This is a genomic window from Rossellomorea vietnamensis, assembly GCF_008180615.1.
Taxonomy (GTDB): Bacteria; Bacillota; Bacilli; order Bacillales; family Bacillaceae_B; genus Rossellomorea; species Rossellomorea vietnamensis_D.
In genome coordinates this window covers 1-115,343 of the sequence record NZ_VTEH01000009.1, presented here as the reverse complement: position 1 = coordinate 115,343, position 115,343 = coordinate 1, and the positions used below count along the sequence as shown (strand labels likewise).

Genomic DNA, 115,343 nt, shown 5'->3' with positions numbered 1-115,343 from the left:
CCACAACCATTAGAGAAAAGAAGGTAACGGTCGTCAACTTGGTATAAAGAGAAAAGTGGAACCTTACCCGCTTGTCATTATTATTCATAAGAAAATCCTTTAATTCAATGAGAACAGGGAATCCTATGGCTCCCAGGGTGATTAAGATGATATTGACACACTGAACAAAATAATCATCTGCATATGGAATGAGCGACTGTCCGGTGATGTCGAAACCGCCATTGGTTGTAGCACTGACACTGGCGAAGAGGCCATGCAGATACGCATCCTGCCAGACAGGATAATACTTTAGAAAATATGTACCTAGTATAAGAGCACCGACAGATTCGATTAATAGGATGATTAACAGGATTTGCTTCATTAAGTTGACTAAGCCGGAAAGGTTAGATTGATTTTGATCGGTCATTATTAACCGGCGTTCTTTCAAACCAATTTTTTTCCCTATGATCAGCCATAGGAAGGTTCCAAGGGTCATAATTCCGATGCCGCCGATTTGCAGTATGAATATCAGGATGAAGATGCCTGCCGTACTGAAGGTATCTACTATCTGAATAACAGTAAGCCCTGTGACACTTATGGCGCTTACTGCGGTAAACATAATATCAATGAAACTTAAGTCTACACCCGGCTGGGCAGTGATAGGCAGACTAAGTAATAGGATTGAAATTCCGACTGCCGCACAATAGAAAACTACAATTAACTGGGCAGGAGATAGTTTATCAATTCTATCTTTTAAACTGGACATAAGAAAATTCTCCTTTAGGGATAATAGCTATTTAACACTATACCACATGGTACAGGGAGGTAAAATACAAAAAAAATATATTGGAATTTAATTCCTACTCAAAATTGATGATCTTATGGTACAATCTTAAGAATGAACAATGGTATTTGTTGAAAGGAGCATTAAAATGGCAAACGTCTTTAACAATTCTACAGTGATTGCTATTATTATTGCTTTTTCCGTGTATTTTATCATCAGGGGAATTGCAATCTTCTTAGGAAAAGCAGGCAAAGGTTATATGGAGAAAAGAAACTTGACTACCGAAAAACTGTTCTTCCATCTGATTGGAAGTTATTATATTTTTACAGGTTTATTAGGACTGTTCATTCCTAAGCTAGAATGGAAAACTGAAGATATCTACTACTCAATTGGAATTTACGCTTTGGTCTCTGTTTTCTTCTGGCTCGCCATCGACTTCTTAATGAAGAGGAACAGCAATATAGAGCAAAAACTTGCGGATTGATGAAAAGGCCCTGACTCAGAGGGCCTTTTTTTATTATAGAAAAGTTCAGCTCATCTAGAGGGAGAGTAGTACTATAGTCTCTTTTTGAAGGACTTCTATTCAGCACGCTGAAAATGAACCGATATACAGAATAGAAAAGAATAGAAATTTACCTTCGCTAAAAATGAATATTTTACTCGATTTATACCCGAGTAAGCGCTAATTAGCCTTGTTAATATCAGCTATTGGGAAAATTCACCTTAAATAAGCAAAATAAACTATTCCCCGGATGGGACTTTTGCTATAGAATGAAAATTGTCGAATGACGACAATTGAGCGCTTTTTAAACATAATTCTATTTACAGCAAGTGAGGCCTGCCATGTTAAAAAATATAAAAGATTCGACTTTGATTTTTGAAGAAAAAAGGACACTAAAATGGTTTTTAGTTTTGTTTTTTACTATTTCGATTTTGTATGACGGATTCTTCTATTTTTTTAATCCATTTGTTACAGATGGTGAAATTGGATTTAAATCGAGTTTTGGATATATTCTCTACATAATTTTACTTCTATTGATTCCTGTACTGCTGGTGGTTTATAAACATAACCAACATAGAATCAAGTATGCTTTTGTAATCAGCTATATGGTTCTTAATTTAGTCAATGATTTAACAATCTATGGCGGAAGCGGGATTGAATATACAAGCGGAAATGTGGTTGAACTATTTTTGATTGTATTTTCGCCTATCTTTGTCAGTGAACTATTTTTCCTGGTCATCACTGGGTCTGTTATTTTGAAATACGTAACAGTAGCTTTTTTTATTCATGATATGAAGGTGATTTTTCCGGCTATTCTTACTTTGGTGATTTCCTCCATGGCTTACCTGTTATTGAAAAGAATTCTTGGGTATGTGAGTGCGATAAAAACATCATATAATAAGCAGTTGGAAGCTATAGTGAAAGGTATAATAGCTACGCTGGAACTAAAAGACCCTTATACTAAAGGACATAGTGAGAGAGTAGCGAACTATGCTCTTATATTGGCGAAAAAGATGGGGAATTTCACGCAAGAAGAATTGAATTCATTTTACTATGCTTGTTTGCTTCATGATATTGGGAAAATTAATATACCCGATCATATCCTTAGGAAGCCTGGCAGATTAACTAAAGAAGAGTTTGATATTGTAAAAACTCATCCAGTAGTCGGGACTAAGGCAGTTGAAAAAGTTGAAAATTTAAATGATAGTTCAGGCGTCATTCTCTCTCATCATGAAAGGTGGGATGGAAAGGGATATCCTGAAGGATTACAAGGGATGGATATTCCAATCTTGGCAAGAGTCACAGCAATCGCCGATGCTTTTGATGCAATGACATCGACGAGGTCATACAGGGAAGCATTGCCAGTTGGAACTGCATTTAATAGAATTCTTGAAGGGAAGGGCACACAGTTTGACCCTGATCTTATTGATATATTTAAAGAAGTCTTTACTGAATGGGTTTTACTTCATGAGCACTATCAGACATCAAGCGACCTAATCCTGAATTCAAGAATCAATACACAAGAGAGTGAGGTGAGATTATGAAAATCAGAAAGCTGAATAAGTTGAAGCTGACTTGCTGGTGGTGCTATTTATGGAAAGCTTGATGTGGAAAGAGAGACTTGGATCTATTCAGTCTCTCTTTTTTTAGGGAGGATTGGCTAAAGCGATGAATAAACAAAGCATAATAACTTTAGTTCCATATGATGCAAAGAAAGATAGGAAAAACTTTATTGTTCAGAATAAAATGACACACGAATATTTTGAGATGCCTGCTCTTGCAGTAAGTGTTATAAGGCTGTTATCAGAAGGAAATTCAATTAAAATTGTTCAAGAAAAACTGGAAGATGAATTAAGAAAAGAAAATACAAGCGTTATGGAATTTATGGAAGTTTTAATAGAAATGAACTTTATTGTTAAAATCGATGATGAAGATATCAAGATATCTCCGGCTGTGGAAAAGGTCCCAGCCCAATTTTTGTGGATTCCTCCTATGGCAGGAAAGGTGTTTTTTAACAGAGTTTCAGTCATAATTTACTTTTTCTTATTCCTTCTTACCATTATTTTATTTATGAAGTTCCCCGCTTTAATTCCTGTTTACCAGGACCTGTTTTTATATGACTTAAATATGGTCAATATTCTCTCGGTTGCTTTAATATCTCTTCCGTTTGTACTTATCCATGAAGCCGGGCATATACTTGCCATCAGGTCTAGAAACCTCCCTGCTCGATTGGAAATAGGGACCAGGCTGTTTTTTATTGTTTTGCAAACTGATTTAAGCGAAGCTTGGCAGCTTTCCCCTAAAAATAGAACCACATTATACCTTGCAGGCATATGCTTTGATATAGCAGTATTATTTACTTGCTTAATTCTTCAACTGTTTTTTTATGAAATGGAACTCATAACAGGGGTACTTCGTCTAATAAGTCTAACAACCATTTTAAGACTTTTATATCAGGTCTGTTTTTTTATGAAGACTGATTTGTATTATGTATTGGAAAATCTGACCGGTGTGTATAATCTCATGGAAAATTCGAAAGCTTATCTAATAAATAAGATGCCATGGGTACAGAAACATGAGGAAGAAGAGGTTTACGAAGGTGAAGAATGGTTAGTAAAATCGTATAGTTTGTTATATGTTTTTGGAACTGTAATTATGTTCGGACTATTAGCTGTTTATTCTATTCCGCAACTAATTTTCATAGTAAACATAATGTTTATGAATATAAAACAGCCTGTAACAGCAGTTGAATTCTGGGATGGTTTTTTTGTTTTGCTGCCGTTTTTAGCGTTCTCTTCATTCCTCGCTGTTTCATGGTACAAAAAATTTACCAGCACTAAGGAGCCAAATGAAAATAACGCTTCCTAGAAAAACTTTAAAATGAGACACTCTTTTGTTAAAAACGATAATATTCTACATAATTCTACAACAATTTACATTGAGTCTTTTTTACTATATCATTATTTGTGATAGTCCATTAAAGTCATTCTAGCATGAATGAAATTAGAGGAGTAAACAATGAACAAACAAAAGCAATCCAATAAATCCTTCTTCTTAGAAGGCGAAGAAATCAAAGCCTTAAGACTTTTTTTGGCGTTGTTCTATATTTGCCTGATTATATATGATGTATTTTATTATTATTTACTCCCATATTTAAGTGAAAGAAATAGTTTTGGTTTACCTGACGGGGGGCTTGGTTTTTGGTACCATCTGATTTTTATTTTATTTCTCCCTATCTCCATGTATCTTAATAAGATCGGAAAAATCTTTGCAGTAAAGTACTTTTATCTATTTGGTTTTCTTACTGTGGATATTGTGAATAATATCTTGATTCAATTAGAAAATTCTAATAGTGTTTTGGGGATTGGAAATGCAGTTGAGTTAGTATTTATACTTTTTTCCCCGTTATTCATCAACAAGCGTTTCTTTTGGTATACTTCTGCAGGCTTTATTTTCAAGTATGCTCTGTTGGCGGTTATTTTCCAACACGGAAGTATGGTATTAGCTATTTTTCTTTACGGTATTTTTTCTCTTATATCATTTATCATTCTCAATCGTTATATATCCAATATGAAGACACGAATTAAAATGAACGACGAACTCCGCCATGCCGAAAAACTCGCAGCTGTCGGAAGGTTCGCTACATCAATCAGCCACGAGGTCAGAAATCCCTTGGCATCGTTGAAAGGCTTCACTCAGCTGCAGCATGAGAAGCATCCTGAAGACGGCGAGTACTATACGATTATGACGAATGAGATAGAGCGGATTTCCTCTTTGCTTGATGATTTGTTGGTTATCGGGAAGCCAAAAGGGATGAATTTCGAGATGCAGGATATCAATGAGGTCATTGATTATGTCTTGAAAGTAATGGACAGTGATGCCAAAAATCAGGATGTCAGCTTCTTCAGAGAGACGGATTCAGATCTACCTATGCTGGAGTGCGATGCTAAACATGTCAAACAGGTTTTGATTAACCTGATTAAAAATGGTATGGAGGCTATGCCTTTTGGCGGAGAGGTTGCCATTAAAGCAGAAATGCCGAATTCAGAGATGATCAAGCTGACAATAAAAGATGGAGGACAGGGAATTTCTAAAGAAAACCTGGCCCACCTCGGTACACCTTTTCATACGACTAAATCGGATGGAACCGGCCTGGGTTTAATGGTAAGTTTTAAGATTATTGAAGAACATCATGGGTCTATCCAGTATGAAAGTGAAGAAGGGAAGGGGACCATTGTATCGGTAAGCCTGCCAGTCAAACAGCCAAACTATTAAAAATTTCTTCCTGAGGTTAGAAAATATGAAAAGCGGGTATACTCTCTTCGGAGGGATTAACCGTGCAGCAAAGAAAATTAAGTTCTACAGAAGATTTTTATATTAAACAACTACTTCGAATTGGAATTTATAAAGTATCCGATAAACAGCTCTATGAGTTGAGTAAAAATGAACTGCAAAAAGAGTATCTTTCACACTATGTGGAGAAGTCGATCACCAAGGTTCTCGGTGACAATGAATTAAGCGGCGAAAGGTATGTATAAAAAAGAATCCTGCTTCTATGCGCAGGATTCTTTTTTTAGTAGAAATTAAGGTACGTCATGCCCCATGGAGCTTTGAAGAATCTCAAACCATTGATCATGATTAAGGTGAATGTCTTGAGCAGCAGCAGCAGTACGGATTCTGTCCAGTTTCCCGGACCCGATGATCGGCATGATTCGGGACGGATGATTCAATAACCAGGCGTAAATGATCTGATCAATGCCATCCGCATCTTTTTCCGCACGGATTTTTTCCAAGGTGCTGCGCAGGCGTGCAGCTTTCTCGTCATCACTCGAAAAGATTTCCCCACCTGCCAATGGCGACCAGGCCATCGGAGGAATTCGGTTCTGAAGGGCGTGATCAATTGTGCCGTCTTGAAAGTTTTCCAGTACATAGGGCGATAACTCTATCTGATTGGTTATCAGAGGAAAGTCAAGATAGGACTGAAGCATGCTGAATTGATGGCTCTTGAAGTTGGAAACACCAAAGTGGCGTACTTTTCCTTCTTTATGAAGCTGATTGAATGCTTCAGCAGTTTGTTCAGGGTCCATAAATGGATCCGGACGGTGAATGAGAAGCACATCTATGTAATCCGTTTTCAGGCTGGTCAACGAATTTTCTGCTGACTCCATGATATGTTTCTTGCTTGTATTATAATGGTGTGTTTTGTGTTCGGGACGATTAGTAGACGGCAGAACGATTCCGCATTTAGTGACGATTTCCATCTTCTCTCGTAAAGATGGTTTTAAAGCCAATGCCTCGCCGAATAAATCCTCACATGTATAGCTGCCGTAAATGTCGGCGTGATCAAAAGTGGTGATGCCTGTTTCCAATACCTCTTCAATAAGCTTCAAGGTTTCTTCCTTTGATTGATTCCAGTCGGATAGGCGCCACAGACCATGAATGAACCTTGAGAAAGTAAGGTCGTTTGTTAGTTGTACTCTTTCCATCTGTCTCCTCCTCGTCATTCTTATTCCCATTCATTATAGCTTGGATGAACCAAACCTCAAAATCAGAGGGCTTATGTGCTTCAAAGGAATAGATTCTATGATGTTATTTCTTGAATTATAGGAAATAGTGTGTCAAAGTAGAGGGTGGAAATGAATTTAATATGCGAGAATAGTGGGGGGACCAGTGAAGCTGGTTGAGATTGTATCCTGATAGATACTGACCCTTGGAACCTGATCTGGCTGAGACCAGCGTAGGGAACATATTCTAAACGGTCATTCTGTTTTCAATATGCGTCCCGGGTCCATTCCGGGACGCTTTTTTATTCCATGAAACAGACTGCAATTTTAATATGACAGGTTCTATATATGACTCGTAATTTTTGACCAACAGGGAGGAACCTTAATGAAGAAGGCATTTGCAATTCTATTCTCGGCTGTTTTGATCACCGGCTGCGGACAGAATAACAATGAAGGACAAAACGAAAGCGGCAGCGGAAGTGAATCAGAAGCGCTGAAAGAAGTTTCGGTTGTATTGGATTGGACTCCGAACACAAATCACACCGGTTTATATGCAGCAAAGGAAAATGGATATTTTGAAGAAGAAGGCCTTGATGTGGAAATCATCATGCCTGGTGAAGCGGGTGCAGATTCCATCGTGGCTTCCGGCCAAGCTGATTTTGGTGTCGGTTACCAGGAAGGGGTTACCCAGGCACGAGTGCAGGATGTACCGCTTGTATCGATCGCAGCGGTTATTCAGCATAATACCTCCGGCTTTGCTTCCCCGGCAGATAAGAATATTGAATCGCCGAAGGATTTTGAAGGCAAGACCTATGGCGGCTGGGGATCACCGGTTGAAGAGGCGGTAATGGCTTCTATCATGGGGCAGGAGAATGCCGACGTTTCGGAAGTGGATATCGTCAATATGGGAGACAGTGATTTCTTTACTGCTGTTCAAAGGGACATCGATTTTGCCTGGATTTATTATGGCTGGACAGGGATCGAGGCCGAGCTTAGAAATGAAGATATCAATATGATCTATTTAACAGACTACTCGGAAAAGCTGGATTACTATACCCCGGTCCTTACGACGAATGAAGACCTGATTGAGGAAGATCCAGAAACAGTGAAAGCATTTTTAGCTGCAGCTTCAAAAGGGTATAATTTTAGTATAGATAACCCGGAAGAGGCAGCACAGATCCTTATTGATGCCGCACCGGACCTTGATGAGGAACTTGTTAAGAAAAGCCAGGAGTGGCTTGCTTCCAGATATACAGACGATGCTCCAAGATGGGGAGAGCAAAAGCTGGAAGTATGGAAAAACTATGCTGATTGGATGTTCGAGAATGAACTTCTGGAATTAGAGCTTGACGCAGAACAAGCGTTTACCAATGAATTCTTGCCGGAATAAGAGGTGTTCAGATTATGAAAAATAGTTTAGTCAGTATACAAATAATACCTAAAACCAAAAATGGTGAAGATGTGATCCCTTATGTGGATGCGGCCATTTCAGTCATTGAAGAATCAGGAGTGAAATATGAAGTACATCCTTTGGAAACAACAATGGAGGGTGACCTGACTGAATTAATGAAAGTGATTGAAAAGATGAATGAAAAAATGATCGAATTGGGAAGCAGAAATGTGATTTCCCAGGTGAAGATCCTTTATCAGCCGAATGGGATTTCCATGGATCAATTAACGGAGAAATATAAATGATGTACAGATTCCTTCAAAGGGGATGGCGGCCTGCCGTGGCCATCATCCTTTTGTTCGTTATTTGGGAAATCGCTGTGCGGACTGCTGATATTCCTGCGTGGCTGCTTCCTTCTCCGTCCCGTGTATGGGGTGAAGCTATTGCTGTTTGGCCTACATTTCAAGAGCATCTGACATCTACGGTTTTCTTGACACTTCTCGGCTTTGCAATTGGCTGCAGCATCGGTTTGGTTGTGGCAGTTGGGCTTCACCTCATTCCGGTCTTGAGGGAGTCGGTGTATCCGCTGCTGATTCTTTCGCAAAATATACCGATCATCGTCCTTGCACCTCTATTGGTGGTGTGGTTTGGCTTCGGACTGCTGCCGAAGATGATTGTCATCACGCTTGTCTGTTTTTTTCCTGTAGCAGTGGCAGCGTTGGATGGCTTCAGGCAGACGGGCAATGAGCTTAAGCATTATATGCAGATGGCTGGCGCAAGCAAGATGCAGATATTTCTAAAGCTTGAATGGCCGCATTCTCTTCCTTCAATTTTTTCAGGGTTGAAGATTTCGGCTACTTATAGTGTGATGGGGGCCGTCATTTCAGAGTGGCTGGGTGCCAAACAAGGAATTGGGGTATTCATGACGCTGGCTTCATCTTCCTTCAGGACGGACAGGGTATTTGTTGCCATTTTTGCTATTATGCTGCTGAGCCTGGTGTTCTTTGCTTTAATCATCGGCATGGAAAAATGGCTGATCAAATGGCAGCCGAAAGGAGATGAGAGAAGTGGAAAAGTTGAGAATCGATAATCTGGATAAATCTTTTGATAACCAGCTCATCCTGGATAATCTCTCCCTTTCAGTCGGCGATGGAGAATTTCTATCCGTCCTCGGTCCTTCCGGGAGTGGAAAAAGCACTTTGTTTCATCTGATAGGCGGGCTGTATTCCCCGGAAAAGGGGAGTATCAAAATCGATGGGGAGAATATCAATGGCCGTAGAGGGTTTATAAGTTATATGCCGCAGGCCCCTGCGCTTTTACCGTGGCGAAACGTAGTGGACAACGTTTTGCTCGGCCAGGAGTTGTCCGGGGAAAAGGACAGGGAAGGTGCCCTCAGAATGATAGCGAGAGCAGGTTTGGATGGATATGAAAAAGCATACCCGCATGAGTTATCCGGCGGCATGAAACAGAGGGTGGCATTCATACGGGCTTTGCTCAGCCCCCAGCCAATCATATGCCTTGATGAACCATTTTCAGCACTGGATGAATTTACCCGTCTCGATATGCAGAAGTGGCTTTTATCCATCTGGGAGGAGAATAGAAAAAGCATCATTTTTGTAACTCATAACATTGAAGAGGCTCTGTTTCTTTCAGACAGGCTGATTGTGCTTTCCCAAAGGCCTGCTTCTATCAAGAAGGAATTCCGGGTTCCTTTTACAAGGCCGCGTGATGAGAGCCTCGTGCTCAGTGAGGAATTCCTTCAATGCAAAAAGACGATATATAAAGAGCTGGCCGTTCATGAGTAAGGAAATGAGGAGTCGCATTATTGATTCTCATATCCATTTGGACTTGTATCAACCCCTCCAGCAGGATTTGATTTTAGCGGACCTTCATCTTGAGAACATCGCTGCTCTTATATCAGTGTCCTTTCATCTGAAGTCCTGTCATGAAAATCTGCGGCTTTCCAGAATGGATGGAAGAATCCGGCCGGCTTTTGGCTATCATCCCGAACAGCCGCTTCCTTCAGATGGAGAACTGCAAGGTATTCTGCAGTTCATGCAGGAACACAGAGAAACGATGGTTGCTGTCGGGGAAGTCGGCCTGCCTTATTATCTGAGGCAGGAGCATCCGGATTTGGAGCTTGGTCCTTATATAGAATTACTAAAGGTGTTCATCAGCCAGGCGAAGGCATTGGAGAAACCTATCACACTTCATGCTGTTTATGATGACGCAGATATAGTGGTTCCGATGCTTGAGGAAGCGTCCATTCATAAGGCTCATTTTCACTGGTTCAAAGGATCTTCCAAGACGCTTAAGAAGATGAAAGAAAACGGCTACTATCTTTCGGTAACTCCTGATCTTTTATATGAAGAAGAAATTGCGGAGATTGTCGATGCTTATCCTCTTGAATTAATGCTTGTTGAGACGGATGGCCCTTGGGAATTTGAAGGTCCCTTTAAAGGGCAGATGACACATCCCAAAATGATTCACAGGACAATTGAAGCCATTGCCAAAATCAAACATGAAAGAGTGGAAGATGTGTATTCTATTCTGTTGAAGAACACGAAACTACTTTATTCTTTATAGCGGAAGCTTTCTCACAAAGGAGAGGGCTTTCTTTTTTCATACTGAATAGAAAAGAGCTGAAAGAATCATTTTATACCTCTTTTCTAAAAGCTGTTTTCGAAAACATTGTTGTTTTTTAAAAAATATTAAAATTATTGTCTTGAAGCATCAGAGCCTCTCTGATCGCTTCTTTTTGGGCAATAATAAATCTGTTAAGATCTCCCTTAATTCCACCAATACCACAAATTGAAGACTCTCTTTATGAGATTGTCACTATCCGTAGTCTTCTTTCAAATACTGTGGTGCAATTTCTGTTCTTTTATTGGCACTAATTTTGAATAACATTTCATTTTTTGTTAGGGTTGGATTGCTGTTCTTTTGCCTTTATGTAGCTCAATTATATTCAAAAATCTTTCAGTGTTTCAAAGAGGATTGGAGCGGAAGGTGTACGACCTCCTGCGGGACTAGCGGGCGTCTAGTTCCAGCGCCTAGCCCCTCGGGGTCAAATAACCTCAAGAGAATAAAAGGAAAGAGCGCGTTTTTTTCTCTTGAGAACATTTGCCTGTCGGGGCTGACCAAGGCGCTTCCACTTTTGATGACAGGTGAGAGCCCGCAGGCGAATCCAGTTCCAGCGGCCAGCACCTAGCGGATTTCGGTCTCCTTCCTTGCGATAAGTCATCATCGAAACGCTCTCGCTCTTCGTGATTCCTTTATCTCATGCAGGAGCCCTTAAATCCGTACAGTGCTGAACGGCCGCTTCCGCTTTTTATGAAGCCGAGGAGGCTCACCGCCCGCCCCGCGGAGTCGAACACCTGGAGCGGAAATCCATTATTTTAAACATCCGCATTTTTTGAGAAAAGAGCAATGCAAAGAGCTCGTTTACTATAAACCCAGAAAAACCCACCTATAAAAAACAGATCCTTTAGGAAAAATGAATACATACTGTTTATTCGAAAGGATGTTTTTTAGATGGATTTAAATAATGAATTGTCTCCTTATCAAGCGGGGGATGTTGTATATGTGATGTATCGAAATCCTCATACTCAAAGTGTGGCGAATATTCAGGAAGCTGCTGTGGTCCACAATCCTGAAGATCCATCTCAGCTTGCCTTATTTTTATATGAAACCTATTATCCGCTGGATGATGAAATAGCTGTTTACCAGACGGCCGACCAAGCTGAACAGGCCTATCAAAGCTATTTCGGCGATGTATAGGAGGGCATGATATGATTAAACCATTTATGCCTCAGTTAGTATATATTGAACCGGGAGCACTTGAATATCCTCTCGGGAAAGAGTTGAAAGAGAAATTTGAAAAGCTTGATATCGAAATCCGAGAAACGACTTCACATAATCAGGTCCGGAATCTGCCTGGAGATAATCACTTCCAGAAATACCGTGTGGCGAAATCGACTTTGGTTGTAGGTGTAAGAAAAACACTTAAATTCGATACTTCGAAGCCCTCTGCAGAATATGCCATTCCATTTGCAACAGGTTGTATGGGACATTGCCACTATTGTTATCTGCAAACCACGATGGGAAGCAAGCCGTACATACGAACCTATGTTAATGTAGATGAAATTCTAGATGCGGCGGATAACTATATGAAAGAACGAGCCCCCGAATTCACCAGGTTTGAGGCAGCCTGTACATCCGATATTGTCGGGATTGACCACTTGACTCATTCTTTAAAAAGAGCCATTGAACATTTTGGGGAATCGGAGTACGGCAAGTTAAGGTTTGTAACCAAATTTCATCATGTCGATCACTTGCTGGATGCTAAGCATAATGGAAAAACAAGATTTCGCTTCAGTATCAATGCAGACTATGTTATTAAAAACTTTGAACCTGGAACATCGCCGCTTGCCAAAAGGATCGAAGCAGCTGGAAAGGTAGCGAGAGCAGGGTATCCGCTTGGCTTTATCGTTGCGCCAATCTATCTTCATGAAGGCTGGGAAGAGGGCTATCACCATATGTTCGAGCGCCTGGATGCGGAACTCCCGGACTATGCGAAGAAAGATCTTACTTTTGAATTCATCCAGCATCGTTTCACCAAGCCGGCCAAGCGTGTCATTGAGAAAAACTATCCAATGACCAAGTTAGAGCTTGATGAAAATCAAAGAAGGTACAAATGGGGGAAATATGGGATAGGCAAGTACATTTATCAAAAAGATGAAGAGCAGGATATCAAGGACAACTTATACGGTTACATGGAAAAATTTTTTCCAGATGCGAAGCTGGAGTATTTTACGTAAATTAAAATAATTTTAAGAGCGCCTTTGAATTTGATTAGTTAAGCCGCGGATGTCAATTGGGCTGTTTTTATAAGGCTGTTTACAAATATATTGTTGCATTCGGAAAGATCCCAAGAGCCGGACTTTTCCCTTCTTGAGATTGATATTTCACGGAATAAGTATTAAATAGCAACAAAGTTTACGAAAAGAGCCTCTTATAAGAACTTTGCTGAAATCCAACTTAGTTACAAATACAACTACAAAGAAAACCACCTGGTCATCAAAGTGACGAGGTGGTTATTTATGTGATCGTATTTAATACGTCTTTAAGACTCTTTACTTTTAAAGCGAGCGAATCACAAATTTCCTGGTAAAAAACCCATTCTTCTATTGGAGTTTTCGCTCTTTTTTTAGGATTGGGCAAGTTCCAATGGACGACTTTATTTTGGCAGTGCGGAGGAATCTCAAAGTCAAGATCCTCTTCGAAATCATGGATGGCAATGATGACAGAAGCTTCCTTAAGTTTATGGGAATCTGCTCTTTTTCTCTTTTTCTTAGAGATGTCTATACAGAGCTCTTTCATGGCTTCCACACTGAAAGGGCTGGAATCTGTGCTTGACCATCCGCCGCTGTCGAATTTCCAGCCGGAAATATCCAGTATCTGAGCCCACCCTTCTGCCATTAGACTTCTTTGGTGACTGGGAGACAAAAAATATATTTCGTTCTGTGTCATTCTATTGAAGTCCTTTCTTATTAAGTTAGTAGTCAATACCCTTTTCAGGTGAAAATACTCATAAATTAGAATAAATTAATTGGAATTTACTTCCCGCTATTTTACGATTAAGTAAAAGGTTGATGAAGCGGAGGTGAATTTTATGAATTGGAAATTGCTCGAGGGCGAGGGGTACAGCACGTTTGAATGGAATGGAAAAGCGAAAATAATCAGTGATAAAGAATTTGAACATTTAGAATTTCTTCTTAGTCTTACTGAGAAGAAGAGAGTAACAGTGGCGGTACCTGCCGGATTTGGCTGCTCGGAAAAATTAAAATACTTAGGATTTAATAAAGTAAAGGAAAGGGAAGTCTACTTCAGGAATTTGGAGGATATCTCCGGTGGGGCGTCAGATTCAATTCTTTCAATTATCGAAGATCCAGAGGCTGAGACAACATTAAGCTGTTTGACAGACATCCTGGATGACCGGCAGGAAGCGGAAAATATAATAGAATCACTTACTTCTGAGGTTGCGCCAGACAAGTACAAGATAATTCTTGTAAGAGTGGGAGGAAAGGCCGCTGGACTCTATATTCCTCATATAGAACCACACACTGAGGATGAGGGCAGGCTTTTCTTTTTTGGGATCATGCCTTACTTCAGAGGCTGTGGATATGCTGCGGAAATCCACAAAACTGCCTTAGCCTCTTTAAAGAGCCTTAACGCAAAGGTTTATGCAGGCGTCACTGACTCGGACAATCTGCCGATGAAAAAGGTTTTTGAAAGAAATAGATGCACCAAATCATCTTCGCTTGAAATCTATAAACGGTAAAAGATTCGGGCTGTCTTTCGAAGAGGCTTCTTCAAAAAGACCGGCCCTTCTACTTTGCTGACAAAGTAATAATAAATGAAGTGGATTCATCAGTGGAATGACAAGTAAGCTTACCACCATGCTTCTCGACAATTTCATTGCAGATAAATAGTCCAAGGCCGGTTCCATCTTTCTTTGAGGTGACAAACGGCTCAAAGATACTGGAGAGTATTTCGTCAGGAATTTTGTCACCGTTGTTGGTGATGGTGAGGCAGAAGGAGCTGCCCTGTAAGGTCGTATCTATCCAGATCCGAGGGTCTGCTTCCCTGGTGCTCAATACATCAATGGCATTAAAAATGATATTGATAAGGACTTGCCTGAACTCCTCTTTCCAGCCCATCATTTCAAATTCTTCTTCAAAATTTTTAATGATAGTGACGTTGACTTCAAGGATTCTAGGATACAAGAAAGCAAGCGCCTCTGTAATTAATCCATTGAGGGAGAATGAAGTCTTTTCGGTCATGACGGAAGACTTTTTGGAAAGCAGCAAAAATTGGGAGATTCTGAAGTTAAGCTGATCAAGTTCGGACGAGATGATGTCTAAGTAAGAAAGATTTGGATTATCCGCTTTTAAAAGCTGAATGAATCCATTGATGGAAGTTAGCGGGTTTCTGAACTCGTGAACAAAGCTGGACGTCATTTTGCCTAACAGCGATAGTCTGTCTTCATGATGAGAATCGATATATTGCTCTTTTTCTTTGATAATCTGATCCTTCATATGGGAGTAGTGTGATACTGTATAATATGTAAATTTATCGAAGAAAAAATTTATCTTATTAATTATGCGCTGTAAATCCGCCCATTCACTGCTTAAGCCTCCTAAGTGCTTGAGGACTTCAGATCTGCCGAGATTCAAGTTATAAACAAATTCCCCGATATTGGTTTCAGCCTCGAGCCTCTTTTTGGCAATTCTATACGCTTCTTCCTGGACATAGGGATCTAAATCCGTCTGCGGGAGATGAAAACCTTCAATGAATTTTTCAAAGACTTGAAGGCCGTGGTCAATGATTTGTTCTTTTGTGAAATTAGAGTCTGAAGGAGAAAGCTGATCGGTCCACCCTTTTAGAATTTCTGCTTTATGGTCAATAAAGAAATTAATCACTTCTTTTTTTACAGGAGACATGTTCTCACCTCTAATCATCAAAGTAAATTTACATTGTAAGGGTATGACTTCTTATCTTTATATAATACTTTTGGTAAAACCTCTAATCTTAATATATCTTTAATCAAGGATTTTTTATAGAGGGAATTGGAAAAAACACCAAAATTATCTGAAAATAACCGTTAAATCAAAAATTAATGTCTTAAATTACTAGATTATCAGCCCTTTAAATTGGATATTAGTAAATAAATTCATTCCATTTATAGCGGTTATAAAAGAATTGCTTAATAAAAATTCTGTCAGTAGTATCCGATTACTATTTAATAAAAGTAAAATGGTCAAAGCTTTATAGTTGTTGTAAAATTACACTAAAGGATGACTGGAAGGTGGGTCTGTGATGACAAAAGAAGAATTGATTCTGCTGGTTTCTGAAAAATTGAAAGTAATCCGGGCCGAAGCCGGATATACTCAGGATAGGATGGCCTCTGTTATTGGAGTTTCCAAGAAAACCCTGGTACAAATCGAAAAAGGCAGGCTGGTAGCGGGATGGACAACAATCGTTGCGGTTTGTGCGCTTTTTCGCAGCAGTGAAACCCTGATGAATTCTTTTGGAGGTGACCCTCTTGAAGTCATCGAGGTCATTGCAAGGGAAGATATTGATTACCGTAAAGAAAAAACCCTTGGCGGGAAAATTTGGTGGAAAGAAGTCAATAAAGACGGCGGGTATATTCTTCAGCAGAATCTCATCAGCAACCACTATCGTATTTTGGATGAAGATTATTATCGCATTTACAGTACGTTTGATAAAAAAATGGCAAAGGACCGGATGAATGATCTCCTTGCCCAGCAGGATCGGGAAATGTAAAAAGGCTGTCTCAAATAAGGAAAGGCACCATAGCTTTCCTGCCATGAAGGAATGAGTCCTTCTTTCATAGCGGTATCCGTTTTGTGGTGTCATCCTTGATGAGACAGCCTTTTTCTTTATGATTTGATTATTTAACGATTAGAATACTGCTTGAACAGTTGTGTGAAATCTTCTCACTGACGCTTCCAAGGAACCATTTTTTTATGCCTGTTTTGCTGCTGTTCCCTACGACAATGATATCTGCTTCATGGTCATTTGCATAGCTGCAAATGCTGTCTGCCTCTGAACCTGTAAGCAATTCATAATTTGCATGAATCCCTCTCGATTCAAGATCTTCTCTAACAGCTTTAAATTCATCTGCGTTTTTCTGCTTTTTGATTGGGTGGCGATCTTCAATTTTATTGTCATAACTATGCGGCAGGTTCTGTGCATCAAGAGAACTTAGTCCGGTATGGGTGACATCAAGTGAACGTGTGAACTGTTCCGTTCCCTGTTCGTCTTTATAATCGCTTTTATCCGCGACATGGACAACGGTCAGGTTAGCCTCTTTATTATGAGCAAGTAATTCGATTGACTTTTCAAGAGCCTTCCTGCTCCCGTCAGTATGGTCATATGCAAGTATAATATTTTTAAACATCCGCTTTCACCTCTTATTGAAATGTATTAGTTTAGTATGCTGCCGCTTATTTCCTGAATGAAGCCCTTATTCCATTAAAGGAATCCAAAAAGGAATGATGGTTTACTACATTCATAGCTGCTCCATCATTCCTTCAGAAAAAAATTAAATTAATGCAAGAATCGCACCGATTACTACAATCGCTCCGATGATCATTAGAATTGTACGGATCATGAAAAACTCACCTCGTCTTTAGATAAATAAGTTAATTAGTTGACATCTTGTTTTGTATTCTGCACTTAATTAGGTAGTACCCCCGCCGGATTCTCCTTAAACATTGTAAATCCCTGTAAACTAAGGTTTCTTTCATACTTTACCGTATTAAAAGGGACAGTCCCTTTTGGTGCTTTAAAGCGTTAAATTATTAAAAAGAAGGAAATGAACAATTCATGAAAGAATAAAGCTAATAATGTTAGGAGGAGAAAATATGAAACTGATTTTGGTAGAGGGAATTCCCGGATCAGGAAAGACAACCGCTTGCGGATACATTGAAAAGCAGCTTGAGGATCAAGGAAATCGAACGAAGGTATATTTAGAGGGCGACCTTGACCATCCGGCTGATTTTGAAGCAACTGCTTTTGTTTCTGCTGATCAGCTGGGGGGATTATCCATTAAATTTCCTGAATTGAAGGAGAAGAAATCTTTTCAACAGTATAAAGGAACTCAAGCAGGTGTGCTGATTCCGTATTATAAATTGTCGCACGCGGGTGAACTTACAAGTGAATGTACAGCTGAGCTTAGTAAATATGATGTGTACGAAATGCCGCCGGAGCTCTATAAGGAATTAATATTGAATAGATGGAGTACATTTGTTGAAAAAGTTAGGGCTGAAGACTTTATAGTTGTGACGGATTGCTGCTTTATGCAGAATCCTCTAACGATGCTGATGGCAAAATACAACGAATCTTGTCATAGCATTAAAAAGTTCATAAGTGAGATTGAGGAGGTCATTCGAGAATTAAACCCGTTAGTGATATACCTGGAGCCTGTTTCAATAAAGGAAGTGATAGAAAATGTGAAAATGCAACGTTCCCCTGAATGGTTCAAGCATGTTTCCAGCTATTACACTAAACAGGAATATGGAAAAGCCCATTCATTGCCGGAAGGGTTAGAGGGAGTGGTGCAGCTTCTTGAGGATCGGGCAGGGCTGGAAAAACAACTGTTATCCCTCCTTAAAATCAAGCATGCAGTCATCCCTGTTTCTGTCCAGGATCGCAGGACAGAGGAAATGCTGGCTGAAAGTTTAATAGCAGCTTTTGGCTCGCTGGAAGGATAGATGAGTGTCTCAACGAAGCTGAGACCTAAATCCTTTCAGCCTCGAGACGGAGAAAGAAACCATCACAAGGCTCTGAACAAAATCCCGCCATTTTCTTACAATTAAGGTAAGTCAAATTATTGGATGGGAGAAATCAAGAAATGAAAAAATTTAAAGAAATATTTCAAAATCCTACTTTCACTAAATTATTTTTCGCCAATTTCACTTCGCATATGGGAAGTGTGATTGGACTCACGGCGTTTATGTTTTACCTTCTGGACCGCTTTTCAGAACAACCTTTCTATGCAACCCTTACAGAAATGATGTATTCTGTACCGACGCTTGCAGTATTTTTTCTGGTTGGAGTTCTGGCTGACAGGATGGACAGGAAGAAAATCGCGTACTACTGTGATACGATCAGTGCCGTCTTGTCGGTTGTATTTTTAGGAGCGATTTTCATTGGATGGATGCCTTTTATATTCTTTATCCTGTTTTTGAGAAGCGCAGTTCAGAAGTTTTTCTTTCCTGCTGAACAGGGGATTTTGCAGGGCGTCTTATCTAAGGATGATTATTCAACCGCAGCCGGACTGAATCAAATGGTCATGAGTCTCTTCATGCTTCTTGGAAATGGAATCGCCATCTTGATCTACTGGCTTGCAGGAATCTATGGAGCTGTAGTGGTGGATGCTCTTAGTTTTATCATCAGCGCCATATTGATTAAAAGATGTCAGGTCCCTGTAGAGGCAAGGCTGCCTAATGGCCCTCATAAATTGAAGGACCTAAGCTTTTCTTTTATCATGAAGGACTTCAAGCTGGGAATGCTGTATATCTTTAATCATAAGCTCTTAATGAGTCTCATAGGCGGATTTTTTGTTTTCGGTGTTGTTAATGGAGGATTTTCCGTTATGCCGATCTTCATTTTAAAATACAAACTGGCACCGGAAATGTATGAGGAATATTCGATTCTGCTTGGAATTGCCTTCGGTGCAGGAGTCCTAATCGGAAGTGTGATTGCATCCATGCTGACTCAAAAATTTAAGTTTCATCAGTTGATTGTCGCGGGCTTGACGATATCGGGCAGCTTTATCATTTTGTCCTCTTTTGCCACGTCAACTTGGGTCTTCTTGTCCGTCATCTTTCTTGCAGCCCTTGGACTTCCTTTGGTTAACATAGCGATCGGCGGCTGGATGCCCAGTATCATTGAGCCGAAGATGATGGGGCGCGTACAAGGGTGGATCAGCCCGATTATGATGCTGTCACAATCCATAACACTGGGCTTCATCGCTGTCAGTTTCCCGGCCATTCTAAGCATCGAGATGCTCTATTGGATAGTCGGTGGATCCCTCATGCTGGTAGGAGTATTCTATACGATTATCCTGCCTAAGTTCATGAAGGAGGCTGATGACGTTCAGCCTGCAGTTGTTTCTTAATACTATCATGTGAAAAAGGACTGCTCTAAGAAAGTGCACTGAAAATCTACCGAATTATTTACTTTTTATGACTACAGATAAAGTCAACTTTCCTTCCTTAAATAGGAAGAAAAGTTGATTTTTTTCTTTGAAAGCAATGTATATGCTGCTCTCTTTACTACATAAGCATTTAGAATGCTTTGGTGATTTTTGTAACTTTGACTGTCGGGGCTTAAAGGGTCCTTTTTCATCTATTCGATAGAAAGACGATGATTAAATTCAGTGACTGGTAGCACTTATCCACGACGTTCAGTATTTTGGATAATAAATAGAGGAAAATAGTTCCCTTATTTACTACAAATCACTAAGAAGAGCTAAAATAGGGGAATAAATTTCCCTCATTTAACTTAATTCTATTCACTAGAAAAATGTGCCTTTTTATCATATAAGGGAAAAAAGCTCCTCTATTTACTCCAAAATGAGCTTGAATTTGCAATTAAGGGAATAAAGTTCTCTTATATTCACCGCCGGGTATCCAATTAAGGAAATGACAGGCCGCTTTCGCAATAAAGCCCATTCCATCAGGCATACACTCAAGTGGAGTAGGCATCTTGAACGGAAACCAACACTCTTTCATACCATCTGAAGCGGAAAAAACACGACTCTGATTTTGAAAGTCTTGAGTGGACTTTTCAGTGACTTTCTCTAAGAGGAGCCCTTTTGTGCTGAACTATATTAATAACTAGAATTTGGATTATGGACGAAATAGCTCATCGCTGCAACGGTTTTTTGGCAGCATAATAACATACTTTCCAGCAAGTCACGGTAAAATAGGAAGTGAAATAGGAGAGCCGGGGATTAGGGCACACTAGATCATCCGTTTCTCTTAGTTGGAGAGAAGAAAGGAAATCAGGTGTTTCTGAGAAGAGAATTTAAATTAGGGTTCTTTTCTAATGGCTCTTTTCTAAAAGATTGTTGCTTTTGATGCTATTTTATCCTCTCTTCATTTTCACCTGAAAGGATTGGAGCGGAAGGCGTGCGACCTCCTGCGGGACTAGCGGGACAGGTGAGACCCCGCAGGCAAAGCTGAGGAGGCCGGGCGCCCGCCCCGCGGAGTCGCGCGCCTGGAGCGGAAATCCATTACTTTTAAAATAGCCAAAATCTTTACGAAAACAGCCTTTCTAATAAATTGTTATTTTGATTACCAGCTTGCCTTTCTCCTCTTAACGTATGGGGAGTGGAAATCCATTCCTTTTCCAAAGCCACATTCTTTGAGAAGATCATAAAATATTCGAATAACCACCACACTTAAGAAAATCCACAAAAAAAATGAACGAAATCCAATGTTATCCGTCTTATAGATGAATCAGCCTAAAGCTGAACAAAAAGTGAGGAATTTTAAGGATGGAAGAGAAAGAGTTGATCAAAAAAGCAAAAAAAGGAGATCACAAAGCCTTTGCTGTTCTATTCAAAGACAATTATCCTTTCCTTGTAAAATATCTCGTAAAGGTAACGATGAATCGCGACCTTGCTGAAGAGCTTGCTCAGGATACCATGGCTAAATGTGTGGAAAAGATTCATCTTTATAACGGCAAGTCTAAATTCTCCTCCTGGCTGATGACGATTGCCACAAACCGGTACATCGATTTACAGCGAAAGCGGAAAAAAGAAAGAGATTGGCAGCAGGAAGAAATCAATATGCGGAAGATGAAATGGGAGATTGCATCAAGGAATGAAGAATGGACTGATTTAATGGAAGCTTTATCAAAGCTTTCAGAAGATGTCAGGCTGCCGATTGTGCTGAAGCATTACTATGGATTTTCCTATGAAGAGATCTCAGAAATGGTCAAACTGCCTGAAGGAACGGTAAAATCCCGGATCCATCATGGAATAAAGACCTTGCGAAAGGAGTTGCGAGTGGATGAAACAAGAAAAACAGGAACAGCCAAATGACTGGGAAGACCTGCATGGCCTTTTTGAAGAAAGCTTCCAAGAAATAGATAGAGACATAGAAAATCATACTCCTTCCGGGCAGTGGTTCGAGCAGTTTACACTAAGCCAGCAGGAAGCCTTGAAGCGGAAATATCGTAAAGAATTAATTATTTTCCTTGTGCTCGCTGTCCTGATAATAAGTGTAATTCTATTTGCACTATATGAAAGCCTTCTCCTCTTTGCTGTGATTCAGGGTTTCGCTTTCCTTGCGGCAGCAGGATACGGTGGGGCAGCTTACTATAAGCAGGTGAAGAGAATATGACACAAGAAGAGGTTCTGACACTTCTGCTTGTCGCGCCGCTTCTCCTGCTGCAAAGTCTGTTCTTGTTTACAGACGCCAGGAAAAGAGGTCATAAGTATTGGTTTTGGGGATTATGGGGGTTGATACAGTGTCCAGTTCCCTTGCTGTTTTATTTTATCTTTGCACGAAAAATTTTCAGTAAAAAGAAGAAGATCGAGGAGGAGTTAAAGTGATCATTGTGACAACCGAAACGGTACCAGGAAAGGAAATCGTAGAACTGAAGGGATTTGTAAGGGGAAGTACGGTCCAGGCGAAGCATATTGGAAAGGATATTATCGCCGGATTAAAGACCATTGTAGGCGGAGAAATCAGTGAATATAGTGAATTGATGGAACAGGCAAGACAGCAGGCGATTGATCGGATGGTCAAAGAAGCTGCACAAAAAGGAGCCAATGCCATTGTAACCGTTCGTTTCGAAACTTCAGCTGTCATGCAGAATGCTTCTGAAATTATTGCCTATGGAACAGCCGTGGTAGTGGCATAGCAAAGGAATTTCCTGCATAAGTTTTTAATGTGCCCGCACCTGAAGAAAAGTGAAAGAATAACATGAATTATCCGAAAATAGAATTGACACTGTCAATTAAGCGTGGTAATGTTATCAAGTATTAGTAAATTATTGAAAAAGGAGGGTAACGTGATGATGACTATACTGAATTGCACTACAGTCCAATTAAACCAAAATATCCACGTAACCTGTCTGGAGACTCATCCAGCCTTTTCATAACCCTTTTTCATTTTAATTTTATATGAAACAGGGCACTGGTTACGTCTGTAATCGGTGCCTTTTTATGTCCAAAGACATACTGCATGGCGCGGTATGTCTTTTTTTGTTGTTTAGGAAATTTCAAGGCAGCTTTCTGCTTATAAAGATTTGCCTGTCAGAATTGAGACAGGCGAGTAATTTATTTCAACCATCATCTTTGTGAAAGGCTCTTTGTAAGAAAAAGGCATACTTAGGCTCGGCAAAACTATTAGCTTATCCACTTTGAATCGTACTTATACTGTGAGGATGATTATAATAGCCTTTTTTATAAAAGATGGTGGTAGTGTCCTGGGTCAAAGGAGTTTTTCAAAAAGGTTGTTGCTGTTAAATACTATTTTAACCTCCTCCTCCTTTTACTAGAAGGATTGGAGCGGAAGGGGTGCGACCTCCTGCGGGACTAGCGGGACAGGTGAGACCCCGCAGGCGAAGCCGAGGAGGCTCAACGCCCGCCCCGCGGAGTAGCGCGCCTGGAGCGGAAATCCATAACTTTTAAAACAGCCACAATCTTTGTGAAAACAGCTTAAAAGAAATTTAATTAACTCGATGTCAACAGGAATTCCTGTTCACATATAAAAAAAATCAAGGAGGAATGAACAAATGTTGAAAGTGAGAATTGAAATGATGATGCCGATAGTGGAGACAGAAGGCGGATAGTGATGTGAAGGAAAAGGAGGACTGATCACTGATGTTCAGTATTTTAGGAAAATTAAGCTGGTTTTTTAAAGAAAATTGGAAACGGTATACTGTCGCAATCGGGTTGTTGACTTTTGTGGGCATCCTGGATGTGCTGCCTCCCAAACTTGTAGGCATGGCAATAGATGACATCCATATCGGCAAAATGACAACGGAAAATCTGAGCAGTTATCTTATTTGGATGGCCGTTATTCTGACCGTTTCATACGGACTCACCTATATATGGATGTATCAATTGTTCGGAGGGGCATTTCTTGTCGAGAGAAAACTTCGCTCGAAGTTCATGGGGCATTTGCTGCAAATGACACCGGCATTCTTTGAAAAGAACCGTACGGGAGATTTAATGGCAAGAGCGACGAATGACCTGAAGGCCGTTTCAATTACAGCAGGTTTTGGAATCCTGACGTTGATTGATTCAAGTGTATTCATGCTGACCATCCTTTTTACTATGGCCTTCTTTGTCAGCTGGAAGCTGACGCTGGCTGCTGTCTTGCCGCTGCCGTTCATGGCATGGCTCATGAAAGTATATGGAGCAAGGATTCACAAGCGGTTTACAGAAGCGCAGGATGCGTTCGGGGATTTGAATGATAAAGTGCTCGAATCAGTTGCCGGAGTCCGGGTTATCAGGGCATATGTTCAGGAACGGGCGGATGAAGGAAAGTTCGCTGAAATGACTGAGGATGTTTACAACAAAAATATCGAAGTGGCGAAAATTGATTCACTGTTTGAACCGACTATCAAGGTCCTGGTCGGCCTGAGCTATTTGATCGGATTGGGGTATGGCGCATACCTGGTGTTTCATCAGACCATCACACTGGGTGAACTGGTCTCATTCAATGTATATCTGGGAATGTTGATTTGGCCCATGTTTGCCGTTGGAGAGCTGATCAATGTTATGCAAAGGGGGAACGCCTCGCTGGACCGCGTCCAGGAAACCTTGAATTATGAGGAAGATGTAAAAAGTCCTGCTCATCCCAAATTTGCGGGGACCCCTGAAACCATCAGTTTTGAAGAAGTGGATTTCCAGTATCCTTCATCAAAAGTAAATAATTTGAGCGGGATTAACTTAAAGCTTCAAAAAGGCCAGACACTCGGGATCGTCGGCAAAACCGGAAGTGGAAAAACAACCGTCATCAAGCAGCTTCTTAGGGAGTACCCTCATGGAGAAGGAAGACTTGCCATTAACGACATCCCAATAGAAGAGCAGGATCTGCAAAGTGTTAGAGATTGGATTGGTTATGTACCGCAAGATCACGTTTTATTTTCAAGAACCGTAAAAGAGAACATTCTATTTGGCCAGCCAGAGGCGTCCGAGGCTCAATTGGAAAAAGCGATTGAACTGGCTGACTTCAAAAAAGATCTTGAAATGCTTCCTGACCGGCTTGCCACTCTTGTGGGTGAAAAAGGAGTTGCACTGTCCGGCGGCCAGAAGCAGCGTATTTCAATCGCTCGTGCCCTCATTAAAAACCCGGAAATTCTTATTCTCGATGATTCGCTGTCGGCAGTAGATGCCAAAACAGAGGCGAAAATCATTGAGAACATCCGGAAAGAGAGAAGCGGAAAAACCACGATCATCACGACTCACAGACTTTCTGCTGTAGAACATGCGGACTGGATTGTTGTCCTCGATAATGGTGTCGTTACAGAAGAAGGCACCCATGAAAAATTGTTGCGTAACCATGGCTGGTATAAAGAGCAATATGACCGCCAGCAAGTTGAAGAGTCCTCGCTCCAGGAGGTAAAAATATGAGTGTAGGTAAACGTTTATTACAATATGCATTACTTTATAAAAAAACCATTCTGGCTGCTCTGCTGATGCTTACGGTATCAGTTGCTGCCGACCTGGCTGGACCTTTCATCGCGAAGAAGCTTATCGATGAGCATATACTGGGGATTGAAACAACATGGTACCAGACGAAAGAAGGCAAAGATGCGGTGAGCTACCAGGGCAGCTGGTATAAACGGGAAAAATATTTTTCTGAAGATGAGGTGAAGGGAACAGAGGTAAGGGTTCTTTCGGCGGGCAGGGATTTCTATTTCGTTGAAGAGCCTGTTACGGAAGAGGGAGAGCGAAAATTCGAAGATGGCAAACTGGTTATCACCAGGGGAGAATCATCAGCCTCCTATGATGCTGAGAAAATATCGACTGCTCAATTAATACAGTTCTATAACCCGGAAATACCGAGAATCATAACGCTGCTAGCCCTCTATTTCGGCCTTCTCGTCGCGGCTTCGTTTTTTCAATATGGGCAGGGGTTTTATTTGAAAAAAGCCGCTAACCGGGTCATCCAGAAAATGAGGTCAGATGTTTTTGGCCAGATCCAAAAGCTGCCGATCCGTTATTTTGATAATTTACCCGCGGGAAAAGTCGTGGCACGGATCACCAATGATACAGAGGCGATCAGGGAGCTGTATGTTACTGTTTTGTCCACCTTCTTTACAAGTGCCATTTATATTACCGGTATTTATATCGCTTTGTTCATACTGGATGTAAAGCTTGCAGCTCTGTGTCTGGTGCTTCTGCCAATCATAGCGGTGTGGACGATTCTCTACAGAAAATATGCGTCCCATTACAACCATGTTATCCGGTCGAAAGTCAGTGACATCAACGCAATGATCAATGAGTCCATACAGGGGATGAATATCATTCAGGCGTTCAGCCGTGAAAAAAAGTCACAGGCTGAATTCGAAGAGTTGAATGAAACGCACTATGAGTACCAAAATAAAATGCTCAGCCTCAATTCTATGACATCACACAACCTGGTGGGGGTACTGAGGAATATTACATTTGTAGCTTTCATTTGGTATTTCGGCGGAAGTGCCATTGGTGCCTCTTCGGTTGTATCACTGGGAGTGCTCTACGCCTTTGTGGATTATATCAACAGACTCTTTCAGCCGATCACAGGTATTGTGAACCAGCTTGCCAACCTTGAGCAGGCACTAGTCGCCGGGGAGAGGGTTTTCGAACTGCTGGATGAAGAGGGCACTTCTGTGGAGGACAAGAGAATTCAGCGATATACAGGAAATGTCCTTTTTCATAATGTTCACTTCGGCTATAAAGAGAATGAATATGTGTTGAAAGATATCTCTTTTGGAGCTAAACAGGGGGAGACTGTGGCACTCGTCGGCCATACAGGCTCCGGGAAAAGTTCCATCATGAATCTGCTCTTCCGCTTCTATGATTGTGATAAAGGGGAGATTTTGATAGACGGGAAAAATATCAAGGAGATTCCTTATCAAACCATTCGTGAACACATGGGAATCGTACTTCAAGATCCTTATCTGTTCACTGGTACTATCGCTTCAAATGTAAGCCTGGATGATCCACGGATTTCGAGGGAAAAGGTTGAGGAGGCATTGAATGCTGTCGGTGCCGGCAAAGTTTTTCATAACCTGGAAAACGGTTATGACGAACCTGTCATAGAAAAAGGCAGCACGCTTTCTTCTGGACAGAGGCAATTGATTTCTTTTGCAAGGGCATTGGCATTCAATCCGGCCATTTTGATTCTCGATGAAGCGACGTCCAGCATCGATACTGAAACTGAAGCAGTAATTCAGGAGGCGATGGAGGTTTTGAAAGAAGGCCGTACCACTTTCATCATTGCCCACCGTCTGTCAACTATCAAGAATGCAGATCAAATCATTGTATTGGATAAAGGAACCATCGCCGAAAAAGGCTCGCATGATGAATTGATGGAGCTGAAAGGGCGCTACTACCAAATGTATGAACTGCAGCAAGGAAAGCAGATGGGGCACGCTGGTTAGAACTTAAACTGGTAAGCAGTTCAAGTACAGGCAGGATGTATGAGAGTATGAAATTACAGAAAGAGTGTGTCATTATGACATGCTCTTTTCTTTGAATGATTTTTAAATGCTGCTGTTAAGAAACATTTTCAATATAATTATGCTGGATAAGTTGACTTCGATATAAGTATGAGATCTAGTTTTTTCTGAACAGAATTGATAGTATTCACGTTTTAAAAGGAGGAGTTCAGATGGTATATACACTGAAAACGAGTTCACCCGAAACAGTAGAATTTGTTTTGATAATACAAAATAAGATTTCTAAAATAATAGGAACTAATTTAACAGGTATCTATCTCCATGGTTCCTTATCAATGGGAGGTTTTAATCCAAACAGCAGTGATGTGGATATTTTAGTTGTAACGAAAAAGACCCTCCCTGTTGAAATCAAAAGGAAGTTGGCAAAGTTATTTTTACATTATTCTGCTTCTCCTTTTCCTATAGAGGTCAGTTTTGTGAACGAAGTACAAATGAAAGACTGGCAGCACCCCTGTCCATTTGATTTCCATTATAGTGAGTTCTGGAGAAAACGGTTTGAAAATGATTTGGCTCAGGGCTCATCTCAATTTTTAAATGAGGAGGTAAACAGGGATGAGGATTTGGCAGCGCACATCACTATCCTTAATAATAGAGGGATTTGTTTGTGCGGCAAACCTGTTAAAGAAGTTTTCCCCATAATACCATCTGCCGATTATCTGTCATCCATTATGGGCGATTTTGAAGATTGTTTGGAAAACATTGAAGAAAACCCGGTATACTGTATTCTGAATATAATGAGGGTTTATTGGTACCTGAAAGAAGGAGTCATCTCCTCAAAATATGAAGCAGGTTCTTGGGGAACATCGTCTCTTCCTGCAGAGTTTGCTTTCACTGTTGAAAAAGCAGCGGAATGTTATGGAGGGGATAAATCTGCCCATACCTTTGAAAAGCAGGAACTTTTCTTATTGAAGAGTTTTATCTCGAATAAGGTAAGATCTTTACTGAACCACCGGGAGAACTCCTGAAAATAGCGGTCCCGGAATTTATCTAAAAAAGACGAGAAAACTCCCTCTTCAAGCGTGTGAAGGGCATAGCCCAACGGTAAGGGGGAGATGAATCGCCTGCCTTTGGTCTCTACTAAAAAAACTTCGAAAGAAACATACGTTCCCAAGGTACCATCTTTCTTGGTATAATTACTACAAGGAGGTGAAACCATTTGATTGTTAAAAAAACCTTTAAATTCAGGATCTATCCAAATCACCAACAAATTGAATTAATCAATAAAACGTTCGGTTGTTCCCGGTTCATCTACAACTATTTTGTTGGGAAACAAAAGAACAAAGACGCTTATTGGTCTATCGTAAATGAAATGGTACAGAATGGACAGCTTTCGCAGAACAATTGGAAAGGTAAATTTTTCAACAAGAACCAATCCATCAAAGCTGTTCGAGAGCTCAAGAAGACCTATTCATTCTTGAAAGAAGTCGATAGTATTGCCCTTCAGAAATCAGTTGAAATCGTTCATGATTCCTACACACGGTATTACAAGAAACAAAATCATTTACCTCGATTCAAATCGAAGAAGAACCCCGTTCAATCCTATACCACAAAGTTTGTGAACGGGAATATACAAGTGAAAGATAAACACATCAAATTGCCAAAACTCGGCCTTGTTCGGTTTGCCAAGAGTCGTGAGGTCAAAGGCCGAATAATGAACGCCACCATTAGACGAAACCCTTCAGGTAAGTTCTTCATTTCGATATTGGCTGAAATAGAAATTCAACCCTATAAGAAAACCGGCACCTCTGTCGGAATCGACGTAGGTTTGAAGGATTTCGCTACTCTTTCAGATGGCACAATCCATAAAAACCCACGCTTTTTCCGTATACTAGAAAAGAAAATAATCAATGCCCAACGCATTCTTTCAAGGAGGCAATTGGGTTCTTCGAATTGGAAAAAACAAAAAAAGAAAGTTGCCCGGCTGCACGAAAAAATCGCTAATGCAAGAAAAGATATGTTGGACAAAATCTCTACCGAAATAGTCAAAAACCACGACATTATCGGCATTGAAGATTTGTCCGTCAAAAAAATGTTAAAAAACAAAGACCTTTCAAAAGGAATCAGCGAAGTAAGCTGGGCCCAATTCAGGTCTATGTTAGAATACAAATCATTATGGTACGGTAAACAGGTGATAGCAGCAGCAAAAAATTTCCCTTCCAGCCAGCTATGTTCTGTATGTAATCATAAGTATAAAGCCGTTAAAGATCTTGCGTTGCGTGAATGGACGTGTCCAACTTGTAAAAGCAGCCATCAAAGGGATCTAAACGCAAGTATAAATCTTCGCAACGAAGCATTGCGATTAACCGCAGGGACTGCGGAGTTAGCCTAACCAAAAACGAACCAATAGGTTTGTGTTCTTAGGAATCCCCCACTTCAAGCGACCTGTAAGGGCGATAAGTGGTGGGTAGTTCAAACGATTATCACTATTTCCCGACTATACTAGCCCCTAGGTAATGTTGATATTGCGGTATACTGTTATAAAGACAGGACCAAAGGGGGATTTTGTCGATTTATGTCCCCATTTCCTTCCCGAACACGGTATAATCTAGTTTGTGTTATAGATTGAAAAGTAAGGGAGGAACCTATGATGGGATGGGCTTTAGCCATTTTGTTCGGTTCAGCAGTCATACTGCTCATTTTGTCGTTTATTAAAACGGCGCAATCCAAATCATCTGTTGAACAGCAGATTGAACACTCTTCTATTTCATTGATGAATGAGGTTCATGAGCTTCAAAAACAGATACGTAACATAGAATTAGATGCAGAAATTACTGCAAAGCAAGCAGGTGCAATGGAAGCTTCAGCTAAAGAACGTCTACTGCTGCGTGAAATCCTTGATATGCACAAACGAGGATACTCCATAGAAAGCATCTCTTCAAAAAACGGACTTAACCCTCACGAGGTCGAAATGATGCTTGCTCCATACACAGCAAGGAAGATGGAAAGGGGCATGGCCGCACAATGATGACCAATACTTTGCGCAGTTTTGCAGCAGGGCTCTTAATTGCCACCACAACAATAGGGGCGGTTTATCTGTTTGGTCCTTCCACGGCTGAAAGCACAGAGAAACCAGCCGAATCAGTGGAAAAACAGGTCCTGAGCGAGGATGAAATGATTGAACAGCTGGCTTCAACCGGCTTTGTCATACATACAGAGGAAGAGTGGAATAAGCAGCTGGCGGCGTCCGCTAATAAGGAAATTGAGGAAAAGCAAGGTGAGAAAGAGAAGCAGTCACCGGAAGAAAAGGTAGTATACAGGGCCATCCTGTCTGTATCAATGGGCATGACCAGCATAGATGTGGGAAATGCCTTGGAAAAAGCAAAAATCATAGTCGATGGCATGGAATTTTACAGTGAGGTAGAAAAAAGAGGGCTTGAAAACGAACTCAGACCAGGCACTTTTGAGTTCGAAAGCGGAATGTCAATGGAAGAAATCATCTCGACAATCTTTAAATAGATAAGCTTGCAGCTCCCTTATAGACAAGGGAGCTCTTTTCTGTTTGGATGATAGCAAATAAACTAGAGTGCCTTAACGAGCTATGCGGGAACGTCCTTTTAATGCGTAAGCGTATGAGCTCGTCAGAACCGCACCGGAGCGGTTAATAACTGATGCCTATTCTGTTTCGGTAACTATCTTCATTAGTGATCAAACTATAGGCAAAGTCGGCTGTATCAAATATGGAAATGCTTTTGCCATTCTCAGGAAGCATTTCTTTTTCAGTGCGGTAAACGCCTATTCTTTCCCCATCAGGAAGGTAAGTAGGACACACGATTGTCCAATTCAATTCAGAGCTCTTCAACATTAGGTATGTTCTTAAATGATCCTCTGCTGCACTCGTGCTCCTTCTTTTTGATTCATTTGTCTGGAACCTATAAAGGGAAGGAGTCTCTCTTGCCTGAAGAATCCCCGCTGTACCGATCGTAACAATCCTCGTTATCTTATTTCTTCTCATTGAATTCAGAATACCCGGCATACTTCTTGAAAGGACATCATTCTTATCCGTGCCCAGCCCGCTGATTACTGCATCACATTGTGAAAAACAGTAGTCTATATCTTTTTCGTTCAGGACATTGCCTTCGATAAGAGACAGATTCGGATGCTTACTTTTGATTTTCTCTGTGTTCCTCACCAGCGCTTGTACATGATGGCCATCTTTCAATACACATTCCATGATGATGGAGCCTACCCTGCCTGAAGCTCCCAATAAAGCAATCTTCATGTTAGAACCTCCAATATATTTAGCTCAAGGTTTCCTAAGAAGTTTTCCTTTTAAGCAATTTCTGTTTTTTTTAAGGCTCTTTTCAAAGATATTCTTGCTATTGATTACTATCTTACCTTCCTCCCTTTAAGGTAAGGGGAGTGGAACGGAAGACGTGCGACCTCCTGAGGGACTAGCGGGACAGGTGAGACCCCGGAGGCAAAGCGGAGGAGGCTCACCGCCCGCCCCGCGGAGTCATGGGGTTGGAGTGGAAATCCATTACTTTTCCATAGCCACAATCTTAGCTAAAAGCCTTTAAAAAAGTTAAGCTGCAGGACAATCCACATTATAAGGTAAAAGTTTATTAAATACATCCCTGAATAATAGTCATTAAAAGAAGTCTAATTTTTTGGCTGGTTGATTCCCATAAGAATACTTAAAAATACCATCGATTTTTAAGAAGATACCGAACATTAATTATACCGGGCATTAATGTTTTTAGCACTTTTAGTGAAAACTAAAGGGTAGAAACATTATTATTGACAGAAGGGGTATAAAAATTTATGATAGCAATCGTGACTAATAAATCCGATAAGAATAGTGAGGTTTTATAATGAAGAAGTTATCTAAGAGTATTTTGTTCTTTTTAGGTGCAGTATTCCTGCTTGCAGCCTGCGGTAATAATACAGACAATGAAGAATCTGCAGGTACTGGAGAAGATCAGCAGGAACAGTCATTATATGAAAAAATCCAGGAAGATGGAGAGTTCCTGATCGGGACGGAAGGTACATACCCGCCATTCACTTTCCACGATGAATCAGGAGAGCTGACTGGGTTTGATGTAGAAATTGCTAAGGAAGTAGCCAGCCGTCTTGGAGTAAAACCGGTGTTTCAAGAAACGCAATGGGATGCCATGTTCGAAGGGTTAAATTCCAATCGTTTCGATATGATTGCAAACCAGGTTGGAATCAGGGAAGACCGCCAAGAGAAATATGATTTTTCTATCCCTTACATTGAATCTTCTGCGGTCCTGGTTGCCAGCAAAGATAATGAAGATGTTTCTTCATTCGAAGATATTGATGGCCTGACTTCCGCACAATCTCTAACGAGTAATTATAGAGACATTGCTGAAAGCTATGGTGCCGAAATTCAAGGAGTAGACGGTCTTGCCCAAGCGATTCAATTGCTTGAACAAGGCAGAGTGGATGTTACCGTTAATGACAAATTGTCCATTCTTGATTACCTGCAAAAACAAAAAAATGCTGGCGTTGAAATTGTGGCAACACAAGATGAAGCTGCTCAAAGCGGATTGATGTTCCGTCAAGGAAACGAAGAATTGGTAGAAGAAGTAAATAACGCGTTAGAGGAAATGATGGAAGACGGTACGTACGCCGAAATCTCTGAGAATTGGTTTGGCGAAGATGTTTCTCCTAGGTAGTATCTTTCAAGACCCTGAACGCATGATGGATATTCTGCAAAGCTCCCTGCTTCCTATGGTAAAGGGAGCTTTGTATTATTCAATTCCTCTAACACTAATATCCTTTGCATGCGGGATGGTTTTGGCCATACTGACCGCTTTATCAAGGTTGTCGGGCAGCAAGCTCCTGAGGGGAATTGCCCGTGTATACGTATCGGCAATAAGAGGTACACCATTGCTTGTGCAATTATTCATCATCTTTTACGGCTTGGGGAATCTCGGTATTGAAGCTTTGAAATTCGATCCTTTTCCATCTGCAGTCATTGCCTTTTCTTTAAACGTGGGGGCTTATGCTTCTGAGATTGTCAGGGCAGCCATTCAGTCGATTCCAAAAGGACAGTGGGAGGCAGGGTATTCCATTGGAATGACTTACAGCCAGAATTTGAAACGGGTGGTCCTTCCGCAGGCGGCAAGGGTCTCCATCCCGCCGCTGTCGAATTCTTTCATCAGCCTGGTGAAGGATACTTCATTGGCCTCCCTGATTTTAGTGACTGAGCTATTCAGGAAGGCGCAGGAGATTGCAGCGACTACTTATGAATTTCTTCTATTATATATGGAGGCCGCGCTTCTATACTGGATCATGTGCTTCATGCTTACACTGATTCAGGACCGGGTGGAAACAAGGCTTGACCGGTATATTGCCAAATAGAGAGGGGGGAAAGTAGATGATCAGCATAAAAGGATTGAAGAAGCGTTTTGGGGATCTTGAAGTTTTAAAAGGATTTGATGTTGAAGTCGAAAAAGGACAGGTAATCGTATTGATCGGTCCTTCAGGATCTGGGAAAACAACCTTCCTTCGCTGTTTGAACCTTCTCGAGATACCTGATGAAGGAAAGCTGAACATCAGCGGAACAAGAATGGATTTCTCTCAAAAGCTTTCCAAGAAAGAATTGCTGAAGATGCGCAGGAAAACAGGTATGGTTTTTCAAAACTATAACCTATTTCCTCACCGGACGGCTTTGGAGAATGTAATGGAAGGCCCTGTAATCGTTCAGGGTAAATCCAAAGATGAAGTTAAGAAAAAAGCGGTTTCCCTTCTGGAGAAGGTTGGATTGGGTGATAAAATTGATTATTATCCCTATCAGCTTTCAGGGGGACAGCAGCAGCGTGTCGGAATCGCACGGGCATTAGCAATAGAACCTGAGGTCATGCTGTTTGATGAGCCAACCTCAGCCTTGGATCCTGAATTAATCGGAGAAGTACTCAAGGTTATGAAGGACCTTGCGGAAGAAGGGATGACGATGATCGTTGTCACTCATGAAATGAAATTTGCCAAGGAAGTGGCGGACGAAGCCATCTTTATGGACGGCGGTTATATAGTCGAACGCGGCAACCCGATAGATATTTTCGAAAATCCAAAAGAAGAGCGGACACGCCAGTTCTTGAACTTAATACAGTAAAAAAGGAAAGCTTAGCCGTTTGGTTAAGTTTTTCTTTTTGTTAGAAGTGGCTTGATGGCTGGTGAGCCAGTTTGAACTAGGTTCTTGGGCAGAAGATTGGGGTAGGAACGTGCAAAAATGCCGCCGAGCTGGCAACTTGGATTCATGATTGAGGGCGGAACGTGCAGAAGATGTCGCCGAGCTGGCAACTAGGGTACATGATCGGGGGCGAAAGTGGAAGAAGATGTGCCTGAGCTAGCAACTTGGGTACATGATCGAGGTAGAAAGGAGGAGAAGATGTCTCCGAGCTAGCAACTTGGATACATAATCGAGGTCGGAATGTGCAGAAGATGTATCCAAGCTAGCAACTTGGGTACATGATTGAGGTCGGAACGTGGAGAAGATGCCCCCGAGCTAGCAACTTGGGTMCATGATTGAGGTCGGAACGTGCAGAAGATGTATCCGAGCCAGCAACTTGGATACATGATGTAGTAGAAAGGAGAAGAAGAGTCTCCGAGCCAGCAACTTGGGTACATGTAGAAAGGAGAAGAAGATGTCTCCGAGCTAGCAACATGGGTACATGATCGAAGTCGAAAGGAGAAGAAGATGTCTCCGAGCTGGCAACTTGGGTACATGATGCAGGTAGAAAGGAGAAGAAGATGTCTCCGAGCTAGCAACTTGGGTACATAATCCGGGTTACAAAGAGAAGAAGATGTCTCCGAGCTAGCAACTTGGGTACATGATCCAGGTCGAAAGTGGAAGAAGATGTCTCCGAGCTAGCAACTTGGGTACATGATCGAGGTCGGAACGTGGAGAAGATGCCCCTGAGCTAGCAACTTGGGTACATGATGCAGGTAGAAAGGAGAAGAAGATGTCCCCGAGCTAGCAACTTGGGTACATGATCGAGGTCGAAAGGAGAAGAAGATGTCTCCGAGCTGGCAACTTGAATACATGATCGGGGGCGAAAGTGGAAGAAGATATGCCCGAGCTAGCAACTTGGGTACATGAACGGGGGCGAAAGTGGAAGAAGATGTCTCCGAGCTGGCAACTTGGGTACATGATCCGGGTTACAAAGAGAAGAAGATGTCTCCGAGCTAGCAACTTGGGTACATGATCGAGGTAGAAAGGAGAAGAAGATGTATTCGAGCTAGCAACATGGGTACATGACCGGGGACAAAAGTGGAAGAAGATGTCTCCGAGCTAGCAACTTGGATACATGATGCAGGTAGAAAGGAGAAGAAGATGTATCCGAGCCAGCCCCTTGGGTACATAATCGAGATCGAAAGACGAAGAAGATGTCCCCGAGCTACCCCCTTCGATACATATGCAGTTCAGCAGGAGAAGAAGACCAACAGGATTGAGACCGGGTTAATTGAACATAGTACGTATAGAAAGAACTCTATCCTACATAGCCTTAATATTGAAGATTTTTCTACATTATTTTGCCAATGATGTTATTTCTTAATTCTTAGTGGAAAAATAAAAGAGAGAACGTATTTAAGGAGGAGTCGGAATGGATTATAGAACAGAGCGTGATACAATTGGAGAAATTCAAGTTCCTGCTGACAAATTTTGGGGAGCACAAACTCAGAGAAGCAGGCAGAATTTTAAGATCAGCCATGAAAGAATGCCTCTTGAGGTTACATATGGGTTTGCGCAGTTGAAAAAGGCGGCTGCCATTGTCAACCACGAATTGGGAAAACTTTCTGATACCAAGAAGGATGCAATCGTTAAGGCATGCGATGAAATCATTTCAGGCATGCTGGATGAACATTTTCCCTTGGTCGTTTGGCAGACTGGCAGCGGAACTCAATCCAACATGAATGTGAACGAAGTAACTGCATACAGAGCCAATCAGATGATAAAAGACAGCGATGAGACGGTTCATCCTAATGATGATGTGAATATGTCACAAAGTTCTAATGATACGTTTCCTACTGCCATGCACATTGCGGCATACAAAGAAATTCAAGAAAAGCTGAAACCAGTGCTGCAGCAATTTCAGGAAACTTTGAATGAAAAAGAGAAGAAGTTCATGGACATCATCAAAATCGGGCGGACTCACTTGCAGGATGCTACACCATTGACCCTTGGGCAGGAAATCAGCGGGTGGAGGACAATGATTGAAAGGTCACAAAAAATGCTGAATGAAAGCAGCAAGCACCTGTTGAATTTAGCCATTGGCGGAACAGCCGTCGGGACAGGAATCAATGCTGATCCAAGATTCGGTGATATGGTAGCCGGACAATTGGAAAAGCAGACAGGTTTCTCATTTGTTTCTTCCGACAATAAGTTTCATGCACTGACTTCGCATGATGAAATTGTTCATGTACATGGTGCTTTAAAGGCGCTGGCAGCCGACGTTATGAAGATTGCCAATGATGTGCGCTGGCTGGCAAGCGGGCCAAGGAGCGGAATCGGGGAAATTACCATTCCAGCGAATGAACCTGGAAGTTCCATCATGCCAGGCAAAGTGAACCCTACACAGAGTGAAGCATTGACAATGGTATCTGCACAGGTATTTGGCAATGATGCGGTGATTGGATTTGCAGCCAGCCAGGGGAATTTTGAACTTAACGTATTCAAACCGGTCATCATTCATAATCTTCTCCAGTCAACAAGGCTTTTAGCTGATGGAATCAAGTCATTTGATGAAAATTGTGCACAAGGAATCGAGCCGAATAATGAAGTGATTGAGGAATTCGTCAGCAGGTCGCTCATGCTCGTAACAGCCCTCAATCCTCATATTGGTTATGAAAAAGCAGCTCAAATTGCCAAAACGGCTCATAAGGAAGGTCTTACCCTGAAAGAGGCAGCTGTCCAGTCTGGATACCTGAGTGAAGAACAATATGATGAATGGATCGACCCTGCTAAAATGGTGAATTTGAAAAAGTAATATGGATTTTGGTTCAGTGAACCAGATAAATGTAAAGAGGAGATGACTTAAACAGAAAAGGTTTCGTCGCGTTTTTCATTTTTGGCTCTGAAGCAAGTTGATTCAGAAGCCGCACCTTAAGTGAAATAATCACATTTTTCGCGAAAACGAGGATATAAAAATAGGAGCCCCTGACTAAAAGTCAGGGGCTGTAGCCATATTAATATTAAGTTAGATTAACGTTGTTGTGAACCGCTGATTTGCTGTTCTGCCATTTGTACAAGGCGTTTAGTGATTTCTCCACCTACAGAACCGTTGGCACGTGCAGTTGTGTCTGCACCAAGTTGTACACCAAATTCAGAAGCGATCTCGTACTTCATTTGGTCGATAGCTTGTTGAGCTCCTGGAGCCACTAGTTGGTTAGAGTTGTTGCTGCGTGATTGTTGTTGGTTTTGCATGTTTTGTCATCTCCTTGTTGTTTTTATGGTTGGGTCAACTGGACTTGCACCAGTCCCGCAAAGTTTCTGCGGCCATCTCATTTGGATGACCCATTAATGTGGTTGATTGAATGTTTTGTTGTTGCTGTTACTCTGTATTATGGGACTTTTAAAAGAATATATACCAGATTGTCAGAGGGAATTTATTCCTGAAGGGACAGAGAAGATTAACACATAAATCATGTGGATAAACAAAGGATAAGTAATGAATGAATCCTACGGAAAACGGTGATGAAAATGAAGGTATGTGCTTTATGCAATGGAGTGGTCCGTAAGGAAATCGATTGTTCCAAGTGCGGTTCAAAACTTACGGACAAGGGAAGGGTATATGATTTCTTCGATGATTACAGCGCTTATATGGATATCGATGAAATTAAGCTGGCGGATGGAATCCCGGACAGTTCCGGTTCTGATGATTGTCTCCACTTGTTTTCGGGAGATTGCGGACATGATGAAACCCGGGTCATTAAATTCATGGAGATTTAGTAATTCAGGCAAAGAGAATTCAAAAAACAAAAAAAACTGCGGCTCAATGGATGAGCGCAGTTTTTTTGTTAATCAATTAGCGGATGCGGTCTTCTGTTTCTGCATCAAAGAAGTGAGTTTTATTCATATCGAATGCCAAGTCGATTGTTTGGCCTGCTTCAACATCTGTACGAGAATCAACGCGGGCAACGAAATCCTGGTCGCCAAGGCGGGAATACAGCATTGTTTCTGCACCAGTCAATTCGGATACTTCGATTTTTGCTCTGATTTTTGAACCTTGAGAAGAATCGATGAATAGAGGCTCATCATGGATATCTTCCGGTCTTACACCAAGGATGATGTCCTTACCAATGTATCCTTGTTCACGCAAAACTTTCATTTTTCCTTCTGGAACTTCAACAGCATCTTCTCCAAATGAGAACTTGCCTTCTTGAAGTGTTCCGCGGAAGAAGTTCATAGCTGGAGATCCAATGAATCCGCCGACAAATACGTTTTCAGGTCGGTCGTAAACTTCTTTAGGAGAACCAACCTGTTGAATCAGTCCGTCTTTCATAACGACGATGCGGGAAGCCATTGTCATCGCTTCTGTCTGGTCATGTGTCACGTAAATCGTTGTTGTCTGCAGGCGCTGGTGAAGCTTGGCAATTTCCGCCCTCATTTGTACACGAAGTTTTGCATCAAGGTTGGAAAGCGGCTCATCCATCAAGAAAACTTTTGCGTCACGAACAATCGCACGGCCCAGGGCCACACGCTGACGCTGACCACCTGATAATGCTTTTGGTTTACGGTCGAGCAATGATTCAAGACCAAGGATCTTGGCTGCGTCTTGTACGCGGCGGTCGATTTCCTGCTTGTCGAATTTACGCAATTTCAAACCGAATGCCATGTTGTCATAAACACTCATATGCGGATATAGTGCGTAGTTCTGGAAAACCATCGCAATATCACGGTCTTTTGGTGCTACGTCATTTACTCGTTTGCCGTCAATATAGAAATCACCTTTTGAGATTTCTTCCAAACCGGCTACCATTCTCAAAGTTGTGGACTTACCGCACCCTGAAGGGCCGACGAATACGATGAATTCCTTATCTTGTATGTCAAGGTTGAAGTCTTTTACCGCTGTAACGTTTTTATCATAAACTTTATAAATATTTTTCATTTGTAATTCTGCCATTTTGTTTGCCTCCTGTTTTCTATCTCTTTGTTAAAACCATTGTAATAGAAAACGCTTACTTATTGTAATGGGTAAAGTGCATAAAAAAAACATGGAGGGTTTGGGCATGTTGCTTAGTCCCCCATGTTGTTGTCATCCACTTCAGTTTCAAGGCAGGCCAGATAAACCGTTAAGGCACCTTGAAAGGTTTTAATATCGATGCCGATTTTTTCTATGAATTTATCGATCCTGTACTGAACACTATTGCGGTGCATGAACAGGGCTTTGGCTGTCTGGCTCGTGTTCGATTGGTTCTCCAAATAGGTTTTGATTGTTTTTTTCAATTCCTCATCTTCTGCAAATACGCCCTTAATATCAGCAAACATGCGGGTTTTCGTTTGTTTCGGCACGTAATGGAGGGCGAACGGAGGGAAGGTGGATGGAAAAGTGAACACCCTGCCCTTAGAGATATTTTTTTCTGCAAAAGTGAAAAGGTTTCTTTCTTCTTCAAAAAAAGAAAGGAAAGAATCATCAATAGAATAAAACCTTCCTATGAAGAACCTTGGTGATACATAGAAATCTCCTTCTATTACCGCTGCTGCAGATAACAGTTCTTCTTCAGGAAGCGTCCATTCCGTCTTTTTCTCCACAATTGCCCCGGATGCAGGAGAGTTGAAAACAATGACAGCCTGCTCGGCAAAGATGCTGCGAAGAGCTTCTGTAAGCAAATCGGTTTCTACTTTTTCTTCTATTGAAAATTGAATGATCCGGTACATGTCCTTTGGAGAAACACTGAATTTTGGTGAATCTCCTGCGTACAAATACTCATGCCAGTTCTTGCTTTCTTCGGTCTTGTTCTGAATATTTCCTGATGGAACTGCTTCGGAGAACAGTGTGAGTAGCAGCTCTATTTCACCGTGAGAAAGATTTTGTTTTGGAATGGACAGGAATTCCTCATTTGTTTCATTGGCCAGCAGCAGATGATCCGGAATTAGTTCTGAAGGAGGCACTTTATATAATTTGGATTCAGGATATTTTTGTTGTAGTTTTGAAAGCATCATATTCCCTCATTTAAGTTTTCTAATATGTATCATTTTACGAGAATGCCGGCCGAGATTCAAAAAGATTGGATTGCAACTGAAAGCAGGACTCTATTTAAGTCTATTAGAGGAGGGGTATTGATCCTTTGGGCTAAGTCCGTTCCAGTAGAGATAGGGCCTGTTCACAGCTAAGAAAAAAATGATTTCATGAGACTGAAAAAAGGACCGGTTTTGAACCGATCCTTTCTATCCCTGTTCTACTGGGGGTTCTTCTTCCTCAAGGTCCATTGACTGCTCGATATTAGAGACCTCATCGCGCATATGCACGGAGCCCCCGCTCAGACCTTCATTAACGATCCGGTCTACATCCAGATAGGCTTCCTTCTTTCCTTCATAATGTGTATCGGGAGAGAATTCTGCTTCTTTTTTATTTTTTGCCACTTTAACTCCTCCTTAGAGTACCTGTCTTTATTGTGCATGGATAGGAGAAGTTTATTCAGCATGCTTTTCACTCATAAACATGAAACAGCATCAATTCGTGAATTTGCTTTTGAATGATTTCTTCCTCTTCAGAAGGTGGTTGTGCTTCTTTCCATTCTATCGTGCCATTCTTGTGGTAGCTGCCTTCGTATCTTGTACCTTTATAGTAAAAGGAAAAAGTCCAACCCGGTAATTTTTTGTTCTCATACATACTTCTAAATTGAAAATGCTGAATCATTCCCTGTTGCCCCCTTAAGTTTGCTCCGGCATCATCACCGGCTGATTCTTCTTACTATTCTAAACCTTTCTCCTGATTTTTTACAGTGGGGAATAAGAACGACACTGGCACGAATCCCTGTAATGTGACATAAACCTTTATCATCTGTCATAAGATTTATTACAGCTTGAAGAAGGGGGACGGTAGTATGCTGCGTTAAAGCACTAAAAGGGACTGTCCCTCTTAGCGCTGTGACGCGCTGCTGTACTATAGTTATTTTATGCGAAGGGGTGCTGGTATGTTGTTTGTCAATCGGCTGCAAACAGGGATTGATCATTCGTGGAGATTGCGCAATTTTTATAAGGAACTGCAGACGAAAACCACAAATTCTGTTTACAGAGAGAGTATCCAGCAGGCAGAAGGGGATAAGAGGGAACATTATGAACTTCTTCAGTATGTGTACCGCATGCTGACGGGGAAGTATTATTCCATAGAAAACAAAAAAACGGACTTCACGTCATTCAGGGAGGGCGTCCTGGTGGCGCTGAAATCCGAACTGAAGGAAGCTGAATTATATCGAGATTTGCTGATGGCCTGCCCGGGGAGGCATATTTATCAGCCCATTTTTTTGATCATGACACAGGTACCCGCTAATGCGGTAAGATTCAACAGCATTTATATGGATCTTAAGTAGAGAACTTCCGGGCATTTGCCGAGTGAAGGAAAAAGGCATCAGCCAGGTTTTTCAGCCGCTTTTCTTCGATCTCGCCTTCGTCGAACCGCATGGGTTTGGCATTGATTTCAAAGACGATAAGGGTCCCGCTGTCTTCCTTGATCCCAAGGTCCATTGAAAATTCACCAATGAGGCCGAATGTGGTTTGAAGCTGTTCTCCGCAATCTGCTGCCAGGACCTCAATCCTTTTTACCAGCTCTTTCGATTCAATACGCTGAAACGGGAGAATCCGGCCGCCTTGGGGGACATGTGTCGTTACCTCTTGGCGTTCTGAGATTCTGATTCCGATTCCGGTGATTTCAAACCCTTTTCCTGAGTTATGGACAAGCACCCTGAGATCATAGCGGTGGTCATTCATTTTTTTGCATTGAATGGCTTCCTGATAGATGAATGTATCCGTCTCAAACCATTCAGGATATTTCAAGATCAAGCGGTCGAACCGGATGAATTTCTCGATTTTCTTTGTACTTTTACAGAGAATCTGGCCGTCTTCACAAAGTTCAATGAGCCTGATTCCTTTTCCTTTGGAAGAAAGGACAGGCTTGATATAAACTTTTTTCTTCTCTGCCAGATATTCCAGCAGATCCCCGGAGTTCTGCAGCAGCCTTGTTTCAGGCAGGTGAGGCTGGACGGACTCACTTTGGAAAAGGGATTGATGAACCTCCCACTTATTGAAAAAATGAGGGTTGAAAAATTGGATGTTCCGATTCCTTGCCCACTGCAAAAAATCCAAAAATTCGTCTGATCTCTCATCTGAGGGAGAAGGGATGCGGTTGTAGATGAAGTTTGGAATGGGAAAGGTGCAAGGCACCCACATATTTTTTTCTTCATGAAAGCAGAGTCCGGCAATTCTTTCTTTCCCGACGTCAGTGTATGAAAAGACAAACGAAAGGCCGCCCTTGGACTGGATGGCCTTCTGCAGATTTTGAAACAAAGGGAAATTTCCTTGATAACTTCCCTTTTTCTTAGCGGTCAGTATGCCGATGACCGGACCGCAAACAGTCCCCTTAGAGGATATGTCAAAGCAGTATTTATAGGGTTCATTTTCTCTGTACAGTATATAGGAGTTTCTTCCAAAAAGCAGGGATGCCAGAGAAGGATCGGAGTGAAAGAATAATTTCTTCTGCGGCTGATAATAGATTTTCATTTTAACGTCTCCTGAGGCTGTTTGATTGATCTCTGAGTAAGATATAAGCCAAAAGACAAGGAAAGTCGTCTTGTCAAAAGATCAAACGATTTTAAATCCGGATGTGAAAAAATAGATCTTCCTGGCTTTGAATTCGCTTCAAACAGCCAGACTCTGCCCAGGGCATCGATGCCAAAATCAAAACCGATTTCCCCAATAAAACCTTCCATATTCCGTTCCAATGCCGAGGATAACGTGATGGCGGCACTTTTTAGTTTTTCCTCTGTACGGAGGCAAAGGTCCCGGTCCGGAAACAGTTCCTGCAGGCTTTTGACACAGCCCCCGTTGTGCAGGTGGGTCGTGACGCTTCCTTCACCAGCGACCTTCGCAGCGATTGCGCTGACCTGCCATTCCCCATTTTCATCTTTATTGGTATGGACACGAAAATCCACTGGACGGTCTTCAGACTTGATGAGATGAATTCCTTGCTGAATGACCATCCTGCTCAATATTCTGGGCGGTATGATTCTCTGGAGCAGTTTTTCAAAGGAAGCCGATTTTACAAGCCGGTTCCTGCCGCTCTTATCTCGAAACCTGCAAGTGTAGTCTTCCGTTAGGCGGTTAAAGGTAAATTGATGGACGCCAAGTCCCAGGCTTCCGTTTTTGGGCTTGATAAAAACGTGTCCGTATTTGGACATCATTCTTTCTATCTGTGAAAACGATTGAAAAGCATGTGTTTCCGGCAGATACCGCAAAGCTTCATCATCATTTTCCAACCTTTCAAACACTTCCAGTTTGTTAAAGAAACCTGGATTATACCAAGGGATCCCATATTGCTGCTGAAGCCGGGTTTTGATCTCTTGGTAACTGGATTTTTTTTCGCTTCTGCGGTTCGGCAGCCGGTCATAAATCACATTGGGCAGAGGGACGATATGAGTCACCCATTGGTTTCTGCTGTAGAAATGTCCCTTTACAAGCCCGTTCTCCCAATCAATATGGTTTTCACCAAAAACGAATGGGATAACGCCGAGTGAAGACTGTAAGGAAAGCAGTTTGGAAAAAAAAGATGACCGCTCACCAATCGGCTTCATCAAGAAAGAAGTGAAGCCGGAGGTGAAAATCCCAATCAGGGGACCAAGAATGACCGAATTTTCATGCTGAAACATATAAATGTCCGTGATAAAAGGGGGGAGGGATAGTTCTTCTGCCAGACTCGAACTGACCGCAGCAACATTTCGTCCGTTCGGATGTTTTCTGCAGAGTGCTTCAGTGTGGGATGAACCCAGAGAGATGGCAGTGATGTTCTCAATTTCTATGCTTACTGGTAGATAGAGTATTTTTTCCTTTGATTTGAATACTTCTAATTTAAAGGGCTTTATCAAGAAGAATCGCCTCCTGTGGCGGGCATTTTTCTTTGAAGTGCTTTGCAGTACCGCAGCGGCAAAGAGTGCAGCCGTTGAATTTCATCCTGATTGAGAAGCTGCAGCATTTTATGGCCCGGTTTAGAATTCATATCCAGAATCCATACCGAACTGTCTCTTCCAATGATGATGTCGAGTCCGATTTCAAAGAGAGGGGCAAACTCTTCCTCGAGGACTTCCGGAAGTGAACGGACAATATCTCTTATTTCAGATTCGATATACAACCAGTTGTAGTGTTTTAATTTTTTCTTCCACTCTTCATACGGAATCGCCGAAGCGCCTGAACTAATATTCGTGAGAAGGGAGCCGGGGATACCGACTCGGAAACCTTTACAGGAAACACTCCATTTGTCATTTTCGTTTTTCTGAAGCAGCAGCCGTAAATCGAACGGCCGATTCTGTTCATCTCTGTTATCAAGCTGCACCTGAAGAATGAAGCTCCTTTTCTGAACCAAGCCTTCAAGCCATCGTGAAAGAGTCTCCTCATCCATCTCCTTCTCTGCTATTTCCTGTTTTTTCGTGGTCCGCACTTGGAAGTTTCCATTTTTAGATTGTATTTCAAAAACTCCCATACCATTTGCACCATCAAACGGCTTGATGATGACATTTTTTTCTCTTTTAATCTTGGCTATTGTTTCCGGGATGGAATCAATCAAGATCGTTTCGGGAAGATAAGGAGAAACTTTTTCCTGTGTTTTTAAATGCTTGTAAATCGTCCATTTATTCGGCAGGCCATATCCTAAAAAGCATAATTCATCTCGGTTTTTCAGCCATTGAACTATAGCCTTTGCCTGCTTTGAACTGAAATCATCTCCATAAAAGGTTCTATCGTAAATATATTCGGGTATTGTAAAAATATCTTTTATCCAGCTTCCTGTATCTGTTGAAAAGCGGTATCCTTGAATCCACTCTGTTTGCGGGTGGATTTGCAGAGGAGAAAATAACAGTACTTCCACTCCAATTGTTTTACTGGTTTGCGCCATACCAGTATAAAAAGGATGAGTGGTATCAGGCTCCAGCATCAAAATTCCCAGTCTGGTCATATGAAGCTCTCCTTTCTTCCCAAATGCTTTTTGATAAGTGATAAAGAGTTTTGACAGACGGACGGATTGCCCCGGTCTCAACATAGGTCTGTTTGGAGGGCTTGGAATTGACTTCGATCACCCATGGCTTCCCGGATTTATCCACCCCAAGATCTACTCCCAGTTCACCAAGTGTCAGGGTACTGTTTTCAGCAAGCCTGATGCAGACAGCGAGGGACAGCTCTTCCATGAGCCTGTAAATCCTTACTGCTTCGCTCCTGCTGAAGATTGTGCTCAGTACTTTCAGAGGTTTAGCCAAGTCCCCGCCTTGAGCTATATTTGATACAAACTGGCCTTGCCCTGATATACGGGCTACCGAGGAAACCAGCTTCCACTTACGGTTATCTACCAGGTGGCAGAGGAACCGGAAGTCCAGTGCTCTATCTTCAGATGTCAGGAGTTCAATCGTTTCCTGAATGATAAAATGCGAAGAAACCTTAAGTTTTGACAGCTCTTCCGCGGTTTCTTTAAAAGAAGAGAATGATTTCTGCAGGGTTTCGCCGCCTATATTCTGAATTAAACGATAGTCATTCTCTAAGTAAGCAAGGCGAAGGAGTTTTTTTCCCTGGCTTCCTGCAATATGTTTGATGAAAAGGTCATTATGTTTTCCCAGCAGCCGGCGGAGGCTGGAAAGGGTGAATGTTTCTGTGTGGGGTAAATACTCGAGAATATAGTCTTCTCCTGAAAGAAGCTCATTTACGGAATCCTTGGTTAAGTAGGATGTATTGAACACAAATATGTCCTGTGCCTCAAGAAGGGTGATTAATTGTCTTACGGATTCACTGCGGTCGGATTTTCGTGAATGGATCCTGTTGTACAGAATATCCGGCAAGGGGATGCTTCCTTCGAGCCACTCTCCTTTTTCTTCATTCCAGTAAAAACCTCTCTGCTGGTCAATGAGTGAAGCGCCGGTCAGAAAGAAAAGGCCTCCGTGCCGAATAGTATATTGATACAATTCTTCATAATACGGCCCCAATTGTCCTATAGATGGCCGGCCGGGAGAATCTGTATCGGTTAAAACAGCGATGACCGGTCCTAAGAAAAGAGTTTTTTCTTTTGGAGAGAAGTGAGCTGTCAAGCGTTGCAACCCCCGCAGCTGCAAGGAATGATTCTCTGGAAAAAGAAGCTCATTTCTCCCATGTTCGGGCACTTCCGGTACAACCTTGGCCTTATAGCGGGAAAGGCCCATCACAACAAATATCTCTTGGTGTGCTGCCCACCTCCAGTCCTGAGCAGTATTCTCAGAAACAAACAAGACAGGCTGCCCTGTTATGGAGTTAGAAGTGCTGCATGTAATGAACATAAAAATCTCCCCGTTTGCGCTGTCCGTGGACAAAATTTATAATATGATAATGGGCGGATGCTGATATAGCATATTATGTAGGATGGATGAAAATGTTCAGGTGCGTTGGAAAATACCTGATAAACCATTGCTTCACAGCCCTTAAGGAAGGATGAAATCATGAATATTTTTATAACATTTGTCTTAATGGTCGTGATTGGAGCGGCAATCGGCGGGATGACGAATTCCCTTGCAATCAAAATGTTGTTCAGGCCATATAAACCTGTTTATATAGGGAAGTGGAAAGTTCCTTTTACACCAGGGTTGATTCCAAAGAGAAGAAGCGAAATGGCCGCTCAGCTGGGGGACATGGTGGTTCACCACTTGATTACTCCCGAGAGCATCCAGAAAAAGCTGAACAACAGCCAGTTCAAATCAGATGCCGTTGCCTGGATCGGGGAAAGTGTAGAGCCCTTAGTAGATTCTAATGAAAGTATTGAAGCTTGGCTGGCAAAGCTGCAGATTCCGATGAATACGGAAACAATCGAAAATGGTATCGAAAAATGGATTGATGAAAAATACTATGGCTTTAAAGAAAAATACCGGTCCCAAACAATCGAATCCACTTTGCCTCTCCATTGGCAGGAAAAGATTGATGCTTACATTCCGGTGGCAGCCGATTTTATAGCCGCTAAAGGTGAAGCCTATTTTTCAAGCCCGGAAGGCAAAAGGAAAGTCAAAATCATGATCGATGATTTCCTTGAAGGAAGAGGGATGCTTGGTAATATGCTTGGCATGTTTCTTGGGAATTCATCCGTTTCGGAAAAAATCCAGCCGGAAATCATAAAATTCATCAAACACGATGGCACAAAAGAAATTCTGCGAAATCTCCTGAGAACAGAATGGGAGAAGCTAAGGGAATCTCAATGGGAAGACGTCCTGAAAAATGTCAGCGATGAAGATGTTCTTCCATCCCTGAAAAAATCAATCCTTGAAGCAGTGTCTGTGGACAAGATGATGACGACGAGCTTGAAGGATGTTCTATCACCTTTCAAGAAACGAATCACGCAGGTCATTGTTCCTCATGTTTTTGAAATGAGTGTGATGGCTGTATCGGAAAAAATCGAAATGATCATGGAAAAACTGCATCTACAGGAAGTAGTGAGAGAGCAGGTCGAGACCTTCTCGGTTCAAAGGCTGGAGGAAATGGTCCTTGGCATCACTTCCAAGGAACTGAAAATGATTACGTATCTGGGTGCATTATTAGGCGGTATCATAGGCTTGATTCAAGGTGTAATTGTCATATTCCTTGCATAGATATAGTACAGAAACCCGGCATCCTCGCATTCCTCTTTTTCTTTTGTTATAGTGGTAGAGGATTGGAAAGAGATTTTTAGGAGGTAATGATTTTGGCAGTAAATTTATATGATTACGCAAACGAACTTGAAAGCGCACTACGAAAAAGTGACGAGTACAATAACCTGAAGAAGATGTATGACGAAGTGAACAACGATGAGCAGGCTCAAAAAATGTTCGAAAACTTCCGTAACATCCAAATGAATCTTCAGCAAAAACAAATGAGCGGTCAAGAACTTTCCCAAGAAGAAGTAGAACATGCACAAAAAACAGCGGCACTTGTTCAGCAGGACGAAAAGATTTCCAAACTAATGGAAGCTGAACAAAGAATGAGCATGCTGATCAATGAACTGAATAAAGTCATCATGAAACCATTGGAAGACCTATACGGTTCCATGGAACAGTAATGCTTGACGAGAACGCTCCGCGGCTATTCAGCCCGGAGCGTTTTTTTATTTGATGGTCCTGAAAACCGCTGGCTATGCCGAGGGGACCAGAGAGCTTATAGCGTGGTATGAAAAATTATCACTTCCTGAAGTGATAAAGCAGGTTTCCCTATTACTTCCTTTCATTTAGCAGGATAAATGCCTTGTAAAGGAACTGAATAATTACATCTAAAATAACCGGAAATTTTCCGGTTAAGCTGTGGAATAGAATTCAATATGGGGTAAATAAGCGGAATTTTTCCGCTTAAGCACAGCAAAATGAATCAGTTTCGATCTTTTTAAGAGAATAAGGGAAATTTCTCCGCTTATTTTAGCTGTTTTTCGAGCTTTTACTTAAATAAGCGGAAATTCTTCCCTTATTTCTCAAGAAAGATTTAAAGAGAATAGATTGCATAAGTAAATCCTTCAGTTTGCCTTTTAGGCCAAGCCCGGTAAGACAGGCTTCCAGCAGCAGAGCAAACCACCAATTCAAACTGGTTGTTTTTATTGAGCCGAACAGGTTCCAGGTGTAGAAGTTTTGAGGAATTTTTCTATTTCGTGAAATTGTGGTTTTGGTACTTGAACAGGGTGTGAATTGGAGTCGTAGAAATAACGCCGCCAGCAGGTATACTGCAGATAGTGAGAACGATATCAGCTCTCCGTACATGTATGGAAGAAGTTGAAGCCAGGGCCTCCCATTAAACTTGTCATATTTTCTATGTCCAACTCATAAAAGTATACAAAGGACTAGAGTGGACATGGTTACCATTCCATTCCCATTTTTTCATAAATCCCTGCGGGTGATAATAGACAACAATTGAGGAGGCGCATCCATGATTTATCGTATGTTGGCAATGAATATTGACGGTACTCTGCTTCACAACGGCCGCATAAGCAAAGAAACGAAAGAAGCAGTAGAATACGTCCAGAGCAAAGGTATCTACGTAACTCTGATTACAGGAAGGACATTTCCTTCCGCTAAAAGGGTTGCCAAAGCATTGAAAATCGATAATCCCCTGGTTACCCATCAAGGGGCTTATATTGGGACTCATCTAGGTAAACCGCTTTATGTTAATAAGATTCATGAGGATATATCTTATGAGATTGTTAAATTCCTTGAGGAGATGGATTGTCAGTTAAGGGTCGTCCAGGACAGGATGGCCGTCATGAACAGGATGAAACTATCTGGATCTCTTCGTGAAAAAGTACTTTTCAACCGGGAATCAAGTTTCATCTACAGCACCCAGTACACTGATTCATTGAGTGAGTATCTTTTCGAAGATCCTTCCTCTGCTTTGAAAATAGAAGCCAAATTCAATTCAGAAGCCGAGCGGAATGATGCCGTTATGGCGATTAAGGGCATGTACCATGAGGTGGATTGCATTGTGACGGACCATGACCGGGTCGACATCGTCAAGAGGGGAGTTTCAAAACTCCGGGGTCTTCTGTACGTGTGCGAAAGGGCAGGCATCAGCCGCGACCAAGTCGTAATGGTGGGGGCAAACCAGGACGACAAGGACCTCCTGGACTGCTGCGGACTTGGAATCGCGATGGGGAATTCGTCCCCGGATGTGAAAAGTGCAGCAGACTGGATAACGCGTACAAATGTACAAAATGGAGTAGCCTACGCTGTAAAAGAACTTTTCCGGAAACAGCAGCCTATCGAATTTCTGAAGAAAATGAATGTCATAAAGTCATAGATATTTAGGGAACTGGCCTTGGCGGGTCAGTTTTTTGTTATGGCTGAGGATTTTTGGTGAGAGTCTTGATATAACGTACTTCAGTGGCAAACGCAATGCACCCAGCAGGGGTAGTATTGGATGATGTCCCTCGCAGGCGGAGCGAGGTACATCAAAAAGAGAAAATCCAGAGATGATGTACCTCGCCGGCGGAGCGAGGTACATCAAAAGGAGAAAATCCAGAGATGATGTCCCTCGCAGGCGAAGCGAGATACATCAAAAGGAGAAAATCCCCAGATGATGTACCTCGCAGGCGGAGCGAGGTACATCAAAAGGAGAAAATCCCGAGATGATGTACCTCGCTGGCGGAGCGAGGTACATCAAAAGGAGAAAATCCCGAGATGATGTACCTCGCAGGCGAAGCGAGATACATCAAAAGGAGAAAATCCAGAGATGATGTACCTCGCAGGCGGAGCGAGATACATCAAAAGGAGAAAATCCAGAGATGATGTACCTCGCAGGCGGAGCGAGGTACATCAAAAGGAGAAAATCCAGAGATGATGTACCTCGCAGGCGGAGCGAGGTACATCAAAAAGAGAAAATCCAGAGATGATGTACCCCGCAGGCGGAGCGAGGTACATCAAAAAGAGAAATTGAAGAGATGATGTACCCCGCAGGCGGAGCGAGGTACATCAAAAAGAGAAAATCCCGAGATGATGTACCTCGCTGGCGGAGCGAGGTACATTAAAAAGAGAAAATTCAAAGATGATGTCCCTCGCAGGCGGAGCGAGGTACATCAAAAGGAGAAAATCCCGAGATGATGTACCTCGCTGGCGGAACGAGGTACATTAAAAAGAGAAAATCCCGAGATGATGTACCTCGCTGGCGGAACGAGGTACATCAAAAAGAGAAAATGCAGAGATGATGTACCCCGCCGGCGGAGCGAGGTACATCAAAAAGAGAAAATGCAGAGATGATGTCCCTCGCAGGCAAAAGCAGCACATCAAAGGGAGAACCTCCGCCACAGGAACACATGACAGCAAAAGCCCCCTCAAGAAAGTCTCGTGAAATCCCATTGATAACCGCGGTAAATCCCTACTCATCTAAAAGACACTCCTCCCTTTGTGTATTGACCATTCCCCCGTCCTTCTGTACACTAGAACAAGTTGAAAATCGATTTCTTGAAAGGTGATTACATTGAAAATTACATTCAGCGGTTTGAATGATGAACGTTTCAATCGTCCATTGCAGCTTATCGCCAATCTGTTTTTTGAAGAACCGGCGGTCAACCCTTTTCATAAGGAAAAAGGCGACCTTCATATAGAATTTAAATTAGAAAAAATCAAAGATATCATAACAGCAGCGGCTGTTTTGGAATCCGAAGATCAACACCATACTTCTCAATACGAAAAAGAAGCTCCTTTAGAACAAACAGATAAAGAGAAATTCCGCAGTTTTAAAAATGGTCTTTCACATGTCTATTTGAACGTTTTGCAAGAATATACGGGAATCATTCAGCCTTGGGGGATCCTCACGGGCATCCGTCCGACCAAGCTGTTTCATAAAAGTATCAGAGAGGGCATGCCGCGGGAAGATATCCGCCGCAAACTGAAAGAGGATTATCTGATCACGGATGAAAAAATCGAATTGATGGAGAGAATCGTCGACAGGCAATTGTCAGTAGTACCTGACCTCTATTCTCTTCAAAAAGAAGTCAGTATCTATATTGGAATTCCTTTTTGCCCGACAAAATGTGCTTATTGTACGTTCCCGGCCTATGCAATTCTGGGGAAACAGGGAAGAGTGGACTCATTCCTTTCCGGGCTGCATTATGAAATTCAGGAAACCGGCCGCTGGCTGAAGGAAAATGATGTAAAGATCACGACGGTCTATTACGGCGGCGGAACACCGACCTCCATTACCGCTGAGCAGATGGATCTGCTGTATGAAGAAATGTACCGCTCGTTCCCGGATGTGGATGATATAAGAGAAGTTACTGTTGAAGCGGGACGCCCGGATACCATCTCTCCTGAAAAATTAGAGGTGCTGAATAAGTGGAACATCGACCGCATATCCATCAATCCTCAGTCTTACACGAATGAAACTTTAAAAGCAATCGGAAGACATCATTCAGTAGAAGAAACGATTGAAAAGTTCCATCTGGCAAGAGAAATGGGAATGAAAAACATCAACATGGACCTGATCATCGGCTTGCCTGGTGAAGGTGTAGAAGAGTTCACCCATTCATTGACTGAGACGAAAAAATTGATGCCCGAGTCATTGACTGTTCACACCCTTTCTTTCAAAAGAGCCTCAGAGATGACAAGGAATAAAGATAAATACAAAGTGGCAGGCAGAGAAGAGATTGAAAGAATGATGTCACTCGCTGATGAGTGGACACAAACACATAATTACGCTCCTTATTATCTGTACCGCCAGAAAAACATTCTAGGCAATCTTGAAAATGTTGGCTATGCTCTTCCCGGGCAGGACAGCATCTACAACATCATGATCATGGAAGAAATGCAGACAATCATCGGCATTGGTTGCGGTGCTGCAAGTAAATTCATTGATCCTGAAACCGGGAAAATCACTCATTTCGCCAATCCTAAAGAACCGAAAGCCTACAATGAAGGATTTAAAAACTATACAGAGAAGAAGCTGCAAATTCTGGATGAGCTTCTAAATTAATATATGTAAAACGGTCCTCACTCAGAGGGCCGTTTTTTCTTTAAGCTGTTTTCACAAAGACTGTGGCTTTTTAAATTGAAATGGTTAGGTGATTTGCACCAAAAAATCAAAATATGGTCATGGCTGATGTCTCTGAGGGTTTATTGATTTCCACTCCAGGTGCGTGACTCCGCGGGGCGTGCGGTGAGCCTCCTCGGCTTCGCCTGTGGGGTCTCACCTGTCACGCTAGTCCCGCAGGAGGTCACGCACCTTCCGTTCCAATTAAATCATTGCTAGCTTATTTCAGTTAACTGCTCTCAACATTAATTTAGGGAATTAAAGTGTATAGGAGTTTTGATGCAAATTTTGAAGAACGATATTTTCTGTCAATTTCTGTTTAGGCTGCATTTTGTCACACCAATTGAACAGATTTATCTAAAAAACGTTAAATCACATCAAAAGGAGTGTCAAAACCGATGAGATGTGGGACTCCTTTTAATGTATTCTAAATTTTATACTCGAAAACGAATCCCGTAAAACTCAGAGGGCCGTTTTTCTTTAAGCAAAGCCAAAGCCAGATTGAAACCGGGAATTCCAACAGTATTTTCTGTGGGTTAATCGGGATTGGATTTATTTTCAGAAAATTAACTTAACTTTAGAGGGATTCGATGATAAATAGCGAATGAGAATAGTATAGCCAAGCATATATTTTAGTGAAGTAATTTGAAAGCGATTTCAAAAATGATGGGAGAGATGTCCAATGATGAATACTCCTTTGCTGCTTACACAAATGATTGAACGTGCTGAAAAGTTTTACCCTAAGAAAGAAATCGTATCGCGGACAGAAGGCGGTATCAGCCGATTCACTTATAAAGAAATGGCTGCACGGACCCGCAGGCTGTCCAGTGCGCTTGAGAAGCTGGGTGTCAAGGAAGGCGAGAAGGTGGGCACACTTGCATGGAACCACCACAGGCATTTAGAAGCCTATTTTGCCGTGCCTTGCAGCGGAGCCGTGCTTCACACAATCAACATCCGGCTTGCTCCACAGCATATCATATACATAATCAATCATGCGGAAGACAAGGTCCTGCTGATTGATTCCGACATTGTACCTTTAATTGAAAAAGTGAAGGACCAATTGAAAACAGTAGAAGCTTTTGTCATCATGACCGATAAAGAAGAACTCCCTGAAACCTCGCTGTCACCTGTGTACCATTATGAAGAACTTCTTGCAGAAGGAGATCCGAATCAAAAATTCAGGGATGACCTTGATGAGAATGCTCCGGCGGGAATGTGCTATACAAGTGCAACGACCGGGAATCCAAAAGGAGTAGTCTACTCTCACAGAGGTATCGTCCTTCACAGCATGGCTCTTGGCCTTGCCGATACGACAGGAGTATCTGAAAAAGATATTGCCCTGCCGGTGGTGCCGATGTTTCATGTAAATGCTTGGGGACTTCCATTTGCGGCAACTTGGTTCGGAACATCCCAAGTGCTTCCGGGACCATATTTTACACCTAAACTGCTGGCTGAATTGATGCAGGAAGAGAAAGTAACGATCACAGCCGGGGTCCCGACCATCTGGCTTGGTTTGTTAAAAGAGCTTGATGAAAATGAGTATGACCTTTCCAGCCTGCGGTCGATTCTTTGCGGAGGATCTGCTGCGCCGCTTGGTATGATCAAAGCGTTTGAAGAAAAGCATGGCATCCCATTCATGCATGCATATGGAATGACGGAGACCAGTCCGCTGGCAGTGGTGACAGGTGAAAAGAGTTATATGGAAGAGTGGGATAAAGAGGAAAAATATAATGTAAAAGCCAAACAGGGTATGCTTGTACCAGGATTAGAAATGAAAATCATCGGTAAGGATGGAGAGGTTTCCTGGGATGGAAAGGAAATGGGCGAACTTACATTAAGAGGACCGTGGATTGCTTCGGAGTACTATAAAGATGAACGGACGGAGGATGCATTCAGGGACGGCTGGCTGTATACAGGAGATGTCGTCACAGTGGATGAAGAAGGATTCATTAAAATCGTCGATAGAACAAAAGATCTGGTTAAGTCGGGTGGAGAGTGGATTTCAAGCGTTGATTTGGAAAATGCTTTGATGGCTCATGAAAGTATATTTGAAGCGGCAGTGGTTGCCGTACCGCATCCTGAATGGCAGGAGCGTCCGGTAGCCTGCGTGGTTCTGAAAGAAGGAGATCACCAGAATACGACGAAAGAGGAAATCTATGCTTTCCTTCAACCGCAATTCGCCAAATGGTGGCTGCCTGACGAGATTTTGTTCTTTGAAGAGATTCCTAAAACCTCGGTTGGAAAGTTTTTAAAGAGAGCCCTGCGTGATCAAGTGAAAGACCGGGTAGGACAATAAATTATTAGAGCACAACAGTGGGAAGCCGGGAGTCTGCCGGCTTTCTTCTTTTTAAAAGGCCGTTCTCGCAAAGATTGTAGCAGTTGATAAATTCGATTTCCGCTCAGGCCGGATGAAACGGACTTGCATTTTTTATTCAAGCATATATTGATATTTTTGAAGATTAATTTGGTATAATTTTAATAGAATATTAAAAAAATTTGGAACTCACGCGAACAAGGGGTGTTTTTTCATGAATGTAAATGCACTGTATGAGACTATTAAACTTGAAAAGAGCGGGAAGATCGCAACGGTGACATTGAACCGGCCCAAGTCATTGAATGCCATGAATCCGCAAATGATGAGGGAGCTCAAGAACTGTCTGAAGGAAGTCGAGAAAGATGATGATATCCTGGTTTTGGTCCTGAGAGGGGAAGGAAAGGGGTTCTCTTCAGGAGGGGACATCAAAGAAATGCTGAATCTTGGCGGAGAGCAGGAATTTTCTGAGATTATGGAAGTCATCAGCGAGCTGGCCATGACGCTTTACACGATGAAAAAATTGACGATCACCGGTATACATGGGGCTGCAGCCGGCTTGGGGCTGAGCATGGCGCTGGCCACCGATTATATCATCTGCGAGGAAGACAGCAAGCTGGCGATGAATTTCATAGGCATAGGCCTTATACCGGATGGTGGAGGACACTTTTTCCTTGAGCAACGCCTGGGCACCGGCAGGGCGAAGAAGCTTATGTGGACAGGAAAGGTGATTGAAGGGCAGGAAGCACTGATGAAGAAGCTTGTGGATGAAGCCATTCCATCGGGCAAACTCGACAGAGCCATTGAAAAATATATCACAGAATGCCTGCAGAAGCCTTTGATGTCGATTATTGAATCAAAATCGATTTATGCGGAGATGAACAAGGACAGGCTTGAAAAAGCATTGGAACTGGAAAAAGCAGGACAGTGGAAAATGCGGCAGACACATGATCACCAAGAAGGCATAAGAGCATTTGTTGAAAAGCGGGTTCCTCAATTTAAAGGCGAATGAATGTTGAAACCTGTTAGTAATAGCTGCAGCTTATAAATGATAAAGAAACGTCCCGTGAACTGATAACACAGGACGTTTCTTGGGTTTTTTTGAGTAATCCATCCATTATGTGCTGGAGGACAAGCGGATGATAATTCTTATCCTTTACACGTCATGAAAAAATAATTTTTAAAAACTAAAAACGCACTGCAGCCTGTGCAGCTCAGTGCGTCCTGCTCTTGCTTTGTATGTCAGTTAGGATATCCCGCGGAATCTATGGGTGAAACAAAACCAGTTTGCCTAGAGGTGAAGCGCATCGGTGAGTGTGATCTTCGTATCCTTTTTCTTCAAGAATACCTTTTCCGATTTTTTTTGCTTCATCATCTGTTGCTGCTTCAAAGGAATCTTCGTAAATATTTTCCCCTGTTTGTTCGAAAACCGTAAGTTTATAAACCTTCATGTCTCTATCCCCTTTTTAAAAATTCTGATAGTTACTATTATTCTTGCATAATTTTAATGAATAATAAAGCTTTTGCAATGATGAAATTTTCTTTTTTTATTGATAAACGAATCTTTTTCACTATACATTCGTATTAAGAAGGTGGAGAATCTTATATGAGAGAATGAATAGAATAGTGGAAGGCTGCTGTTCTACTTGGGAAGCAAAGGGGAGGAAAAAGCATGGTATTATCATTGAACAATGTGACGAAGCGATTCGGGAAGTTCACTGCAGTGGATGATTTATCGATCAGCATACCGGAAAAAGAGATGTTTGGTTTCTTGGGGGGGAATGGTGCTGGCAAAACGACCACTTTCAGGATGATCCTCGGGCTGCTTGATCCGAGTGCGGGAACCATTACCTGGAATGGCAAAAAAATTGATTACTCAACTAGTCCGGAAATTGGCTACCTTCCGGAAGAGCGCGGTTTATATCCGAAGATGAAAGTAAATGACCAAATCATTTACCTCGCCCGCTTGAGAGGAATGGATAAACGAGAAGCTGAAAAAGAGCTGGAGTACTGGTTAGAGCGATTCAATGTTCCTGAATATAAAACCAAAAAAGTGGAGGAGTTATCTAAAGGGAATCAGCAAAAGATCCAGTTGATTGCTTCCATTATACATAAACCGAAGTTATTGATTCTCGATGAGCCTTTCAGCGGCCTTGACCCCGTCAATGTGGAGCTGTTGAAGGATGCGGTTGCCGATATCAAGGAAAGCGGAACGACAATCGTGTTTTCGAGCCATCGGATGGAACATGTAGAAGAGCTTTGTGAGAACCTATGTATTATGCATAAAGGAACTCCGGTAGTGCATGGAGGGTTAAAAGAAATCAAGCGTTCGTTCGGAAAGAAGAACGTGACGATCCATGCGGATTACGATTTGAGTTTTCTGCAAACACTTTCCGGAGTGACTAAGACAAAGAAAACGACGGAGGGAATTCAGCTTCAGGTCCAATCCGAAGATATTGCACAGGATGTTTTCAACGAAGTGGTCAAGAGAGGCTTCGTCCGCAAGTTTGAACTGGAGGAGCCGTCCTTGAATGATATTTTCATTGAGAAAGTAGGTACTTCATATGAATAATTTTTTCTTGATCGTCGGCCAATCGTACCTGAATAAATTGAAGGCCAAGTCATTCATCATCACCACCCTCATTGTGGCGGCAGGTATTTTCTTGCTGGCCAACTTACAGGGGATCATCGAAGGCTTCAGCGGGGATGAACAGGATGTGGTTGCTGTTGTTGATGAAACAGGTGAGTTGTTCAGTCCCTTCTCCGCTCAATTGAGCACGATGAATGAAGAGGTGGAATTAGAACAAACGAGTGAAAGTGAAGAGAGCTTGAAGGAAAGTACAGAAGAAGGGACCTATGATGGATATCTGATTCTTTCCGAAGATGAAAACGGCCTGCCTCAAGGAATCTATAAGTCTGAGTCGATTTCCGCTTCTTCACTGGCAAATGATCTGCAGAATGCCCTGCAGGCAATCAAATCATCAATCGCTGCTGAAAACCTGGAACTGTCACCCGAAGAGCTGGCTTCATTAAGTGCTCCAGTTTCCTTTGAGAGGGAAGCGCTGGTAGAGGGAGCTAAATCAGAAGAAGAATTGAATCAGGCACGAGGGATTGTGTATCTTCTATTATTCTTTATCTACATTTCGGTCATTATCTATGCCAATATGATCGCGATGGAAGTGGCAACGGAAAAATCATCGCGTGTTATGGAAATCTTGATCTCAAGTGTTTCACCGGTAAAGCAGATGTTCGCAAAAATTTTGGGAATCGGCCTGGTCGGCTTGACTCAGTTGTCGATATTACTGGGAGTCGGGTACTTTGCCCTGACAAGCAAAGCAGATTCCGAAATGGGAGGGATAATGGAGTTTTTCGGATTGAATGAAATCCCTGTGGGCATTATCATCTATGCCATCCTGTTCTTCCTTCTTGGTTACTTCCTGTATGCGACTTTGGCGGCACTTCTGGGCTCCCTTGTCAGCAGGATTGAAGATGTCCAGCAAATGGTCATGCCGATGACCTTCCTGATCATGATCGGCTTCTTCATTGCCTTTTATGGACTGGGCAATCCTGAGGCTGGCTTTATTACTGCGGCTTCGTATATCCCATTCTTCACTCCAATGGTCATGTTCCTGCGAGTGGGGATGCTCAATATAGCTGTCTGGGAACCTATCCTCGGTATTGCTGTCCTTGTTCTCTCCATTCTGATTTTGGGCTGGTTCGGAGCACGAATATACAGGGGCGGAGTTTTGATGTATGGCAAGTCAAATTCTTACAAAGATATCAAAAAAGCCTTGGAGTTAACGAAGAAAAATTAATGTATAGGCAGTTTCTCCTTTGAGCAGGGGAACTGCCTTTTTTATATTTGTTGATACATAGGGCGGCAATTTCCTCGATAAGTTCAAGCCAGCTGTTCATTGGTATTGGAGATGGGTCTTCTTTTAAAGAGGGAATTAGACAATGGAGAGCGAACATTTAAATGATGAAGGGTACCTTTTGAGTATGTTGGGTCTGTCTGGAAGGGTCTTAGTATTTGTCGAATTGAAGCAGTCTGACGGCATCGATTTGCATTTTCGAGGAATCCGTTCAGTCAGCGCGGTTATCTGGAAGCATGGATTTTAGTATTTGTGAAATCGCTGCAGTATAGGGCCTGTCTGGCATCATCGATTTGCATTTTTGAGGATTCCATGCAATCAGTTGATCTCCCTGGCAGCATTATCTTCGGAGAAAAAGGTGGTTAACTCGTGGAAGCAATAATAGCAGGAATGATTTATTTATTCATAATCCTTGGCTTTTACTTTGTGATAAAGAAAGCAGTGGCAGAGGGAATTGATTCTTCTCGTGAAATCAGGAAGTTGAGAAGTGAACTCAAGATGTTGAACAAGGAACTGAAAAAAGAAACTGGAAGTAAAATAGATAAAAAGATATGAGTAAGGGGTTCTCCTTGAGAGATACGTTTTAGCAACTGAGAATGAATCAGAAAGGAAGTGAGGTTTTTGAAGGACAGCTTGTATGACGTCACTATCATTGGAGCAGGTGTGAGCGGCATTTTCACAGCTTATCAGTTATTAAAAGAGAATGAGGATATCAACATACATATTATAGATCTTGGTAAGAAACTGGAGGAGCGCGTCTGCGGCCTCGACAATGGAGGTACTTGTACTTGCGTGGAAAACTGCTCAAAATACATAGGGTTTTCCGGGCTTGGAAAATCAGAGGGGAAATTCAACTATACCAATGATTTTGGTGGAGAACTTGGCAGGAAAGTCGGAAAAGAGCACGCAATGGAACTGATGAAAGAAGTGGATGAAATTCTGTGTGCGTTTGGTGGAGGAGTTGTGGAGACGTACAACACCCTTAATGAGGAGCTTTCTGCCAGGGCAGAGCGGTATAAATTCAGAGTTCTCTCCACAACTGTCCGCCATCTCGGAACTAAGTTGGCGCAAGAGGTCTTTCAAGGAATATATGAGTTTTTAAAAGAGAAAGCCGATTTGACCTTTGAAACAAGGATCGACTCGATTACACGTGATTCTGAAGGATTTCAATTAAGTTCAGAGGATAGACATTTTCGTACCAGGAAGCTGGTGATGGCTACAGGAATGAGCGGAAGCAGGTGGCTGAAGCAGCAGACAGAATCACTGGGGCTTTTACCAGGAGAAACAAGGCTTGATTTGGGCCTGCGTGTGGAAATGAAAGGCAGCCAGCTGGATGCGATCCTGAAGGAAACCTTTGAAACGAAACTGACCTATTCAGGTGATTCTTATACAGCGACCACCTATTGCATGAATCCACAAGGACGGATCATCCGGAAACATCAGCATGGGCTGGTGATGCCGGATGGTCAGAATGTAAGGGAGAAGGAGATGCCCAGTCACAATCTGAATTTCACATTGTTTGTGCCGAGGTATTTCAGTACACAGGGCGAAGCACAGGAGTATGCTGAATCTGTCATCCAAAAGATTAATAGAGGAACGGACAGAATCGTGGTACAGAGATTAGAAGATTTAAAATCCGGTCGAATCACAAACGACTTACGTCAGAATAGCATCCTGCCAACTTTGTCTGCAGATTGCGGAAGTGTGATAGAGGAAGTTCCCGGTCTGTATACCAGGGCGCTGCTTGAGATGTTATCCTCGCTTGAAGGTCTGCTGGGTGAAAGAATTCATGGCGACACATTGATTTACGGAATCGATGCCAAATTTTATGAGCCGAAATTATTTACGAACACTTTTTTTGAAAGTGAAGTCTCTGGCTTGTATCTCATTGGAGATTGTTCAGGAGAAACACATTCTTTATCGCAGGCCGCAGCAAGTGGTATTTGGCTGGGAAAACATTTGGGGTTAGGATAAGGACCGGTCCATTTAACTTACATACTCAGCGAATCATTTTTAAGGAAATTTTGTTGGTGCGATTCAATTAATGGTGCATCAAGGCGAGCACCTCTGGAACATAATTACGGCAAGATGGTGAAGAAGATGTATCCAACCCACTCTTTGTGTACATGAGTGTGGCAAGATGGCGGAGAAGATGTCCTCAAGCAAGCCCTTAGGGTACATGATCAGTATGAAACAGTGAAGAAGATGTGTCCCCAATCCGGCCCTTTGGGTACATTATCTGAGTAAAACAGTGAAGAAGATGTCCCCAATCCACCCCTTTGGGTACATGAGTGTGGCAAGATGGCGGAGAAGATGTCCCCAATCCACCCCTTTGGGTACATGAGTGTGGCAAGATGGCGGAGAAGATGTATCCAAGCAAGCCCTTTGGGTACATGATCAGTGTGAAGCAGTGAAGAAGATGTATCCAATCCACCCCTTTGGGTACATGATCAGTGTGAACCAGGGAAGAAGATGTACCCAAGCAAGCCCTTTGGGTACATGAACAGTGTGAACCAGGGAAGAAGATGTATCCAATCCCGCCCTTTGGGTACAAGAACAAAGTGAACCGGTGAAGAAGATGTCCCCAATCCCGCTCTTTGGGTGCATGATCAGTGTGAAACAGCGAAGAAGATGTCCCCAATCCAGCATCTTTATGACATCTTGTATATTCACATGATAGATTGCAAGTGTGATTGAGGAAAAAAGTGAGTTGAACGAACGGAAAGAAGATGAAATCACTCATGATTTCATCTTCTTTATTTGATTTTTTCACTAGAACAGAGGCAATGAACATTATAAATCGGGTGGGCCGGTAACTGTTTAAAAATCGATTATTAAGAATCTCAACACCATCCTTATTTTTTAATGAAAAGTAGTCTATAATGAAAGAATAAGAGAACGTGCATTCGCATCGGATGAAAGAAGGGTTGAAACTAATGAGCAAAGTAACATTTATACATACGGCCGACCTGCATTTAGACAGTCCTTTCAAGGGATTGAGGCATTTGCCGGAGGAGCTGTTTCAGAGGGTGCAGAACAGTACTTTTGCCTCCTTTGAGAGAATTGTTGAGCATGCAGTAAAGCGGAAGGTGGATTTCTTCATCATATCAGGGGACTTGTATGATGAAGAAGATAGGAGCATCCGTGCTCAAGCCAGATTAAAAAAACAGTTCCAAAGGCTGGGAGAAGCCGGCATTGCGGTATTTATCATCCATGGAAATCATGATTATTTAGGAAATTACTGGTCTCATTTAGAGATGCCTGACAATGTTAAAGTGTTTGGGGCAGAGGTGGAGGAAGTCATCCATCCAACCATTGGGGGAAGGCAGGTCCATTTATACGGCTTTAGTTATGATAAACGCCATGTGCTGGAACGGAAAGCTGCTGGTTACCCTCCTGCCCGGAAGGATGGAGATATTCATATTGGTCTCCTTCATGGAAGCGAAGCAGGGGAGACATCTGCTCACGAGCCGTATGCTCCATTTACCCTAAAGGAACTCAGGGAGAAAAATTACCACTACTGGGCACTCGGGCATATCCACGTTCGCCAGGAGCTTTCTGCTTCCCCGCCGATTGTGTATCCCGGGAATATACAAGGCAGGCACCGAAAAGAAACGGGGCCAAAGGGCTGTTATATTGTGACGATTGAGAATGAAGAAGCAGACCTTGAATTCATTGAGACGCAGGCAATCCTGTGGGAAAAAACCTCTATTTCCTTGAAGGAAGAGTCAAAGCTGGGCCAGGTTTTTGAACTGTGCAAGTCCGAAATGGAAAGATTCCGAAGAGAGGGAGGCACCTTTTTGGAGATTGAACTCACAGATATAGAAAAAATAGGTGCTGAGGTTCTACAGAAAATCCAGAGCGGAGAAATTTTGGAAGCGTTCCAGGATGGTGAGGAGTACCAGGAGGATTTTGTCTGGGTGCACTCCTTAAGAATCAAGGAAAACACCGGGGTTGGTTATATTGAAGGACAGGAAACATTCCTGAATGAAATGATTCAAAACATCCAGGGCTGGGATGATCAGAGCTGGGACGAGGCTTCCTCAGTATTATTTCTTCATCCCCAGGCGCACCGCTATATTGATTCACTTCAACCTGAAGAAAAGGAAGAGATCAAAGAGGCTGTACTATCAATGCTGAAATCTTCTTTTACCTATAAAGATTGATAATGAACAGAGGAGGTGAGATTCATGAAAATAACTGACATACATATTTACGGCTTTGGAAAATTGGAGAACTTTGAGCTGAAGAACCTGGGTGGCTTTTCTATTCTCTATGGAGAGAATGAAGCAGGAAAGTCTACGATCATGGCATTTATTCATGGTATTCTATTCGGTTTCCCGACGAAGCTGCACTCTGAGCAGAGGTATGAGCCGAAGACACATGCCAAATATGGAGGTAAATTGACATTAATATTAGATGACGGCCATTCACTTACAATAGAGAGAATCAAGGGAAAAGCAACAGGAGATGTGACTCTTTTCTATGAGGACGGCTCAACTGGCGGCGAGGAAGACTTAAAGAGAGTATTGAAAGGCCTGGATAAGGCGGCCTTTCAAGGAATCTATTCGTTTAATATCCACGGACTTCAGGAGATTTCCAAGCTGAAGGAAGAGGATATCAACCGTTATCTTTTAAGCTCGGGGATGACTGGCACTGATGCACTCTTCAAGTTGGAAGAGCAGTGGCAGAAGGAACTCGACCGGTTATTCAAAAAGTCGGGAAAGAAACCTGAAATCAATCAAAAATTGATGGAAATCAAACAGATTGAATTACAGTTAAAAAAAGCCAAAGAGAAAAACGAGGCTTTTACTCTGTTACTTGAAAAAAAGAACAGAGAGGAAGAAGCGCTGTCAGATTTTCGTAAAGAATCTGACCGAAAAGAAGAAGAATTAAATCGCATTGAAGCACTTGAAAATTCATGGCAGGATCTCAGCGAATATCAGAACATAAAAGACAGGTTATCCCAATTGGAGAACCTTCATCCTTTTCCTGTAAACGGTCTGCAGCGCTATGAAAAATGGCAAAGCCAGCACGTTCACCAAAAGTCTGCCTTGGAAGTCACTCGTAATCGTTTAGCTGAACTTAATGAGTCTTTAGAAGAAAGTAAACCCGATGATTCTCTTATTGACCGCACTGCCCTGTTCACTAGCATCCTTGAAAAAAGGGAGTTATACATAAGGTGGCAGGACCAGGGTGCAGATCTGGAGCGTAAACTCACTGGAATCAAAGCTAAAAGAGACCAATTGAGGAGGGAGTTGAATTTAGAAGATTTCGATTCAATTAAAGATGTCCAATTGGATATGGTCATGAAAGACAGAGTAAAAAGCATGGAAGATTCCTTTTATAAACTGCAACTGAAAAAGGAATCTGTTATTGAAGCATTGCAAGAAGAAAAAAAGCAGCTGGGATTCCTGGAAGAACGCTGTGGGGAAATCGAAGAAAAGCTTCTGGAAGAAACCAGCTATCAGGAGCTTCAAAAGAATGTAAAGGAAAGCAAAGAAACAGATACTTTAAAAATTCAATATGAACTAGTTCAAGAACAACTTAAAGAGAATAAAGATAAACTGTCTAAAAGAAGTAAAAAAGGCTCTTCTATTTTAGTTAGTTCAGCTTTCTCAATCTTAATTGGACTTATGGTATGGTTCCTGTCGGAATCGTTACTAGCGGCTGCAGCAGTATTCCTCATAGCCTTATCTGCTATAACTCTTTTCGTGAATTTACAGTCGAAAAAAGACGGCAGTGATTATTATCGGCAGTTGAAGAACAAGGCAGAAAGTCTTCGTGAAAAACTGGATGCACAAGCCGGCGGAGAGGAAGAGCAGAACAGGAAGTTATTGAAGGAACAAACAGAATTAAGAGAGAACTGGAAACAATGGGTCTTGAAATTAGAGAACACAGAACATGGAGTTCTTAAACTTCAAGAAGAGGAACAAGACCTTTTCCTGCAGGAACAAAGATTGCAGGAAAGTTTTCGAAATCTGGCCAGGGATCTGCAGCTTTCACCTGATATGCCATGGAAACTGCTTGGTGAGGCTTTTGTCAGGATCAAAGAATTAGCAGGACTATATGAAGAGGAGCACGAAGCATCTGAGGCTTACAGAAACCTTCAGGAGAAGGTCTCACTTTTCTCAAAGGAGATTGAGGAAGCTGTCGAAGATACGATAATACAATTCACAGTGATTGAAGATACCTTATTAAGGATGAAAGATGCACTTGCTCTCAATGAAAAAAAATCCTTGTCCTACAACCAATTGCTGAAACAGCGGGATGAAACGATTAAGGAATTTGAATTCATCCAAGCACAGGTAACCTCGATTCATAAGGAATTGAAGGAGCTGATGGCAGCATCCGGAACCGGGACGGAAGAAGAGTTCAGGCTGATGGCTGATTTAAGCATTGAAAAGCACTCCCTGGAACAACAGGAAAGAATCCTGTTTAACCGTCTGGGCGGAAAATTGCTTCAAGAATACAACCTGCTGAAAGAGAAGAGTCATGAACTGTCGCAAATAAAAAGCAGCCTGGAAGAAGAAATCGCAGAATTGAAACAGAAGACTTACAAAGAGAATGAAAGTATTGCAGAAACGGTTTATGAAATTTCAGTGTTGGAAGAAGGAGAATCATACACCAGGCTGCTATATAATTATCATGAGCAAAAAGCTGAGTTAAATGAATTATCGAGAGAGTGGATGAAGTTCTCGTTGGCCAGGTCCGCCCTCAATAAGACAATGGAAGAGTATAAAAAAGAAAAGCTTCCAAAGGTGATTGAAACGGCAGAGAAATACTTTCAATTGCTGACCAACCGGGAATATCACAAAATCCGGTTCAACCAAGAGAAGTATTTCATCATTGAAAGAAAAGACGGCGTCACTTTCACTCCTGACGAACTCAGCCAGGGAACAAAAGAACTATTATATATTGCGATAAGGTTTGCCCTGGTAAGGATGCTGAAAGATGTCCACTCAATGCCGGTGATCATTGATGATGGCTTTGTCAATTTTGATGAAAAAAGAACAGAAGCAGTCCTGAGGCTGATGAAGGAATTCAAAGGCGAGATCCAAGTACTGTTCTTCACATGTCATTCCCATATTGTCAGGAAAGTAGAAAGCAATGAAGTAATTCATTTAAATAAAGAGAGGCTGGCTGCCGCCGCCGGGGAACATTAACAGGGCGGCTGCATTAGTAAAACTTCCCCTTTTCCGTTACAATACAGAGTAGCACAAAGGAATGACAGAAAGGAAATACATTATGGATCGTAAAAAAGGATGGACTCAGGCAAGGGGTCCTTTAGCCTTATTAAGCTTCAATCTATTCATCATCATGGTTGGAATCGGGTTGGTGATTCCAATCCTTCCATTTTATGTTGAAAAATTCAACGCGAATGCACAAGTGCTTGGAGCCCTTGTGGCAGTATTTGCTTTCATGCAATTTTTATTTGCTCCCGTTTGGGGAAGGCTTTCTGATAGGGTTGGCCGCAAGCCGCTCATTACAATCGGCTTGATTGGATTTGCCATCGCTGAATTTGTTTTTGCGTTTGCTTCGGGCTTGTGGATGCTGTTTGTGTCAAGAATTCTAGCAGGTATATTTGGCTCTGCCTTGATGCCGACTGCCATGGCTTATGTCTCTGATGTTACGGAACCAGAGAAGCGCGGACAGGGGATGGGAATCTTGGGAGCCGCGATGGGGATGGGAATTGTCATTGGTCCGGGAATCGGCGGATGGCTTGCGGAATACGATCTTTCCTATCCTTTCCTGTTTGCCGGGATTGCCGCTTCCATTGCGGCAATTGTATCGATTTTAATTCTTCCTGAGTCTTATACAAAGGAAATGCGGGCACAGGAAGAGCCTGAAGCGAAAGAGAACCAGTTTGTACTCATGAAGAAAGCCCTTGGTAGCCCGGTTGGCTTTCTGCTGGTACTGGTCTTCATCATGAGCTTTGGTCTCGCTAATTTTCAGGCAATCTTCAGTTATTATGCACTCGAACGATACGGCTACGGCCCACAGGAAGTAGGGTTCATTATCCTGGTGATAGGATTGATTGGAACCGTGGTACAGGGTTTTGGAGTCGGAAAAATGACCCAATGGCTTGGAGATCAAAAGGTTGTGACCATATCACTCCTCATCAGTGCATTTGGTTTTGTCATCATGACGCTCGCGCCTAATATGGTCTGGGTCCTGATTACGACAGCGGTCTTTTTTGTCGGAAACTCCATGCTGCGCCCTTCATTAAATTCCCTGATTTCAAAGCTTGCCGGTAAAAGGCAGGGGATGGTCATGGGGCTGAACAACTCATTCCTGAGCCTTGGGAATGTAGCCGGACCTTTAATCGCGGGAACACTGTTTGAATGGAATATCCATGTTCCTTATCTCTTCGGTGCTTTCATCATGATTATCGGCCTGGTTTCAACAAAGGTATGGATAGCGAAAAAAGGGAAAGCTGAGGCAGCAGGCTGACTTTACCAAAGACAAGCGGGGTATGCCTGCTTGTCTTTTTTATAGGTTCTTTTCACATTTCTTTCACTCAATCAAGTTATGGCAAAGCCTTTCCTGTCAGCCTTAGATGGAGATTATGATATACTAGCAGAAACAAGAGAAATGGGAGGAGTAAGAATGTCAGGGATTGCTCAATATGATGTCGGCTCATCAGTTGAATTATTCATGCTGATCAAGCAGACTACGAAAGGAACAACCAACACAGGCAAACCATTTTTAACTTTGATTCTGCAGGACAAAAGCGGAGATATCGAGGCGAAACTATGGGATGCCAGCGAGCAGGACGAAGTCAATTTTCAGCCGGAAACGATTGTGAAGGTCTCCGGGGATGTTCAAAGCTACAGGGGCAAGAACCAGCTTAGAATCAGGCAGATTAAACCAAGTTCTCCTGGAGATGGCCTTGAAATAGGCGATTTCCTTCAAACTGCGCCTTTGAGCATTGATGAAATGAGCAGTAAAATCACTCAATACATTTTTGAAATGAAAAACCCGAACATACAGCGGATCACCAGGCACCTGCTGAAGAAATATCAAAAGCCGTTTTTAGAGTATCCAGCTGCAACTAAAAACCATCATGAGTTTGTTTCGGGCCTCGCCTACCATGTCGTATCAATGCTGGACTTGTCCAAGTCCATTGCATCCCTTTATCCATCACTTGATACGGACTTGCTGTATGCAGGGGTCATCCTTCATGATCTTGGAAAAGTATTTGAACTATCAGGCCCCACATCGACGGTCTATACGGTGGAAGGCAACTTACTTGGTCATATTTCCATTATGATTAATGAAATTGGAAAAGCATCTGAAGAACTTGGGATAAAAGGGGAAGAAGTCATGATCCTTCAGCACCTGGTCCTCTCTCATCACGGAAAAGCCGAGTGGGGAAGCCCGAAACCTCCGATGATTAAAGAAGCCGAAATCCTGCATTATATCGATAATATCGATGCAAAAATGAATATGCTGGATAAAGTGCTTGAAAAAACAAAGCCGGGAGAATATACGGAAAGAGTATTTGCCCTCGATAACCGTTCGTTCTACAAACCGACTTTTCATAACTGATCAGCTGAAATGACTTTCATTTGAAAGTCATTTTTTTTATTTCTCCACATATATTTGGAATAGTAGGACAAACAGTGGAGGGGATATATAATTATGACTTTGCCTATTTGGATGTATTTCATTGTAGCAGGTATCTTCGTCAGTGCTTACATGGCCATGAAATCAGCTAAAGAAGATAGAGAAGTGGAAAATGAATGGATTGAGCAGGAAGGGGAGGTCTACATTAAACGGATGGAGAATGAGAAAGAGAAACGCCGCCAGCCATCTGCATGACTCCTAACATAGCAGCGACTAAGAAAAGGGAAGCACTTAAAAAGTGCTTCCCTTTGGTGTTTATTCTTCTGTTGTTTCTCCTTCAGCAGGAGCATCTTCACCCTCAGCTGGTAAGTCTTCTGCTGGAGCTGGTGCATCTCCCTCTTCAGGCACAGCCGGTGCTTCCTGAGGGTTCAAGATTTGTTCAAAGCTGTTCTCAAGGTCTTCGTCTTTAATATCCAGTCCTGCGTCCTCAACAATCGCCTTCATTGTCTGCTGGATCTTTTCAGGAGTGACTTTGGATAACTTCAATGAATTTTCCAGTTCATCTTTCATCTCATCAAACGGCTTTTTCTCTTTCTTATCCGTTACTTCAATGATATGGAAGCCGTACTGAGTTTGAATAGGTTCACTGACTTTGCCTGTTTCCAGCTTGTCCAGTGCTTCTGAGAATTCAGGCACAAAACTCTGTCTGCCTTCAGAATCAACCCATCCTAAGCTTCCGCCATTCTCCGCAGAACCCGGATCATTAGAATATTCTGTAGCCAAATCTTCAAATGCCGTGCCATCAGCCAGCTTTTTCTTCACTTCGTCAGCTGTCTCTTTATCATCGACAAGAATGTGGCGCACCTCAATTTCAGGTTTCCAATTATCGTAGTATTCTTTTAGCTCGTCTTCAGATACCTCGACATCAGCAGTTGCTGCTTTTTCCTGAAGCAGCTGCAGCTCAAGATACTCCCGGAAGGATTCTTCATCCAGATTATACTGAGATAAGAACATTTCAAATTGAGGCCCAAGTTGATCTTTCGCTTCATTCAACTTTTCATCTACTTCTTCTTCAGTCACTTCATATTTATCACTTAGAACTTTTGTAAGCACTAATTCCTGCAGAGCCTGTTCCATTTGAGGAGTGAACTTCTCTTTCATGGATGCAAAAAGTTCTTCCTTCGTAACATCTCCCGCTTTAGTCTCAGCCACGACTTCACTGTTACCATTGTCATCCCCATTACTGCAGGCTGACAGCCCGATAACACCAGCTGCTAAAGACATTGTCAAAATCCATTTCTTCATAGGTATAACATCTCCTAATTGTTTGTATTGTCAATAAGGTTTGTCTAAAAACTACAAAACATACTATATCACAAACCTAACAGGAAAATAAACATTTTAATGGAGTGTTTTCTAAAAAATGGGCATATATAACACCCAAATCTCTTCTTCATACATAAGATATTTTGACTAGAAAAAAGGAGGTAATAAAAATGAGCTACGGATATAACTCAGGATTTGCGCTGATTGTGGTGCTGTTCATTTTATTAATTATCGTAGGTGCAGCCTACATTTGCTAAGTTTTTTCAAAGGAAACATGTAATGCGCCTAAACCAAAAATGATTATTTGAATAGGATAAAGTAGCGCTTCTAAAGGAGGTGGAAAGTTATGGGTGGCTCATACGGATATGGCGGAGGTTTCGCGTTGATCGTAGTATTGTTCATCTTGTTAATCATCGTAGGTGCAGCTTGGCTATAATTTAACCTCGATAAGCATAAGGCAATTCGTTGCCTTATGCTTCATTAAGAAAGGAGGAAGCGTCTAATGTCAGGTGGATACGGATATGGCGGAGGATTTGCGTTAATCGTTGTATTGTTCATTTTGTTGATTATCATCGGAGCAGCTTGGGTTTAATAACTGCTTAAAAATATAAAACCATAAAAACAGCGGACTGCCTGAGCGGCGGTCCGCTGTTGTGTTTGTTGCTGATCAGTGAGGGACGGAAGTTTCTCGTTCCGGCAACAGAAACGGAAGGACTAATACATTTAAGGCTGTATATCCATACTTTACCCTGAGTTTGAGAAACTACATACATACTTATGATTTGAAGATTTGAGTTCAGCCTGTATAACCAGTCTTCACGGGCAGAGAAGGGTGCATTAGGGGGAGGAAAATTTGATTTGATGTACTTTGCCGGAGAAGCGCGGTGTATCAGGAGGGAAAATATGAGTTGATGTACCTCGGTGTTGGAGCGAGATACATCAAAAGAAGGAAGTTCAGATTTGATGTATCTCGCTAGTGGAGCGAGGTACATGAAAAGAAGAAAGTTGAGGTTTGATGTACCTCGCTGACGGAGCGAGATACATCAAAAGAAGAAGATGACGATTTCATGTACCTCGCTGGTGGAGCGAGGTACATGAAAAGAAGAAAGATGAGATTTGATGTACCTCGCTATTGGAGCGAGGTACATGAAAAGAAGAAAATTGCGATTTGATGTACCTCGCTGGTGGAGCGAGATACATCAAAAGAAGAAAATAGAGATTTGATGTACCTCGGTGTTGGAGCGAGATACATCAAAAGAAGAAAATGGCGATCTGATGTACCTCGGTGTTGGAGCGAGATACATGAAAAGAAGAAAATTGAGGTTTGATGTACCTCGCTATTGGAGCGAGATACATGAAAAGAAGAAAATGGCGATCTGATGTGCCTCGGTGTTGGAGCGAGATACATCAAAAGAAGAAGATGGCGATTTGATGTACCTCGCCGGCGAAGCGAGATACATTAATAGAAGAAAATCCCGAAGAGATGTACCTCTGAGCCTGAGTGGTATATACCTGAGTAAGAAAGTAAGTCGGTACAGCAGGATCCACTTCCAACGCTGTCCAGCTCCGCCTCCTTGCCCCTTGAGTCGCTGCACGAAAAAGGAAGCGCTTGTCGGGTCTGTATAAGGTCTTTCACTTTTCACTGTCCAGTTCCGCCGGCTAGCTCCTCGTGTCACTAGACAAAAAACAGCAGAGGTCCAAGAGCAGACCTCCACTGTTTTTCGCCATAGTGCATGTCGGAGCTGAAAGAGCCGGCTCCACTTCCAACGCTGTCCAGCTCCGCCTCCTTGCCCCTCGAGTTTCTGCACAACAAAGAAAGGAAGCCAAAGTGCAGGCTTCCATTCTTTGTTGCGTCAGCGCTTGTCGGGTCTGTATAAGGCCTTTCACTTTTCACTGTCCAGTTCCGCCGGCTAGCTCCTCGTGTCACTAGACAAAAAACAGCAGAGGTCCAAGAGCAGACCTCCACTGTTTTTCGCCCTAGTGCATGTCGGAGCTGAAAGAGCCGGCTCCACTTTTCAATGTCCAGTTCCAGGCGCTAGCCCCTCGAGTCGCTACACAACAAAGAAAGGAAGCCCAAGTGCAGGCTTCCTTCCTTTTTCGCGTCAGCGCTTGTCGGGTCTGAGCAAGCGCCTTTCACTTTTCTGTTAAGCATACAATATTTCTATGTATGATGAGATCAAGAGTATGGTTATGAGTATGTTGATGGTTCTGAAGACTTTTGGCTGTCTTTCTTCAGGTATTTCTTTTTGCAGACAAAGCGAGTTTGTCATTTGGTTTATAAAATAAAGGATAAATACTGAAAAAATGATAAAAATGGAGATCATTTTATCCCCTCCCTATATCTCCTATATGCTATACGATACCAAATTATCCTCTAAATTGGTAGAATGAAGTCCTGAAAAATCAAGAAGAGGCGTAGTAGATACAGGATTCAGTATAATTTAAGGTGAGTTATGCTGAATGATCTAGATACTGCCTCTTTGCAGGTTCAATATTTCGTAGCCGTCTTCATTTTCTTCAATCATCGCATCTCTTGGAGAGTAGAGCAAACATTTTGCATAGAGAAAGTCAATTGTACAGATTCCTGTATGGTAAGCTGTCAGGATCGTAAAATAATGTGAATAATGGGGCATGAGAACACAACCGGCAAGCAGCAATGTGTTGATCGTGAAAAAAGGAAACACAAGCGCTAAGATAAATCGGTTTTTGGAAATGGGCTCTCCCACACGAAAAGAGACGATTGGAATAAAGAATAGATGACGTTTCACTTGATATTTAATTTTAGTCAGATAAGTCAATATCGGCACAATATGCAGCAACTTGTGCAAAGGGTAAATAACCAGCATGCCTGCCAGGAAGAAATAAAAATGACTATCATAAAGATCTTCAGATAGTATGAGATTGACAGGGACATAGATGATCGTGAAGACCATCATCATCACAATGGCAGATAGCAGCATGACACGGCTGTGGCCGAATTGTTTTTCCAGATTGATTGTTTTCCAGCAATGCATAAAAAAATCGCCTCCATTAGACGACAAGTTTGATTTGATCTTTCGCTTTCATACTTTACGACGTCTGAACGAAAAAATCAATAGGGAAAATAACATTAATTTGTAAAAAAAATATTCAAATAACTTTTTCTTTAATCTACTGTAGATAAAGAGCTTTGAAAACAGGCTGATAGCATGTTTCAAAGGCATTTGATATTATTTAAGAAAGGAAAAATTGGAAGGGCTTTTAGAAAGATCTAAAACATGTTCGTAGTATAAGTGTGGTTGTGATTTTTAAAAGTTAACTAAGATAAAAGAAGGTGTCTATATGGTCGATTTATTGAAGAGAATTGAAAAAATAGAATTTCAACAGAAGCTGCTAATGGAGATGATTCCAGAAAGAGGATATGAATTTTACAGGCTTGTCATCAAAAAAGAATTGACAGAAGAACAGGTCCAAGAATTTTATGAACTTTGTGAAAGGTTGAACATTAAATGCCAAGAACAAAAAGCGGAAGGATTTGTATTTTTTGCTCCGCTTTTCAAGGAATTTACTGAGGAATTAAACTCTCGATTGACCCCTCAAGAAGTAATTCATGCATGTGCCGCTCAAGAATTGTATCCTTTTTTAATGGAACAGCTGAAACGCAACCTATAATCAGGCCCCGTCATCAGAAGAAATTTTTTGAAGCTTGCCGTTTTCTTCAGTGAATTCTGCTTCAATATTATGGAAAGATTTTTCGAAGATTTCCATAAAATCATTTCCATAAATATTCTTCACTACAGCCATCATCTCAATCATATCGGGGAAGCGGCCATATAGCTCCCTGAGCGGGGTAACGCCCTGAAAGATTGAATGTTTTTCCGGCTGATAATTCCTCATTAATTCAAGTAAAACGCTTTCACCTTTTTCAGTGAGCTGGATATAGGTATTGCGTTTGTCATTTTCCCTCTTGGAAAAGCGTAGCAATTCTCTTTCTTCCAACTTTTTAGAAAAGTTGAAAGCTGTTGATACATGCATAACCCCAAACTTAGCTACATCTGAAATTGAAGCACCTTTCAAATGGTAGGAAATCCATAAAATATGATGTTCATTTATATTGAGGTCGTAAGGTTTAATCCATTGCTGCCAATCTTTTTCAATCGCTTTCCATAAGGCCTTGCTCAGTTGAGCCATTCTTTGGCTGAACAACATAGCTTCCTTCATGGAGAATTCTCTTTCGTCCATATGATTCACCCGCTTTGCAAAAGTTGATTGGTTCACCGTGTCTGATTCAACTAATCTTTAAGTCTTGTAACTCTCTCCCTTTTATTATGCCAATAAAATAAAAATTAATAAAGGTTTAAATTTACTAAATTTTTAGAAAGGTGGTGTTTTTTCTCTGTTTTCGAGGATTTTCCCTGCATTTAGACAGAAAAAAAGCCCTGCGTAAAATTTTGCAGGACTCTCTAAAGTTATTGTTTACTGATTTTTTGCTCCATATTATCAGCGAGCTGTTCAATTGCAGTTATATCATCCTTGATATGCTGTATGTTTGGTTCTGTTTCTCCCTGCCAGGTTTGAATGGAAGTCTGCATGTCATCTTTGACATGAGTGATCGTTTTTTTACTTTCAGATGTAAGACGGGAAACTGAGTCTTTTACTTCGACAGCATTGGTTTTAATCTCTGTTAAAACAGCCTTCCATTCGTCTTTATTCTTGTTGATTTGTCCTTTCAAATCTTTTCCGGACTGAGGAGCAGAAAGAAGTGTGGCGATTGCTCCAATTGCACTTCCAGCTAATATTCCGAAGGTTACTGATTTCAATTTCATTTAACTTCCCCCAAATCTAATCTTGATTTTGTATTCGACATTTTATCCTTTATATCCTTTTTACCCTTTTCGGCAATACGCTAATCAACTTTTCTCATAACCTTATCGTTTCGGCATAAACATGATTTATAGGGTCGTTTAGAGAATGTCTATTGAAGTGCTTTATTTTTCTGAAAAACGTGAGCAGCTTCTTACCTGCAGACTGATTTTTTCTGAATAGCCTTGGAAAAGGAAGGGGTGGAGGATGTGGATGGAATTATATTCGGATTTTTCGCGTTGAGCGCTATATTGTTCTTTGGAACGGTCCACTATTTTATGGCTGCCCAAAAGCCGGGTATGTACCCGCCTAAAAATATTTTGAGGAGACGAGCAGGGGTGCTGGGATCAGGAGGGGTCATAACCTTGATTCTGGGAGTATTATTGTGGGTTGCAGTGAAGTAGGTTTTCTGAATTATTAAGCTCTTATCTTAAACATGGTGATGGAAAAAGACCGTCATTATTCATCAGGAATAATAGGGGGAAAATTAGAGCAGCTTATCCTTGTTCAGAAAGGAAGGCTGCAGTCCCAAGGGGAAGCCAGGAATTTTTTCCCGAAAGCAGGCCATTTGTATAGAAATAGCCCATAATAAAAAGGAACCCAAGACAGGTTCCTTTTTAAATATTTAAAAATACGGCAAAAGACCGATGTTTATGATGATACAGATTGAGCGAAGCTGGTTCGCTTGATAATTGTAGTTACGAGTGGATAAACCACAAACATTGCTCCTGCATTGACCAATGTCGCCGGCAATACAACGGCGGCGAACAATCCAAGGAATGCTCCTGGAAGACCTACTATCAGGTAGGCAGAAGTCAGGAAGAAAACACCTGAGATTATTGTTCCGACGGCTGTAAGTATTGTTGTTCCTGCGATGGAGCTTGAATACTTCTTAACACCAAGGACCATAAGATAAAAGACAAAAGCAGTAAGCGGTTTGTCGATCAGGTTCGGGACAAAGCCTCCAGGGAACTGTGTGGTTAGTCCGGAAATAATTCCAGTGGTAATTCCAAGCAGTAAAACATTTTTCTTATCCGGGAATAATAAAATACCCAGGAACATCATTGTCAGCATCATGTCAGGCTTCATTCCAAGAAAAACTCCAGGGATGACAGCATGCAGTACAGCACCTATCCCTACTAACAGTGATAATGCGACCAAAGATTTTGTATTCATTTCTCATCTCTCCTCATCTATTCTATTCTCAACTGTGCTTCTCCCGCCGTGCACTCATTGCCGGCAGCGAAAAGTTAAAATTAGTATATCACAGCAGGAATCCTATGAACAGCTTTCAGGTTGAACTTTTTGAGTGTGTTTTTTTGAAGAATCCTGTTTCTTGATCAAACTCCTTCCATGAACTCATTGTGCTAGCAGGGAGGGGGACTGACGCCCATCGCCGTGTCATAAACCTGCAGCAGAACTCATTATCAGGAATTTGAAAAATGGCTGTTTTCGAGACGTTTGAGTGGCACCTTACCTCTATTTTTCGTGGGTTGGTATCTTCCGTGAACCGTACCCGGATACTAAGGGTTCTCAATCGGAGATAGAAGCTCTTTTCTTTTCATGCTAACTAGCTTATTTGTGAATAAAGCTGGTCTTTTTCGGAATTAGTAACAAATAGAAGCAAAGTTTACGAAAAGAGCCCATAAAAATGAAAATTAAAAACTCCCCGGGTTAGGAGGAGTTTTCGTTCGACTGTGTAATAAGTAAAGGTATGTTAATTTTATAGGTGATTGCTAATACCTTGAGCAATTTCTTTCAGATCGTCCGGACTGTATTGATCTGTGTGTGTTTTCCATACGGCTCCGAATCCATCGCCTTGTCCATAGCGAGGGATGATGTGCAGATGGAAATGGAAGACCGATTGTCCTGCATCTTCGCCGTTGTTATTGAGAAGGTTCAAGCCGATGGGATTATATTCAGCTTTGATTGCATTTGTGATTTTCGGCACCGCTGAAAAAATCCTGGCAGCCGTTTCTTCTGTCAATTCATAAACATTTTCTTTATGTACTTTCGGTATTACAAGAGTGTGTCCCTTGGTCACCTGGCTGATATCGAGGAATGCAAGGACGTGTTCATCCTCATACACTTTGGAGGAAGGAATCTCTCCGTCGATGATTTTACAAAAAATACAGTCACTCATACTATCCCGCCTTTCTGTGTTTTTCTGATTTTATCACAAGAAGTGAAATGATGGAAAGGACAAAGAAGGGGCTGGCAAGAAGGTAATATCTGCATCACCCTCTGCCAGCCCCATTTGAAGGGGGACTAAATTATAGGTTTATTTGTGGAACGTCTGAATACTCTGCGATAAACACCTCATTTTGCAATTTTTTGCAAGATCAGTGAGTGTAGAGATTCTGTTTTGTGTGACTCTGGTTCAAAGAGACCATCCCCTTATCTTATAGCTTTTTACACTTTAAGAGTTCATTGACAGTCTTTGCTCTTTGATAAACACCTCATTTTTAAAGTATGTTAAAAATTATGGTGTGAGTACAGTCCAATACTATGCATGACGACCATCCCCTAAAATTATTGAAAGCAAACGTTTAAATCGGATACCGGTCTTTAACAACCACCCCGTTTTTTTATTTGCTGTCCCCTTCCTCCATTATGATGGCCAATATTGTACATCTTACTACAGGAAAAACATGGAATATAATATGGGCAGTAAGGTTCCGGCATAGCCTGGAATCACTCGCTTTGCTAAAATGAAATCAACAACAGAAAGAGAGGGCGTTGCTTGTGTCACTTTTGGATATTCAGAATCTCGTTGGAGGCTATACGAGAAAACCAGTCTTAAAAGACATTTCATTCAGTATTGACTCTAATGAAATTGTCGGTCTAATCGGCTTAAATGGTGCCGGAAAGAGTACGACAATCAAACATATTATTGGGTTGATGGAGCCTAAACAGGGGAAAATCAACATAAATGGTTTGCAGTTAAAAAGCGACACAGATGAATATCGCAAACAGTTTGCCTACATACCGGAAACCCCAATCCTTTATGACGAATTAACCCTGGAGGAGCATATGAGATTGACGGCCATGGCCTATGGTCTTCCAGAAGAGGAATATAAAAAGAGGGCAGAGGGGCTGCTGAAGGAATTCCGCATGCAAAAGAAGCTTGGCTGGTTTCCTTCTCACTTCTCAAAAGGGATGAAGCAGAAGGTTATGATAATGTGCGCGTTTTTAGTGCAGCCGAGCCTGTATATCATTGATGAACCTTTTGTCGGTCTTGATCCACTTGGCATTCAATCCCTGTTGAACTGGATGGAGGAAATGAAAAAAAATGGAGCTGGCATTCTTATGTCGACTCACATTCTGGCTACTGCTGAAAGGTACTGCGATTCTTTTGTCATTCTTCATGATGGACATATAAGAGCAAAAGGTACGCTGCAGGAACTTCGCCAGGAATTTGGCATGCCGTCTGCAACTCTCGATGATATCTATATTGAACTGACAAAGGAAGAAATGGATCAATGAAGAATATCGATGAAATTTGGAAAAAAAGGGTAGTAGAATATAACACCGAACTCAGGAAATACCTCCGTTATATGTTCAATGACCATCTCCTGTTTGTCCTTATATTCGCCTTGGGCGGGGGTGCTTTTACATACAATCAGTGGGTTGCGACTCTGGACGGTTCTTTTCCTGCTCCTTTGATCATGGCAGTCATACTTGGCCTCATTCTAACCTGGAGTCCTGTATACACTTTCCTGCGCGAGGCAGATGCTGTCTTCTTGCTTCCATTGGAGAGCCGAATGAAATCGTTCTTTCAAAAAGGGATATGGACAAGCTTCATTTCCCAGTCCTATATACTGCTCCTTGTTCTGGCAGCAATGATGCCTATGTATGTGAAGGTGACCGGGCAGGGGTTTCAATCCTTCTTTCTTCTCTTGGCGCTTCTTTTAGGGCTGAAGGTTTGGAATCTATATGTGCGGTGGTACACCTTGAAAAACCAGGAACGAGAAGCTCACCTTGTTGATTATGTCATCAGGTTCGCTTTAAATGCCGTTTTCTTATATATGGTCCTGAGTGATGCCTCTATGGTCCTGGCTGCCGTTGTTGCGATCATTCTTCTGGGTTACTTATTTTATTTCAAGTTATCTGTGAAAGAAAAAAGCCTGAAATGGGATGTGCTGATTTCCCTTGAAGAGCAAAGGATGCTGCTGTTTTACAGAATGGCGAATATGTTTACCGATGTGCCAAAGCTTAAAGGGAAAGTGCACAGAAGAAGGTGGCTTGATGGCTTGCTGAATACAATTAAGTATCAGCAAAAGCAGACTTTTACATTTTTATATGCCCGTTCCCTTCTCAGGACCAGTGAATATTTCGGTTTATATATTCGCTTATCACTGATTTCCATGGTCATTCTCTTTTTCAGCGATACACTCTGGCTCGGCATTGCGATTGGCCTGCTGTTCATGTATCTGACAGGGTTCCAGCTTATTCCGATGTATAAGCGGTTTGATTATAAAATATGGGTATCGCTTTACCCGGCAGCCCAGGGGATCAAGATGCAGTCATTTCAAAAAGTGGTGTTATGGTCAATGATCGTCCAAGCCATTCTGTTTTCAATGGCCCTGCTTGTGAGCGGGCAATGGGCAGGTGCAGCTTTAATGCTCGCTGCCGGTCTTCTGTTCGCCTTTGTATTTTCATTTTCTTACCTCATTCAGAGACTGAAGAAATTCGACTACTGAGTGAAACTCTGCTCTTCTTCATTCGTAAGCTATAACAGGCTGTGTTTATTGCTTGGTGCTTTCTGAAAAATATATCAGCCGGCAGAGGCAATAGAAGTTTGGGTCAGATAAAGCTTCACAGCTAATAAAGAATGAAAGGGACTGGTGTCGCAATGAACAGCTTTGAAAATCAGGCGCAAAACGATATGGATACCTGGAAGAGAAAGAAGCTGAAAAGGTCGGGAATATTGAATCGTACTGCTAAGAGAGCTCAGGCAAAATTTAATTCGGTTATTCCGGATCGGGTGCACACAGTCATAACGGACAGCATTAAAAATATGGTAAAGGTGACACTGGCTGGTTCGGGGTTTACTTCCAGCAATAAAGTAGCCATTCCAGAGAGTTTGGAAGAAAAGGAAAAGCATATGGGTGAAAGGCTGGCATTTTACAGAAAGGCCGCTGCTCTTGAGGGGGCCGGAACAGGTGCCGGAGGAATTTTTCTGGGCTTGGCAGACTTTCCTTTATTGCTCTCCATTAAGATGAAATATCTGTATGAAGCTGCAAAGATTCATGGTTATGATCCATCGTCTTATGAGGAAAGGTTGTTCATGCTTTACATTTTTCAACTGGCATTTTCCAGTGATGAACATCGCCGCGAAGTGTTCGCCATTATCGACCGCTGGGACGAAAATAAAGAAGAACTGGCAGAGATGGATTGGAAAGTGTTTCAACAGGAATACCGTGATTATATCGACTTTGTTAAGATGTTCCAGCTCATACCGGGCATAGGGGCAGTTGTCGGTGCCTATGCCAATTATGGATTATTGGAGGAGTTGGGGGAGGCAGCTGTTTATGCATATAGAAGAAGGTATTATAACAGGCAGTCTTCATAGTAATGTTGTTTTACAGCAGCTTTTTTTAAGTTGCACCCCGTTTGGTAAGCAGGGACACTGAAAAAGTCCAATTAAAATATAATAAGCAGGTATTACCAAAAGTGTTGGCTTCCATTCAAGGTATACGACTCCATTGGGCTGGCACAGGTGGAGTGGACTTTAAAGCGAAAGCGGTTTGTCATTTTCTTAATTAAGTACCCAGCGGTAAAAATAAGGGGAGTTTTTCCCGTTAATTGCAATTTCTAAGCTCAAGCTGGAGTAAATAGAGGGAGTTTTTCCCCTTATCTGAAGAAATAGCACCTATTTTCTAATGTTTGAAGTCAAATAAGGGAAATTTCTCCCGCTATTTAAGCTGTATTTACATGCTTTTTAGTAAATAAGGGGAATTTTTACCTCTATATTACTAGCCATATTGCTGAAATTGGCTGTTGGGTACTGCTAGTCTATTCCAGATCCTTGAATCGGTATCTTTCCAGGCCCGGCTGGCGAATGTTCTAAAAATCATTAAAAGATTCTAAAGCCAGCGGGGTAAAGAGAGCAGCCCATTTAATGGATTTCATGGATTCAAAGAAAAAAGTCAACCCTTCTTCTGGTTCAAGGAAGTATCGTTGACTCTTTCTTTGTTAAAGAGAATTGATATTGAAATTCAGTATAATTTCAGTGCACTCTTGTGGAGAACGGGGCACATCTTTTTTTTGTTTTTCGCAGGATAGCAACCTCGTTCGATAAGCTATTTTGAAGATCGTGACTCTAAATTAAAAAAGCCGGCACAAAAAAGTACCGGCATCCATGTTACCCTGCGTAAGTGACAGCCGCACTGGCCAAAACACATGCAGCGGTCAGCATTGCTTTCTCATTAAAATCGAATTTTGGATGATGATGGGGATAAGGAATGTCGACTCCCTCAGGCTTTGCGCCAGTAAAGAAAAAGGTGCCCGGAACTTCTTGCAGATAGTAAGCGAAGTCTTCTCCCCCCATCTGCATCTCACACTCTTCTACTTTACTGACTCCTTTTACTCCTTCTGCAACATCGATAAGATGCTCTGTTTCCTCCTTGTGGTTTACCACAGCTGGGTAGCCTTTATCATAGTTAAAGGTATAGGAACAGTCAGCTGAGAAGCAGGCCCCCTTAATGATTCTTTCCATTTCACTGATAATGAAATCCCTGGTTTCTTCACTGAATGTCCGGACAGTACCGACCAATTTGGCTGTATCCGCAATAACATTAAAAGCATTTTCTGCTATAAACGAGCCTATGGTGACAACAGCAGGTTCAATAGGGTTCACTCTGCGGCTGACAATCTGCTGAAGAGTACCGACCAATTGTGATGCAATTACAATAGAATCTTTTGTCTTATGAGGCTGGGCTCCATGTCCTCCGGCACCTTGTATTGTTATTTCGAATCTGTCAGCCGCCGCCATAATGGGACCTGTGCGGTATTGAATTTTACCAACCGGCTCGCTGGCCCAGAGATGTGTGCCGAATACAGCATCGACTCCTTCGAGGCAGCCAGCTTCCACCATTGGTTTTGCTCCTCCAGGTGCATATTCCTCTGCGTGCTGATGGATAAATACATAGGACCCCGGCAGTTCTGCCTTGATTTCATTCATAGCCCTTGCCAGTACCAGTAATGTGGCTGTATGTCCATCATGGCCGCAAGCATGCATGACTCCGTCTACTTTAGAACGGTAGGGGACCTCTTTTTCATCTTGGATAGGAAGAGCATCGAAATCAGCTCTTAAAGCAATTGTTTTCCCAGGCTTTTCTCCTTGAATCCTCGCAACGACACCATTGCCGCCAACTCCCTCTGTTACTTCGATATCCAGGTTCCGATAGAAATCAACAATATATTGAGCAGTTTTTTTCTCTTTAAATGATACTTCCGGATGCTGATGGAGGTAACGCCTGATTTCTATCATTTCCTCCCAGTCACTTTCAAGTCTTTCATACAATCGATTAAGCATTCTCTTTCCTCCCTAAAACGTCATGACTGTTGCTATATATATGAAAATTAAGAATATTATATCATTACATTCAATAATTTGCTGAGGATAATTCTGTATAGCGCCAAGACTTCAAAGTATGTTAAAACATATAGGGGGAGGTGAAATATGTTCAAGAAAAAAATCATATGGGGTTGGATAACGTTTACTGCGTTCATGGCAGTTCTTTTACTAATCTCAACAGATTACATACATTGGTTTGATCAGCCGCTCTTTTCCTTATTGGAAAAGGCACCTTTTTTGCTGTATTTTTCTTTAATGGGAAGTGAATTGGTCATTGGTTCGGTCAGTGTAATTCTGATACTATGGCTGGCTTTTAAAGAACGAAATTTTATCGGCATCATATTTACTGTTTTGGCCATCGGCGGAGGAAATTTAATAAATAAATTTTTGAAAACAGCAGTGGAAAGAGGAAGACCCGAAGCATTGCATGGCGAAGAAGGATTTAGTTTTCCAAGCGGCCACGCGATGGTTGGCCTTATCTTTATGCTGGTGCTGGCTTTCTTTATTTCAGAAGTGATCAGTTCCGAAAAAGGCAGATTCGCTGTTTATGCAGCTGCTGTATCTTTGGCGCTTTTGACAGGTCTCAGCAGGGTTGTGGACGCTGCGCACTATCCATCAGATGTACTTGCCGGTTTTCTGATTGGATTTTCCTATTATGTTCTATGCGAGTATGTATATCTTAAACTAAAAAATAATGTTATTAATAAGATGAACCTCAAGAGCGGGCTTTCCCCTCACTCTTGAGGTTCATCTTTTTTAGTGTAAGTCAAAAAGGCTGCCGATTATATAAGAAACATAGCCGTGATAGTAGTCGCTGTCAAGCCGACTAAGACGGGGACCAAGTTTCTTCTAGCCAATTCAAACGGATCAACATTGCAAATGGCTGCAGCAGGGATCAAAGCCCATGGGACCAAGGTTCCGCCGCCAATCCAGATGGCGGAAATCTGCCCGAGAGCGGTCAGTGTAGCCGCTCCTGAACCGATGCTGTCAGAGAAGAGCAGTGCCACCGAACCCGTTAGTGAGATTCCTGAAAATCCCGATCCATCCAACCCGGTTATGGCTCCGACTGTTGTCAGGGTTACCGCACCAACAGCTTTGGAGAGAGGGACAACGGCTGCCAGAGCTCCTCCTAAATCATTGACGATTCCAGCAGAACCTTCAGGAAGAATCCCTTCTCCTATAATAGTTGAAAACCCAGAGTCTCCTAAGTAAAAGAACGCCGCAATAGGAATGACAGGCCCAAACACTTTAAACCCAAATTGAAAACCATCGATAATGAAACTTGTGGTTTGCTCTAGTCCTTTTGCTTTGTAAGCGGCAAGGGAGATGATGAGCAAGATGAAAATCGATGTTCCTCCAATCAGCGCCGTGGCATCCCCTCCCTGCAGGTTGAACAGAAACATGGCGAGGATATTCAAGGCAAACAGCACAGGAATCATCAATGCGAAAAATTTTTTCGCTCCTGAACTCAGCAGTTCCGGTCCTTTTTCTACTTCAATTTCTTGAATCTGGGAATCCTCAACTCGCAAAATTCCTCTTTTCATATCTCTTTTTATAAGAAAGAATGCAGTGGCCGTTGTAACGATCCCCATAACAGCAACAAGAGGGATACTCGCCTGGATTACTTCCGAAACCGGGAGTCCTGCTGCATCTGCAGTCAGCTTGGGGGCAGCCTGTATGACAAAGTCGCCGGAAAGCGCAATTCCATGACCGAATAAGTTCATCGCCATCGCTATTCCTAAAGCTGGAAGTCCGACACGCAGAGCAACAGGAACCAGTACTGCTCCTAGAAGGGCTACTGCAGGAGATGGCCAGAAGAACCAGGAAATCAGCATCATGACGATACCGATAGTCCAATAAGCAAGAGCAGGTGTTTTAATCAGTCTGGCAAACGGACTGATCATCACATCATTGATTCCCGTTTTTGTGAGAGTTCTGCTCATTCCGACAATAATTGAAATGACCAGTATGGTGGATAGAAGTTCTGTGATGGCAAAGATGAAGCTTGTAAAAACACTGCTGACGGAACTGGTCAATGAACCGCTGGCAGCAAGAGCAATGAGAAAGATTCCTGAGATACAAACGATGGTCGTATCCTTCCGAAATACCATGAAAACAATGATTAACCCTATAAAAACTAAATACAGCCAGTGTAATGCAGTCAAGTCCACCAGCATGGATACTCCCCCTCACATGATATTTTCACTTCAAAAAGGGGCATCTGCCTTTTTGTACTACAGAATATTCATGGAAAAAGTGAAGGTGAAGGAAATATGAAGAAAAAATCCGCCTCTGGACGGAGGCAGAATCCTGCCCTTGCTCCTCTTATATGAGAGGAAGTAAAGGTAAACTATTAGTAATCAGTTGAGGTGTTATTAATTGGACGCTTCCGAAAGTTAGAGATATTTATCGTATTGCCAATGCTCATCTTAAAGTCTCTAGGACGTATTGAGACTTGTTTGAGTTAGATTTTAATTTTATTTCACGTGAGGGACCCCAATCAGTTCCAGCGCCAAGCTCCTCGGGGTCAAATAACCCCAAGAGAATAAAAGGAGAGACCGCCTTTTTTTCTTGAGAACATTTGCCTGTCGGGGCTGACCAGGGCGCTTCGACTTTTTAAACAAGCAAAATAATTAAAGGGATTTTGTATTAATCATCGAAGAAGAAAGTATGGTAAAAGGCGGTGTGAAAATTGAAAAACTCAGGCGGAAAACAATGGTTTTTCTCAGCAATCTTATTATTTACAGGAATCGTTGTGCTTCTAATTAATATTGGTGTCATTTCCTTGGAAATAAAACAGTTATTTGTCATATTCATTCCTTTTCTTATTTTTATTGAGGGAGCGAAGTGGCTATACACAAGTTTGAAATGGAAAAGAACACTGAAGTTCACCATGGGGTTGTTTCTTTTTATCTATGGTGGACTCATACTTCTCGATGTGTTTGAAGTGATGGAATTCAGCTATGGTGACTGGTGGAAATTGTGGCCGGTCGGACTAATCGGGTTTGCCTTCATGGTGTTATGGAAGAAAAGCGGAATAAGGGTGAGGATTACAGATGATTATCCTTTTGACCATGAAGAAGATATTCATCATCCCAAGGATAATGAAGGAAGTAAGAAAAAAAGGACAAAAGTAAACCGGGGATTTATCATTGGCGATGTAAAGTTCAATGAGCCCAACTGGCCGCTCGAGCCCATGCGGCTCTATAACATGATTGGAGATTATTATTTTGATATTAGCAAAGCATATGTCCCTGACGGGGAAACACCCATTTATATTAAAGGGTGGATTGGAGACGTGAAAATGTTGATTCCAGAAGATCTGCCAGTTGATATTCATGTGGCAGGAAGCATCGGAGATATTAAAATTTTTGGTCAAAAGTCTTCAGATATCAAACCTAATCTAAGCTATCGGTCTCCAGGATATGAACAGGCGGAGAAGAAGTTGAAAATTATAATAGAGTGCTCCATCGGCTCTGTCAGGATCAATAAGGTGTGAAGGGGTGTCACTATTGAGCAAATCATTGAATATTCGCTTTTGGTTCTTTAGAAGTTTTTTTATGATGGCATTAATGGGTACCCTGATCTTCTTTTTGATCATCCAATTTTATCTCCTGATTACAGAGACACCTTCTATTACTCTGGCAGGCTCTCTTTACCTGACTCTCCTGATTTTTTTAATATTTTCATCGCTCAGCATCTACTTTGGGATCAGGACCGGCTCCTTGTTCAAAGGGAGGCTTGATGATATCTCAACTTTTGTCTCTGTTTTAAGAAGCGGCCGGTTTTCTGCCAGGGTGGATGACAGCAAGCAAGATGAAATTGGGATCATAACGGACGAGCTGAATCAACTGGCTGTATATATACAAGAACAGGTAAAGATCCTGCAAAGACTGGCTGATGAGAAATCGGAATTAGCAGACCAGGCTCATCAGGCTGCTGTAATGGAAGAAAGACACAGGCTTGCAAGAGACTTGCATGATTCTGTCAGCCAGCAGTTGTTCGCTCTTAATATGCTGTCATCAGCAGCAGTTAGAACGGTGAGAAATAAACCCAAGGAGGCAGAACCGATTTTACAGCAGGTTGCCGAAATTGCTGCAAAAGCGCAAGGAGAGATGAGGGCCCTGCTGCTTCACTTAAGGCCAATAGATCTTAAGGGAGAAAATCTGGCAGAAGGGTTAAAGAAGCTCATACGGGAGTTAATAGAAAAAACCCCCATTGAAATTACGCCTGAGCTGGACCATTTAGAAGGTCTGACAAAGGGAACGGAAGCACATCTGTTCCGTATTGTGCAAGAGGGGATTTCGAATATCCTTCGCCACGCAGAAGCTACCCAAATTAAGATATCAACCAAAAGGATCGACTCGACCTTGAACTTGTATATCAGCGATAATGGAAAAGGCTTCAGCGTTAATCAGCAAAAAATGACTTCCTACGGCCTGCAAACCATGAGAGAGCGGTGTGAAGAAATTGGCGGTGTCTTTCAAATTCGATCCAAGGAAAACGAAGGAACATATATTAATATTAGAATTCCTTTAAAAGAAGAGGGAGAGAGCGGGAATGGATAAAATTAAGGTAATGATCGTCGATGATCATGAAATGGTCAGGCTGGGGATGAAAACCTACCTGCTTACCGAAGAAAGAATTGAATTCCTGGGGGAAGCTTCCAGTGGAAATGAAGCGGTTAAACTCGCGAAGCTATACCAGCCGCAGGTCATTTTGATGGATCTATTAATGGAGAACGGAAATGGAATTGAAGCCACACAGGAAATTCTTACGTTTCTGCCGGAATGTAAAATTATTATACTTACAAGCTATTATGATGATGAGAAAGTCTTTCCTGCAATCGAAGCAGGTGCCCATAGCTATTTATTGAAAACAGCGAGCGCTGAGGAAGTTACCTCTGCAGTCTATAAGGCAGCCAAAGGGGAAAGTGTGATTGCCCCGAAGGTTGCAGATAAGATGATGAACAGGTTCAGGCCGCAGGTAAAGAAGCTGCATGAGGATTTGACTGCCAGGGAAATAGAAGTTCTGAAATGTCTTGGCGAAGGGATGACCAATCAGGAAATTTCTGAGGAGTTGTTTATAGGGGTGAAAACGACCAAAACACATGTCAGCAATATCCTCAGTAAATTGGGAGTGGCCGATCGTACACAGGCAGCCATTTATGCCAACCGGAATGGTATATTGCTTAATGGTCCCGGGAAATAACAGCAGGGAGCAGGTTCTTGAAAGGACCTATATTTAATAAAAGAAAAAGCCGGTCCACAATTGAAACTGCGGACCGGCTTTTTGTAATGATAAGAATGTATTCTCAGTTTGGAAATCAGGCAGTGTTATGGAATCCGGGTCCTGTAAGCACTCTAAATGAAGAAAATACGTCGTTCGCGACCGAAGCACGCCCAGCGTCATGCATATCTCACTGGAAATTCGTCTCTCCCGACCGAAGCATCCCCAACGTCATACATATCTCACCGAAAATCCGTCGTTCGCGACCGAAGCATCCCCAACGTCATACATATCTCAACGAAAATACGTCGTTCGCGACCGAAGCATCCCCAACATCATACATATCTCACCGAAAATACGTCGTTCGCGACCGAAGCATCCCCAACGTCATACATATCTCAACGAAAATACGTCGTTCGCGACCGAAGCATCCCCAACGTCATACATATCTCACCGAAAATACATCGTTCGTGACCGAAGCACGCCGAACGTCATACAAATCTCAACGAAAATACGTCGTCCCCGACCGAAGCACGCCCAACGTCATACATATCTCAACGAAAAAACGTCTCTCGCGACCGAAGCATCCCCAACGTCATACCTATCTCAACGAAAATACGTCTCTCCCGACCGAAGCAGTCCCAACATCATACATATCTCAACGAAAAAACGTCTCTCGCGACCGAAGCAGCCCTAACGTCATACATATCTCTACGAAAATAAGTCATTCCTGACCGAAGCAGCTCAAATATATGTCACTAAAAAACCCCTTAGAGATTAAAAGCAAAAAACGCCATTTTTCTCCAAGGGATATTTGCTTACCACGGCAAAAGGGGTGATTGCAACTCTTTAGACAATTCAGCTGCATGGCTCCTGCAGCCAGCAGAATTCATTTTATCTCTGCCGTTTTTTCGTTATTCTTTTATCTCTCATACGAGAGGACTAAAATCCGTGCGCTGCTGAGCGGAGTATTTTTATATTTGGTTTACTCTTCGTCTTCTGCGATGCTGTATTTTGTTACATAGGAAGGGCGGGGGAACATATTTCTTTGAGCGTCCACTCCGTCTTCTGTTCCTCTTTTTTCATGAGCCTTGGCATACTGCTGGGAATCCTGCCACTTCTTGAAGGAGTGCTCATCTTCCCATTGTGTCAAGATGGCGTAAGTATCGGAATCGAGTGGACGAAGAACCCTGATTGCGATGAATCCTTCAACTTCTTCTATTAAACCTGCGCGGTTCTTGAATCGATATTCAAAAACAGGACGCCCTTCATCAGAAACAGGAATATTGTTGATAACAATGAAGCCGTGCTTTTTGAATGAGCCTGAAGAGTCAATTACTTCATAGCGTCTCGGTTCCTGAAAAACGGATTTACCTTCTGTTTCATGGACAAGGACAGCCGTGTCTGCATTATCCATCAAAACCATAGTCTGATCTGAGTATTTGCTTTCAAGTGTTTTTAAGAAATCATGCGTTCCGCTAGTCAAATAAACATACATTTTCACTTCACTCCTGCCGATTTGATTATATTGCTATCTTTCCCCTCGGTTAATAAGGGTAAACTCTGGGTTTTCGATATGAGTATGTATCAAGTCTGTATGTTCATGATAGCGTTTTGGGGAGGCTCCTGCAAACCGGGGTTGATTTTTGAACAAAAGGACATAAAAAAATCGGCAAATTTATGACATTTAATGTCCTTAACTATACTTTTATAGTGGAAAAGTCTATAGTGAAAACGGGATATATGAACGGATAGGCTGTATTGCTGCTTGATTTTTTGTTCTTAAGCCAAAATATAATACAATGGTGTACATAGAGAATTCAGAAGGGTGGATATATATATATGAAAAAGTTGAATGACACATTTTTAAGAGCTGCCAGAGGTGAGAGGACGGATTATACACCTGTATGGTATATGAGACAAGCTGGACGTTCCCAGCCGGAGTACCGAAAACTGAAAGAAAAATATTCGCTGTTTGAAATCACCCATCAGCCGGAAATCTGTGCCTATGTCACTCGGCTGCCTGTCGAACAGTATGACGTTGATGCAGCCATTCTTTATAAGGACATCATGTCTCCGCTTCCTTCCATTGGTGTGGATGTGGATATCAAAAGCGGCATCGGCCCAGTTATCGACAACCCGATTCAATCACTAGCAGACGTGGAAAAGCTCGGGGAAATCGATCCGGAAAGCGATGTTCCTTATGTGCTGGATACCATCAAACTTCTGACCCAGGAACAGCTGTCTGTGCCGCTGATCGGGTTTGCCGGGGCGCCTTTTACACTTGCGAGTTATATGATCGAGGGCGGACCTTCGAAGAACTATAATAAAACGAAAGCGTTCATGTACGCAGAACCGAAAGCCTGGTTCACATTGATGGATAAACTGGCGGAGATGACCATTCGCTATGGCCGCTCACAAATCCAGGCAGGAGCTTCTGCTTTCCAAATCTTTGATTCATGGGTTGGCGCACTGAATGTACAGGATTATCGTACATTCATCAAACCGACAATGGAAAAAATCTTTACAGAACTTAAGAAGGAGAATGTTCCATTGATTATGTTTGGTGTAGGAGCAAGCCACCTTTCCCAGGAGTGGCATGACCTTCCTATCGACGTTGTCGGATTGGACTGGAGGCTTCCAATCCAGGAAGCACGTTCAAATGGAATTTCCAAGACAGTTATGGGGAACCTTGATCCTGCTATCCTTCTTGCTCCATGGGATGTCATTGAAGATAAAGCAAAAGCAATCATCGACCAAGGGGTCCAGGAGCCGGGGTATATTTTCAATCTTGGCCATGGAGTATTCCCGTCCGTTAAGCCGGAAACGCTGAAAAGGCTGACGGCATTTATCCATGAATACAGTTCACAGAAGCTAAAAGGGTAATTTTTAATAAAATACTGCTCATAGACCATACTGAAATGTCTCCAAGACAGAGAATTGTCTATAAGGCAGCAACGAATTTTACTATTGAGGTGAAACATTATGGCAAAGAAAAAAATGGGGCTCCTTGTAATGGCTTATGGAACTCCTTATAAAGAAGAAGACATCGAACGGTATTACACACATATACGGTATGGCAGAAAACCTTCTCCTGAAATGCTTGAAGATTTGACCCAGCGCTATGAGGCAATCGGCGGAATTTCTCCTTTGGCGAAAATCACACTTGACCAGGGAAAATCCCTTGAAGAGCGTTTGAATGCCATCCAGGATGAAGTTGAATTTAAAATGTATCTTGGCCTTAAGCATATTGAGCCGTTCGTTGAAGATGCTGTCCAGCAAATGCATGAAGATGGAATCCAAGAAGCAGTATCAATCGTTTTGGCTCCTCATTTTTCTACCTTCAGTGTTAAATCGTACAACGGTCGTGCCAAAGAGGAAGCAGCAAAAATCGGAGGGCCAAGCATTACTTCGGTTGAAAGCTGGTATGATGAGCCCAAGTTCATTGACTATTGGGTGAAGCAAGTGAAAGAGACTTATGCAAAAATGACGGAAGAAGAACGGAACGGGGCTGTTTTAATCGTTTCAGCCCACAGTCTTCCTGAAAAAATTCTGAAAGATGGAGACCCGTACCCAAATCAGCTTCAGGAAACAGCTGATCTGATTGCCAAAGGAGCGGGAATCACTGAATATGCTGTCGGCTGGCAGAGTGAAGGAAACACCCCTGATCCATGGCTCGGCCCGGATGTCCAGGATTTGACGCGGGATTTGCATGAGAAAAAGAACTACAACACATTTGTTTACATTCCAGTCGGCTTTGTTGCGGATCATTTAGAAGTCCTTTACGACAATGACTATGAATGTAAAGTTGTGACTGATGAAATCGGCGCAAGCTACTACAGACCGGAAATGCCGAATGCCAAGCCGGAATTCATTGATGCGATGGCAGCGGTTATAATGAAGCACTTAAAATAAGAATCAAAACTTTAAAAAGAAGGCGATGAGCAGTGGAGAAACAAAAGGTAGTAATTATCGGCGGGGGAATTACAGGGTTAACTTCAGCGTACTATTTACAAAAAGAAGCTGAGAAGGCTGGCCGTCCACTTGAAATTAAGTTAATCGAAGCAAGCCACAGGCTTGGCGGGAAGATCCAGACAGTGACACGGGACGGTTTTATTATTGAAAGGGGACCGGACTCTTTCCTGGAGAGAAAAACGAGCGCAGCCAGGCTGTCTAAGGAAGTCGGCATTGATCAGGATCTCGTGAACAACTCAACGGGCAAGTCCTATGTTCTTGTCAATGAGGAGCTTCATGCAATGCCTGGCGGATCTGTAATGGGTATTCCTACACAAATGGCTCCTTTTGTTACTACCGGCTTATTTTCAATGCAAGGCAAGGCAAGAGCTGCAGCCGACTTTATCTTACCTAAATCGAATGTGGAAGGCGACCAGTCACTCGGCCAGTTTTTCAGGAGAAGATTGGGTGATGAAGTCGTTGAAAATTTAATTGAGCCACTGTTATCCGGAATCTATGCGGGTGATATCGACAAACTGAGCCTCATGTCAACATTCCCTCAGTTCCATCAAGTTGAGCAAAAACATAGAAGCTTGATTCTCGGTATGAAAAAGACGACTCCTGCACCGCAGAACAAGAGCGGCAAGAAAAAAGGGATATTCCTTACCCTGACCAGGGGGCTTCAATCATTGGTTGATGCAATTGAAGAGAGCCTTTTACCGGATTCAATCTTAAAAGGTGTCAGAGTTGAAAAGATTGAGAAACAAAGTGACGGGCGTTATGCGCTTTTGCTAAATAACGGAGAAAGCCTGGATGCGGACAGTGTCATCTTGACCACTCCCCATCCGGTCATACCGGCCATGTTCCCTCAGTACAGCTTCTTTGATCACTTGAAATCGACTCCAGCTACTTCAGTGGCGACAGTCGCAATGGCTTTTCCCGAAGAAGCGATTCAAAAGGACATCGATGGAACAGGTTTTGTTGTTTCCCGAAACAGCGACTATACTATAACAGCGTGTACGTGGACACATAAAAAGTGGCCGCATACGACTCCAAATGGCAAGGTTTTGATCAGGTGCTATGTGGGAAGAGCGGGTGATGAAACGGTTGTCGATCTTTCCGACAGCCAGATCGAAAAAATCGTCCTGCAGGACCTGAACAAAATCATGAATATAACGATGGATCCGGAATTCACAATCGTTTCAAGATGGAAAGACGCTATGCCGCAGTATACAGTCGGGCACAAAGAACGTCTAGAAGCGATGCAGTCCAAAGTTAAGAATGAGCTGCCAGGATTATTCATCGCCGGAAGCTCATTCGAAGGACTCGGCCTTCCCGATTGTATTGATCAAGGTGAAAAAGCCGTCGAAAACGTACTAAACTATCTTTCATAAAATTTTAATCATGCCCACTGGTTCCTGCCAGTGGGCATGATTTTTTTTGGTTTAGAACATTCCGGTATTAAGATGCACTCTCTCTTTTAGTGCAGTAATGTGATTGGTCTTTAAGGTGTTGATGGTAACGTTTAGCAGGGAAACGCGATGATACAGCATGGGAGCAAGAAAATTATAGATTTGCTGCAGTAAAAAGTAGGTTTATACAGCATGAAATCAGGAGGCAAGAGGGTTTAATGCAGTAAAGAAAGAGTTTATACAGCATGAAATCAGGAAGCAAGAGGATTTGATGCAGTAAAAAAAGAGTTTATACAGCATGAAATCAGGAAGCAAGAGGATTTGATGCAGTAAAAAAAGAGTTTATACAGCATGAAATCAGGAGGCAAGAGGGTTTAATGCAGTAAAGAAAGAGCTTATACAGCATTAAATCAGGAGGCAAGAGGGTTTTATGCAGTAAAAAGTAATGTTATTTAGCATGAAATCCAGAATCTATAGAATCTATGCAGTCAGGTGGAGGCACAGACGGCATGGAATTCACAATATAGAGAATCGATGCAGTCACGGATAGGTTGGAATCCAAAAATAGAGAACCTATTCTGTCAGAATTGCTCTAACAACTGTACCTGGTACATAAACAATCCAAGACAGCCAAATGACAAATTAAACGTCTGCAAACGAATTCCACTCCCACCATATAATTAATTCGGCTCAAACAACTATTTTTGAACTTTTTACGAATTTTATTTGACAAATCTGTGAACAAACATAAAATAGTATATAAAGGAAAATATATAGGGGGAAAAACGGATGGGAGACAAACATCAGACATTAGCAGCTATTAAATGGTTTTCAGCCGCAGGAACGGCAATCGGATTAGTCTTAGCAATTTACAGCTTTTTTGTAAGCGGTATCACACAGGAGTACTTTCTTTCAATTGGAATCGGTGTGATGGTCGGCTTCATGTTCATCTTTGGAACATTGATTTTCCTGCCTCTAATTGAAGAATTTACGGGGAAAAGCAAGCCGGAAATGACCGGCATGATAAAAAATCGATTATAATCTTTAAAACACAAAAGGCCTGGAGAATAGATCTCCAAGCCTTTTTTAATGAATTTATTAGTGAGCAGCGTGCCCGGAAGTCAATACCCAGATGGATCCGACTACTATGACGGCTGCACAGAAGACAGCATATGCAATGTTTACAATCTGTACTTTACCGTCTTCACCTTCATTGATGTGCATGAACATGAATAATTGAAGGCCCGCCTGAATAACAGCGAGTGTTCCAATCACCCATAAAACTATATTAAAGGATAGAGTTGTTTTTAATGCAACCCAGGCTGCTACAAAGGTAAGGACGAGTGACATGATAAAGCCTGCAAAGTGGCTTATTGGATAGCTTTTTGTCTTTTCCATTACAGCATCATTCCTTTCAAGTAGACAAATGTGAAGATGAAGATCCAGACGACGTCAAGGAAGTGCCAGTACAAACCGATAATGAATACCTTACGGGCAGTCACTGGTGTGAGACCTCTTTTAACAAGCTGGAAGATGACCATGATTGCCCAGAATATACCGAACATGACGTGGGCTCCGTGTGTTCCAAGCAGAACAAACAGACTGGATAGGAAGGCACTTGTCTGCATAGTCGCCCCTTCATGGACATAATGAATGAACTCATTGATTTCCATGAACAAGAATCCGGCACCAAGGCCAAGGGTGACGATCAACCATGTAATTAACCCTTTTAAGTTTCCTTTTCTCATTTCAAAGATAGCCAATCCGCATGTGAAGCTGCTTGTTAGCAGTAATACGGTCTGGATCATGACTTCCTTCATCAAAAAGATATCCTGGTGCCCCGGTCCGCCGGCATAACGCTGGTTGAGTACCGCATAGACTGCAAACAAGGTTGCAAAGAGAACAATTTCAGCACCAAGGAAGATCCAGAAGCCGAGTATATTTAATCGGCTCTGTTCTGTTTGATATTCTAAAGGGAGTGAAGTATCGACTTTAGCTGACATGTTTGTTCACCTCTCCTTTTTTGTTTCTCCAAGAACGTTCTACTTCTTTAATTTCATCAACAGGGATGTAGTAACCGTCGTTGTAATCAAACGAACGGTAAATCAAGCCAGCGATGATACCCAGTGAAGCAATGAGGGTGGCGATCTGCCATTCGAATACCAGGAAGAATCCGGCTATTCCGAAGAATACGCACATGATGAATGGCAAGCCTGAATTGCTTGGCATGTGGATTTTCTTGATCTCAGAATCGCTTAGTGATAACCCTTCGTCATGTTTTTTCATATACCAGAAAGCGTCGATTGATTTCACTTCAGGCTGTTTGGCGAAATTGTAGTACTGAACAGGAGAGGCAGTTGCCCACTCCAAAGTCCTTGCATCCCAAGGATCACTAGAAATATTTCTGTCTGCGTAACGGATGCTCCAGTAAATGTTATAGCAGAATACTGCGAAACCTGCTGCTAGAATGATTGATCCGATAGCAGACAGCAGGAAAAGATTTGAAAAACCTGATTCTACTGAGAATGTGTAAGAACGGCGGACCGCTCCTTTTAGTCCCAGGAAGAACATTGGCATGAAGGTTACGTTAAATCCAATGTTGAATAACCAGAAGTGCCATTTTCCTAATCGCTCGTTCAGCATATGGCCGAACATTTTTGGCCACCAGTAGTACAATCCTGCGAATACCGCATAAACCACACCAGGAATCAATACATAGTGGAAGTGGGCAACCAGGAACAAGGTGTTATGATATTGATAATCGGCTGCACCCATGGCAAGCATGACACCTGTTACGCCACCAATCGTAAATGTCGGGATGAAAGCAAGTGCCCATAGCATCGCGGTGGTCATCTTGATCCGGCCTTTTCTCATTGTAAAGAGCCAGTTGAAGATTTTAACACCTGTCGGGACTGCAATCAGCATAGTCGAAATCGAGAAGAATGAGTTTACTGCAGGGCCGGATCCCATTGTATAGAAATGGTGGACCCAAACGAGCATACTTAATATCGCGATACCGACAATCGCATATACCATTGATTTATATCCAAATAGAGATTTTCTTGAGAATGTCGCAATAACCTCAGAAAAAATACCGAACGCAGGCAATGCAACTATATAAACCTCAGGATGTCCCCATAACCAGAAGAGGTTGGCCCAAAGCATATCACTTCCTCCACCGGATACTGTGAAGAAGTGAGTTCCAAAAATACGGTCCGTTGTCATCAATGCCAAAGCGACTGTAAAGATAGGGAAGGCTGCAACGATAATAACGGATGTAATTAGTGTCGTCCAAGTGAACATCGGCATCTTCATTAATCCCATGCCTTTTGTTCTCATTTTCAAAATTGTAACAATGAAGTTGATCCCTGTCATTAGAGTACCGATACCGGCAATCTGAAGGGCTACTGCATAATAGTTATTCGCAATACTCGGACTGAATTCTTTACCAGCAAGCGGGAAGTAAGAGGTCCACCCTGCATCAGGAGAGCCCCCGATGACAAATGAAAGGTTGAACAGCATCGCTCCGGCAAAGAACAGCCAGAAACTCAGTGCATTCAGCTGCGGAAAAGCAACATCACGGGCACCGATTTGCAGAGGAATCACGACGTTCATGAGACCGATCAAGAAAGGCATCGCCATGAACAGAATCATGATGACTCCGTGCGTTGTGAAAATTTCATTGTAATGCTGTGAGCTTAAAAATTCCATCTCTGGCCTGGAAGTCTGGGCCTTCATCAGCAGTCCGTCGATTCCTCCGCGGAAGAACATCAGAACAGCAGCAATAATATACATAATCCCAATTCGTTTATGATCTACGGTTGTGATCCACTCAGTCCAAAGCCACTTCCACTTCTTCAAATAAGTGATCCCGGCAAGAAGACCAATCATTGTAAGAGCAATCGAAACCTGGGCTCCCAATATGAGGGGGTCGCCCGTTACAAAAAATTCATCCCATTTAATGCCCATGGTGATGGTCACCTCCATCAGAGTCTTCTTCGTCATCATGATCGCCATGTCCGGAATGTTCGTCATCTCCGTGTCCATCATGATCAGATTCATTTTCGTCTTCTTTATTCTTGTAATTATCTTCTTCTTCAAATGTTTTTCCTTGGTAGCCGTTGTAGCGGTAGAGTTCAGGGTTTGTATAAGTTTTTGAATTCATATCCGCATGATTCACCCACGCAAGGTGTGTGTTATTAAATGTCATACGGCCTAGGTGGGTAGGCTTCAGAAGCTCTTCATATTTCTCTTCTGTCAGCTTAGGAGCGGTGTCCTTTACTTCTTCGACCCACTCATCGTAATCGGCTTGAGTTTGAGCCAGAACTTCAAATTCCATTTCGGCATATCCACGGCCGTTAAAGTTTGAGTTTTTCCCCAAATAGGAGCCTGGATTATCGGCTGCCAGGAAGAGCTCCGTTTCCATTTTAGCCATCGCATATTTCTGGCCGCCAAGTGCAGGCACCCAGAAGGATTGCATCGTACTGGCGGAAGTAAGTTTAAATAAAATAGGTGTATCAGCCGGAATATTGACATAGTTGACTGTCTCGATTCCTTCTTCAGGATAACTGAAGATCCATTTCCAGTCGGCGGCCGTTACATGGATGGTAACAGGTTCTTTTTCCTCAAGAGTTTCAGGAACCTCTTCTAAGGCATAAAGAGTTTGAACAGTCGGGATGGTCAAAGCGATAACGATAAGAATTGGAATCCCTGTCCAAATGATCTCAAGCAGTGTGCTTCCGTGTTCTTCAGGAGGCTCATAATCCATGTTCTCGGGTTTTTCCCTGTATTTCCAAATGATATAAGCAAATAATGCGAACACAACAACTACGACGAGCAGCATCCACATTAGTGACCAGTTAATCAGGTCAGCGATGGATCTCGCCACTGGTCCCTGTGGTTCGAATACAACCATATTCGTCTCACAGCCAGTTAAAAAAAGCATCAATGATAATGATAAAAATATTAACAAAGGCTTTAGTGATTTCATCTCTGTTCCTCACCTTCTTTTATAAATGTCACAAATTGTTCAAAATTTGTTCAGCGTTTCACAAACTTACTGAAAAAAATTTATATATGCTTCAGAAGAGCGCTGTTATCATAGTTGCGCCTTCTAGTAAGTGAATAATATCACATGAAGGCTGTTCAATTTGTTACAAAAAAAGTAAGGTTGATTTTTACAATCATCCATTTTCTAATGAAAATACCGTGAAAGCTTGAGACTGCTGGAGTTGAGGTGCTTGAGAAATCTGTGACAAGAATTCGAACGTTTGATTGGGGAGTAATTGAATGGGAGTTTAAAAGAAGAGCGACAGTCAACCTCTGTGATGGAATTGTGAAATTAGGGAGACTAAGCTGCAGGACGAAAACGTTGAGAAGTTTTTAATTTCTTTGCAGCTTTATCAAAAATTAGATCGAACTTCGAGATTCGATCGATGAGTCCTTTTGACGCAACTAAGGTTTTTAGGTCAATAGGGTCGCTCTTGGTTCCCGTTAACAACTCAAGTACTTGGTTTGGGGCACCAAGTATCACTGTAGGTGCCCGTTTACAACTCAAGTACTTGGTTTGGGGCACCAAGGAACACTGTAGGTGCCCGTTTACAACTCAAGTACTTGGTTTGGGGCACCAAGGAACACTGTAGGTGCCCGTTTACAACTGAACTCTTTAATTTAGGGCACCAAGGGTGGCTGTAGGTGCCCGTTTACAACTGAACTCTTTGATTTAGGACACCAAGGATCGCTCTAGGTGCCCGTTTACAACTGAACTCTTTGATTTAGGGCACCAAGGGTCGCTCTAGGTGCCCGTTTACAACTCAAGTACTTGGTTTGGGGCACCAAGGATCACTGTAGGTGTCCGTTTACAACTAAACTCTTTAATTTAGGGCACCAAGGGTGGCTGTGGGTTCCCGTTCTCAACTGAACTCTTTGATTTAGGGCGCCAAGGGTGGCTGTAGGTTCCCGTTCTCAACTAAACTACTTGGTTTAGGGCATTAAGAATCATTCCTTGATGCCCACTCCTGTCTAATGTTACAGGATTTTATGTACCTAAACGCCCCCACTGGAGACGTCTACACTGAAAATGCGCAAAGGCTCCAAAAACACAAAACAAAAGACTGCAGCAGTCACCGCAGCCTAAAGATATCACTCATATTTTTTCACCGCAAAGGTCGCGTGCTGAACCATCCAGTTTTGCGGAAATGCGCTGCCGAGGACCCAATAGCTTACTCCTCTGAGATTATAATCTTTGACGGTCTGGAATTTGGCAGCAATACTCCTCGCATCCTCAAACCAGACTTCATTTTGCTGTCCGCTGTCATCTGTATAGGTAAAGAAAGGAGATTGATAGGTTTCATCATATTGAATGCTTACATTTTCTGAGGCTGCCAGTTCAACTGCTGCCTGCGGTGAGATGGTTTTTGCTAAGGTTCCTTCCACCCACGGGATCCTCCACACTCTTCCATATAGCGGGATACCCATTAAAATTTTGCTGCGGGGAATGGCGGTTACGGCATAATCAAGTACCTTCTTCACTTCACTGATGGGAGCTATCGCCCAAGGTCTTCCGCCTGCCCAGCCCCACTCGTAGGTCATCAATACAACAAAATCAACTATTTCCCCATGTGCCTCGTAATCATGAGCCTCATACAACAGGCCGACTTGGTCTTCCTTAATTTTCGGTGCGAGGGCAGTGGATACCGAATAACCCTCCGGCCTCAGTCTCGCCACGACTCTTCTTAAGAAGGTATTATAATTTTCTCTGTCTTCGGGGTAGACATATTCAAAATCAACATTCAGGCCGCCATATCCTTTTTCTCTGATTCTATCTAAGATGCTGCTAATAAGTATTTCCTGCTTTTCTTCGTTTCTCAGAATCTCCGCAGCGAGGTCTGAATCAAACTTTCGGTTGGCGAAGTTGGTAAGAGTCAGTAAAGGAACAACATTGTTGGATTTGGCAGCAGAGATCAGTCCTGCATCATTTAACTCAGTAATGCCGCCTTCCGAGGTGATAGAATGGGTAAAAGGAGTCAGGTAGGTGAAATAGGATCCAAGATTTAATGCCTCACCGACACCTTCTGCGCCTGTCCTTGTGGAATAGGCATTCACTTCAATTTGGGGCTGTTTTCTGGGAAGCCTGATAATTTGTCCCGCATTGATGGCGGATGGGTTGGCGAGATTGTTCAGAGATGCCAGTTCTGTTACCGTGGAACCGGAGCGGCTGGCGATTGCATAAAGAGTATCTCCGGCTTTAACGGTGTATTCCAGGTAAGGCAGAAGAAGCAGCTGGCCGACAAATAACCGGGTAGGGTCAGTCAGTTGGTTAAATCGGACGAGGCTGGTGAACGGCACCCTGTAGCGTTGAGAGATTGACCATAACGTATCGCCTGGCTGGACAATATACTCCTGTTCCGGTTGTGGAACGAAAAGCGATTGCCCGATGACCAGCTGGTCTGGGTTTTTAAGCTGATTTCCAGCAGATATCTGGTTTATGGGCACCCTGTATTTTTGAGAGAGTGACCACAATGTATCGCCTCTTTGAACCACATGAATGATCATGATGACTCTCCTTTCGAAAATCCTGACTTATTTAACCTATATTCTTCTTCTGCTTGTCCCTATTCTAATAGGTGGCATGAACGCCTGCAGACCAAATTTTAAATTCCATTTGTCATTTGTTATAGGATATGATAAAGTAATGAAAACAAATATGACCGAAATTCCGATTCGGTCATTTGGTCAAGAAAGAGGTGATTCTTTGTCTATAGACCGGAAAAAACAAATCATTGACGCTGCCACTAAATCATTCTCATTGTTCGGCTATAAAGCTACCACGATGGATCAAGTCTCCAAGCTTGCGAATGTTGGAAAAGGAACAATATATAATTTTTTCAAAAACAAAGAAGAGCTTTTTGATGAAATTACAGGGTCTCTCATTAAAGAAATGAAAGAGGCGGCAGAGGGAGTAATCGACCCGGATCATTCCTTCTATGAAAATGTCCATGCAGCCCTGTTCCGCATACTCGAGTTCAGAAAAGAACATCATCTGACCATTAAACTTTTCCAGGAAGAAAGAGAGATGGGGACACCTGCTGTCATAGAGGTCCGAAAGCGATTGGAAGAAGCTATTATCTCCTATATTAAAGTGAAGATAACGGAAGCGGTCGATAAGGGTGAGATCAGGCCATGCAATCCCGAAATCACCGCCTTCATCATGCTTCAGTTGTATGTATCCCTCATATTTGATTGGGAACAAGAGCACAAACCACTCGATAAAGATGAGATAGCGAAGCTGTTTGAAATGTATATATTTGAAGGATTATCTCCAAGATAATTCTTTCTTTTTTGATTACAAGTGACTAAATGTCCAAAATAGTCAATTATTCATATCAGGAGGATGTAAAATGAAATCATCATTATTTTTAGCAGAAATGAAAAGCATTTTTAAAAATCGGAAATTGCTTATCCCGATTCTTGCTGTTATGTTCATTCCGGTTTTGTACAGCGGAATGTTCTTGTGGGCGTTTTGGGATCCATACAGCCAGTTAAAGGATCTGCCGGTAGCAGTCGTCAATAATGATAGTGGAGCAGTCTTTGAGGGAGAAAAAATGAAGCTTGGGGATGAATTGGTAGAGAAGCTGAAGGGTAGCAGCCAATTTCATTTTCAGTTTGTTGACGTAGACGAGGGATATGAAAACCTTGAGCAGCAGGAGTACTACATGCTGGTTGAAATACCTGAAAATTTTTCAGAAAATGCAACCACCCTGCTGGATGAACACCCTGAAAAGCTTTCTTTGAAATATGTTCCGAACGAAGGCTTTAACTTTCTGTCAGCCCAAATCGGTGATACTGCTATCAAAGAGATAAAAGCGAGCTTATCAAAGAGTGTCACAGAGACCTATGCTGATACGATATTTGCAAATATGGAAAAAATGGGCAAGGGCTTTGCAGATGCAAGCAAGGCGGCTGCTGAGCTTAATGAAGGCTCGGGAAAAATTTCTACTGGTGCCACTGACTTGAAGGAAAACCTAACGATGCTGGCTCAAAAAAATCTGGAGTTTGATAGTGGTTTGTCTGAAGTTAAAAGCGGGGCAGAACAACTTGCGGCCAAAACGAAAGAACTGTCTGAAGGGCTCGGCAGGATTTCAGGTGGATACAGCGAGCTTTATCAAGGAGCTGAAAAGCTTAATACGGGTGCAGAGGAAGCTGCTGCAGGAGCTGACCGGCTCGAAAGTGGTACAGGTCAAGCTGCAGCCGGGCTTGGAAAGCTGATTGACAGCCATGAAGAATTAAAGGGTGGAGCCGGAAATGTCGTTGATGGAGCGGCCTCTCTTGAAAAAGGTGCTTCCGAAGTTCATTCGGGTGCTGTCGAACTCAGTAAGGGAATGTCCAGCCTTGACCAGGCATTGACACCAGTGCTGGAATCTTTGCCTGAAGAAAAGCGTGCTCAGCTTACGGCTTTAATAGAAAACTTGAAGTCTGGAAGCGGCAATCTTGAATTGGGAACAGCCGGATTAACCACGGGTGCTTCTGAACTTCAGTCTGGTGCCTCACAGCTTCAAGACGGTCTTCAGCTATTTGGCAAAGGCAGTACTGAATTAAACACTGCTTTCTTAGAGTTGCAAGAAGGTGCAGGCGCGCTCTCCCAAGGTACACAAGAACTAGCTGCAGGCCAGTCCGAGTTTGCGGCTAACTTTTCCATGGCAAATGAAAGCCTGGCAAGTGCCGTATCCGGATCTCAACAAATCGCTTCAGGAGAATTCGAGCTTCAAACTGGATTATCGCAATTAGAGGATGGTTCAGGTAAATTAACTCAGGGATCACAGGATCTTGCGAAGGGTTCAGCCCAACTTGAGGAAGGCACGGTATCCCTTTCCAAAGGGACAGCACAATTCAGCGAAGAAATGAAGAAAGTTGATGATCAGGCGAATTCAATCCAAACCACTGAGGAAACAACGGATATGGTGGCTGAACCGGTGGAAGTGGAAAAACAGGCGGTGAATCATGTGCCTAATTACGGAACTGGTTTTGCTCCATATTTCCTTTCCTTAGGTTTATTTGTAGGGGCATTGTTGATCTCGATTGTCTATCCGCTCCGCGAACCTGCTGCTGTACCTGCTTCAGGTTTCGCCTGGTTCAGAGGGAAGCTTGCGGTCTTGGTCGTGTTTGGTGTTATCCAATCCCTGATTGCGGACAGCATTTTACTATTTGGGTTGGGAATAGAAGTTCAAAGTGTACCTTTATTCATAGCTGTGTCGATTGCTGCCAGCCTTACATTTATTGCTTTAGTTCAGGCTTTGGTCACTATCCTTGGTGATCCGGGAAGGTTTGCAGCTATAATCATATTGATACTGCAGCTGACGACAAGTGCTGGTACGTTCCCACTCGAATTGATACCTGCACCGTTACAGCCGATAAGCGCTTTACTTCCGATGACTTATTCGGTAGCGGCCTTCAAAGCAGTCATTTCAAGCGGTGATTATAGTTTCATGTGGCAGAACATGGGCATTCTAGCCGTTTATTTTCTAGTGTTTATTACACTGACAGCCATATACTTCTCAGGATACTTCAAGAAGACGTATAACAATGAAATTGTAGAACCCATAACTAGTTAGGTCCCAAGCGGCATTCTAGAGACCCATGCTAACTCAGATGCAGGGAGAACTCAGAAACTTTTCTGAATACGAAGAACCTCATATAGACGCTGTGTTTGTTCAACGACAGACACAGCTTTTTTATTACTGTTTTCTGTCAAAAAAGCCGAAATATGAAAGAACATCCGGGTCTATTGGAGGGGTTGGAAGAAAATTTACATTTTAAAGAGTGTTGCCGGTAATAATAACTTTATGAATTGAGTCCGACGAGGTGACCTTATGGAAAATAAGCATAATACCGATCTAACATCAGCTGAAATTGCCATGCTTTGGAATACATATATGGCGGACACGATGGCATACTGCATACTGCACCATTTTCTGAAAACAACTGATGATAAGGGGATTGACCCTGTTATCAAGTTTGCTTCAGATATTGCCAAAGAACATATCGAAGTCATTCGTGAGCTTTTTATTAAAGAAGAATTGCCTATACCGAATGGATTTGCGAAGAACGATGTCAATTCTGAAGCCCCGAAGTTGTTTTCAGATGTAACCTACTTAAGATATATCCACCATGTCGGAAGGAGCGGATTGAATGCCTATTCTCTTGCTAAAGGTGTCCTGGCAAGAAGGGATGTCAGGGATCTGTACAGCAAGTGGCTCCAGCAATCCAATGAGTTATTTGACAGAGCATGTGAGATCATGCTCGAAAAAGGTGTTTTCATCAGGTCCCCTTACATAGCGTATCCAGAGCGGATCGAGTATGTAACAGATGTTGATTTCATGGGAGGGATTTTTGGAGAGAAGCGGCCTCTGCTGGCAATGGAAGTTGCCCACCTTGGGACAAATATTGAAGTATCAAATGTTGCCAAGACGCTTCTTATGGGATTCGGTCAGGTAGCTCATTCAAGAAAGGTGTCAGATTACTTTAAAAAGGGATATGATGCCTCCAAAAAACATAATGAGAAGTTCATCGCCTGTTTAAAATCAGATGACTGTTCATATCCTTCTACTTGGGATTCAACGATTACATCTTCCACAGAAAGTCCTTTTTCAGATAAACTCATGATGTTTCAGATTTCGGCGCTGAACTCAATCGGCATGGGTGATTACGGAATGGCGCTTGCCTCCTCTATGAGAAAGGACATAGCCCTGCTCTATGAAAGATTGATTGTAAATCTTGGGAAATACGCAGATGAAGGGGCTAAACTCATGATCAGGCAGGGGTGGTTTGAAAAGCCTCCTCAGACACTTGATAGAGAGAAACTTCGTAAGCAGTCAAAAAAATAATACACAAAAAATGACATTTAAGATAAAATAGATTTGTTGGGAAATTATACTAAAAAGGAGGCTGATATTGTGGTACCAAATAAATTTAAACCAGAACGAAAGAACACCGATATCCTGTATGAGTTCTCCTTTTCATGGAGATAACATAGTTTTGGCTCTGGAATGGAGGCTGTCGGAATGATTGGCAGCCTTTTTTAGATGATAAAAAAATCATATAATTCATCTGGTTGGATAACTCTTAACTATGTTCTCCCGTCAGCTTCAGCGCCCGAGTGTCTGTACCCGCCGTAACGGACTCATCCCCTTGGATCAAAAACCCAAGAGAATACAAGGTGAGACCACCTTTTTTTCTCTTCGGAACATGTGCGTGTTGAAGTTGACCGGGACACTTACTTATGTGAGCTGAAATCGGTGCTCCTGACTTCTTTCCGTTCTGCAAAACAGGAGGAAAATAGTAATGATGAAACTCTCTTTAATGCGGGATTTCCTGCATTCGCCCTTCCAAGAAAAATGGGTCATAAGTGCCCTTGAATTATGGGAATACGAAAAGGGTTCTGTGAAATTTATACGAGCCAGCAGTAATTTCGTTTATTCTTTCAAAAGAGGAAATGCCTCATTTATCCTACGGATTACCCCTGCTGAGGACAAGGAAAGACTGGAAAGGGAACTTCAGTTTCTTGATATTTTAAGTACGAATAGGATAGCGGTGAATACACCAATCCTCTCGGTCAATAGCAAGTTCATAGAAGAAGTGCAGACAGAATGGGGCACTTTTCATGCTGTGGCTCTGAATTTTATTGAGGGATCCCATCATGAAATGGAAAAAATGGGTGATAAGCAATGGATTGCCTGGGGAAAAGCATTGGGAAGCATTCATCATGTGTCGAAGAGATCGGGCGTCTTAAAAGATATGCGTAAAATGGAAGACTTGTTAAATATAACAGTTCCCGAACTCCCGTCAGCAGTTCAAATGGAAGAGAAAGTTCTCGGAGAATGGCTGTTGAAGCTTCAACATAATGATGATATATATGGGCCAATTCACTTTGATTTTGAATTGGATAATATTATCTGGCAAGAAGACCATCCGCAATTCATAGATTTTGAAAGCGGTGTGGAAGGATGGTTCGCAGCTGATATCTGCTTTGCTCTAAGGGACCTTTTCGAAAGGGACAGCAGTCTGCAAAGCAGGGAATTCCTTCTGTTTATAGAGGGGTACCGCCTTATCTGCACACTGTCTGATGAGGAAGTTTTAAAGATTCCTATGTTCCTAAGACTGCATAATTTGATCATGTTTAAACAGTTGAAAAAATCGTTGGACGTTGTTATTGACTCCGGGCAGCCTCAGTGGGTAAACGATTTAATAGTCAAATTGGAAAATAGACTGAGATGGTACGGGGAAGGTATCGAAGCTGCAACTGCTGGAAAAGCAGCTAAAGAAGAATATGGAAGGCAGGGCCGATAATGAACGCAAAGGCAGAAGAACTGGCACAAAAGCAGCTTGACGCATATAATGCCCAAAATCTGGAGGCGTTTCTGGAATGCTACAGTGATGATGTGATGGTCATGGAATTTCCCTCGAACAACATGATGTATCAGGGAATTGAAGAGATGAAGGAGCGCTATGGCAAAATGTTTCGCGAAAATCCTGATAATCATGCCGAGCTCCTGTCCCGCATTATAAAAGAGAATATTGCTATTGACCATGAACATGTCACTGGCAGAGCAAATGGCAGGGAGAGCTTTGCCGTTGCGATGTATGAAATTCTGGAAGATAAAATAAATAAAGTATGGTTTGTGGTTTAACCGGCAAAGCAGGTTTTTATACATTTTAAGAAATTCCGTCCGATGTCAGGGCGGAACTTTTTTTTACATAATTATGAAACTTTTGAAGTCCTGTTCCGTACGCTTACTAATTGGGAGTGGGTAAGATTTACATTTAATTGGAGAAAGGATTTTTCACATGAAGAAGAATATAGTACTGCTTGATCTTATTTTTTATGCAGCTCTTCCACTGCTTTTCTGGAATTTTTTGAGGGATGTTACTGGTGATTACTACGCGATGCTGCTCTCTTCTGTGCCTGCGATTCTCTATACTATATACCGCTTCTGGGAGATGAAGAGAGTTAATATTTTCGGAATTTATATTATATCGACTTTAGTGATAGGCACCCTCGTTGAAGTACTAGCCGGCTCTGCCATTCAACTTCTTTGGAATAATGTTTATTTCAGCATTTCAATGAGTCTGTTTTTCTTGATCACTATTTTACTAAAGAAACCCATCACTCTTTATTTCGGTCTTGATTTCGCTGAACTTCAAGGGTATGACCGCCAATTCAGCAAGAAGCTTTACGAACAGAGTCGGATTTTTAGAGTGTTTCAGTGTATCACCTTTGTTTTCGCGCTGAGGAGCGGGGTGCTGGCAGGTGTCAATGCGTGGCTGATTACCGAGTACGGAGTGGAAGCATTTGATAAGGGCATTTTGCTTAAACAGGCCTTCAGCTGGATTATGACCGGAGTTACAGTTGCTGGTTTCTTGTATATTGGAAAAATGATTAAAGATTCTCCGGATTTAATTGAAAAAGTTAAAAATGACCTATCTCTGTGAAACTCAGTATATGTTTAAAAATTGTAACAACTGCCCTATACTTATGGAAGACTGAAGCATTACACTAATAAAAGATTGAAGAATACAAGTTTTCAGGAGGAAGCATAGATGAAGAAATTACTGCCCTTTTTATTGATATTAGGCATTATGCTATTGGGAGCCTGCGGCAGCGGGGGAAATAACCATGAAGATCACGGAAATGGCCACTCAGGTGAGGAAGGCGGATTAACCGCAATCAGTGCTGACCTGAGTGTTCCTGATACAGCAGAGCCTGGCGAAACAGTGGAATTCAGTACACAAGTGACCCAGGGGGAAGAGGATATTACCGACGCGACAGAAGTGGAGTACGAGATTTGGAAAGAAGGACAAAAAGAAGACAGTGAAATGATTCAAGCAGAAAATCACGAAGATGGACATTATACGGCTGAAAAGGCGTTCGATGAAGATGGTGTATATCATGTACAAGTCCATGTGACTGCTAACAATATGCATACAATGCCGAAGAAACAAATTGCTGTTGGAAATGCAGAAGTCACGGACCATGAATCACACTCCTCTGAAGAGGGAGATCATGATCATGGACACAGCGAAGTCTCCTTTCATTTAATGAAACCTGACACGATTAAATCAGGAACTGACACTGAATTGACAGCCCAACTCGAAAAAGACGGGAAACCTCTGGAAGCAGCTAGTATTCGCTTTGAAATCTGGCTGGAAGGAACGGAGGATCATGCCTGGGTTGAAACCCAAGAATCCGAGGCAGGAAGCTATAAAGGGAATTATGAGTTTGCGGAGTCTGGTTTGTATCATGTAACAATTCATGCGGAGAATAATGAAGGCCTTCATGAACATTCAGAGGAAGAAATCACCGTCGAATAGCAAAAAAGCTGAAGCGAGATCATTCGCTTCAGCTTTTTTGTTTTTCAACAGCGATACCTGTTTTTACAGCTCGTGATCGGAAAGACAGCCGTCGCAATGGTTGCCGTAGCATTCATGTTGTTCATCGATATTCTCTCCGCACTGTACACATTGTTTCTTAGGTAAGTTCCTGAAAAATTCCACTACATTCGTTAACATGTTGATCACCCTCCAGTTTTAGTATACCCCTTTGTTATATAACTGTTTTATTTATTTATTATATTGTATTATAACAGAAGTCGTTTCGTCAATTGAATTTGTATTGAAATTCAAAAATAATGAAAAAATAGGCGTATTGCAGTATAGTGGACATAGGATGAAAATCATTCTCATAACAGGGATGCCGAAAGGAGAGAGTTCATTGAAATTGACTGTAATAGGCCATTGGGGCGGCTACCCAAAGAAGAATGAAGCCAGCTCTGGCTATCTGTTGGAAGAACAGGGATTTAAACTGTTGATTGACTGCGGAAGCGGTGTGTTGTCCTTTCTGCAGGAGCATGTGGAAGCACACGAGCTGGACGCTGCCATCTTATCTCATTACCATCCTGATCACACAGCCGATATCGGAGTTCTTCAGCATGCCCTTTTAATTCAAAAGTACTTGGGAAAACATAATAAATCACTGCCGTTTTATGCTCACAAGGAAGACAAGCAGGGCTTCGAGTCACTTACATACAAGGATCTGATGGCAGGTATAGAATACAATCCCGAAACAACCTTAAAGGCAGGTCCCTTTTCCATTTCTTTTTTACGAACCAAGCATCCTGTGCCATGTTACGCAATGAGAATTGAAGCAGGAGGCAAAACCCTTGTTTACACGGCAGATTCAGCTTATCAGGAATCTTTCATCCCTTTTGCAAAGGATGCCGATCTATTCCTTTGTGAATGCAATTTCTATGGAGACATGGATGGAAGCGGAGCAGGGCATATGAACAGCCTCGACAGCGGCAGAGCCGCAAAAGGGGCAGGCGTGAAAAAGCTTGTGCTCACCCATCTGCCTCATTACGGAAACCTGGATAATCTGGTGCAAGAAGCCAAAAGTGTATTTGGTGGAGAAATCCTTCTCGCCCACAAAGACTTACAGCTGCACATCTAACGATTTTAAGGAGGATATTTATATGAAGTTCATAGACAATAAAGGCATTACAGATCCGCGTATAAACCTGGCAATCGAGGAGTACGCTTTGAAAAATTTGGATATCGATGAAACGTATCTGCTGTTCTATATCAATGAACCTTCGATCATCATTGGAAAAAACCAAAATACAATAGAAGAAATCAATACCGAGTATGTTGAGTCCGAAAACCTGCATGTTGTCCGCCGTCTTTCTGGAGGAGGAGCGGTCTATCACGATCTCGGCAACTTGAACTTCAGTTTTATAACGAAGGATGACGGAGAAAGCTTCCACAACTTTCGTAAATTTACCGAGCCGGTGATCAAGGCTTTGAAAAAATTAGGAGTGAATGCTGAACTCAGCGGCAGAAATGATATTGAAGCAGAAGGCCGTAAAATCTCCGGCAACGCCCAATTCTCAACAAAAGGAAGAATGTTCAGCCACGGAACACTGTTGTTTGATTCTGAAATTGAAAATGTTGTTTCTGCCCTGAAAGTCAGAAAAGACAAAATCGAGTCCAAGGGTATTAAATCAATCCGCAGCCGTGTAGCTAACATATCTGAATTTCTTGAAGAGAAGATTTCCATTACTGAATTCCGCTCTATGCTGCTTCGCTATATATTCGATGTGAATGAAATCGAAGAGTATGAGCTAACGGAGGAAGATTGGAAAAACATCAATGAATTGTCTGAGGAAAGATATGGAAACTGGAATTGGAATTACGGGAAATCACCGAAATTCAACCTTCAGCATTCTCACCGTTTTCCAGTCGGTTCCATCGATATCAGGCTGGAAGTGAATAAAGGGCTCATCGAAAACTGTAAAATTTATGGCGATTTCTTCGGTGTCGGCGATGTGAGTGACATTGAAAACAAGCTGATAGGCTTGAAATATGAAAAGGCTGAGGTGGAGCATGCCCTGGAAGGTGTGGAAATTCCACACTACTTTGGGAATGTCACCAAAGAGGACATCATCAACCTGATATACTAATCAATGAGGCATTCCTGTCACCGCTTTTTTTCTGAAAATAGGTTATTTCTTTTTGCTTATGGATAAAACATAGTAAAGAGCAGATTTGAAGAAAGTGGTGAATTCAAATGGAAAGAGCTCAAGTGAAACGATATTGTGAAAACGATAAGAAAGAAACGATTCATGATGCTGTCGAAGATGCGCTTGAAATTCAGTATAAGTGTACAGTTTGCGGCAAGGAAGAACAGGTTGTTAAAAATTTCTTTTGATAAGGCTGTTTTTCGCTTCTGATTTAAACGATATGGATTTCCGCTCCATGCGGACGACTCCGCGGGGCGGGCTGTGAGCCTCCTCGGCTGCGCGTTTCACCTGTCCCGCAGGAGATCGTACGCCTTCCGCATCAATCCTTCTACCTAAAGGGGGATAAAGGTGAAAACACATTCTATAGCAGTAATTAAATTTGATAGAAGTTTTTTCTCAAAGGGGAGCAGTTCATTTCTTTTGTTTTAACAGAGTATGAAGCCTTTATCTTACGAAGTTGATATGAATTAGCAACAAGGTTTACGAATAGAGTCTTTTATGAATAAAAAACGTATGGACAGTCCATACGTTTTTTTATTGTGCTCCTGAATTGCAGAGTAGAATTTCTCCATTATGTGGTTTTAATTAGTTAAAATATAGTAGAGTGCTTGTATTTTATGTATTCTTTATATAAAATATATTTTGAAAACTTATAATTTTTAGATGAATGATGATTCATTCATCTTTTGGAAAAGGGGAGGGAGAATATGAATCTTTCAGCACGATTGGAAGAATCCGCAAAGGTCCATGCAATGAAGCCGGCTTATTATTTTATGGGGCAGTCGAGTACATATGGGGAATTGAATGGCGCCGTTAATAAATTTGCCAGCGGACTTGAAAAGCTTGGGCTTGGCAAAGGGGATCATGTAGCACTCGTTTTGGGGAATTCACCTCATTTTATTATCGCTTTATACGGAGCGATGAGAGTTGGAGCAACAGTCATTCCGATCAATCCAATCTACACGCCTGACGAGATAGGCTATATCATGAAAAATGGGGATGTCAAAGCCGTCGTCACGCTGGATATTTTGCTTCCGCTTGTTGAAAAAATGCATCATCATCTGCCTGAAGTGGAACATTTCATCTATTGTGAAACAGGAGATGAAAGAGCAAAGGGCATCCAGCCTGAGCAGCTGTCAGCTTACCCTAAAATGAAATCGTTTACAGAGGTTGTCGGTTCCGGAGATCCTGGATTCAGGGGGCCTCAATTAGTTGAAGAGGATACAGCTGTAATCTTATATACCTCAGGTACGACGGGGAAACCAAAGGGTGCAATGCTGACGCATAAGAATCTGTATTCCAACGCAAGGGATACCGGGGAATATCTTAAGATGAATGAAGACGACAGAGTCATCACGACACTTCCAATGTTCCATGTGTTCTGTTTGACAGTTGTTTTGAATGCACCGTTAATGACAGGCGCGACGCTGCTGATCGCACCAAAGTTCAGTCCGCAGGATATCTTTAAATTGGCAAGAGAATATCAGCCGACCGTCTTTGCGGGTGTGCCGACAATGTATAATTTCCTTTATCAGTATGAAGAAGGAAATCCAGAGGACTTCTCCACGTTAAGGCTGTGCATTTCAGGAGGGGCTTCGCTTCCGGTAGCTCTCCTGAAAAACTTTGAAAAGAAATTCAATGTTGCCATTTCCGAAGGGTACGGCTTGTCAGAGGCATCACCAGTTACCTGCTTTAATCCGCTTGACCGGCCTAGGAAAGCAGGGTCTATCGGTACATCTATCGTGAATGTTGAAAACAAAGTTGTGGATGAGCTGGGCGAAGAAGTACCTGCAGGTGAAGTGGGGGAACTTATTGTCAGGGGGCCTAATGTCATGAAGGGCTACTACAAACTTCCAGAAGAAACCAATGCAAGCATCCGCGATGGCTGGCTCTACACAGGAGACCTGGCTAAGATGGATGAAGAGGGATACTTCACAATAGTCGACAGAAAGAAAGACATGATCATTGTCGGAGGTTATAATGTTTATCCGCGTGAGGTGGAAGAAGTACTGTACAGTCATCCCGAGGTAGTCGAAGTAGCGGTAATCGGGCTTCCCGACCCTGAGATGGGTGAAGCGGTGAAGTGCTTTGTGGTGAAAAAGAACAGTGAACTTACAGAACAGGAACTGATCGCGTATTGCAGTGAGCACTTGGCTAAGTACAAGCTTCCTGGATCGATCGAATTCCTTGAAGAGCTTCCTAAGAATACAACAGGGAAGATTCTGCGCCGAGCATTAAAACAGCAAGTCGTTCAGTCTTAATACATTTGGGCTTGTTTCCGGAGGCAGAGCCGTCGGAAACAAGCCTTTCTTTATTGAGGAAATTATAAAAGCTGCCGATGTGAGCAGCTTATAGCTTTATTATCCGCAGCCCTGCTGGAACAGACTTTTAGCTGAAAACACCTTAAACAATAAAAGGAAAGCCCGCCTTTTTTCTCTGAGGAACATTTGCCTGTCGGTGCTGGGCAAGCCGCTTACGCTTTTGTTTCGTCCAGCTTCAGCGGCTAGCCCCTCGGGATCAAATAACCCAAAGAGAATAAAAGGAAAGCCCGCCTTTTTTCCTCTTTGGAACATTTGCCTGTCGGTGCTGGGCAAGCCGCTTACGCTTTTGTTTTTAGAAGAAAGGGTTTAGACAGGTTTTGTCGAAAGAGTGTATGGAAGCGTTTTATTTAGAATTACACAAAGGGGGATACATACTTGGAATCCATTTTGTTGGAACAGCGTGAACACTTGGGGATCGTTACGATCAACCGGCCTGATGCCATGAATGCTTTTAACTACGATACACTTCTTGAACTGGAGAAGATGATTGAATCCATCCGCATCAATCCTGATATCCGGGTTGTGATATTTACAGGATCGGGAGAAAAAGCTTTCAGCGTTGGAGCTGATTTAAAAGAAAGAAAAAACCTGACCGAACAGCAGGTGAGAAGAAATGTCATGAAAATCGGTGATGTGTTTAATGGGGTATCCACTCTACCTCAGCCAACCATTGCGGCGATGAACGGCTATGCTTTTGGGGGCGGCATGGAACTCGCTCTCTCCTGTGACTTCAGAATTGCTGTCAGCGGCACTACCATGGGACTGACAGAAACGAGCCTCGCAATCATCCCTGGTGCAGGAGGAACGCAGCGCCTTCCGCGTTTGATAGGTGAATCCAAAGCTATGGAACTGATTCTGACAGCTAAAAGATTAAAATCCGAGGAAGCCCTTGAGATAGGCATGCTGACTAGAGTGGCATCACCGGAGTCGTTCATGGATGAAGTAATCTCATTTGCGGGTGAAATGCTGTCCAATGGACCCGTTGCCCTTCAGCAGGCCAAGTTCGCCATCAAAAACGGCATGAATACAGACCTGCAGACTGGCCTTCAAATAGAAAGAAAAGCTTACGAAATCACGATTCCTACTGAAGACCGTGTTGAAGCCCTGGCCGCCTTCAGTGAAAAACGGAAGCCGCAGTTCAAGGGGAAATAATTCATAAAGAGAAGCATATTGTTTTGGATATGCTTCTTTTTATGTGGATAAATCGCTGACTTTTTTGGAGGTGGGCGGCCGCCTGATTGTCCCTGCAAGTTTTGGTATCTAGAAGCCCTTTGAGACCAGTTCGCTTGGAAATCCGCTTGGAAGTGGTCGCCAGGAAGACTTAAGAGACCAGTTCGCTTGGAAATCTGCTCTGAAGTGGTCTCAAGGAAGGATTTAGAGACCAGTTCGCTTGGAAATCCGCTCCGAAGTGGTCTCTAGAAAGGCTATAGAGACCAGTTCGCTTGGAAATCCGCTTGGAAGTGGTTTTTAGGAAGGCTATAGAGACCAGTTCGCTTGGAAATCCGCTCCGAAGTGGTCTCTAGAAAGGCTATAGAGACTAGTTCGCTTGGAAATCCGCTTGGAAGTGGTTTCTAGGAAGGCTATAGAGACCAGTTCGCTTTAGAAACTGCCCCGAAGTGGTCTCAAGGAATGCTATAGAGACCAGTTCGCTTGGGAAACTGCCCCGAAGTGGTTTTTAGGAAGGCTATAGAGACCAGTTCGCTTGGGAATCCACTCCGAAGTGTTCTCAAGGAAGGCTTTAGAGACCAGTTAGCTTGGGAATAAACTCCGAAGTGGTTTCTAGGAAGGCTATAGAGACCAGCTCGCTTGGAAATCCGCTCTGAAGTGGTCTCTAGAAAGGCTATAGAGACCAGTTCGCTTGGGAATCTGACCCGAAGTGGTCTCTAGAAAGGCTATAGAGACCAGTTCGCTTGGAAATCCGCTTGGAAGTGGTTTTTAGGAAGGCTATAGAGACCAGTTCGCTTGGAAATCCGCTCCGAAGTTAAGTTAGTCTAAAAAGTGGACACAGGAAAATGGTAATAAGTTAGAATATAACTATCATTTATAAGGACGTGTTCACATGGGAAAACATTACTCATCCGAATATAAAGAGTATGTATGTAAAATGGTTGCGGAGGAAGGAAGAAAAGCTTCAGAGGTAGCTTATGAGCTGGAGATCCCTTACACCACGATGACTAAATGGGTACGGAAATATAAAAAAGACATTCAAGCTCAGAACAGTAAGCATGACTATGTTACGCCTTCTGAGTTTGAGAAGCTC

The 115,343-nt window shown here is 42.3% G+C and carries 109 protein-coding genes and 1 riboswitch (1 of these 110 running past the window's edge); of the genes, 77 read left to right on the top strand and 32 right to left on the bottom strand.

The genetic code is table 11. From position 1 onward, the window contains the following. On the bottom strand, positions 1-745 hold the 5' portion of the coding sequence (locus FZC79_RS12865) for a TrkH family potassium uptake protein (protein WP_148947184.1). It extends 611 nt beyond the left edge of the window; 745 of the gene's 1,356 nt are visible here — the first part of the coding sequence; its start codon is at positions 743-745; its stop codon lies beyond the left edge, outside the window. Between the two features lie 166 nt (positions 746-911). Here FZC79_RS12865 and FZC79_RS12860 point away from each other — a divergent pair, with 166 nt between their 5' ends. From FZC79_RS12860 to FZC79_RS24070, 5 genes are all read left to right on the top strand, one after another. Then, positions 912-1,247 (top strand): hypothetical protein, encoded by a 336-nt coding sequence (locus tag FZC79_RS12860; RefSeq protein WP_148947183.1) that lies wholly within the window; start codon positions 912-914, stop codon positions 1,245-1,247. A gap of 359 nt (positions 1,248-1,606) precedes the next feature. Continuing rightward, positions 1,607-2,809, top strand: a complete 1,203-nt coding sequence (locus FZC79_RS12855) for an HD-GYP domain-containing protein (RefSeq protein ID WP_148947182.1) — start codon at positions 1,607-1,609, stop codon at positions 2,807-2,809. 124 nt (positions 2,810-2,933) lie between these two features. Continuing rightward, a complete protein-coding gene (locus tag FZC79_RS12850) occupies positions 2,934-4,133 on the top strand; it encodes a hypothetical protein (RefSeq protein ID WP_148947181.1) in 1,200 nt (399 codons plus the stop codon). A gap of 150 nt (positions 4,134-4,283) precedes the next feature. Further along, a complete protein-coding gene (locus FZC79_RS12845) occupies positions 4,284-5,540 on the top strand; it encodes an ATP-binding protein (protein WP_148947180.1) in 1,257 nt (418 codons plus the stop codon). A 62-nt stretch (positions 5,541-5,602) separates the two neighbouring features. Next, a complete protein-coding gene (locus FZC79_RS24070; RefSeq protein ID WP_148947179.1) occupies positions 5,603-5,803 on the top strand; it encodes a Fur-regulated basic protein FbpA in 201 nt (66 codons plus the stop codon). A gap of 45 nt (positions 5,804-5,848) precedes the next feature. On the opposite strand, the gene FZC79_RS12835 is transcribed toward FZC79_RS24070, so the two are convergent. Then, positions 5,849-6,751 carry an aldo/keto reductase gene (locus FZC79_RS12835; RefSeq protein ID WP_148947178.1) on the bottom strand — a complete coding sequence of 301 codons (903 nt, stop codon included), beginning with the start codon at positions 6,749-6,751 and terminating at the stop codon, positions 5,849-5,851. 164 nt (positions 6,752-6,915) lie between these two features. Next, a riboswitch (TPP riboswitch) is annotated at positions 6,916-7,026 on the top strand. Between the two features lie 128 nt (positions 7,027-7,154). Here FZC79_RS12835 and FZC79_RS12830 point away from each other — a divergent pair. The 7 genes from FZC79_RS12830 (at position 7,155) to splB (ending at position 12,979) form a co-directional block, all read left to right on the top strand. After that, entirely contained in the window at positions 7,155-8,159 is a 1,005-nt protein-coding gene (locus FZC79_RS12830) for an ABC transporter substrate-binding protein (RefSeq protein ID WP_148947177.1), read from the top strand. 14 nt (positions 8,160-8,173) lie between these two features. Further along, entirely contained in the window at positions 8,174-8,464 is a 291-nt protein-coding gene (locus FZC79_RS12825; protein WP_148947176.1) for an MTH1187 family thiamine-binding protein, read from the top strand. After that, positions 8,464-9,249, top strand: a complete 786-nt coding sequence (locus FZC79_RS12820) for an ABC transporter permease (RefSeq protein ID WP_148947196.1) — start codon at positions 8,464-8,466, stop codon at positions 9,247-9,249. The genes FZC79_RS12825 and FZC79_RS12820 overlap by 1 nt, the downstream gene beginning before the upstream one ends. Further along, the gene (locus FZC79_RS12815) at positions 9,227-9,964 is read left to right on the top strand and encodes an ABC transporter ATP-binding protein (RefSeq protein ID WP_187442769.1); all 738 of its coding nucleotides are present in this window, start codon (positions 9,227-9,229) and stop codon (positions 9,962-9,964) included. The genes FZC79_RS12820 and FZC79_RS12815 overlap by 23 nt, the downstream gene beginning before the upstream one ends. A gap of 4 nt (positions 9,965-9,968) precedes the next feature. Further along, positions 9,969-10,745 carry a TatD family hydrolase gene (locus tag FZC79_RS12810; protein WP_252183322.1) on the top strand — a complete coding sequence of 259 codons (777 nt, stop codon included), beginning with the start codon at positions 9,969-9,971 and terminating at the stop codon, positions 10,743-10,745. Positions 10,746-11,693: 948 nt separating this feature from the next. Then, on the top strand, positions 11,694-11,939 hold the full coding sequence (locus FZC79_RS12800) for a transcriptional regulator SplA domain-containing protein (RefSeq protein ID WP_148947174.1): 246 nt from the start codon (positions 11,694-11,696) through the stop codon (positions 11,937-11,939). A gap of 11 nt (positions 11,940-11,950) precedes the next feature. Then, entirely contained in the window at positions 11,951-12,979 is a 1,029-nt protein-coding gene (gene splB, locus FZC79_RS12795; RefSeq protein ID WP_148947173.1) for a spore photoproduct lyase, read from the top strand. 280 nt (positions 12,980-13,259) lie between these two features. On the opposite strand, the gene FZC79_RS12790 is transcribed toward splB, so the two are convergent. Then, positions 13,260-13,640 carry a hypothetical protein gene (locus FZC79_RS12790; RefSeq protein ID WP_148947172.1) on the bottom strand — a complete coding sequence of 127 codons (381 nt, stop codon included), beginning with the start codon at positions 13,638-13,640 and terminating at the stop codon, positions 13,260-13,262. Between the two features lie 193 nt (positions 13,641-13,833). Between FZC79_RS12790 and FZC79_RS12785 the strand changes: the two genes are divergently transcribed. Next, positions 13,834-14,502, top strand: coding sequence for a GNAT family N-acetyltransferase (locus FZC79_RS12785; protein WP_148947171.1), 669 nt, complete (start codon positions 13,834-13,836; stop codon positions 14,500-14,502). 49 nt (positions 14,503-14,551) lie between these two features. Here FZC79_RS12785 and FZC79_RS12780 read toward each other — a convergent pair whose 3' ends face one another. Then, on the bottom strand, positions 14,552-15,664 hold the full coding sequence (locus FZC79_RS12780; protein WP_148947170.1) for a histidine kinase N-terminal domain-containing protein: 1,113 nt from the start codon (positions 15,662-15,664) through the stop codon (positions 14,552-14,554). Between the two features lie 376 nt (positions 15,665-16,040). Here FZC79_RS12780 and FZC79_RS12775 point away from each other — a divergent pair, with 376 nt between their 5' ends. Further along, the gene (locus tag FZC79_RS12775) at positions 16,041-16,508 is read left to right on the top strand and encodes a helix-turn-helix transcriptional regulator (protein WP_148947169.1); all 468 of its coding nucleotides are present in this window, start codon (positions 16,041-16,043) and stop codon (positions 16,506-16,508) included. A gap of 127 nt (positions 16,509-16,635) precedes the next feature. Here the strand turns inward: FZC79_RS12775 and FZC79_RS12770 are convergent, their stop codons facing one another. Further along, entirely contained in the window at positions 16,636-17,145 is a 510-nt protein-coding gene (locus FZC79_RS12770; protein ID WP_148947168.1) for a universal stress protein, read from the bottom strand. 466 nt (positions 17,146-17,611) lie between these two features. On the opposite strand from FZC79_RS12770, the gene FZC79_RS12765 reads away from it, so the two are divergent. From FZC79_RS12765 to FZC79_RS12710, 12 genes are all read left to right on the top strand, one after another. Further along, positions 17,612-18,460, top strand: a complete 849-nt coding sequence (locus tag FZC79_RS12765) for a hypothetical protein (RefSeq protein ID WP_148947167.1) — start codon at positions 17,612-17,614, stop codon at positions 18,458-18,460. Between the two features lie 140 nt (positions 18,461-18,600). After that, positions 18,601-19,869, top strand: a complete 1,269-nt coding sequence (locus FZC79_RS12760; protein WP_148947166.1) for an MFS transporter — start codon at positions 18,601-18,603, stop codon at positions 19,867-19,869. Positions 19,870-21,252: 1,383 nt separating this feature from the next. Next, a complete protein-coding gene (gene sigY / locus FZC79_RS12755) occupies positions 21,253-21,801 on the top strand; it encodes an RNA polymerase sigma factor SigY (protein WP_148947165.1) in 549 nt (182 codons plus the stop codon). Next, positions 21,770-22,102 (top strand): YxlC family protein, encoded by a 333-nt coding sequence (locus FZC79_RS12750; RefSeq protein WP_148947164.1) that lies wholly within the window; start codon positions 21,770-21,772, stop codon positions 22,100-22,102. Before sigY ends, FZC79_RS12750 begins: the two co-directional genes overlap by 32 nt. After that, positions 22,099-22,314 carry a sigmaY antisigma factor component gene (locus FZC79_RS12745; RefSeq protein ID WP_148947163.1) on the top strand — a complete coding sequence of 72 codons (216 nt, stop codon included), beginning with the start codon at positions 22,099-22,101 and terminating at the stop codon, positions 22,312-22,314. Before FZC79_RS12750 ends, FZC79_RS12745 begins: the two co-directional genes overlap by 4 nt. Further along, the gene (locus FZC79_RS12740) at positions 22,311-22,625 is read left to right on the top strand and encodes a YbjQ family protein (RefSeq protein ID WP_148947162.1); all 315 of its coding nucleotides are present in this window, start codon (positions 22,311-22,313) and stop codon (positions 22,623-22,625) included. The genes FZC79_RS12745 and FZC79_RS12740 overlap by 4 nt, the downstream gene beginning before the upstream one ends. 964 nt (positions 22,626-23,589) lie before the next feature. Continuing rightward, positions 23,590-25,347 (top strand): ABC transporter ATP-binding protein, encoded by a 1,758-nt coding sequence (locus FZC79_RS12735; protein ID WP_148947161.1) that lies wholly within the window; start codon positions 23,590-23,592, stop codon positions 25,345-25,347. Beyond that, on the top strand, positions 25,344-27,362 hold the full coding sequence (locus tag FZC79_RS12730; RefSeq protein WP_148947160.1) for an ABC transporter ATP-binding protein: 2,019 nt from the start codon (positions 25,344-25,346) through the stop codon (positions 27,360-27,362). Before FZC79_RS12735 ends, FZC79_RS12730 begins: the two co-directional genes overlap by 4 nt. Positions 27,363-27,592: 230 nt before the next feature. Next, complete coding sequence (locus FZC79_RS12725) at positions 27,593-28,405, top strand: aminoglycoside adenylyltransferase domain-containing protein (RefSeq protein ID WP_148947159.1); 813 nt, start codon at positions 27,593-27,595, stop codon at positions 28,403-28,405. 191 nt (positions 28,406-28,596) lie between these two features. Then, positions 28,597-29,769, top strand: a complete 1,173-nt coding sequence (gene tnpB, locus FZC79_RS12720; protein WP_148947158.1) for an IS200/IS605 family element RNA-guided endonuclease TnpB — start codon at positions 28,597-28,599, stop codon at positions 29,767-29,769. Between the two features lie 255 nt (positions 29,770-30,024). Then, a complete protein-coding gene (locus FZC79_RS12715) occupies positions 30,025-30,405 on the top strand; it encodes a hypothetical protein (protein ID WP_252183321.1) in 381 nt (126 codons plus the stop codon). Then, positions 30,402-30,896, top strand: a complete 495-nt coding sequence (locus tag FZC79_RS12710; protein ID WP_148947156.1) for an endolytic transglycosylase MltG — start codon at positions 30,402-30,404, stop codon at positions 30,894-30,896. The genes FZC79_RS12715 and FZC79_RS12710 overlap by 4 nt, the downstream gene beginning before the upstream one ends. A gap of 142 nt (positions 30,897-31,038) precedes the next feature. On the opposite strand, the gene FZC79_RS12705 is transcribed toward FZC79_RS12710, so the two are convergent. Beyond that, positions 31,039-31,659, bottom strand: coding sequence for an NAD(P)-dependent oxidoreductase (locus FZC79_RS12705; protein ID WP_148947155.1), 621 nt, complete (start codon positions 31,657-31,659; stop codon positions 31,039-31,041). A 592-nt stretch (positions 31,660-32,251) separates the two neighbouring features. Between FZC79_RS12705 and FZC79_RS12700 the strand changes: the two genes are divergently transcribed. The 4 genes from FZC79_RS12700 (at position 32,252) to fumC (ending at position 37,390) form a co-directional block, all read left to right on the top strand. Further along, positions 32,252-33,076 carry an amino acid ABC transporter substrate-binding protein gene (locus FZC79_RS12700; protein WP_148947154.1) on the top strand — a complete coding sequence of 275 codons (825 nt, stop codon included), beginning with the start codon at positions 32,252-32,254 and terminating at the stop codon, positions 33,074-33,076. Further along, a complete protein-coding gene (locus FZC79_RS12695; protein ID WP_148947153.1) occupies positions 33,060-33,764 on the top strand; it encodes an amino acid ABC transporter permease in 705 nt (234 codons plus the stop codon). Before FZC79_RS12700 ends, FZC79_RS12695 begins: the two co-directional genes overlap by 17 nt. Positions 33,765-33,780: 16 nt before the next feature. Next, positions 33,781-34,515 carry an amino acid ABC transporter ATP-binding protein gene (locus tag FZC79_RS12690; protein ID WP_148947152.1) on the top strand — a complete coding sequence of 245 codons (735 nt, stop codon included), beginning with the start codon at positions 33,781-33,783 and terminating at the stop codon, positions 34,513-34,515. Positions 34,516-36,007: 1,492 nt separating this feature from the next. Further along, positions 36,008-37,390 (top strand): class II fumarate hydratase, encoded by a 1,383-nt coding sequence (gene fumC, locus FZC79_RS12685; RefSeq protein WP_148947151.1) that lies wholly within the window; start codon positions 36,008-36,010, stop codon positions 37,388-37,390. A 215-nt stretch (positions 37,391-37,605) separates the two neighbouring features. On the opposite strand, the gene FZC79_RS12680 is transcribed toward fumC, so the two are convergent. Then, on the bottom strand, positions 37,606-37,827 hold the full coding sequence (locus FZC79_RS12680) for an alpha/beta-type small acid-soluble spore protein (protein WP_148941053.1): 222 nt from the start codon (positions 37,825-37,827) through the stop codon (positions 37,606-37,608). A 270-nt stretch (positions 37,828-38,097) separates the two neighbouring features. Between FZC79_RS12680 and FZC79_RS12675 the strand changes: the two genes are divergently transcribed. Further along, entirely contained in the window at positions 38,098-38,352 is a 255-nt protein-coding gene (locus tag FZC79_RS12675; protein WP_252183320.1) for a hypothetical protein, read from the top strand. 76 nt (positions 38,353-38,428) lie between these two features. Here FZC79_RS12675 and FZC79_RS12670 read toward each other — a convergent pair whose 3' ends face one another. The 4 genes from FZC79_RS12670 to FZC79_RS12655 all read right to left on the bottom strand — a co-directional run bounded on the left by FZC79_RS12670 (position 38,429) and on the right by FZC79_RS12655 (position 41,263). Then, on the bottom strand, positions 38,429-39,526 hold the full coding sequence (locus FZC79_RS12670; protein ID WP_148941057.1) for an ABC transporter ATP-binding protein: 1,098 nt from the start codon (positions 39,524-39,526) through the stop codon (positions 38,429-38,431). Between the two features lie 113 nt (positions 39,527-39,639). After that, positions 39,640-40,563 carry a PucR family transcriptional regulator gene (locus FZC79_RS12665; RefSeq protein WP_187442768.1) on the bottom strand — a complete coding sequence of 308 codons (924 nt, stop codon included), beginning with the start codon at positions 40,561-40,563 and terminating at the stop codon, positions 39,640-39,642. A 228-nt stretch (positions 40,564-40,791) separates the two neighbouring features. After that, complete coding sequence (locus tag FZC79_RS12660) at positions 40,792-40,986, bottom strand: hypothetical protein (RefSeq protein WP_148947149.1); 195 nt, start codon at positions 40,984-40,986, stop codon at positions 40,792-40,794. A gap of 67 nt (positions 40,987-41,053) precedes the next feature. Beyond that, positions 41,054-41,263 (bottom strand): YheE family protein, encoded by a 210-nt coding sequence (locus tag FZC79_RS12655; RefSeq protein ID WP_148947148.1) that lies wholly within the window; start codon positions 41,261-41,263, stop codon positions 41,054-41,056. Between the two features lie 277 nt (positions 41,264-41,540). On the opposite strand from FZC79_RS12655, the gene FZC79_RS12650 reads away from it, so the two are divergent. Next, positions 41,541-41,936 (top strand): hypothetical protein, encoded by a 396-nt coding sequence (locus tag FZC79_RS12650; protein WP_148947147.1) that lies wholly within the window; start codon positions 41,541-41,543, stop codon positions 41,934-41,936. Here the strand turns inward: FZC79_RS12650 and FZC79_RS12645 are convergent. The 4 genes from FZC79_RS12645 to FZC79_RS12630 are packed head-to-tail and all read right to left on the bottom strand — an operon-like array spanning position 41,929 to position 46,907. After that, a complete protein-coding gene (locus tag FZC79_RS12645; protein ID WP_148947146.1) occupies positions 41,929-43,122 on the bottom strand; it encodes a YheC/YheD family protein in 1,194 nt (397 codons plus the stop codon). The two genes, FZC79_RS12650 and FZC79_RS12645, sit on opposite strands and share 8 nt — an antisense overlap. Beyond that, entirely contained in the window at positions 43,119-44,483 is a 1,365-nt protein-coding gene (locus FZC79_RS12640; protein WP_148947145.1) for a YheC/YheD family protein, read from the bottom strand. Before FZC79_RS12640 ends, FZC79_RS12645 begins: the two co-directional genes overlap by 4 nt. Beyond that, on the bottom strand, positions 44,480-45,565 hold the full coding sequence (locus FZC79_RS12635; RefSeq protein ID WP_187442767.1) for a YheC/YheD family protein: 1,086 nt from the start codon (positions 45,563-45,565) through the stop codon (positions 44,480-44,482). The genes FZC79_RS12640 and FZC79_RS12635 overlap by 4 nt, the downstream gene beginning before the upstream one ends. Continuing rightward, on the bottom strand, positions 45,531-46,907 hold the full coding sequence (locus FZC79_RS12630; RefSeq protein WP_148947143.1) for a YheC/YheD family protein: 1,377 nt from the start codon (positions 46,905-46,907) through the stop codon (positions 45,531-45,533). The genes FZC79_RS12635 and FZC79_RS12630 overlap by 35 nt, the downstream gene beginning before the upstream one ends. 159 nt (positions 46,908-47,066) lie before the next feature. Here FZC79_RS12630 and FZC79_RS12625 point away from each other — a divergent pair, with 159 nt between their 5' ends. The 6 genes from FZC79_RS12625 (at position 47,067) to FZC79_RS12600 (ending at position 56,417) form a co-directional block, all read left to right on the top strand. Next, a complete protein-coding gene (locus FZC79_RS12625) occupies positions 47,067-48,203 on the top strand; it encodes a DUF445 domain-containing protein (protein WP_148947142.1) in 1,137 nt (378 codons plus the stop codon). 92 nt (positions 48,204-48,295) lie between these two features. Continuing rightward, positions 48,296-48,649 (top strand): YlbF family regulator, encoded by a 354-nt coding sequence (locus FZC79_RS12620; protein WP_148941077.1) that lies wholly within the window; start codon positions 48,296-48,298, stop codon positions 48,647-48,649. An 851-nt stretch (positions 48,650-49,500) separates the two neighbouring features. Continuing rightward, complete coding sequence (locus FZC79_RS12615; RefSeq protein WP_148947141.1) at positions 49,501-50,367, top strand: Cof-type HAD-IIB family hydrolase; 867 nt, start codon at positions 49,501-49,503, stop codon at positions 50,365-50,367. A gap of 1,176 nt (positions 50,368-51,543) precedes the next feature. Further along, entirely contained in the window at positions 51,544-53,037 is a 1,494-nt protein-coding gene (locus tag FZC79_RS12610) for a coproporphyrinogen III oxidase (RefSeq protein ID WP_148947140.1), read from the top strand. Between the two features lie 739 nt (positions 53,038-53,776). Next, positions 53,777-55,390 (top strand): long-chain fatty acid--CoA ligase, encoded by a 1,614-nt coding sequence (locus FZC79_RS12605; protein ID WP_148947139.1) that lies wholly within the window; start codon positions 53,777-53,779, stop codon positions 55,388-55,390. Positions 55,391-55,622: 232 nt separating this feature from the next. After that, positions 55,623-56,417 (top strand): enoyl-CoA hydratase, encoded by a 795-nt coding sequence (locus FZC79_RS12600; RefSeq protein ID WP_148947138.1) that lies wholly within the window; start codon positions 55,623-55,625, stop codon positions 56,415-56,417. Positions 56,418-56,670: 253 nt separating this feature from the next. On the opposite strand, the gene FZC79_RS12595 is transcribed toward FZC79_RS12600, so the two are convergent. Further along, positions 56,671-56,856: a YhzD family protein gene (locus tag FZC79_RS12595; protein WP_148941087.1), complete on the bottom strand. Its 186-nt coding sequence runs from the start codon at positions 56,854-56,856 to the stop codon at positions 56,671-56,673. Between the two features lie 221 nt (positions 56,857-57,077). Here FZC79_RS12595 and FZC79_RS12590 point away from each other — a divergent pair, with 221 nt between their 5' ends. The 10 genes from FZC79_RS12590 to FZC79_RS12550 all read left to right on the top strand — a co-directional run bounded on the left by FZC79_RS12590 (position 57,078) and on the right by FZC79_RS12550 (position 69,102). Continuing rightward, positions 57,078-57,977, top strand: coding sequence for an ABC transporter ATP-binding protein (locus FZC79_RS12590; protein WP_148941089.1), 900 nt, complete (start codon positions 57,078-57,080; stop codon positions 57,975-57,977). After that, positions 57,970-59,220 carry an ABC transporter permease gene (locus tag FZC79_RS12585; protein ID WP_148947137.1) on the top strand — a complete coding sequence of 417 codons (1,251 nt, stop codon included), beginning with the start codon at positions 57,970-57,972 and terminating at the stop codon, positions 59,218-59,220. Before FZC79_RS12590 ends, FZC79_RS12585 begins: the two co-directional genes overlap by 8 nt. A gap of 142 nt (positions 59,221-59,362) precedes the next feature. Next, the gene (locus FZC79_RS23175) at positions 59,363-59,524 is read left to right on the top strand and encodes a hypothetical protein (protein ID WP_187442766.1); all 162 of its coding nucleotides are present in this window, start codon (positions 59,363-59,365) and stop codon (positions 59,522-59,524) included. A 122-nt stretch (positions 59,525-59,646) separates the two neighbouring features. After that, complete coding sequence (locus FZC79_RS12580; protein ID WP_148947136.1) at positions 59,647-59,832, top strand: hypothetical protein; 186 nt, start codon at positions 59,647-59,649, stop codon at positions 59,830-59,832. Between the two features lie 78 nt (positions 59,833-59,910). Next, positions 59,911-61,251: an NAD(P)/FAD-dependent oxidoreductase gene (locus FZC79_RS12575; RefSeq protein ID WP_148947194.1), complete on the top strand. Its 1,341-nt coding sequence runs from the start codon at positions 59,911-59,913 to the stop codon at positions 61,249-61,251. A 962-nt stretch (positions 61,252-62,213) separates the two neighbouring features. Further along, positions 62,214-63,443 (top strand): metallophosphoesterase family protein, encoded by a 1,230-nt coding sequence (locus tag FZC79_RS12570; RefSeq protein WP_187442765.1) that lies wholly within the window; start codon positions 62,214-62,216, stop codon positions 63,441-63,443. 24 nt (positions 63,444-63,467) lie between these two features. Further along, positions 63,468-66,443 (top strand): ATP-binding protein, encoded by a 2,976-nt coding sequence (locus tag FZC79_RS12565; protein WP_148947134.1) that lies wholly within the window; start codon positions 63,468-63,470, stop codon positions 66,441-66,443. A gap of 82 nt (positions 66,444-66,525) precedes the next feature. Next, complete coding sequence (locus FZC79_RS12560; protein ID WP_148947133.1) at positions 66,526-67,731, top strand: MFS transporter; 1,206 nt, start codon at positions 66,526-66,528, stop codon at positions 67,729-67,731. Positions 67,732-67,887: 156 nt separating this feature from the next. Further along, positions 67,888-68,829 (top strand): 3'-5' exoribonuclease YhaM, encoded by a 942-nt coding sequence (gene yhaM, locus FZC79_RS12555; protein ID WP_148947193.1) that lies wholly within the window; start codon positions 67,888-67,890, stop codon positions 68,827-68,829. Between the two features lie 93 nt (positions 68,830-68,922). Continuing rightward, positions 68,923-69,102: a sporulation YhaL family protein gene (locus FZC79_RS12550; RefSeq protein WP_148947132.1), complete on the top strand. Its 180-nt coding sequence runs from the start codon at positions 68,923-68,925 to the stop codon at positions 69,100-69,102. 60 nt (positions 69,103-69,162) lie between these two features. On the opposite strand, the gene FZC79_RS12545 is transcribed toward FZC79_RS12550, so the two are convergent. Then, a complete protein-coding gene (locus FZC79_RS12545; protein WP_148947131.1) occupies positions 69,163-70,152 on the bottom strand; it encodes a peptidylprolyl isomerase in 990 nt (329 codons plus the stop codon). A gap of 191 nt (positions 70,153-70,343) precedes the next feature. Here FZC79_RS12545 and FZC79_RS12540 point away from each other — a divergent pair, with 191 nt between their 5' ends. From FZC79_RS12540 to FZC79_RS12530, 3 genes are all read left to right on the top strand, one after another. Then, positions 70,344-70,430: a YjcZ family sporulation protein gene (locus FZC79_RS12540; RefSeq protein WP_113928233.1), complete on the top strand. Its 87-nt coding sequence runs from the start codon at positions 70,344-70,346 to the stop codon at positions 70,428-70,430. 89 nt (positions 70,431-70,519) lie between these two features. Further along, positions 70,520-70,609: a YjcZ family sporulation protein gene (locus FZC79_RS12535; RefSeq protein ID WP_044022974.1), complete on the top strand. Its 90-nt coding sequence runs from the start codon at positions 70,520-70,522 to the stop codon at positions 70,607-70,609. A gap of 66 nt (positions 70,610-70,675) precedes the next feature. Further along, positions 70,676-70,765 carry a YjcZ family sporulation protein gene (locus FZC79_RS12530; protein WP_044022973.1) on the top strand — a complete coding sequence of 30 codons (90 nt, stop codon included), beginning with the start codon at positions 70,676-70,678 and terminating at the stop codon, positions 70,763-70,765. Between the two features lie 1,552 nt (positions 70,766-72,317). On the opposite strand, the gene FZC79_RS23640 is transcribed toward FZC79_RS12530, so the two are convergent. Together FZC79_RS23640 and FZC79_RS12520 are read right to left on the bottom strand one after the other, a co-directional pair. Then, positions 72,318-72,497 carry a hypothetical protein gene (locus FZC79_RS23640; protein ID WP_113928232.1) on the bottom strand — a complete coding sequence of 60 codons (180 nt, stop codon included), beginning with the start codon at positions 72,495-72,497 and terminating at the stop codon, positions 72,318-72,320. A 141-nt stretch (positions 72,498-72,638) separates the two neighbouring features. Continuing rightward, positions 72,639-73,187, bottom strand: coding sequence for a DUF3267 domain-containing protein (locus FZC79_RS12520; protein ID WP_148947130.1), 549 nt, complete (start codon positions 73,185-73,187; stop codon positions 72,639-72,641). A gap of 307 nt (positions 73,188-73,494) precedes the next feature. Between FZC79_RS12520 and FZC79_RS12515 the strand changes: the two genes are divergently transcribed. After that, on the top strand, positions 73,495-73,824 hold the full coding sequence (locus FZC79_RS12515; protein ID WP_148947129.1) for a DUF1878 family protein: 330 nt from the start codon (positions 73,495-73,497) through the stop codon (positions 73,822-73,824). On the opposite strand, the gene FZC79_RS12510 is transcribed toward FZC79_RS12515, so the two are convergent. Both FZC79_RS12510 and FZC79_RS12505 read right to left on the bottom strand, forming a co-directional pair. Then, positions 73,825-74,394 carry an HTH-type transcriptional regulator Hpr gene (locus FZC79_RS12510; protein ID WP_148947128.1) on the bottom strand — a complete coding sequence of 190 codons (570 nt, stop codon included), beginning with the start codon at positions 74,392-74,394 and terminating at the stop codon, positions 73,825-73,827. Positions 74,395-74,621: 227 nt separating this feature from the next. Next, positions 74,622-74,978, bottom strand: a complete 357-nt coding sequence (locus FZC79_RS12505) for a YtxH domain-containing protein (protein WP_148947127.1) — start codon at positions 74,976-74,978, stop codon at positions 74,622-74,624. Positions 74,979-75,224: 246 nt separating this feature from the next. Between FZC79_RS12505 and FZC79_RS12500 the strand changes: the two genes are divergently transcribed. Continuing rightward, positions 75,225-75,419 carry a hypothetical protein gene (locus FZC79_RS12500; protein ID WP_148940838.1) on the top strand — a complete coding sequence of 65 codons (195 nt, stop codon included), beginning with the start codon at positions 75,225-75,227 and terminating at the stop codon, positions 75,417-75,419. A gap of 247 nt (positions 75,420-75,666) precedes the next feature. On the opposite strand, the gene FZC79_RS12495 is transcribed toward FZC79_RS12500, so the two are convergent. Beyond that, positions 75,667-76,191 (bottom strand): tryptophan transporter, encoded by a 525-nt coding sequence (locus FZC79_RS12495; RefSeq protein WP_148947126.1) that lies wholly within the window; start codon positions 76,189-76,191, stop codon positions 75,667-75,669. Positions 76,192-76,738: 547 nt separating this feature from the next. Beyond that, entirely contained in the window at positions 76,739-77,158 is a 420-nt protein-coding gene (locus FZC79_RS12490; protein WP_148947125.1) for an HIT family protein, read from the bottom strand. A 602-nt stretch (positions 77,159-77,760) separates the two neighbouring features. Here FZC79_RS12490 and FZC79_RS12485 point away from each other — a divergent pair. The 3 genes from FZC79_RS12485 (at position 77,761) to FZC79_RS12475 (ending at position 80,590) form a co-directional block, all read left to right on the top strand. Further along, complete coding sequence (locus FZC79_RS12485; RefSeq protein WP_148947124.1) at positions 77,761-78,501, top strand: ABC transporter ATP-binding protein; 741 nt, start codon at positions 77,761-77,763, stop codon at positions 78,499-78,501. Next, on the top strand, positions 78,498-79,718 hold the full coding sequence (locus FZC79_RS12480; RefSeq protein WP_148947123.1) for an ABC transporter permease: 1,221 nt from the start codon (positions 78,498-78,500) through the stop codon (positions 79,716-79,718). The genes FZC79_RS12485 and FZC79_RS12480 overlap by 4 nt, the downstream gene beginning before the upstream one ends. Positions 79,719-79,870: 152 nt before the next feature. Further along, a complete protein-coding gene (locus tag FZC79_RS12475; protein WP_148947192.1) occupies positions 79,871-80,590 on the top strand; it encodes an EcsC family protein in 720 nt (239 codons plus the stop codon). Between the two features lie 792 nt (positions 80,591-81,382). On the opposite strand, the gene FZC79_RS12470 is transcribed toward FZC79_RS12475, so the two are convergent. Further along, positions 81,383-82,555, bottom strand: a complete 1,173-nt coding sequence (locus tag FZC79_RS12470; RefSeq protein WP_148947122.1) for a M20 family metallopeptidase — start codon at positions 82,553-82,555, stop codon at positions 81,383-81,385. Positions 82,556-82,702: 147 nt separating this feature from the next. On the opposite strand from FZC79_RS12470, the gene FZC79_RS12465 reads away from it, so the two are divergent. Continuing rightward, positions 82,703-83,341, top strand: coding sequence for a phosphatase PAP2 family protein (locus tag FZC79_RS12465; protein WP_148947121.1), 639 nt, complete (start codon positions 82,703-82,705; stop codon positions 83,339-83,341). Between the two features lie 38 nt (positions 83,342-83,379). On the opposite strand, the gene FZC79_RS12460 is transcribed toward FZC79_RS12465, so the two are convergent. Next, positions 83,380-84,774, bottom strand: coding sequence for a hypothetical protein (locus tag FZC79_RS12460; protein WP_148947120.1), 1,395 nt, complete (start codon positions 84,772-84,774; stop codon positions 83,380-83,382). Positions 84,775-85,289: 515 nt separating this feature from the next. On the opposite strand from FZC79_RS12460, the gene liaF reads away from it, so the two are divergent. From liaF to FZC79_RS12445, 3 genes are all read left to right on the top strand, one after another. Beyond that, positions 85,290-86,096, top strand: coding sequence for a cell wall-active antibiotics response protein LiaF (gene liaF, locus FZC79_RS12455; RefSeq protein ID WP_148947119.1), 807 nt, complete (start codon positions 85,290-85,292; stop codon positions 86,094-86,096). Positions 86,097-86,157: 61 nt separating this feature from the next. Next, on the top strand, positions 86,158-87,165 hold the full coding sequence (locus FZC79_RS12450; RefSeq protein WP_148947191.1) for a sensor histidine kinase: 1,008 nt from the start codon (positions 86,158-86,160) through the stop codon (positions 87,163-87,165). After that, complete coding sequence (locus FZC79_RS12445) at positions 87,158-87,808, top strand: response regulator transcription factor (RefSeq protein ID WP_148947118.1); 651 nt, start codon at positions 87,158-87,160, stop codon at positions 87,806-87,808. The genes FZC79_RS12450 and FZC79_RS12445 overlap by 8 nt, the downstream gene beginning before the upstream one ends. A 1,003-nt stretch (positions 87,809-88,811) precedes the next feature. Here FZC79_RS12445 and FZC79_RS12440 read toward each other — a convergent pair. Continuing rightward, positions 88,812-89,324, bottom strand: coding sequence for an antibiotic biosynthesis monooxygenase family protein (locus tag FZC79_RS12440; RefSeq protein WP_148947117.1), 513 nt, complete (start codon positions 89,322-89,324; stop codon positions 88,812-88,814). A 344-nt stretch (positions 89,325-89,668) separates the two neighbouring features. On the opposite strand from FZC79_RS12440, the gene hemE reads away from it, so the two are divergent. From hemE to FZC79_RS12420, 4 genes are all read left to right on the top strand, one after another. Continuing rightward, the gene (hemE, locus tag FZC79_RS12435; RefSeq protein WP_148947116.1) at positions 89,669-90,712 is read left to right on the top strand and encodes a uroporphyrinogen decarboxylase; all 1,044 of its coding nucleotides are present in this window, start codon (positions 89,669-89,671) and stop codon (positions 90,710-90,712) included. A gap of 99 nt (positions 90,713-90,811) precedes the next feature. Further along, positions 90,812-91,741 carry a ferrochelatase gene (gene hemH / locus FZC79_RS12430; RefSeq protein ID WP_148947115.1) on the top strand — a complete coding sequence of 310 codons (930 nt, stop codon included), beginning with the start codon at positions 90,812-90,814 and terminating at the stop codon, positions 91,739-91,741. A 32-nt stretch (positions 91,742-91,773) separates the two neighbouring features. Then, complete coding sequence (hemY, locus tag FZC79_RS12425; protein WP_148947114.1) at positions 91,774-93,174, top strand: protoporphyrinogen oxidase; 1,401 nt, start codon at positions 91,774-91,776, stop codon at positions 93,172-93,174. A gap of 807 nt (positions 93,175-93,981) precedes the next feature. After that, a complete protein-coding gene (locus FZC79_RS12420) occupies positions 93,982-94,233 on the top strand; it encodes a hypothetical protein (protein WP_148947113.1) in 252 nt (83 codons plus the stop codon). A gap of 57 nt (positions 94,234-94,290) precedes the next feature. On the opposite strand, the gene qoxD is transcribed toward FZC79_RS12420, so the two are convergent. From qoxD to FZC79_RS12395, 5 genes are all read right to left on the bottom strand, one after another. Further along, entirely contained in the window at positions 94,291-94,590 is a 300-nt protein-coding gene (qoxD, locus tag FZC79_RS12415) for a cytochrome aa3 quinol oxidase subunit IV (protein WP_148947112.1), read from the bottom strand. Further along, on the bottom strand, positions 94,590-95,195 hold the full coding sequence (gene qoxC / locus FZC79_RS12410; RefSeq protein ID WP_148947111.1) for a cytochrome aa3 quinol oxidase subunit III: 606 nt from the start codon (positions 95,193-95,195) through the stop codon (positions 94,590-94,592). Before qoxC ends, qoxD begins: the two co-directional genes overlap by 1 nt. Continuing rightward, positions 95,185-97,161, bottom strand: coding sequence for a cytochrome aa3 quinol oxidase subunit I (gene qoxB, locus FZC79_RS12405; protein ID WP_148947190.1), 1,977 nt, complete (start codon positions 97,159-97,161; stop codon positions 95,185-95,187). Before qoxB ends, qoxC begins: the two co-directional genes overlap by 11 nt. After that, complete coding sequence (gene qoxA, locus FZC79_RS12400; RefSeq protein WP_148947110.1) at positions 97,151-98,182, bottom strand: cytochrome aa3 quinol oxidase subunit II; 1,032 nt, start codon at positions 98,180-98,182, stop codon at positions 97,151-97,153. Before qoxA ends, qoxB begins: the two co-directional genes overlap by 11 nt. Before the next feature lie 1,151 nt (positions 98,183-99,333). Beyond that, complete coding sequence (locus FZC79_RS12395; RefSeq protein ID WP_148947109.1) at positions 99,334-100,746, bottom strand: LysM peptidoglycan-binding domain-containing protein; 1,413 nt, start codon at positions 100,744-100,746, stop codon at positions 99,334-99,336. Between the two features lie 139 nt (positions 100,747-100,885). On the opposite strand from FZC79_RS12395, the gene FZC79_RS12390 reads away from it, so the two are divergent. The 7 genes from FZC79_RS12390 (at position 100,886) to FZC79_RS12360 (ending at position 108,558) form a co-directional block, all read left to right on the top strand. After that, a complete protein-coding gene (locus tag FZC79_RS12390) occupies positions 100,886-101,521 on the top strand; it encodes a TetR/AcrR family transcriptional regulator (RefSeq protein ID WP_252183319.1) in 636 nt (211 codons plus the stop codon). Positions 101,522-101,591: 70 nt separating this feature from the next. Then, positions 101,592-103,802 carry a YhgE/Pip domain-containing protein gene (locus FZC79_RS12385; RefSeq protein WP_148947108.1) on the top strand — a complete coding sequence of 737 codons (2,211 nt, stop codon included), beginning with the start codon at positions 101,592-101,594 and terminating at the stop codon, positions 103,800-103,802. 258 nt (positions 103,803-104,060) lie between these two features. After that, complete coding sequence (locus tag FZC79_RS12380; RefSeq protein ID WP_148947107.1) at positions 104,061-105,074, top strand: DUF3231 family protein; 1,014 nt, start codon at positions 104,061-104,063, stop codon at positions 105,072-105,074. A 457-nt stretch (positions 105,075-105,531) separates the two neighbouring features. Beyond that, entirely contained in the window at positions 105,532-106,536 is a 1,005-nt protein-coding gene (locus FZC79_RS12375; RefSeq protein WP_148947106.1) for a phosphotransferase enzyme family protein, read from the top strand. After that, on the top strand, positions 106,536-106,877 hold the full coding sequence (locus tag FZC79_RS12370; protein WP_148947105.1) for a nuclear transport factor 2 family protein: 342 nt from the start codon (positions 106,536-106,538) through the stop codon (positions 106,875-106,877). The genes FZC79_RS12375 and FZC79_RS12370 overlap by 1 nt, the downstream gene beginning before the upstream one ends. 157 nt (positions 106,878-107,034) lie before the next feature. Next, on the top strand, positions 107,035-107,679 hold the full coding sequence (locus tag FZC79_RS12365) for a VC0807 family protein (RefSeq protein WP_148947104.1): 645 nt from the start codon (positions 107,035-107,037) through the stop codon (positions 107,677-107,679). A gap of 108 nt (positions 107,680-107,787) precedes the next feature. Then, positions 107,788-108,558, top strand: coding sequence for a FixH family protein (locus FZC79_RS12360; protein WP_148947103.1), 771 nt, complete (start codon positions 107,788-107,790; stop codon positions 108,556-108,558). 63 nt (positions 108,559-108,621) lie between these two features. Here FZC79_RS12360 and yhfH read toward each other — a convergent pair whose 3' ends face one another. After that, positions 108,622-108,756, bottom strand: coding sequence for a protein YhfH (gene yhfH, locus FZC79_RS12355; protein ID WP_148940787.1), 135 nt, complete (start codon positions 108,754-108,756; stop codon positions 108,622-108,624). Between the two features lie 202 nt (positions 108,757-108,958). On the opposite strand from yhfH, the gene FZC79_RS12350 reads away from it, so the two are divergent. The 6 genes from FZC79_RS12350 to FZC79_RS12325 all read left to right on the top strand — a co-directional run. After that, positions 108,959-109,693 carry an MBL fold metallo-hydrolase gene (locus FZC79_RS12350; RefSeq protein ID WP_148947102.1) on the top strand — a complete coding sequence of 245 codons (735 nt, stop codon included), beginning with the start codon at positions 108,959-108,961 and terminating at the stop codon, positions 109,691-109,693. A 22-nt stretch (positions 109,694-109,715) separates the two neighbouring features. Next, a complete protein-coding gene (locus tag FZC79_RS12345; RefSeq protein ID WP_148947101.1) occupies positions 109,716-110,702 on the top strand; it encodes a lipoate--protein ligase in 987 nt (328 codons plus the stop codon). Positions 110,703-110,809: 107 nt separating this feature from the next. Continuing rightward, positions 110,810-110,950, top strand: a complete 141-nt coding sequence (locus tag FZC79_RS23170; RefSeq protein WP_187442764.1) for a hypothetical protein — start codon at positions 110,810-110,812, stop codon at positions 110,948-110,950. Between the two features lie 519 nt (positions 110,951-111,469). Beyond that, the gene (locus FZC79_RS12340; protein ID WP_148947100.1) at positions 111,470-113,023 is read left to right on the top strand and encodes a fatty acid--CoA ligase family protein; all 1,554 of its coding nucleotides are present in this window, start codon (positions 111,470-111,472) and stop codon (positions 113,021-113,023) included. 435 nt (positions 113,024-113,458) lie between these two features. Continuing rightward, entirely contained in the window at positions 113,459-114,235 is a 777-nt protein-coding gene (locus FZC79_RS12330) for an enoyl-CoA hydratase-related protein (protein WP_148947099.1), read from the top strand. A gap of 907 nt (positions 114,236-115,142) precedes the next feature. Then, a partial coding sequence (locus FZC79_RS12325) for a transposase (RefSeq protein WP_148947098.1) occupies positions 115,143-115,343 on the top strand: 201 nt, incomplete at its 3' end.

What these genes read in the sequence shown, in the direction of transcription:
- FZC79_RS12860 (WP_148947183.1), top strand. Translation starts at nt 912, where the DNA reads ATGGCAAACGTCTTTAACAATTCTACAGTGATTGCTATTATTATTGCT.
- FZC79_RS12855 (WP_148947182.1), top strand. Translation starts at nt 1,607, where the DNA reads ATGTTAAAAAATATAAAAGATTCGACTTTGATTTTTGAAGAAAAAAGG.
- FZC79_RS12850 (WP_148947181.1), top strand. Translation starts at nt 2,934, where the DNA reads ATGAATAAACAAAGCATAATAACTTTAGTTCCATATGATGCAAAGAAA.
- FZC79_RS12845 (WP_148947180.1), top strand. Translation starts at nt 4,284, where the DNA reads ATGAACAAACAAAAGCAATCCAATAAATCCTTCTTCTTAGAAGGCGAA.
- FZC79_RS12835 (WP_148947178.1), bottom strand. Translation starts at nt 6,751, where the DNA reads ATGGAAAGAGTACAACTAACAAACGACCTTACTTTCTCAAGGTTCATT.
- FZC79_RS12830 (WP_148947177.1), top strand. Translation starts at nt 7,155, where the DNA reads ATGAAGAAGGCATTTGCAATTCTATTCTCGGCTGTTTTGATCACCGGC.
- FZC79_RS12825 (WP_148947176.1), top strand. Translation starts at nt 8,174, where the DNA reads ATGAAAAATAGTTTAGTCAGTATACAAATAATACCTAAAACCAAAAAT.
- FZC79_RS12820 (WP_148947196.1), top strand. Translation starts at nt 8,464, where the DNA reads ATGTACAGATTCCTTCAAAGGGGATGGCGGCCTGCCGTGGCCATCATC.
- FZC79_RS12810 (WP_252183322.1), top strand. Translation starts at nt 9,969, where the DNA reads ATGAGGAGTCGCATTATTGATTCTCATATCCATTTGGACTTGTATCAA.
- FZC79_RS12800 (WP_148947174.1), top strand. Translation starts at nt 11,694, where the DNA reads ATGGATTTAAATAATGAATTGTCTCCTTATCAAGCGGGGGATGTTGTA.
- splB (WP_148947173.1), top strand. Translation starts at nt 11,951, where the DNA reads ATGATTAAACCATTTATGCCTCAGTTAGTATATATTGAACCGGGAGCA.
- FZC79_RS12790 (WP_148947172.1), bottom strand. Translation starts at nt 13,640, where the DNA reads ATGGCAGAAGGGTGGGCTCAGATACTGGATATTTCCGGCTGGAAATTC.
- FZC79_RS12785 (WP_148947171.1), top strand. Translation starts at nt 13,834, where the DNA reads ATGAATTGGAAATTGCTCGAGGGCGAGGGGTACAGCACGTTTGAATGG.
- FZC79_RS12780 (WP_148947170.1), bottom strand. Translation starts at nt 15,664, where the DNA reads ATGTCTCCTGTAAAAAAAGAAGTGATTAATTTCTTTATTGACCATAAA.
- FZC79_RS12775 (WP_148947169.1), top strand. Translation starts at nt 16,041, where the DNA reads ATGACAAAAGAAGAATTGATTCTGCTGGTTTCTGAAAAATTGAAAGTA.
- FZC79_RS12770 (WP_148947168.1), bottom strand. Translation starts at nt 17,145, where the DNA reads ATGTTTAAAAATATTATACTTGCATATGACCATACTGACGGGAGCAGG.
- FZC79_RS12765 (WP_148947167.1), top strand. Translation starts at nt 17,612, where the DNA reads ATGAAACTGATTTTGGTAGAGGGAATTCCCGGATCAGGAAAGACAACC.
- FZC79_RS12760 (WP_148947166.1), top strand. Translation starts at nt 18,601, where the DNA reads ATGAAAAAATTTAAAGAAATATTTCAAAATCCTACTTTCACTAAATTA.
- sigY (WP_148947165.1), top strand. Translation starts at nt 21,253, where the DNA reads ATGGAAGAGAAAGAGTTGATCAAAAAAGCAAAAAAAGGAGATCACAAA.
- FZC79_RS12750 (WP_148947164.1), top strand. Translation starts at nt 21,770, where the DNA reads ATGAAACAAGAAAAACAGGAACAGCCAAATGACTGGGAAGACCTGCAT.
- FZC79_RS12745 (WP_148947163.1), top strand. Translation starts at nt 22,099, where the DNA reads ATGACACAAGAAGAGGTTCTGACACTTCTGCTTGTCGCGCCGCTTCTC.
- FZC79_RS12735 (WP_148947161.1), top strand. Translation starts at nt 23,590, where the DNA reads ATGTTCAGTATTTTAGGAAAATTAAGCTGGTTTTTTAAAGAAAATTGG.
- FZC79_RS12730 (WP_148947160.1), top strand. Translation starts at nt 25,344, where the DNA reads ATGAGTGTAGGTAAACGTTTATTACAATATGCATTACTTTATAAAAAA.
- FZC79_RS12725 (WP_148947159.1), top strand. Translation starts at nt 27,593, where the DNA reads ATGGTATATACACTGAAAACGAGTTCACCCGAAACAGTAGAATTTGTT.
- FZC79_RS12715 (WP_252183321.1), top strand. Translation starts at nt 30,025, where the DNA reads ATGATGGGATGGGCTTTAGCCATTTTGTTCGGTTCAGCAGTCATACTG.
- FZC79_RS12710 (WP_148947156.1), top strand. Translation starts at nt 30,402, where the DNA reads ATGATGACCAATACTTTGCGCAGTTTTGCAGCAGGGCTCTTAATTGCC.
- FZC79_RS12705 (WP_148947155.1), bottom strand. Translation starts at nt 31,659, where the DNA reads ATGAAGATTGCTTTATTGGGAGCTTCAGGCAGGGTAGGCTCCATCATC.
- FZC79_RS12700 (WP_148947154.1), top strand. Translation starts at nt 32,252, where the DNA reads ATGAAGAAGTTATCTAAGAGTATTTTGTTCTTTTTAGGTGCAGTATTC.
- FZC79_RS12695 (WP_148947153.1), top strand. Translation starts at nt 33,060, where the DNA reads ATGTTTCTCCTAGGTAGTATCTTTCAAGACCCTGAACGCATGATGGAT.
- FZC79_RS12690 (WP_148947152.1), top strand. Translation starts at nt 33,781, where the DNA reads ATGATCAGCATAAAAGGATTGAAGAAGCGTTTTGGGGATCTTGAAGTT.
- fumC (WP_148947151.1), top strand. Translation starts at nt 36,008, where the DNA reads ATGGATTATAGAACAGAGCGTGATACAATTGGAGAAATTCAAGTTCCT.
- FZC79_RS12680 (WP_148941053.1), bottom strand. Translation starts at nt 37,827, where the DNA reads ATGCAAAACCAACAACAATCACGCAGCAACAACTCTAACCAACTAGTG.
- FZC79_RS12675 (WP_252183320.1), top strand. Translation starts at nt 38,098, where the DNA reads ATGAAAATGAAGGTATGTGCTTTATGCAATGGAGTGGTCCGTAAGGAA.
- FZC79_RS12670 (WP_148941057.1), bottom strand. Translation starts at nt 39,526, where the DNA reads ATGGCAGAATTACAAATGAAAAATATTTATAAAGTTTATGATAAAAAC.
- FZC79_RS12665 (WP_187442768.1), bottom strand. Translation starts at nt 40,563, where the DNA reads ATGCTTTCAAAACTACAACAAAAATATCCTGAATCCAAATTATATAAA.
- FZC79_RS12655 (WP_148947148.1), bottom strand. Translation starts at nt 41,263, where the DNA reads ATGATTCAGCATTTTCAATTTAGAAGTATGTATGAGAACAAAAAATTA.
- FZC79_RS12650 (WP_148947147.1), top strand. Translation starts at nt 41,541, where the DNA reads ATGTTGTTTGTCAATCGGCTGCAAACAGGGATTGATCATTCGTGGAGA.
- FZC79_RS12645 (WP_148947146.1), bottom strand. Translation starts at nt 43,122, where the DNA reads ATGAAAATCTATTATCAGCCGCAGAAGAAATTATTCTTTCACTCCGAT.
- FZC79_RS12635 (WP_187442767.1), bottom strand. Translation starts at nt 45,565, where the DNA reads ATGACCAGACTGGGAATTTTGATGCTGGAGCCTGATACCACTCATCCT.
- FZC79_RS12630 (WP_148947143.1), bottom strand. Translation starts at nt 46,907, where the DNA reads ATGTTCATTACATGCAGCACTTCTAACTCCATAACAGGGCAGCCTGTC.
- FZC79_RS12625 (WP_148947142.1), top strand. Translation starts at nt 47,067, where the DNA reads ATGAATATTTTTATAACATTTGTCTTAATGGTCGTGATTGGAGCGGCA.
- FZC79_RS12615 (WP_148947141.1), top strand. Translation starts at nt 49,501, where the DNA reads ATGATTTATCGTATGTTGGCAATGAATATTGACGGTACTCTGCTTCAC.
- FZC79_RS12605 (WP_148947139.1), top strand. Translation starts at nt 53,777, where the DNA reads ATGATGAATACTCCTTTGCTGCTTACACAAATGATTGAACGTGCTGAA.
- FZC79_RS12600 (WP_148947138.1), top strand. Translation starts at nt 55,623, where the DNA reads ATGAATGTAAATGCACTGTATGAGACTATTAAACTTGAAAAGAGCGGG.
- FZC79_RS12595 (WP_148941087.1), bottom strand. Translation starts at nt 56,856, where the DNA reads ATGAAGGTTTATAAACTTACGGTTTTCGAACAAACAGGGGAAAATATT.
- FZC79_RS12590 (WP_148941089.1), top strand. Translation starts at nt 57,078, where the DNA reads ATGGTATTATCATTGAACAATGTGACGAAGCGATTCGGGAAGTTCACT.
- FZC79_RS12585 (WP_148947137.1), top strand. Translation starts at nt 57,970, where the DNA reads ATGAATAATTTTTTCTTGATCGTCGGCCAATCGTACCTGAATAAATTG.
- FZC79_RS23175 (WP_187442766.1), top strand. Translation starts at nt 59,363, where the DNA reads ATGGAGAGCGAACATTTAAATGATGAAGGGTACCTTTTGAGTATGTTG.
- FZC79_RS12570 (WP_187442765.1), top strand. Translation starts at nt 62,214, where the DNA reads ATGAGCAAAGTAACATTTATACATACGGCCGACCTGCATTTAGACAGT.
- FZC79_RS12565 (WP_148947134.1), top strand. Translation starts at nt 63,468, where the DNA reads ATGAAAATAACTGACATACATATTTACGGCTTTGGAAAATTGGAGAAC.
- FZC79_RS12560 (WP_148947133.1), top strand. Translation starts at nt 66,526, where the DNA reads ATGGATCGTAAAAAAGGATGGACTCAGGCAAGGGGTCCTTTAGCCTTA.
- yhaM (WP_148947193.1), top strand. Translation starts at nt 67,888, where the DNA reads ATGTCAGGGATTGCTCAATATGATGTCGGCTCATCAGTTGAATTATTC.
- FZC79_RS12550 (WP_148947132.1), top strand. Translation starts at nt 68,923, where the DNA reads ATGACTTTGCCTATTTGGATGTATTTCATTGTAGCAGGTATCTTCGTC.
- FZC79_RS12545 (WP_148947131.1), bottom strand. Translation starts at nt 70,152, where the DNA reads ATGAAGAAATGGATTTTGACAATGTCTTTAGCAGCTGGTGTTATCGGG.
- FZC79_RS12540 (WP_113928233.1), top strand. Translation starts at nt 70,344, where the DNA reads ATGAGCTACGGATATAACTCAGGATTTGCGCTGATTGTGGTGCTGTTC.
- FZC79_RS12535 (WP_044022974.1), top strand. Translation starts at nt 70,520, where the DNA reads ATGGGTGGCTCATACGGATATGGCGGAGGTTTCGCGTTGATCGTAGTA.
- FZC79_RS12530 (WP_044022973.1), top strand. Translation starts at nt 70,676, where the DNA reads ATGTCAGGTGGATACGGATATGGCGGAGGATTTGCGTTAATCGTTGTA.
- FZC79_RS23640 (WP_113928232.1), bottom strand. Translation starts at nt 72,497, where the DNA reads ATGATCTCCATTTTTATCATTTTTTCAGTATTTATCCTTTATTTTATA.
- FZC79_RS12520 (WP_148947130.1), bottom strand. Translation starts at nt 73,187, where the DNA reads ATGCATTGCTGGAAAACAATCAATCTGGAAAAACAATTCGGCCACAGC.
- FZC79_RS12515 (WP_148947129.1), top strand. Translation starts at nt 73,495, where the DNA reads ATGGTCGATTTATTGAAGAGAATTGAAAAAATAGAATTTCAACAGAAG.
- FZC79_RS12510 (WP_148947128.1), bottom strand. Translation starts at nt 74,394, where the DNA reads ATGGACGAAAGAGAATTCTCCATGAAGGAAGCTATGTTGTTCAGCCAA.
- FZC79_RS12505 (WP_148947127.1), bottom strand. Translation starts at nt 74,978, where the DNA reads ATGAAATTGAAATCAGTAACCTTCGGAATATTAGCTGGAAGTGCAATT.
- FZC79_RS12495 (WP_148947126.1), bottom strand. Translation starts at nt 76,191, where the DNA reads ATGAATACAAAATCTTTGGTCGCATTATCACTGTTAGTAGGGATAGGT.
- FZC79_RS12490 (WP_148947125.1), bottom strand. Translation starts at nt 77,158, where the DNA reads ATGAGTGACTGTATTTTTTGTAAAATCATCGACGGAGAGATTCCTTCC.
- FZC79_RS12480 (WP_148947123.1), top strand. Translation starts at nt 78,498, where the DNA reads ATGAAGAATATCGATGAAATTTGGAAAAAAAGGGTAGTAGAATATAAC.
- FZC79_RS12475 (WP_148947192.1), top strand. Translation starts at nt 79,871, where the DNA reads ATGAACAGCTTTGAAAATCAGGCGCAAAACGATATGGATACCTGGAAG.
- FZC79_RS12470 (WP_148947122.1), bottom strand. Translation starts at nt 82,555, where the DNA reads ATGCTTAATCGATTGTATGAAAGACTTGAAAGTGACTGGGAGGAAATG.
- FZC79_RS12465 (WP_148947121.1), top strand. Translation starts at nt 82,703, where the DNA reads ATGTTCAAGAAAAAAATCATATGGGGTTGGATAACGTTTACTGCGTTC.
- FZC79_RS12460 (WP_148947120.1), bottom strand. Translation starts at nt 84,774, where the DNA reads ATGCTGGTGGACTTGACTGCATTACACTGGCTGTATTTAGTTTTTATA.
- FZC79_RS12450 (WP_148947191.1), top strand. Translation starts at nt 86,158, where the DNA reads ATGATGGCATTAATGGGTACCCTGATCTTCTTTTTGATCATCCAATTT.
- FZC79_RS12445 (WP_148947118.1), top strand. Translation starts at nt 87,158, where the DNA reads ATGGATAAAATTAAGGTAATGATCGTCGATGATCATGAAATGGTCAGG.
- FZC79_RS12440 (WP_148947117.1), bottom strand. Translation starts at nt 89,324, where the DNA reads ATGTATGTTTATTTGACTAGCGGAACGCATGATTTCTTAAAAACACTT.
- hemE (WP_148947116.1), top strand. Translation starts at nt 89,669, where the DNA reads ATGAAAAAGTTGAATGACACATTTTTAAGAGCTGCCAGAGGTGAGAGG.
- hemH (WP_148947115.1), top strand. Translation starts at nt 90,812, where the DNA reads ATGGCAAAGAAAAAAATGGGGCTCCTTGTAATGGCTTATGGAACTCCT.
- FZC79_RS12420 (WP_148947113.1), top strand. Translation starts at nt 93,982, where the DNA reads ATGGGAGACAAACATCAGACATTAGCAGCTATTAAATGGTTTTCAGCC.
- qoxD (WP_148947112.1), bottom strand. Translation starts at nt 94,590, where the DNA reads ATGGAAAAGACAAAAAGCTATCCAATAAGCCACTTTGCAGGCTTTATC.
- qoxC (WP_148947111.1), bottom strand. Translation starts at nt 95,195, where the DNA reads ATGTCAGCTAAAGTCGATACTTCACTCCCTTTAGAATATCAAACAGAA.
- qoxB (WP_148947190.1), bottom strand. Translation starts at nt 97,161, where the DNA reads ATGGGCATTAAATGGGATGAATTTTTTGTAACGGGCGACCCCCTCATA.
- qoxA (WP_148947110.1), bottom strand. Translation starts at nt 98,182, where the DNA reads ATGAAATCACTAAAGCCTTTGTTAATATTTTTATCATTATCATTGATG.
- FZC79_RS12395 (WP_148947109.1), bottom strand. Translation starts at nt 100,746, where the DNA reads ATGATCATTCATGTGGTTCAAAGAGGCGATACATTGTGGTCACTCTCT.
- FZC79_RS12390 (WP_252183319.1), top strand. Translation starts at nt 100,886, where the DNA reads ATGAAAACAAATATGACCGAAATTCCGATTCGGTCATTTGGTCAAGAA.
- FZC79_RS12385 (WP_148947108.1), top strand. Translation starts at nt 101,592, where the DNA reads ATGAAATCATCATTATTTTTAGCAGAAATGAAAAGCATTTTTAAAAAT.
- FZC79_RS12380 (WP_148947107.1), top strand. Translation starts at nt 104,061, where the DNA reads ATGGAAAATAAGCATAATACCGATCTAACATCAGCTGAAATTGCCATG.
- FZC79_RS12375 (WP_148947106.1), top strand. Translation starts at nt 105,532, where the DNA reads ATGATGAAACTCTCTTTAATGCGGGATTTCCTGCATTCGCCCTTCCAA.
- FZC79_RS12370 (WP_148947105.1), top strand. Translation starts at nt 106,536, where the DNA reads ATGAACGCAAAGGCAGAAGAACTGGCACAAAAGCAGCTTGACGCATAT.
- FZC79_RS12365 (WP_148947104.1), top strand. Translation starts at nt 107,035, where the DNA reads ATGAAGAAGAATATAGTACTGCTTGATCTTATTTTTTATGCAGCTCTT.
- FZC79_RS12360 (WP_148947103.1), top strand. Translation starts at nt 107,788, where the DNA reads ATGAAGAAATTACTGCCCTTTTTATTGATATTAGGCATTATGCTATTG.
- yhfH (WP_148940787.1), bottom strand. Translation starts at nt 108,756, where the DNA reads ATGTTAACGAATGTAGTGGAATTTTTCAGGAACTTACCTAAGAAACAA.
- FZC79_RS12345 (WP_148947101.1), top strand. Translation starts at nt 109,716, where the DNA reads ATGAAGTTCATAGACAATAAAGGCATTACAGATCCGCGTATAAACCTG.
- FZC79_RS23170 (WP_187442764.1), top strand. Translation starts at nt 110,810, where the DNA reads ATGGAAAGAGCTCAAGTGAAACGATATTGTGAAAACGATAAGAAAGAA.
- FZC79_RS12340 (WP_148947100.1), top strand. Translation starts at nt 111,470, where the DNA reads ATGAATCTTTCAGCACGATTGGAAGAATCCGCAAAGGTCCATGCAATG.